Below are 110,709 nucleotides of genomic sequence, written 5' to 3'. Positions count from 1 at the left end.
CATCAGAACTCAGCGACATCGTCCCCATCGACACAGCCGTGCCCTCCATGCTCTGGAGGGCGGGGCCTCTCCTGAACGAGTGGTCGCCGGAGGTGCTTGAGGCCCTGGAGGCTTCGGGATGGACGGCGGGCAGGCGGGTCGACACGGCCCACTGGCGGTCCATGTTCGAAGCCGGTGTTGGCTTGCGGAGGGGATGACCGGTTCTCCGAGTGGAGCGACTCCCTGGGGAGACGCCTCTTACCGCTCGGCGAGGTCCATCCCGGCCGATTCTTTCCAGGTATCGATGAGGGCAGTGGGCGCCGCTCCCTTTCGACGCAGCGGGCCGCATCCACGTCGCAACCGCCGGGACGGGCCGAACCACTGCGACACGCTCTGGGTCGGACCCTTGGCTAGCTGTCGAGGTTGACGTCTTCGAAGAGGGCGAGCATCCGGCTGAGCACCCGGACGCAGGTGTCCACGTCTGATGCGGTGAGATCGTCGGCCGCCTCGCACAGCAGCGCGTTCTCCCGGGCGACGACGGCATCGATTGCCGTGCGGCCGGCGTCGGTCAGCCGGATCAGCGAAGATCGAGCATGCGCCGGATTGGGCACGGCCTCCACCAGACCGTCCGCCACGGCGTCGTTGACCATCCGCTGGACGAATTGACGGCTGATCGACTGCGCTCGGCCCATCTGGGGAACCGTCATCGGTCCGTGCTGCCGCAGCAGATCGAGCACCGCGCGCACCCCGACCGACAGGCCCTGCCGCGGGGCATCCTGTTCGATCTTCCGGGAGACCCGCCGGTAGAGCGGTCCGACCAGGGCGAAGACCTCCATCAACCGCGGACCCACATCCTCGGGGGTCAGCGGGCGTTCTTCATCACTCACCCGCCCATGATAAATGACAATCCAGTTGTCATCACCTTAGCCATATGACAACCTGGTTGTCATGAGTGAATCTTCCGATCTGCGCTTCTTCGAGTCCTCCGACGGCAAGCTCGCCTATCGCGACACCGGGGGCGCGGGCATCCCCATCGTGCTGCTGCACGCCGGTTTCGTCGACCACACCATGTGGGACGAGCAAATCCCGGCATTCGCGAAGGAATTCCGCGTCATCGCACCCGACGCCCGCGGCCACGGACGGTCCGCCAACGCGAGCCGCCCATTCCGCCAGGCGGACGACCTCGCCGGCCTGCTGCACCACCTGGGCACCGGGCCCGCCGTCCTCGTCGGTATCTCCATGGGCGCGATGATCGCGGTCGGGACCGCGCTCGAGCATCCGCAACTGGCCCGGGCCCTGGTCATCTCCGGCGGCGGCACGGACGAACGCGAATTCACCGATCCTTGGTCCCAGCAAGCGTGGACCACACAGTTCCAGGCCCTGGCCGCTGGCGACATCGAGGCCTGGCACGACGCGAGCGACGCCTGGGCGCACGGCCCCGAGCGCCCGCGAGACGCCGTCAGACCCGAGATCTACACCCGTCTTCGCCAGATGCGCCAGCGAACCATCAGCAAGCACACGCCCGGTGAACCCGATCACCACATCTCAGTCGCGGGCCTCGGCGCCCGGGCCGGCCAGATCGCCGTTCCCGTGCTCGCCCTCAACGGCGCACAGGACGCACCCGAGCTCCGAGCGAGGGCCGAGTTCATCGCCCACAGGGCACCACGAGGCCGGACGACCGTGATCGACGACGCGGCGCACTTCCCCAACCTCGACCGTCCCGAGGAGTACACCCGGCTCGTCACCGACTTCCTCCACGAATAGGTAGAGCTGCTGGAAGTGGCTGGGTGGTCGAGGCGGCGATGCCGGTGGAGTGCGTGGTGGGAAGTGTTCGCCGAGGCGGATGATGCTGGGCGCCGGCCTGGGGATAACGCACGTGCTGGACGTGCGTTTTCCCCAGGTCGCGGTAGCGGCAATGCCGCAGGCGGTGCGCGTGGGCCGTTTCGGAGACGGTGGCCTCGCAGCCCGTGCGAATGGCGTAACACCGCTGCCAGTTGCCGTCTCCGCCTGGTTGCCGGCTCCATCAAGGTGGTGTCGGTGCCATGTCGGACCACTGTCGGGGCTGTCGGTCGGGTGTCGGTGGCTCGTCGGCGGGGGCTGGCACCTTTCCAGAGGCGGCCGGCCGGAGCACCGGGCGGCCCGATCCTGAAGGAGCCACCATGCACACCCCAGTCACGATCATCGGCGCCGGACTCGGCGGACTCACGCTGGCCCGCGTCCTGCACGTCCACGGCATCCCGGTCACGGTCTACGAGGCGGAGGCCTCCCCCTCAGCGCGTGCGCAGGGTGGATTGCTCGACATCCATGACTACAACGGGCAGCTCGCACTCAAGGCGGCCGGGTTGATGGACGAGTTCCACCCCATCGTTCTGGAGGGCCGTCAGGCTCTGCGGGTCCTCGACCGGGACGGAACCGTCCTGTTCGACCAAGCCGACGACGGCACGGGCGGACGCCCCGAGGTGCAGCGCGGCGACCTGCGACAGGTCTTGCTCGACTCGCTCCCGGCAGGCACCGTGCGGTGGGGGCACAAGGTCAGCGGGACCCGTGCCCTCGGCGAGGGGCGCCATGAGGTGACGTTCACCGACGGCGGCACCGTCGTCACCAGCCTGCTGGTCGGTGCGGACGGCGCGTGGTCACGGGTCCGGCCGCTGCTGTCCACCGCCATACCCGAGTACATCGGTAAGTCGGTCGTCGAGACCTACCTTTTCGACGCCGGCACACGGCATCCGGCCGCCGCGAAAGCGGTCGGCGGCGGGATGCTGATCGCTCCTTCGCCGGGCAGGGAGATCTTCGCTCACCGGGAAAAGGACGACACTCTGCACGCCTACGTGGGGCTGTCCAAGCCGCAGGACTGGTTCGCCGCCATCGATTTCGCCGATCCCGCCACGGCCACCGCGCGGATCGCGCGGGAATTCGACGGCTGGGCGCCGGAGCTCACCGCGCTGATCATCGACAGCGACGTCGCACCGGTTCTGCGCCCCCTCTATGCTCTGCCGCCCGCGCACCGGTGGGACCGGGTGCCGGGGGTGACCCTGCTCGGCGACGCCGCCCACCTCGCGGCTCCCAACGGCGAAGGCGCCAACCTGGCCATGCTCGACGGCGCCGAACTCGGCAAGGCCCTCGCCGCGCACCCCGACGACATCGAGACGGCGCTCACCGCGTACGAGCAGGCCATGTTCGACCGCAGCGTCGAGACCGTCACCGACGAGATGCCCGGGATCGACTCCGCCGACAACACAGCCCACGGCCTGATCAACATGTTCACCGCGAAGGGCAAATGAGCTTTTGCGAGGGGCGCCCTCGAACCGAACGGCACAGACGCGCAACCGCAACGAGTCCGCCGTGATGTCCGGTACATCCCAGGGCAGTACGCCCCCGTAAACGCGGACCCGGTCCCGGTCATCGTCAGCCAGCCTCCGGCTCGTCATCGTCGGCGATCTCGGCGTCCAGCACCTCATCCTCGGGCGATGCACCCGTCGTAGCGTCGCCCTGGGACGACCCGGCCGCACCAGTCAGTCGACTGGTCGCCCCGCGAATTCTCACCGCGTCGGTGACGTCCTCCCCCGGATACGCCTCCGCGCCCCGCCGCAGCTTCAGCAGCACCCGCGCGGAGATCTCCTGTCGATGAGCCGACCGCCCAGGCCACCATCGCGTAAGCCGGGGACGACATACCCGTACTGCAGGTCATCCGATGCCCGCTGCAGCGCGCGTGGGCCAGAGCACTGACCCGGGCACCGGGGGCGCATACACCATGCAGGCGCTCGACAAGGGCGGCCGATCACGCGGCTCGGCCATCACGTCGTGGCGATCAGCGTCCGGCGTACAGCTCAGGATTGGTGGACTTTGAAGTGGTCGATCGCGGCTGGGACGGTGGTGGTCTTGTCGGCTTCCTCTTCGAGGATCCCCGCTGTGCGGCGACGAGCCACTTCACGCGGTCTTCGATGCCGGACCCTCAACGGGCACGGGGCACCAACGCCCCGCCCGATCAGACGGGCCGATCGTTGCGGAAGCCCAGCGCGACGGCAGGACGGAAGCACGCAGCGCTGAAAGCCGGGCATCCATAGCCTGCGGGAGCCGAAGGTGGCGGGCGCCCTCATCACCGACACCCCGGTGCATCGCATCCACCACTCCTACGACGGCGGCGCCGACGTCTTCCTCGCCACGCCCGGGGAAGGGACCGAATGCGCAATCGGCATGCGGACCGGCTTTCCCGTCAACCCTCGGGTCCGTGACTGGCTCGGATCACCGCTCCCCTCAGGATGGTCTTCACCGCAAATACCGGGTCGAGGGGCTCCACGAGTTCCCTGGTGGCGAGGGCCACGAGACGCGTGGGCGCATCACCGTCCACCAAAGCGCTCACGTACTCGACGGCCTCCGCGGGCGAGAGCACAGGCAGTGTCTGGCGCAGTGTCCGCACAGCATGCATGCGTCCGCGCGTAGCGGCGACCCCGCACAGCACATCGTGTAGATCGTCTACCGCGGTGCGCACGGGCAGCCCACGTATCCGGGCCCGGTAGTCGGCCTCCCACTGCCCCGTTGCCGCGGAGACGACACCGACCTGGTGCAGTCCCCCGTCGACACGGTCCACCAGGTACGGCCCATTGCCGATCAGCATGTGCCCCGGGTTCCGAGTGCGGACGAACTCCTCGGACTGCCAGGACACGATCCACACCAATTCGTGCTTCTCGACACGGACCACAGCCATCCGCGTCGCGTCCACACCCACAGCCCGCCACCGCTGATAGTCGCGCTCCAGCTGCTCTTCGACAGCCCGAACGGCGGCTTCTCGCTCGATCACGCGTGCAGCATCCCGTCCCGGCCCTCTGCCGACCAGCGAATTCGCACGATCCAGCGCCACCTACGAGGGGGCCGACGCCCCTCTTCCTCAGGGATTCGACAGCTGCGGAACAAGTGCTTCGCACCGGTATCGCTGTGCACCAAGAGCTCTGCACCCCTGCTTCGAGGGCTACGAGCCCGGACACCTACCCCCGTCTCCCGGCCAAGCACCTGCTTGCCTCCCGTCCAAGAACGACCACCCATGCCCATGTGAGCACTACCTGCCGCCTGCGCACCGCCGTCCTGCTGCTCACTGAGCGCCGGTCACGGCGGCCGCCGTCGCGCTCAGGCGAGCCGCCGGCAGCCGGCCTGCTCCGCCCCACGCTTTCCTACGGCGAACCTTCCTTCTGGCGGCGCGCCCTGCCGCACTGGACAGCCCGAACGCCGACACGCCGACGCAGTGGCACGTGATCCGTGCTCTCACCCCTCCTACCACCACGGTCCACGCGGACTCGCCGATCGCCCTCTTCTTCGGCATCGCCCGAGAGAGAGGTGTCGCATCCGGATCAATGCGACACCGCTCCGGCCAGACCGGTTCCTCGACGAGGCACGAGACCGCGGGAACGGTCCGGCTGATGCGCTTGGCCGGATCCTCTCCCACACCGCGGCCCGCTACGTCCGCGCCGGTCACCCCAATCGAGCGTGTCGTGGGTCGACGGTGAAGTCATCGACTGCTGCTTGTTCGAGGATCCCCCAGCGTTCCACTGTCTACCGCGCTTACGGGAGGCGTTGGCCTCGCCGGTGCCGCGGCCCCGGCGCCTTCTCCGGCCAGGTCGACAGCAGCGGCTCGACCAGCGCCCACAAGTCGTCGTCCACGATCCACGGCCGAATCGTCCCATCGGTCACCCCACTCAACACTCAACGGCGGTGGAGCTTCGTACTCCGTACGCGGCCGCTGCTCGACACCGCCGAGCTGCAATCTGATTTACCAAGGACTACAACTCGCGACCACGCCGTCCTCTGATTCTCTGGACGGACAAGCCGGTGAGCGGGCTAGCCAAGAGAGCGGCAGTAGCGCAACTTGTTCAGAGAGGCCCCGCCAGTGGTGTCCTCCACGGCCGCGCCGTCCGCGCGCCAACCGGCGGCCTCGTAGAAGTTCCGGGCGCGTTCATTGTCCTCCAGTACCCACAAGGTGGCGTGGGCGTAGTCGGCCTGCCCCAGCGTCGCCAATGTGTCCAGCATCAACTGCTTACCAACCCCGGTGCCCCAGACCTCGGGAATCGCGTAGAACGTGCCGATCTCCGCGATGGCAGGGTCCACCTGAGACGGGCCGAAACCCGTGAATCCGGTGATTCCCGCTTCGGTTTCGGCTACCAGTACCCCCGATGCCGGCCAGCGTGTTTCCGCGATGCGTGTCTTCCAAGCGGACTCCTCGCGGACTGGGTCCATGGCATCGAGGTAGCGCTGCGGAACAAGACCGGCAAAGGCCGCACGCCACGAGTTCACGTAGACACCAGCAACCGCTGATGCGTCATCAGTCCAAGCCGGTCGAATTCGCATGGCTGACATTGTTCAAGGCGCCTCAAGCCGGGCCAAGTTGTTTTCCCGACGGCGGCGTCTGGAGCTCAGCAGTCTGTGCCAGCAGCGCGCGCCGGAGCCCGCGCAGGTTGGCGGTGTCGAGCCAGCGGCGTCGCCAGTAGTCCAGCCAGGCAAGGGCTGACTGGAGCGTCAGCTCGTCCAGTGGCCCGACGCGGCCGTCGATGACCAATCGGCGGTCGTCGATGTCGAGGTCGCGGAGCTGGAGAAGGCGGATCGCACCGGGGCGGGCGGCGTGAACGGCCGCGAGAACGAACCCGGACAGCACATCGGTCCGGCCCTCTGGCCATGGGACCAACGACTCAGCGGGACTCAGGAGAACTCACGGATGCCGCACAGTTGCGCGGAAGGATGACCTGTCCGCCTACCATGTTGGGCAACTACTGGTGGGACGCGAGCGCCCGAACGGCGGGAAATGAACCCTGGGAAGCGGTCCTACGGTTTTCCAGCCCTACGAAGCCGGCGTGAGCTCGCGCGGCAGGGGGGCCGACTTCACTTGGGGAGCAGCGCAGACATGCCGAAGGGGTATGCCCAATGGGGGAACGTTCTCTTCTGGCAACGGAGATGGGATCGGCGTAGCGGCCTGGCACCGGAGACGAACAGGGCAAAAGACATCGCTCGAAGGGGGTTCGAACCCTGTCTGCTGGCGGTTCTCCGGCTGTCGCTGGGCCGGCACGCGGACAACCCGGACAACCGCCCCTGGGTGTCCGCGCAGGAACTCGCCCGCACGGGCCATCTGGCGCGCGCGGTTGAGCTGGCGTACTCGATCGACGACGAACGCAAGCAGGGCGAGGAGCTCCTAGCACTCGTGAAGACCGCGGCAGTGGTGGGAGACCTGTGTGTCGCCCAGGAACTGGCCGAGTCGGTCCCCCTGCGGCAGCGGGACGAGGCGCTACTCGCGCTCGTGCCTGCGTGGGCCCGCGCCGGCGAGCGCGATATCGCCACTGCGCTGGCGGAAAGGATCCGCTATCCGCACAACTGGGGGACGGCCTGGGCACTGTTGGCGAAGGTGGCGGCGGACAACGGTGACACCGATGAAGCACTGAGGTTCGCCGCCCGCGCCGATGCCGAGGCCGGTGAGAAGGAACAGGTGCTCGCCCTCCTCGTGCAGGTGGCCGCCGCCACCGGCGACCATGTCCGGGCCGCCGCGCTCGCCGACCGCGTGGAGGCCATCGCCCGATCCGGGCACGCAGAGGGCTGGCCCTCTCGCCAGCCCCGGGCCGTGACCACGGTATTGGCCTACGAGGTCCTGAGGGGTGATTTGAGCCGGCTCGACGCCCTCCTGCGCTCCTCGGCCAGGCCCGCTCCCGACGTTTGTGAGCCCGCGACAGGTCTCCCGGCGCCCGGCGAAACCGCCGACGAGGACGTGGCACGGCACGGAGAGCTGGCCGAGACGATCGCCTGCCCGCGTCCACCCAGGCCCCCTCTCGTCGCCTGGGACATGGCCTGCGTACTGGACATGATCGCCGAGACCGCCGATCGGGACGTGGCTCTCGCCTTGGCCGACCGGGCCGAGACACTGCTGGAAACCGGTGACGGCCGTGATCACGACATTCTGCTGGAGGCCGTGACTCTCCTGCTGGCCCGGCATGGGCAGGTCGAGCGGGCCATGGCCCTCGCCGACTGGCTCGACCCCGGTCAACGAGCGGGGCGGCAGGCGCAGATCGTCGGGGAGCTGGCCCGCCACGGCGACACGGACAGGGCCAGGACCCTGGCCTTCGCGATCACCGACCGCCGGGCACGAACCAGGGCATTGATCGAAGTGGTCCAGGAGCTGGCCCGGCACGGCGAACCGGGCCACGCGGAGGACCTCGCCCGCACCATCACCGACCGCTGGGCACAGGGCGAGGCACTGGTCGAGGTCGTCCGGGAACTGGCCCGGCGCGGTGATCCGGACAGGGCCGAGGCCCTCACCCAGGCCATCACCTACCGTGCGACACGAGCCAGGGCACTGGCCGCACTCGTAGAGCGGTCCGCGCCACCCCTCGCATACAGGCTTGCAACCCAGATCGTGCTTCTCGACGGCTGGGCCACCGCTCTGCCGGTTCTGGAAGAGATCGCGCCCCGCGCGATAGCGATTATCGCCGATCAGATGACGAGCTGATGCGGGACGGGCCATGACATCGCGCCGAACCGCTCGTCACCGCGTAGCCACACCCCATGTTCGCTGGTGGTATTGACTGGCTACTGCTGCTCCTCGGGCTCCCAGCCGCCGTTGTCGCTGATGACCGCGACGTGGAGGGTGTCGGCGTGGGAGTCGACCCCGCCGACCACATCCTGGTCCGCCGTGCTGTCCACGACCGCTGATGCCATGCTGTTGACGCCCGACCTGGCCCGGCACGTCTGCGGACGGCGCCCGCCGCGCGCGTACGGTCGAGCGGCCGGCCGGCGAGCGAGTCCAGCGCGGCGGTCGGTTCCTCGGTGCGGGACAGGACGCGTTCCGGTGCGGCGCGCACGATGGTGAGCGAGGGGTCGGTCAGCCGCGCCTCCACGGTGACGCCGAGGAAGCCGGTCAGAGCCTTCCAGGGGTCCTGCTCCGCCGGCGCCTGTTCCGCGCGGTCGGCCTGTGCTTCCAGGCCCGGCGCCGCCACGGTTTCCATCAGGGCCTCCGGCGTCGGGAAGTTCCGGTAGACGGTGGCCACCCCCCCACATCCGCGAGACGGGCGACGTCGTTGAGCTGCAGCCGAGTGCCGTCGTCGACGAGCCGGCGGGCCACGTCGACGATGCGCTGCCGGTTGCGGGCAGCGTCCTTACGCATCGGTGGGCCGGTTCCCGGGATCGTGTGGCTGGTGGCGCGGTGAATGCTCGGGGTTCCGTTCGCCGCCGGGCATGACGGGGTGCCGCCCGAGTACGAAGACGCCGGTGACCGCCGCGACCACTCCTGCCGCCTGCCAGGCCAGTGCGCCGGGCGTCGTGCGCAACTCGTCGTGGAGGAAGCCGATCCCGCAGGCGATGCCGATCATGGGTTCGGCGGCGCTCAGCGCGGGCAGCGACAACCGCAGCGGCCCGGCCTCGAACGCGCTCTGCACCAGCAGCAGCCCCACCACCGCCAGCGCCACGACGCCCCAAGGCTGCCAGGAGACGAGCAGACCGGTGACTCCCCTGGCCCCGAGGATGCCGCCACAGACGCGGGTGAGCGCGTCCTGGAGGCCGTAGAGCGTGCCGGCGGCGGCGGCCAGGAAAGGAGGCCGGTGCAGCAGTCGCAGGTGCTGGGAGATGACGACGAGAGCCCCCGCCAGCCCTACCACGCAGCCGATCACGAGCCACTGCCGCAGCCCACCGGCCGACCCCTGCCCGCTGTGCGGACGCCCCGCCAGTACGAAGGCCGTCACCCCGCCGCTGAGGGCGAGCACTCCGAGCCACCCGGACAGGCCCAGCGGCTGGTCCCCCATCCAGCGGGCGAGTGCCATCGCGAAGAGCAGGTTCGCGGTGAGCATCGGCTCCACCTGGGCCAGGCTGCCGTGGGCCAGCGCGACCGCCCCGAGCACCTGGCCCACGACCATGCAGCCGATGCCGGCCAGCCAAAGGGGCACGCGCACGAGGTCAAGCAGGAGTCTGAACGACAACATCAGGGACAGCGGTTCGCGTTCGGCCGCGTGCTGCTGCAGCACGAAACCGAAGCCCAGCAGACACGCGGCGGAAAGGCTGTAGAGGTACACCACGGCCTGTCATCCTCCTGTCCCGCTCGTGCGACGGCCGTCGTCGGCCTGAGCCCGGTCGGGGACCGTTTCACAAAGTCACCCGGCCGGCTCATCGCTTCGCCCGTGCGCACCACCCCTGAGTTTGAAGGCCGCGAGCGCGGGCTACCCCTCGGTGGTCGGTGAAACCGTCGTACGGGGATGGACGGGGACCGGCGGGGCCAAGAGCGTGCCCCTCGCTCAGGGAGGTCAGCTTGGGACGCGTCACGACGGATTCGTACCCGGCTCCTCGTACCCTCGCGCCGGGCGCCGTACCCACGGCGGGCGTGGCACTCGTGACGGGCGCCTCCTCCGGCATCGGGGCGGCCGTCGCCCGGGCTCTGGCGAAGGAGCGCTGGTCACTGCTGGTCTCCGGGCGTGACCGTGCCCGGCTGGACACGGTGGCGCGTGAGACGTCCGGTGTCGCGATTCCCTGCGACCTGACCGATGCCGACGGCGCGGGGCAGTTGGTCGACCGCGCCCTTCGGCAGGTGCCCGGCATCGACCTGCTGGTCGCCGCCGCCGGGTGCGGCTGGGCGGGGCCGTTCACGTCGATGCCCGGCAGTGAGGTGGACCGGGTGCTCACCCTGGACCTGGCCTCGGTGATGCATCTGGTCCGGCGGGTTCTGCCCCCGATGGTGGAGCGGCGGCGCGGCCGGCTGGTCCTGATCGGCTCCGTGGCCGGCTGCGTCGGTGTTCGCGAAGAGGCGGTGTACTCCGCGGCGAAAGCAGGACTCGGGGCCTTCGCCGACGCGCTGCGGTACGAACTGCACGGCACCGGTGTGCAGGTGACCCACGTCGTGCCTGGGGCGGTGGAAACCCCCTTCTTCGCCCGCAGAGGGGTGCCCTACTCGCGCAGCCGCCCGCGTCCGGTCTCACCCGAACGGGTGGCCGCGGCGGTCGTCGCCGCGGTGCGCGGGGAACGCCAGGAGGTGTTCGTGCCGGGCTGGCTGCGTGTGCCGGTCGCGGTGCGCGGCCTCTCCCCCTCGCTGTACCGGCGCCTGGCCGCCCGGTTCGGGTGACCGGGGGCCGTCGGCTCGGGGCGAAGCCGGGCAGAAGCACCTGGGGAGCCGGGATGAAGCACCTGTGGGGCGGCGCCGGCCGGGGCCGGTTGTCCGCCGCGGCCGTCGCCGTCGTCCCCGCGCTGGTCGCGGCGGCGCATGTCGGGCCGGCCGGGACCTGGCTCGCCGGCCCGCGGCGCGCCTGGCTTCCGGGCTTGGCGGGCGTCGGCAGCACGGACCACGTGGCGCTCACCTTCGACGACGGCCCCGATCCCCGCTCGACTCCCGCTTTCCTGGCCGCCCTGGACGAACTGGCGGTGCGTGCCACGTTCTTCGTGGTGGGCGAGGAGGTGCTGCGCCACCGTCGGCTGAGCCACGACATCGTCCGACGCGGACACGAACTGGCGGTGCACGGCTGGACGCACCACCGGCCCTGGCTGCCCGCGCCGGTCAGGGAGGCGGCACAGTTGGCGCGAGCCGCGCACGCGGTGGCGGAGGTTTCCGGTGTCCAGCCCCTCTGGTACCGGCCCCCGTACGGCATCCTGACCGGTGACCGGCTGCTGGCCGCGCGCCGCACGGGGCTGCGCCCGGTTCTGTGGACGGCGTGGGGTCGCGACTGGACGGCTCACGCCACCGCCGAGTCCGTGGCGGCGACCGTCCTGCCCGGTCTGCGGGGCGGTGGCACGGTGCTGCTGCACGACACCGACCGCAACGGGGCGCCGGGCTGCTGGCGGGCCGCGCTGGGCGCGCTGCCCGGCCTCGTCGGCTGGTGCCGGGCGGCGGGCCTGAGGGTCGGTACCCTCGCCGAGCACGGCGTCGCGGGGGCGGCGCGCGTGGCCGGCTCCCCCGCGCGATGATCGTCAGTTCGCCGCTCGGGCGAGGAGTTGTTCCAGCGGGCGGACGACGTCACCCCGGAAGAGCCGGCCCACGGCAGGGTCCCGGTGGTCCCGTGCCGGGTCGCGCCAGGTGAGGCGGTCCAACGCCTGCACCAGTTGCCAGGAGTCGGCGGCGTACTCGGTCAGGCCGAGCACCGCCATCCGGCGCACCCCCTCCGCGCCGTGACCGGGGATCGGCCGGTATCCGACGACGGGGGTGCCGACGGCGAGTGCTTCGAGTGCGGTCTGCCCCGCGGCGTTGTCGACCAGCGCCACGCAGGCCGCCAACAGGCCCGGCATGTCGTCCACCCAGCCCATGGCGAGGGTTCCCGGCACCCTGGTCAGCAGGCGCCGCAGCCGCTCGTTGCGCCCGCACAGGACGACTGGCAGGTAACCGGCGCCGGCCAGCAGCCGGGCCGTAGTGTCGAGCCGGCTTCCCACCCCCCACGCGCCCGAGGACAGCAGCACCGGCGGGCGTTCGCCGGCGGCCGTGAGCCGGTGTCGCCAGGACGCCTCACCGGGCGGGTGCGGGCGGAAGCGGTCCGGCAGCAGCGGGCCGCAGGCGGTGGCGGGGCGTCCCACACGGTGCCGTACGTCCTGGGCGAGTTGCGGGGTGAGGCACAGATTGAGGTCGTTGCCCGGGTGAAGCCATTGCCGGTGTACGGCGAAGTCGGTGATGAGTACTGCGCTGGGCACCGCAAGCCGCCCCAGAGCGCGCATCCGGCCGGTCAGCTGGGCGGCGAGGTGGAAGACCCCGACGACGGCGTCGGCGCCCTCGCTCGCCGCCTGCGCCCGCAGCCGCTCCTCCGCGAGCACCGCGAGCGGCGCGCTGCCCGGCCGGGGACCCGCGCCGGCGCGGAAGAAGGCGGCGTAAATGCCGGCGTAGAGCAGGGGGACGTGCCGGACCGTGGCGTGGTAGAAGCTCCGCAGGGCGGCGCCGGTGCGGGCGGGCAGCATCTCCAGCACGTCCGTGTGCACCGCCTCGTGCCCTGCCGTGCGCAGGCGGCGGGCCAGCTCGACGGCCACCGCGTCGTGTCCGGCCCCCATGCTCGCGCTGATCAGGAGCAGGCGGCTCACGGCAGGCGCCCGAGCGGTACGGCGGTGGCGTACCGCCGGCACCGGCAGGGGGCCGTCTGCGGCATGGTCACCTCCTGTCGGGCAGTGGGCAACAGGTATCCGCGGCACCGGGTGCCTGACGTGCGTCGGCCGGTGTCCATCCGTCATGCATAGCCGATGTGGGTAGGTTTATCACTGTGTAGGGCGGTTACGTCTTGTTCTGAACGACAGGCATTCGCATGAACGTGCTCACCGTCGTCATGGCCCTGCTCTCCGCGCTGTCCAACGCGACGGCGACCGTCCTGCAGCGCAGGGCTGCCGTGGAGCCCGACGAGGTCACCGGCCGCGGCGGCAGAGCGGCGGCGGCCCGGCTCGCGGGACTCCTGAGCCGTCCGTACTGGTGGGGCGGAGCGATGGCGATGATGCTGTCGGCGGTCTTCCAGGTCATCGCCCTGGACGCCGGGCAGCTCTCCGTGGTGCAGCCACTGCTGACCTCCGAACTGTTGTTCACCCTGCTCGTGGGTGCGGCGGTGTTCCAGCACCGTCCTGGCGCGGGGACATGGCGGTCCTTCGTGATGCTCGCGGGCGGGCTGGCGATCTTCCTGATCAGCGCGTCCCCGTCCCCCGGGGACAACCGGGCCGGCGACTGGCGCTGGCTCGCCGTGGGCGGCGGCCTCGCGTGCTGCGTCGGCGTCCTGCTGGCGGCCGCACGCCGTATGCGTGGCCCCCTGCAGGCCGCCACACTCGGCGCCGCGACCGCCGCGTGCTTCGCGGTCACCGCCGCGCTCATCAAGGAGGTGACCGCACGGTTTTCGGAGGGCCCCCTCGCGGTGCTCACCACCTGGCACACGTACGCCAGTGCAGCCGTCGGCCTGCTGAGTGTCCTGCTGCTCCAGTGGACGTTGCGGGCCGGTACCCTGGCTGCCTCCCAGCCGGCCCTGACCCTGGGAGACGCCCTGATCAGCATCACCCTTGGCGGCCTGCTGTTCGGGGAGAGCATCGAACTGGGCTGGCACCTGCTGCCGGAGGCCGCGGGGGTGGGCCTCATGGCGGCGGGCATCGTCGGTCTGACCCGCTCGCCGGTGGTGGTTTCCGGTCGAAGCTGGGACGAGGGGGAAACGGAGCCCACCGGAGCCCGCCGTAAGGCCTGACCTGCGTCGAATGCGCCCCTCGGTCCTCAGTTGTCCAGGACGAAGAGGGGCTTGTGGCCGGCCCGGTCGGAGGTCAGTACATCGGGGATCTCCTCCCAGGCGTGGAGCGAGCCGGTGACCAGCTCGGGGTGGAGCGTGCCCGCGGCCACCGCCTCCAGGACCGGAGTCATGTTCGGCCGCGCATGCCCCTTGCCGTTGTGGAAGTGGACCCCGCGCTGGTAGAGCGCGAGCAGGGGCAGCTGGACGTCGTCGAAGTAGATGCCGACGCTGTTGACGTACCCCTCGGGCCTGACCGACAGCAGCGCCTTGCGCAGCCGCTCGGGGTTGCAGCCGGCGTCCACCGCGAGGTGGAAGTCCTTCTCCCGCTTGCCGTCGACGTCGTGGACCTCGGCACCGAGCTGCTCGGCGACCTTCATCCTGACCGGGTCGTCGTCGTAGTACACGGTGCGGGCGCCGGCGCAGTGCACCGCGACGTCGACGCAGTACAGGCCGATCGAACCCGTTCCGCCGAAGACCGCGATCTCCGGGTCGGCGTCCCCTACGCCGACTTCAACCTCGCCAAATCGTCGCCACCAGGACTACCGGCTCGGCCATGAATGACCCCTTTCGTGTGATGACACTCGTTGCAACAGTGGCGGGTGGCTTCCCCGAGGGCCGCGAAGACCGCCTTGACGTACTGGGCCGTGCGGACGTCGCCGAGCAGGCCGGTGCCCATGCGGTTCATGACGTACGCGACGGTGGCCCGGCGCTGCGGGTCGATCACGACCACCGGTCCGCCCCAGCCCGTCCAGAAGGGGATCCGCCCTTCCGGGAGACACGGCACCGCGGGCGACGGCAGTCCGAAACCGAGTCCGAAGCGCAGGTGCGCCCCGAGCACCGGGTCAGGCCCGTCGGTCTGCCGCTCGAAGATCAGGTCGATCGTCCGCGGCGGCAGCAGTCGTACGCCGTCCGGCGTGCCGCCGCAGGCGATGGCGGAGTGGATCCGGGCGAGCGAACGGGCGTTGCCGTGACCGCCCGCCGCACCGATCTCCGCGCGACGCCACTCCGGACGCCACGACTGGTCCGCCCCGCCCAGGGGGCCGGTGAAGGTCTTCACCGCCACGCCGTCCCCGTCTGCCCCGGCGAGGTCGCTGGAAGGGAACGGCGGCGGGACGACGTCGGCGACCCGGCCGAACTCGGAGTCCGGCAGCCCGATGCGGAAGTCGGCGCCGAGCGGACCGGTGATCCCCTCGGCGACGAACCGGCCCAGGGTGCGTCCGTCGATCCGCCGGACCAACTCCCCCAGCAAGTGGCTGTAGTTGAGCGGGTGGTAGCCGGAGGCGCTGCCCGGGGGCCACCACGGCGCCTGCCCGGCCCGCGCCGTCGACGCCGGCGCGTCGAGGACGTCCGCCAAGGTCACCGGCCGGTCCCAGCCCGAGACGCCGCACGTGTGGCCGGCCGCACCGTGTTCGCGACGCTCTCGCGGGGATCGGTGTAGTGCGCCTCGAGATACTCGACGGCCATCCGCCGCAGCTCCGGGTTGACCGGCGTCGGCATCGGCCGCGCGAAGAGCTTCGTCCGCACGCGCAGCAGGGCTCGGCCGGCGTTGAACCGGACGGGCGCACCGAAGAAGTCGGCGTAGACCGACTCGTCCGTCAGCGGCGGATGGGGCATGTAGACCCCGAGAAGCTCGTATCCGCCGCTCATCGTGGTGAGATTGCGGTGCAGCAGCCCCAGGCCGGCGTCGATCGTTCGTGGCTCGTACGGAATGTCAGGATGGAGCATCCGGTAGTCGACGGCCCCGGTCCCCGCGTAGCGTTCAGGATCCGGCTCACGGGACAGACGTATGCCCTGGTTGTGTACGAACAGGAATCGTGGTGCGCAGTCCAGCCCTTCCCCGACCGTGTCACTGTTCCCGACGGCCGGAGCGAGGGGGCCCGGCATCGACATGTCCTGGTGAGCCGCCAGCCGCAGCCAGAGATCGGGACAGTTCAGCCGCTTGGTCGCCCTGCGCAGGATCCGCCCGGCCGTCGCCGCGGGCAACATCCCGTTCTCGGAGTCCAGATCAGCGGTCGACACTCCGAACTCGGCCAGCAGTCCGGCGCCGTCGCCCCCCGCTCGTCGATCAGCCGGTCGATACCGCGCATCGCGGCTGCCCGGATCTCCATCTGCCTGGTCCTACAGGTTGGGGAACAGCGTGCGGACATGGCGTGGATCGGGCGCGACGAAGACGGCGTCGGCGGTGACCAGGTCCGTGGCGGGGGTCCGCCTCGGTGGTGATCGAGCCGGTCACGTGGGTCTTGCGGTCGTCCGTGCCGGAGACCCGGACGACGATCCGCAGCGGTGTCTCCAGTGGTACGGGCCCGTGGTAACGGAGTTGGAGCGAGACCGTCAGTCCGGGTGAGCCGTGGATCGCGCAGGCGCGGCCCATCAGCTCGTCCAGGAGCATGGCGCTCATGCCGCCGTGGCCGTATCCGGGCGGGCCCTCGTGCGCGATTCCGAGGACACACCGACCCATCAGCCCGTCGGCGGTCGACGTGACGCTCACCGGCGGAGCGAGCGGACTCCCCGCTCCGGTCACGGGACTGTAGATCCGCACGCCGGTGGGGAACTCGTCCACCTCGGGAATCTCCGTCCGGGCGCGTCGTCGTCCGGTCAGCAGGGCCGTGACCTCGCGGACGGCGTCCGCCACGCGGTGGAGGGTGTCGGGGGTGGCGGCGGTACGCACGGTGGCTTCGACCAGAGTGCGGAGTTCGCTGCCGAGGCGGGTGATGGCCGCCTTCCGGTGATCCAGTTCCACAGGTGTCAGTCCGACATCCACAGGTGTCACTTCGTCGGTTCGGGAATCGGCGTCACTGGACGGCGGATCGGTGAGGGGAGTGTGCATCGGGACTCTCGGTGCTCCGAAGGAGGTGGTGTGCAGGCGCGGCCGGTCATCGCCCTGACCGGAAGAGGGTTTGGGGACCGGCGCGTACATCGGCGCGGTTGCTATGCTATGACGGTCGTTATAGGCAAACCCGGCGGAAGGCATCGCATCCATGAAATCCAGCCCGACCGTGCGCGAGCGGATCGTGGCCGGTGCGGCCGACATGATCAGCCGGCGCGGCCTGAATGCGACCAGCATCCGCGAGACCGCCAAGTACACCGGGGCGCCGCTGGGTTCGACGTACCACTACTTCCCCGACGGCAAGCAGCAACTGGCCACGGAGGCCGTCCGGTACACGGGCGAGTGGACCGCCCGGGGGCTGCGCAGGGCACTGGAGGCGGGGCCGGTCGCCGGATTGCGGGACTTCCTCGCCGTGTGGCGCGGGATCGTCGTGGACAGCGACTTCCGGGCCGGCTGCCCCGTCCTGGCCGTCTCCATCGAGGAACCACCCACCGACGAGATGCCCGCCGCCCTCGTGGCCGCCGCCGATGTCTTCACCACATGGGAGAACCTGCTCGCGGACTCGCTGCGTGAGCACGGCGCCGAGCCCGATCAGGCGGACCGGCTCGCGACGCTCATCGTCGCGGCCGTCGAGGGCACGGTCGCCATGTGCCGCGCCAAGCGCAGTGTCCAGCCGCTCGACGACACCGCCGAGCAGTTGCAGGCGCTCGTCCTGGCCTCGATCAAGGACTGACCCAACGCCCGGCACCCTCGGCTTCAGACGCCCAGCGCGGCGCGGACCGCCTTGACCCGCTCCGCCGTGAACACTCCGCTCTCCAGCAGCGGCAGGATCGACAGCACACCCCCGGACGAGCCCCAACTGCCCTCGTCGATCACCCGGAAGTTGACCCACCAGGCCGGCGCCGGCCGCTCCAGCCCGCAGGCCGCCGCCAGTGCGGCCAGGACCCGCTCGATGACCTCGGCCCGCACCTCCGGCTGCCACGCGGCGTCCATGACCGCGACATCGATCACCATCACATCGAGTTCCGGGTCGGCGTCCGCCAGCAGTCGGCCGCCGACGGCCATCATGTCCCGCTCGCGCTCCACGAAGTGGACCTGGAACCCGACCCGTGCGGCCGGGGCGTGCCGGCCCACCTCGGGCACCAGCACGGCGTCGGTCAGGGTCTCGGCCAGCTCGCGACGCTGTTCCAGACTCAGGCGCCCCGTCGGCGCGTTCACGGTGATGATGGTCACGACATCCCCCTATGACAGTCGCTATAGTCGGCAGCCTACCCACACTTATAACGACTGTCATATAGGCCCGCGCCTGGTGTCCCGGCTCACATACAGGCCGACCCTCACTCTGGACCTCATGTCCCATCATGATCATGTTCGACTGCGCCCTGTCGCCGAGAAGGACCTCGACCTGCTCGAGCGCCTCCATGAGGACCCTGCCGAGCTGGGAGAACTCGGCTTCTTCGGCCATCGCAATCCCGGGCGACTCCGTCGGCAGTGGGCCGAGCACGGTTTCCTCTCCAACCAAGGCGGACGTTTGACGATCGCCGGAGACGACGACCGATTCGTCGGGGAGGTGCAGTGGCATGAGGTGCTCCAGGACCCGGCGTCGCCCTGCTGGAACATCGGTGTGTCCCTGCTGACCAGCGAACGCGGCCACGGCTAAGGCAAGCAGGCCCAACGCCGGCTCGCCGAGTACCTGTTCGCTCACACCAAGGTCAACCGGGTCGAGGCGAGCACCGAGGTGGCGAACATCGCCGAGCAGCGCGCCCTGGAGTGGGCGGGCTTCACTCGCGAAGGCATCCTGCGGGGGGCCTGTTTCCGTGCCGGCGCATGGCACGACATGGTCATGTACTCAGTGCTGCGCGCAGAGGTCCTGCCGGAGGCGTGAGCCCGCGGGCCGGAGACCACGCTCCATCAGCGAAGTGGACCGGTACTCCTCGCGGACATGCGGGACGCGCGGCGGCGACCCGGGTGACGCCACGATCCGAGCCGGACGATCGTCCGGCTCGTTGACGAGGTACGGGCCGCCGCGGCCGTCTCCGCCCCGGGCCGGCCGACCGGCAGTGCCCCGGTGCTGCTCACCGGCTGATAGCCTCCGTGCGCGGCCCGGCTCGCCGCCGAGGTGGGCATCACCGACGTCCGAGCGTGGGCCCCGTCGCAGGACAACGTGAGCACGGTCGAGGAGATGGAACAGGTGGGCCGGAAGGTGCTGTTGGTCGGTGACGGCGTCAACGACGCCCCCGCCCCGGTCGGCACCCCGCCCCTGCTCCTGCCACCGGGCGTCGTAGCCCACGAGCGTCCCGCCGTCATCATCGGCCGCAACGGGCCGCACCCGCTTGCCGACAGCGCCTCGCGCCGCGCCCAGGCCGGGGTCGGCCGGTGAGCCGCCGGGACCGCAGGGCTGCCCCCACGGCAGGGTCGGACCGATGCACCGTGACCGTCTGCCGTGGCTGCTGCTGCGGCACCGCCAAGATCCCCGGCGTCGACCACGCTGCCCAACTGGCCGGGCTGCGTGGTGCGCTGGAGGGCACCGCGCGGGTGCGGGTGACCGACTGTCTGAGCGCCTGCGAGCACGCCAACGTCATCGTCGTCCAACCCTCCGCCGCCGGACGGGCGGCCGGCGGACGCCCGGTGTGGCTGGGCCTGGTCAACGACCCCGACGCCGCCGACGACATCGCCACCTGGGTGCGCTCGGGCGGTCCCGGGCTCGCCGAGCCGCCCGGCGTGCTCGACCTGTACGCGTTCGCTCCTTCCCGCCGCATCCGGCAAGCCGTCGAGAGCTGACCGGACCGTCGGGACCGGCGGGACGTGGGGTGAAGAGCGCAGCGGCGGTCGGGACGGCGAGGGCGGCGAAGCCGCCGCTGGGCGTGCCGGCCGCGGCGACCGCCGCGACGAGGACGGGTCCCCGGGCGTCGCCGAGTTCGCGCCCGAGTCCCGCGGCGCCCATGGTCTGGCCGATGCGCTCGGCAGGGCCGGCTTCCGTCAGCGCCGCGAAGCCGAGCGGGGTGATCAACCCGGTCCCGGCTCCGATGAGTACGGCGGCCGGCAGGAGGCCGGGCAGACCGGACGGTGCCGCCACGGCGAGGCCTGCCGCCGTGACCGCGAGTCCGGCGCGGATCCCCGCGGTGGTCGTGATGCGGCCGTGGTCGAGAGCAGCGCCGGCGCGGGGCTGGACGAGGGCTGCGCTCCCGGCGAGCAGGGACACGGCCGCCCCCGTGGCGACGGGCCCAAGGTGAGCAGCGGCGCCCGCGACGGACAGAAAGCCGACATAAGCGGCAAGTGCCGCGGTGGCCGCCGCCCGAGCAGCCGTCGGCCACAGGAAGCTCGCCGGCCGAGCCGTCGGGCCAGGTCGACCACGGTCTGCCGTGCCTTGGGCGGCGGCGGGAGGGCAGACAGGGCAACGGCTGCCCGGACGGCGACCGCGGCGGCGAGAGCGGCCATGGCGGTGAAGAGCAGCGGAAGGCCGCCGACAACGACCAGAAGGCTACCGAGGAGGGGTCCGGCGGTGCAGCCGACGCTCTTGAAGAGGCCGTAGGAGCCAGAGGCCCGGCCGTGCGTGGCAGCCGGATCGAGGCGGGCGGCCGGCGCACTGCGGCCGGCGAGAAGGCGGACGCGGCCGCCCCCTGACCGAGGCGGGTCACCCACAGCCATGCTGGACGGGTTTCAGCAGGATCTCCGCGCCGTCGTAGAGGGCGAGCAGGCCGCCGAGGACGAGCAGGGAGTCATGGTGGCCGGTGGCGAAGCGGCCTAAATTCGCGGCGACGCCGTGCGCGCCCAACGCAGTGGTGAACCCCGCCACGCACAAGGGCCACAGCCGGATCCGGCCCGGCGTGCGGCCCGGCATGCGGCCCGAGCCTGGGGCAGTGGCCGGCACCGTGGTCTCCCTGGCCGAGGCGTGGCGGCCGGGTCAGCCGGCGCCTGCGACTTTGAGCAGCAGGTGCAGGTCGTGGGCGGCGGCGAAGGCGCATACGGCGCTGGAGCCCACCACGGCGGCGGCCCCGGCCAGCGGCAGCAGCGGGAGGTTCAGCGGCAGCGAGTACACCGGGGGTTCGGCGAGCAGGGCGGCGACGCGGCGGGGAACCGGCCCTGCGGCCTTGAGCGGGCTGTGGCGTCGGCCCAGCAGGCCGAGCACCGCGCCGGACAGGCTCTGGCGGGGCGGGCGGCGCGCGGTGGCCAGGGCTGCCTTGCCGATGGCGCGGGCGACCTGGCGGCGGTCCCCGCACACGGTCGCGGCACGCTCGTCAGCCCAGCGCTCGATGGTGTAGGACACGGCAGCGGTCACCGGCCTCAGCAGCGGGTTGCAGGTGGCGGCCAGCTGAGCGGCGGCGACGAACGCGTAGTGGTGGCAGGCCAGATGGGCGCTCTCGTGGGCGAGCATCGCCTCGCGGTCCGCGTCGTCCAACGCTTCGAGCATGCCGGTGGAGACGACGATGCGCCCTGGGAGTCCGGGCAGCGCGTAGGCGTCCGGTGCGGCGTCGGCCGTCACGACGACCCGCCCCGCGCCCGGCAGGCAGGCCGCCTCGAACACGGCGCCCGCCAGCGCCCGCATCCGGCGCCACAGCATCCGCGTCCCCGCCGTCAGCGCGACGGCCAGCACCAGGCCGGCCACGACCGCCTCCGCGGTGGAGACCGAATCGCCTGCGCGCACGGTGCCCACGGACCAGTCACCCGCCAGCGCGGCCAGCGGCAGCCGCACCACACCCGCCACGAGCAGCACACCCAGCGCGGCGCAGCTCAAGGCCGCCAGGGCCAGCGCGCTCGCGGTCAGCAGCCAGGTCGCAAGCCGCGGCTCCAACCGCTCGGCCAACGGCCGGGCAGCCCACGCGGCCGGAACCGGGAACAACAAGGGCAGGTACACCAGCAGGTGCCACGCCATGCCGCTCACCCCTCGCCGGGATCGCCGGGATCGCCGAGGTCGCCGAGGTCGCCGAGGTCGCCGAGGTCGCCGAGAAGCTGCCGCAACAACTGCTCGTCGCTGCTGGGCAGTTCCTCGACGAACCGGGCGAGCACCGCCTCGCGGTCCGAGTCGGACTCCAGCACCTGCCGCATCCGGCGGGCGGTCAGCCCGTGGGTGTCCGCCACCGGCGCGTAGGCATAAGCGCGGCCCTGCTTGTACCGGGTCAGCAGCCCCTTGTCGAACATGCGCGAGAGCACCGTCACCACCGTGCTGTACGCCAGGCCGCTGTCCAGGTGCTCCAGTACCTCGCCGGGGGTCAACCCCTGACGCGAGGACTGCAGCAGGGCGAGGACCTCGGCCTCCAGCGCGCCAACCGGTCTGCGCTCACCCGGAGTCGGTCCGCTGTTCATGAGTTGGCTACCCTCCATTCATCATCTACAGTTCGGTAGAACTTCTACCGCGCAGTAGAAGTTGGCTCGCCGTCGAGTCTGCCATGCCATCCGGGTACGGCACGTCGCTCGGCACGCCGCCAGGGCCGTGCAGTACGACGCCAACTTCTACAGGCGCGTAGACGGCTGATCTCGGGTCCTGGTCCACCACCCCCTCTTCTGCTCTCGGGAGATACCGCCGAATGACGCTCCACCCTGTCGTCCAGCTCGCCTTCGACGGCTCCACCATCGACGGCTCACTGTTCACGGCCATCACCGGCTTCGCCCGTGACACGAAGTGGCTGAACACCCCGCTCAACCTGTGGACCAATGCCGGGCTGGGCGTTTTCGCGGTGCTGATGGTGGCCGGCTGGTGGAAGGCCCGCCGTCGCGACACCCCGACGATGACCCTCGCCCTGGCCGCGCCGGTCGCCGTCGGGGTCGCCTTCGTCGTCGCCGAGGTCGTCAAGAAGATCATCGCGGAGGTGCGGCCGTGCTACTCGCTGCCGCACGACTACTTCGTCAGCACCTGCCCGGTCCGAACCGACTACGCCTTCCCCAGCGGACACACCACCGTCGCCGCGGCGAGCGTCGCCGCACTCTGGCTGCTCGACCGGCGCCTGGCGACGATCGCCGCCGGCTTCGCCCTCTTCGAGGGCTTCACCCGCGTCTACCTCGGCGCCCACTACCCGCACGACGTTCTCGGCGCCGCGCTCCTGGCCATGCCTGTCGCCTACCTGACCGTCCGCGTCCTCGGCCGTGTCGCCGTCCCGCTCGTCACCCGGCTCAGCACCGGCGCGCTGAAGCCCGTGCTCACCGCGGCTCCGGCCGGCGCCCACGCCGTTCGCTGACCTGGCCTTGGCGCCTGGCCCTCGGCCCCTGGCCCCTGGCCCCTGGCCCAGAAACGAGGACAGCCGGGCCGGCAGGGTGGCGCCCCGCGCAGGCCCTGCCGGCCCTAACCGCCCCTGTGGGTCTCGCGGAAGGCGCCGGGAGTCGTACCGGTGTGGCGCGTGAAGAACTTGCCGAAGTTGGTGGGTTCGGCGAAGCCCAGGCGGCGACCGATCGTCGCCACCGGTTCGTCGGTGTGGGCGAGCAGCCGCTGGGCCTCCAGCGCGACGCGGCCGTCGATGACGTGTTTGACGGGCTGCCCGGTGGCCGCGGTGCAGGCGCGGGTGAGGGTCTTGACCGTGTAGCCCAGGTGGTGGGCGAGTCGGCGGCGCGGCGCGTGGTGGCGTAGGAGCGTTCCAGCTCGGCGCGGAAGCGGGCGTAGACCTCGCCGCCCGCGTGCGGGTCGCCGCCGCCGTCGGGGTGGGGCAGCCGCTCGATCTGCAACAGCACGGTGGCCAGCAGGAGTTGCAGGATCTCCGCGGACACCGTCTCCTTCGGTCGGCCGTACTCCGCCCGCAACTGGCCGAGCAGGGTGGCCAGCACGGCGTACTCGGGGCTGGCGCCCAACTGCCGGCATCCGGGACCGTACCACTCCTTGACCAGCCGGTCGGCGCTGCTCGTGTAAGGGCCTGGGCCTGGGCGAGGGTCCGCAGGCCGCGTGGCGTGGCCTGCGGACCCGCGACCGGGCCGGCGCTCAGCCGATCCAGAGGCCGTAGACGCCCCCGTCCTTGGCATCGTTGTACGAGATGAGCCTCGGCTCCCAGCGCCATCCGGTGCTGGGCTTGCGGTGGTGGAACTCGACCGACTGCCCGGCCTTCCACCAGTAGCCGCTCGCCGTGGTGCAGCCCTTGGGCGGGATCTCCCAGAACTGCGAGCCGCCCCAGTCCCCGTACTGGTTCTCGCCGACGAAGAAGAATTTCACCGTCTCGGTGGAACCGCTGCAGACACTGAGGGTCACGAACTTGTCGCCGCCCGCGTAGGCCGATCCAGGAGCCGCCAGGCCGCCGAGGAGGGCGGACGCGATGAGCACCGCCACGGAGAACTTGCGTCTGAGAGTACGCATGCGAACTACCACCATTTCTTGTTACGTCTGTGTCGGATCGGGTGTGGGTTCAGCGCAGCAGCCCCTTGGAACGCAGCCATGTGCCGGCCGCTTTCCCGGGAAGCTCGCCCGCGTTGACCGATGAGGTGAGTCGCGCCAGTTCGGCTGTCGTCAGCACGGCGTTGACACGGGCCAGCGCCTTTCTGCCGGCCAGGTCAACGGCGGGGGCGCTGATCAGGGGGAAGACGTGCTCGGGCGCGATGAGGGACTTGGGGTCGGTCAGCACGACCAGGCCGTCCCGGGCGATCGTGGGGTCGGTGCCGCTCAGCACCAGCACGTCCGCCGTTTTCCCCGCCTCGGCGGAGGTGAGGGTGATGCCGTACGCCTTCTCCAGGGACGGGACCCCGGGGGCGTCAGGGTCTCCGGAAGCGGGGCCGCCGAGTGTGAGGCGGCCGCCGGCCGTGCGGAGGTCCGCAAGGCTGTGCAACCTGTAGCGCTCGGAGGTCGCCTTGGTGACGGCCAGGACGATCCCGCGTTGCGCGGCGGCCGCGGGCAGCGCGACGATCCCCGGTGGCAGCGCCATGCTCAGCGTCGCCTCCATGTTGCCGGGCACGGTCTGGCCGCCCGGCATCGCGCGCAGCAAGGTGCTCTCGTACGAGGGCGCGATGCCGATCCTGCCGTCGGCCACGGCCTGGGCGGTGTCGACGGCGGACGCGTACGGCGGGTTCGCCGCCTTCACCTTCTCCCCGGCGGCGGTGAGGAGTTCGCCGTACAGTGCCGCCACGACCCGGCTCTCGGCGGAGCTGTCGGTGCCGATGACCGCCGGCCCGTGCCGGTCCGCGTAGCCGGCGTGCGTGCCTTCGGTGTTCTCCTCGGCACAGCCGGCGAGGACGAGAAGCGAGCACACGGCCAGGGCGAGGATTCGCAGCGGGGAACGGATTCCTGACATCACGCGACACCACTTTGCGATGAGGCGCGCGGCTTCACACGACACGGGGATCACGCGAAGCCGCACGCGGTGTTCGGGGGTCGCTGATTCAGCAGTGGGCGCCGCGTTCGGCGGAGGTCATCGCCCGGTCCTTGAAGTTGACGTAGCCGTAGCTGGGGGTGTCCTGGTTGAAGCCGGACTCCTGGTAGTCGTAGACGTACCAGTCGTAGTGGCCGTAGTACTTGTCCTTGAACTGGATCTCCCACCAGCCCTTGGCCTGCTGCTTGGCGGTGCCGCGCTCGATCCAGCCGACGTGTCCCGCCGGGATGTTGACCGTGTTGGACTCGGTGTCGGTGTGGGAGTTCTGCCAGGTGTGGCTGTAGGAGGTCTCGACGGAGACCTCGAAGACCTCGGCGAACTTGTAGCCCGCCGTGACCGAGACGCCGACCGTGTTGCCGGCGGTGGTCGTGTCCGACCAGTCGATCCGGTGCTGGTTGGTCTGGCTCCCGCAGTTGTACGCGGTGCTGCCGACCTGGTGCCTCGGGCCGGTGTACCCCCAGTAGCTCTGCGGGCGGAACTTGCAGAAGCTGGCCCAGCTGCACGCCTTCAGGAGTTCGGCGCTGGTCGGTGAGCTGTCGGCGAAGGCCGTCTGGGGGGCCGCCAGAAGCGAGGCGCCCACGGTGAGGGCCGCGAGTGTCCCGGTGGTCCGGGAGAAGCGCTTGGCGGATCTGTTCCTACGGCGCGCGAACTGCATCTCTGACTCCATGGGGGGTGAGCCGCCGACGGGTGTCCCTCGGCGTCGTCCTTGGGCATGGCTCCGGGCGGCCGACTCGGTTCCTGGTGCCGTCCATCGCCACAGCCCACCGCGGTGCGGCGGACCGGTCGCAACTCACTCTTGGGAACGCGGAGTTGTTCAGCTATGCAGGTCAGAGACATAAACAACCCGGCCGTGAACCACGGCCCTCAGGGGGTCGGTGGGCAGGGCGACCCGACGGGCGAGGGCTTCGTGTGCTCGTTCGCGGCGGTCCAGTCCTGCTGCCACGCGCCCACGCAGGCGGCCAGCGCCACCGTGAGGGCTGTGGACAGGGCGACGACCAGGCTCCGCGTTCTGCGTCTGGTACGTGCTTCCGCCCAGTCGTCCATCGTCCGGGCGACCCGTGACGCGGAGAGGAAGGACCGTTCGCCGGCGGTGAGATCCTCGCCGGAGTCCTCACCTTCGATGAACAGCGCCTCGGCCAGGGACAGTCGGGCACCCCGGTACAGGACGCCGGGGTCGCGGCCGTGTTCCTGCCAGACTCGGGCGGCCTCGGTGAGACGGCGGTGCTGACGCAGCCGCTCGCGGCCCTCCTCGATCCAGCCCTGCAGCCGGGGCCAGCAGGTGATCAGGGCCTCGTGGGCGAGTTCCACGGTCTCGACGTCCACGGTCAACAGCCGTGCCTGGGCGAGCAGTTCGACGACGACGGGGACCTCGGGGTCCCTCCACTCCCGCAGTTCGGCACGCCTGACCGGTCGGCGGGTGTCCGGGGCACCGTCGCCCGGTGTGATGAGCGCCAGCAGGACGCGGCGGGCCGTACGGGCCTGCTCCGGGGACAGTCGGCCGTACACGTCTTCGGCCGTGGCGGCGATCGCCCCGTCCACCCCGCCCGCGGCCTCGTAGGCGGCCACCGTCAGCACGCCGCTGCGGCGGCGCCGCCAGGTCTCCAGCAGGGTGTGCGAGAGCATCGGTAACCCGCCCGGCTGATCGACGACCTCCTCGGTGATCCTCGCGGTGAGTTCCCGTTCCACCCGCAGTCCGGCGGCCGCGGCCGGCTTGACGATCGCCTCGCGTATCTCCGTCCGGCTCATCGGCCTGACCGCGAGGCCGGCGTGCCGCAACTCGTCGAGGAGTTCCCTGTGCTCCGCACACCGCGCATGGAAGTCGGACCGCATGGCGATCACCACGCGCAGCCCGCTGCCCGGATCTCGGGCGGCCAGCAGCAGATCGACGAACCGCCACCGGTCGGCGCGGTCGCGGCACTGGGTGAAGACCTCCTCGAACTGGTCCACCACCACCCACCGCTCCGGGCCGCCCTGCCGCGGTGTCAGCAGCGAGAGGTGGGTGGCCGCCGGTCTCGCACCGGGGGTGACCACCTCCAGCACCGCCTCCCAGCCCCGCTCGGCCACGATCTGCTCCAGCCGGGGAACGAGACCCGCGCGCAGCAGCGAGGACTTGCCGCTGCCCGACGCGCCGAGCAGCGCCGCGAACCGATGTTCCCGCACGAGCGCCAGCAGGTCCTCGACCAGCCTCTCTCGTCCGAAGAACAGTCCTCGGTCGCCTGCCCCGAATCGCGCCAGTCCCAGGTAGGGCGCGTCGTCGTCCCCGCGGTCGGCCGCGGCCACCTCGGCGGCAGCTTCCTCCCACCGTCGCTTCCACACCTGCGGGTCCGCCCCGCATGCCCGTGCGTAGCCCCGCACCACCTCCAGCGTGGGCAGTCGTTTACCGGACGCGGCCTGTGAGAGGGCGGTCACCGAGAGGTGCGCCCGTCGGGCCATGAGCCGATAGGTGGGACTGCCGGCCGCCCGGCGCAGGGAGCGCAACTCGTCGGCGAAGCGGGCTATCGGACCGGCGCCGGGATCCAGCGGCGTCTCAGGGCGCCCCATGGAGGTCAGGCCGCCGGCCAGTCGGCGAGCTCTCGCTTGAGGATCTTGCCTGTCGCGGTCATGGCAGCCCGTCCCGGAACTCGACGATGAGCGGATACTCATGGCCCGCCGTATTCTGCCAGCTCCGGATCACGATGTCCGCCTCGGTGGCCGCCCGACTGTGCGCTGTCGCGCGCCACCTGCGTCCCCTCGCGGGACGGATGTCGGCGTATCGGTGCTCGTCAGCCTTGGCGTCGGCGACGCCGCAGAGTACCGGCAGTTCCACCAAGGGCCACGAACAGTGAGCCGCCCACCAGCACAGGCAGGTTCGGGATGACGGACGCGTGGTGATGCCCGAAGAACGTCCGTGATGTCGCTTCCCCGAGCAGCCCGGCGGTCAGCGTGACTCCCCAGAACATCAGGAGGATCGTCCAGCCGTTCCGGGCACGCATCCAGTCGTTCACGGGGTCATCATGCGCCCGGCCCCCCATGGCTCACAAGCCAGGCCACGGAAAGCGGCATGACCGGTCTAGCCGTCGACACCGATAGGTGGGGCTGCCATCGCCTGCCTCGGCCCGACCGGGGCGGGAGCTCCGAGGCCGGGCGCCTCGCCCTCGGAACGTCACCTGGCGCCGGCTCCTCAGGCCGTGGTGCGGGTCACCGGGATCCACAGCTGCGCGTAGGACTGTGCCGGGTCGTCCTGAGACTGGCGGGTGCGCAGGATCTCCGGCCCAGGACGGTACTCGTACGGGTTGGACGGGATCCACTGGGCGGCCACGGCACCCCACATCCGCTGCAGCGCCTCGGGGAACGGCCCGGTGTTCTCGAACACGGCCCAGGTGCCCGCCGGGCACTGCAGCACGTCGAGGTCCTCGGGCAACTCGGCGACGGTGGTCACCACGGCGTGGTAGTAGTCGAGTTCGCCGCCCTCCTCGAAACCGTCCGACAGACGCACGGTCGCCGACACCACTCCCTCCGGGTCCTGGTCCGAGAGCCCGGCGATCCGCAGCATCGTCTCCCGCGGGATGCTCTGGATGTGCTCGGCGATGTGCGGGTTGACGCCCTGGAAGATCAGCGGGACGCGGGCCCTCTTGCCGACGACCCGGAATGCTTCCTTCTCCACGATGCGGTATCGCATGATGCTGTTCCCTTCGACGGTGAGGCGGAAGGACAGCCGGGGCTGCGAGTTCAGAGCCGCGCCGGTACGCCTGGCCTCGCCGGGACCGACACCGTGCACGGCACGGAACGCCCGGGCGAAGGCCTCCCCCGAGGTGTAGCCGTAGCGGATCGCGATCTCCAGCAAGGTCGGTTCGCCGGCCAGCACCTCGGCCCCCGCGACGGTAAGCCGCCGACGCCGGATGTACTCCGACAGCGCCATCCCCGCCAGTGACGAGAACAGCCGCCGGAAGTGGTACTCGGACGTGACCGTGATCCGGGCCAGCGCGGCCACCTCGATGTGCTGGTCGAGGTGGCTCTCGATGTGCTCCATGGCCTGGTTCAGCCGATCCAGCAACCCCGGCCTCCTTCCCTTTCGATCACCAACGTTAGGAAGGACCAAGCCTGGCGCACCCGACATCCTGTGCCCGCTCCGGTCGGGTGCTCGGCGCCGTCGCCTCACCTGATCAGTACGGTCGGGTCGTTCGGTCCAGGCGGACGACGACGATGGCGATGTCGTCGTCGGCGCCACTGGCCACGTCGAGGCGGGCGAGGAGGGCGTCGGCGAGGTGCTCCGCGCCGAACCCGGTGCAGGTGGCGAGCGTGGAGGTCAAGCGGCTCAGGCCGACGTCGATGTCCTCGTCGCGGCGCTCGATCAGACCGTCGGTGTAGAGGACGAGGGTGTCGCCACGGGTGTAGTTGGCGTTCGCCTGGGGGCGGGGGACGTGCTCGGGGCGGGCGCCCAGGGGTGGGTCGGTGGCCTGGTCGAGCAGGTCGTGGGAGCCGTCCCGGTGCAGCAGGACGGGTGGGGGGTGGCCTGCGCTGCTGTAGATGAGTAGCTGGCTGTGGCTGTCGACGAGGACCTGGACTGCGGTGGCGGCCAGTGCCCCTTCGACCGAGCGGGCGTACAGTCCCAGGACCTCCAGTGCTTGGGCGGGCCCGTGGACGGTGCGGGTGGCGGCGCTCAGCGCGCTGCGGAGCCTGCCCATGACGGTGGCGGCCGTCAGCCCGTGGCCGACCACGTCGCCGACCGTGACCGTGAAGCGGTCCGCGGGCAGGTCGACCGCGTCGTACCAGTCGCCGCACACGTTCAGTGATCCGGTCGCGGGCAGGTAGCGCACGGCGATATTGGGATGCCGGGCCAGGTCCGGGGAGTGCAGCATGGCTTCTTGGAGGGCGACGGCGATGCGCCGTTCACGGGCATGGGCCCGGCGTAGTTCCTCGTTCAACTGCTGCAGTTGTCGCGCCCTCACGTACAGCTCGGCTTCCATGGCCGCTTCCCGGCCGGGGCTGACCGACGGCAGGTGCGCCGCGCGGCGGGCGCGGACTATGTCGGTCATGTCCTCCGAGCGGTGGATGATCCAGGCGACCTTTCCGTCCGGGCCGAGGACGGGCACGTTGATCGCCGTCCACCACCGCTCCTTGAACCCCTCCGGGTTGCCGAGTACCGGGATGTCGTACTTCTGCAAGGTCATGTGATCGGTCTGGCCGGAGGCCAGGACACGGTGCAGCGAGCTTTTCAGCGTCTCCACCCCGTCGGCCTGCGGGTCGGCGGGATTGTCCGGGAAGGCGTCGAAGAGGTACTGCCCCAGCAGCTCGGGCAGGCTTCGCCCGGTCACCTCGCAGAACGCCGGGTTGGCATCGGCTATCACCAGGTCCGTGCCAAGCACCAGGCACGGACTCGGAAGGGCGGCGAACACGCCTGGGTAGTCGATGTTCGGTGTCACACGCATTCCCTGCCAGTCGCTCGCTCTTCAATCTACGAAATGTCCAGCTCCCGCGCCCGCCGAGCTCGCTCGTCGGCCCCCGGGTCGCGCGTCCGCGCCGGGCCTGCCGTAACCTGCGGCCATGACAGAGATCCAGGCCTCGACGCCCCGTGAAGCCTTCGAGCTGCTGCTGGCCGGCAACCAGCGGTTCATCGCCGGTGCTCCGGACCATCCGAACCAGGACGCCACCCGCCGCACCGAGGTCGCTCCGTCCCAGCGCCCGTTCGCCGTGCTGTTCGGCTGCTCCGACTCCCGCCTGGCCGCCGAGATCATCTTCGATCGCGGTCTGGGCGATCTCTTCGTCGTGCGCACCGCCGGCCACGTCATGGGCCCGGAAGTGATCGGCAGCATCGAGTACGGCGTCGACGTGCTGGACTGCCCCCTGGTCGTGGTCCTCGGCCACGACTCGTGCGGGGCGGTCGGCGCGGCGTGCGCCGCGCTGGAGGACGGCGTGGCACCGGCCGGTTACATCCGTGACGTCGTCGAGCGCGTCACTCCCAGCGTGCTGGCGGCCAGGGCCGCCGGACGCGTGAGTGCCGAAGAGATCCTCGCGGAACACATAGGGCACACCGTCGACCTGCTGCTGGACCGCTCCCGCCTGCTGTCCGAGCGGGTCGCCGCCGGGCAGGCCGCCGTGGTGGGCCTCTGCTACGGCCTGGCCGACGGGACGGCACGCCTCGTCGCGTCCCGTGGCCTGGACATGCCGGTCGCCCCGGCTCTGTAAGGATCAGTGGCGGGGTTACGCGGACCGGCCACGGGGTGCCCACCGGGGTGGTGGGCACCCCGGCAGGCACGACACCGTTCGGCGTCGGTTCCGGTCACACGGAGTGCCGGGGCCCCGCGGCGCGGCGGAGCCGGTTGGCGATCGCGAGTCCCAGGCCCTCCTCCGCGGGCAGGGACGCGATGATCAGGTCACACCCCTGCCGGTCGAATTCGCGCAGGAACCCGTACAGCCCGCGCGCGTAGGCGGCCGTCGAATCGGGGACCGTGACCACGGAGTGCGCCTTCGGCGCGGCGCCGGCGCAGGAGGGGGGAAGGAAGACGCCCACCTGGTGTCCCAGCTCCTGCGCGAGCACCGCTTCGGCGACGACCTTCTCGGGCTCGACGAGGACGACCCGCGCACTCGGCGCGTAGTGCGACGGGTGCTGGCCCGGCACCCGTACGTGGCTCGTCGAGGGGACGGCGAGCGGGTGTCCCAGTACCGCTTCGAGGTCCTCGCGCGTCACCCCGCCGGGCCGCAGGATGCTCGGGATCTGGCCCGTGGCGTCGACGATGGTCGACTCGACGCCGACCTCACAGGGGCCGCCGTCGAGCACGAAGTCCACGGCATCACCGAGTTCCGCCCGGACGTGGTGCGCCGTGGTGGGGCTGACCTGGCCGAAGCGGTTGGCGGACGGGGCCGTGACACCGCCACCGAAGGCCGACAACAGTCCGAGTGCGTCGGGGTGGTCGGGCACACGCACGGCCACCGTCTCAAGGCCACCGGTGGCTTCGAGGGGCACCCGGCGGCCGCGTCGCAGGACCAGCGTGAGTGGCCCCGGCCAGAAGCTTTCGGCCAGCAGACGTGCCGGCGCCGGCACGTCCTCGACCCAGTCGTCCAGCCGCTCCGCGCCGCCGAGGTGAACGATCAGCGGATGGGAGGGCGGACGCCCCTTGACGTGGAAGATGCGGGAGACAGCGGCGGGATCCTCGGCGTTGGCGCCCAGACCGTAGACGGTTTCGGTCGGAAAGGCCACCAGCCCTCCGGCGCGCAGCACACCGGCCGCCTTCTCAATATCACTGGTTCTTGCCGTCACCCTGGCCATCCTAATCCTGGGTGCGGGCGGCTCGGTCCGGTCCCGCCAATGGGCGGGGTGGGCCCCTGGCACAGAGGCGAGGCGCGCACACCTGTCCCGGCGGCCACGCCGTCCTCTGCTCCCAGCGGTTGGCCGAAACTGCAACTGCCGTCGCTCGAAACCCAGTTGTCGCAGGTGTCGCTGATTGACAGACTCGCTCCGCCGACGCAGAAAGCGCGTACATCGGCAACGGGGCACGTCATCTCTCAGGGGGATCATCCATGTCAGTCAACGCACCCAGACGCGTCTTCGCCCGTAGCACGGCCGTCCTCGTACTGGCCCTGGGCATGGCCACCAGCACGACCGGCCTGCTCTTCGGCGCCGACGCGCAAGCCTTGCCCATCGCCCAAGGGTCCTTCAGCTTCAGCGGCGACGAGGGCGACTACATCAGCGGCGGCCAGTCCTACGCTTACTCGACCGCGTCCCAGGACCGCTTGAACATCTCGGCGGACAACGCCGACAACGCGGTCCACCTCTCGGCCGACGGAGCGAACGGCGACTGGTGGACCCTGGATCTCGCGGCGCCCTCCGGCAAGGTCCTCGCGCCAGGCACCTACACCGGCGCCACCCGCTCCCCGTTCAACGCCCCGACCGAGCCGGGTCTGGACCTCAGCGGAAACGGGCGCGGATGCAACACGCTCACCGGTGAATTCACCATTTCCGACGTCGTGTTCGGCCCGCAGGGCTATGTGCAGAAGCTCGACGCCACCTTTGAACAGCACTGCGAGGGAGGCACCACCGCGGCGCGCGGTGAAGTCCACATCGACAACCTGGCCCCGCCGGCCCAGCTCGGCCTCGGCCTCGCCGTAGCCCTGGACGGCACCGCGAGCACCCTGAACGGCAACGCCACCTTGCACGGGACGGTGAGCTGCAACAAGCCGGTGCAGGTGGACGTTGCCGGAGACGTCACACAGGTGAAGAAGCAGAAGCTCATCCGCGGCTCCTTCACCACGTCGGTGTCCTGCACGCCGGACGCACCCGCGGCCTGGACCGCGACGGCCGTACCCACCGGGGACACGCCCTTCCAGCGCGGCGACGTGGAGGTCGATGGGCGAGCGACCGCCACGGACCCGGACTACGCGCAGCCGGTGACCGCCAGCCAGACGGTGGCCGTCCACCTCAAGCGCGCCTGAACCGAGCGCGGACCCGCCCCGCTGGATCCCATCCAGCGGGGCGGAGTGCCGCGAAGGGCGCCGAAGGCTCGGGCGCTTTTTGGCGGTGCCGGTCGTACGCGGCGTCAGCAGTCGCCCGTCCGTCCGAACACCGCTCTCAGCGGATCGCCAGCAGGCTGTACAGCAGTGGGATCCGGGGTTCGGGCAGGCGCCACCAGCCGGACGGTGTACGGACCATGTGCGGCCAGCGCGGCCACGGCAGCTCGTCACTCTCCCGGAGCCGCCGGACGGTCATCCCCGCCTCCGTCACCACGTTGACGACCTCGCCGATGCCGTGCATCCATTCGTAGCTGTCCCGCACGCCCTCGACCGCCGGGCCGTCGGTGTACGTGTACGTCGCATCGCGGTGGACGGGACCACGGCCGCCGAGATAGTCGTGGCGCAGCAGCAGCTCGGGGCCCTCACCGGGGGCGGCTTTCGGGCCGAGGGCGTTCAGGAGCGGGTGGAATTCGACGACGTAGAGTCGGCCGCCGGGGCGCAGCAGGCGGCTGACGGTCTGCGCCCACCGCGGGAGATCAGGGAGGTAGCACAGGGCTCCCTTGCCGGTGTAGACGACGTCGAAGCGCTGCGGGCCGAGAGCCTCGACCGCGTCGTAGACGTTCGCCCGTACGTACGTCACGTCGACTCCCGCCCGGTCCGCGACGGTGCGGGCCGCCGCGACGGACGCCGGGGAGAAGTCGAGGCCCACGGCCCGCGCTCCTCGGTGGGCGAAAGCGATCGTCTCGGTGCCGAGGTGGCACTGGAGGTGGAGAACGTCCCGTGCGTCGAGGTCCCCGAGGTCCTCCCATTCGAAGGGGGCGAACCAGCGCGCGGGGTCCAGGGCCTGTTCGAGGCCGTAGAACCGACTGGCCACGTGCACCGGGGTGCGCGCGTCCCAGTTCTCCTGGTTGGTCCGCATCAGCCGCTCGTGCTCATCGATGCTCATGGACGCCATCCAAGCGCGAGCAGCCGGTGTCGGACAGCCAATAGGTGGCCAGTGTCTCGGGCGCGCCTGGGCCGCGGCCCGGCGCACCGGGTGCGCGACCGCGGGCGCCGCGCTCCGGTCGGACATCCGCGGCCTGGAGCGACCGGTCGCCGTGGACGACGGCGGTGCCGCGCATCGTGGTCGTCCACGGCTGGGAGCCGTCGGCGATCAGCCGTCGGCGGCGAGGCGGTTCAGCCACTCCCGCAGCAGATGTTGCTCGGCGCTGCTGAGGTTCGTCTGGTCGGGCAGTGCGGCGCGCAGGGCGCGGGCGGCGCCGGCGGGCCCCGGGTCCTTCACGGCCGGCCGCTCGTTGGTGACGGCGGCGACCATGGACTCCCGGAGAGTGGTGAGCAGGGCCGGGTCGCGCCTCTCCTGGGGGAGGGACAGCCAGGTGAGCACGGCGCCCCGCGCCGTGGCGTGGATGATCTGGGCCGCGAGTTCCTCGTCGACGCGGAGCCGGCCGCCGGCGGCTAGGCGCCGGATGCGGCCCATCAGTATCTCCATGCCGGTCTTGAAGGCGGCCGATTCGGTCCGGGCGGGTTCGGCATACATCAGCGTGTACAGGGCGGGATTGGCCAGCCCGAACTCGATCGCGACGTCCCAGCCGGCTCTCAGATCCTCGATGGGGTCCTGAGGGTCCGGGTCGACATGCTTGGTTGCCAGAAACGCGGCGAAGCCGTGCTCGGCCACCGCGTCGAGCAGTCCGTCCTTGTCGCCGAACAGCCGGTAGATGGCCGGCGGCTGCAGGCCCGCGGCGTCGGCGACCGCGCGGGTGGTGACCGCGTCACGACCTCCGTGCGTCAACAGGTCGATGGCGGCCTCGATGACCCGTTGGCGGGTCTGCTCCCGGCCCGGGGACGCGGGGTCGGACCGGATGGCGGTGACGCCGTCTCCGTCGCGCGAACGTGCTGGCATGTATCGATGTTACTGCACTCTTGATTCCGACGTTAGTATCAGTGATACCTTGAAGTTGTTTCCGTCGGAAACAACCGTCGTGACAGGGAGCGCATCATGATCATTGTGACCGGAGCCAACGGGCAGCTGGGGCGTCAGATCGTCGAGAGGCTGCTCACGCGCATGCCGGCTCACCGAGTCGGCGTCAGCGTCCGCGACCCGCAGAAGGCGCAGGCGCTCGCCGACCGAGGGGTACGGGTACGACAGGGCAGCTTCACCGACGCCGTCGGCCTGGCCCATGCCTTCGAGGGCGCCTCGCAGGTCTTCATCGTCTCCGTCGACGAAATGGGCGAGGGGTGCGTCAAGCAGCACCGCACCGCGATCGAGGCGGCCGTCGCGGCGGGCGCCCGGCGCATCCTCTACACCAGCCAGATGGGCGCCGGCCCGACATCGCACTTCCAGGCCTGCCGCGACCATGCCGCCACGGAGGAAGCACTGCGCGCCTGCGGCGTGCCGTTCACCTCGCTGCGCAACGGCTTCTACGCCTCCAGCGCGGTGCGATTCCTCGGTCACGCGGCCGAGTCCGGCCGGCTCGCGCTCCCCGCGGACGGGCCGGTCGCCTGGACCGCGCACGCCGACCTCGCCGACGCGGCGGCCGCCATCCTGGCCGACGAAGGCCGCTTCGACGGCCCCACGCCGCCGCTGACGGGAGGACACGCGCTCACCTTCGATGACATCGCCGGTATCGCCACCGGGACAACGGGCCGCTCCATGACGAGGACCACCGTCCCCGACGACGAGTTCCGGGAGCAGCTGGTGAGCCAGGGTGCCCCCGCGGAGCTGGCGGACCAGTTGCTCGGCATCTTCGCCGCGAGCCGTGCCGGCGAGTTCGCCACCGTCGATCCGACACTGGCCGCCCTGCTCGGCCGCGAGCCCATCACCCTGGGCGCGGTGCTGTGCGAGCAACTGTCCGAAGGCTGATTCCCGAGCGGTCACCAGCCAGGGCCCGACGGGAGTGGTTCACGTGCCCTCTCCGGCCACCTCTTGGGACGGCGCCAGTTCGGGATCTCACCCCTGCCGGAGGCCAGGGGTGCGCAGGGCGTGGCTGAGCGTCGATGCCGTTGGCGAACTCGGTTCGCGCGCAGGGGCTCGCGGGCCACGGCGACGCCTCCTTCGGGGACCGTGACCGAGCCGGTGACCGGCTTTCCGGTGAGGAGTTCGAAGCCTTCGGCGGGAACCTCGGCGCCGTGGCCCGCGTGGTCGATGAGGAAGAGGCGGTCGGCGTCGGCACCGCGCCGCCGGACCACCTCGACGCCGGCGGGTGCCTCGCGGGTCGGCCGCACGCCTGACTCCCGGACGATGCGGTCCAGCACGGCGGCCAGCGTGGCGGGGTCCGATGGGTGTGCCATCTGCTCGCCCGAGAGGGTGAAGGAAACGGTCGACTCAACCAGAACCAAACACGATCGAACAAACTCGACCTGCGAACGCCTGGAGGCATGAACGTCCTGGGGACACCCTGTCAAGGCCCCGCGTCCAGCACGCCTTGGCGAACGACCGTTCCACGCCCCCACCCGCAGGCCCCCACACCGTCCGGCCCTCGGGCTTGCACCATCGCTCCCATCCCCGGGTCTGGGCAGCTGACGTGCACCGATTCACCGATGGACGCCTCGCCCGGAATCCCATGACCACTCACGCCACCGCGTCCACCGCCGCCGTCATCCCGTCCCACGACGAAGGCGACGTTGCGAGAACCCTTGACGTACCACCGTCGAGTGCGTAGATATGACCGCGCGGTCAGACCGCGGGGTCAGAGCACTGACCTCGGCCGGCACAGTTCTTCGATCATCCGGGACATCTCATGACATCAGGAGCGGACCCTGGCGCGGGTTCCCCCGCGCCGCGCAGCGCGGACGTGGCTCGGGTGGCCGGCGTATCGCGGAAGACGGTCTCCCGAGTTCTCAACAACGAGCCGTACGTCTCCGACGAGGCCCGCCGACGCGTCCTCGCCGCCGCCGAGGAACTCGGCTACCGACTCAACAACGCCGCGCGGGCGCTGGCATCCGGCCGAACCCGTTCCATCGGTGTGGTCTCTCTCGGCACCGCCGGCTACGGAACCGCCTCGCTCCTCGTGCACATCGAGCAGGCCGTACGGGATGCCGGGTACGCGCTCCGCGTGGTCAACACGCCGGACGGCGACCCGGACGGCATCGCGGCCGCCCTGGAGTCGCTCCTCGATCAGGGCGTGGACGGCATCGTCGTCTCCGAGCCGATCGTGGAGGGCAAGGTCCGTGTCCGTCTCGACGTCCCGGTCTGCTTCCTCGGGGCGCCGCCGGCCTTCCCCGCCAGCCGGACGGTGACCGTGGGGGTGGGCGCACACGATCTGGCACGGGCGGCCACCGAGCATCTGCTGGATCTGGGGCACGCGACCGTCCATCACCTCGCCGGTCCGCGGCGCTGGTACGCCACCAAGGACCGCATCGAGGGCTGGCGGGCGGCGCTCGCGGCCCGGGGCGCGCACGAACCGCCGCTGCTGAACGGTGACTGGTCTCCGGCCTCCGGGTACGCCGCGGGGCGGGCGCTCGCCTCCGACAGGTCGGTGACCGCGGTGTTCGCGTCGGGCGACGAGATGGCCATAGGCCTGATCCACGCGCTGCGGGAAGCCGGACGTCGCGTGCCGGAGGACATCAGCGTCGTGGGCTTCGACGGCAACCCTGTCTTCGCCTATGTCTCCCCTCCCCTGACCACCGCACGTCAGCCCTTAGAAGCCGCTGCCGCGGAAGGAATCCGCCTGCTCGTGCACGCCATCGAGCGGCCCGACGCCGATCTGCCGCCGGCGAGCGATCCCCCCGTCGAACTCGTCGTCCGCGGCTCGACCGCACCTCCGCCCTCCCACCGCCGCTGACGGCGACCCCGCACCTCCGCCGCCCCTCCGGCTGACGCGCCCTCGCACCTCCGCCGTCCCCTCGCCGCCGACGCGCCCCCGCACCACCGGATCCGTCACGCCGGCGCAACCTCTCCTGCCCTGGCATCGAGAGCTGCCGCGTACCTGTCCTGTCCTGTCCTGCCCTGTCCCGCACCCGTTCTGTTCCTCGCCTGTTCGGAGCCGCACATGTCCCCTGCCCGTCGAGGCGCCAGACCCGGCGCCGCTCCTCGTCCCATCGATCTCCTGGTCCTCCTCCTCACCCTGATGTTCGCCGCGGCGACTATGCTGCTGCCCGCCGCCGGCAGGGCACACGCCGTCTCCCGCCCCTCGCAGACCATGTACACCCCGCCGTCGAACGCGCCGGCCCCCGGCTCGCTCTACCCACGGGCGATACAGCTCCAGCACAGCGGATCGTCCAACGGCACGATCCTCGCCACCTTCGAGCAGTACACCTCCGGTACGCCTGTCTTCCCCATCTACCGCAGCACGGACGACGGCAACACCTGGTCGAAGATCTCGGACGTCGCCGACACGCAGAACGGCTGGGGCATGCGCTGGGAGCCCCAGCTGTTCGAACTGCCCACCGCGATCGGCAACTTCCCCGCCGGAACCATCCTCGTCGCGGGCGACTCCGTCCCCGGGAACCGGTCGGCGACCAAGATCGACATGTACGCCAGCACCGATCACGGACTGACCTGGAGCTTCGTCAGCAACATCGCCACCGGCGGCCAGGCCACCGCCAGCAACGGCTTCACCCCGGTGTGGGAGCCGTTCTTCCTGGTCTCCGGCAACAAGCTGATCGTCTACTACTCCGACCAGCGCGACCCGGCCCACGGCCAGAAGCTCGTCCATCAGGTCACCACGGACGGCGTCGGCTGGGGGCCGGTCGTCGACGACGTGGCGATGCCCACCTACAGCCAACGCCCCGGCATGGCCACCGTCGCGAAGCTGCCCAACGGCAACTACGTGCTGAGCTACGAGTACGGTGGCGCGCCGGAAGGCAACTTCGCCGTCTACTACAAGATCTCCTCCGACCCCGAGGCGTTCGGCAGCGTCACCGGCATCCCGCTGAGGACGACGGACGGCAACGTCCCCTGCTGCAACCCCTTCATCACCTGGCTCCCCACCGGCGGCCCCAACGGCACCCTGGTGGTCAGTGCGCAAAGCAGCACCGACCTGTTCCTCAACACCCAGAACGGCGCCGCCAACGCCTGGACCCGGATCCAGTCGACCGTCCCGGGCGGTTACAGCCGCGGCATGCTCCCGCTGCCCGACGGCCACAGCCTGCTGGTTCTCAGCGGCGGCTACAACGGCTCCGGTCTGAACCCCGTCTCCTACGGCACCATCGACCTGGGCGGTGGCATCTCCGACGGCGCCACCTACACCGTCGTCAACGCGGGCAGCAACCTGAATCTCACCATCGCGGGCGGCTCCACCGCCAACGGCACCACCGCCACCCAGCAGAACACCGACAACGCGACCGACCAGCAGTGGCGCTTCGCCCAGCAGCCCTCCGGCTACTTCAAGATCTTCAACGCCGCCAGCGGCAAGGTCCTGGGCGTGCAGAACCAGTCCACCGCCAACGGCGCCACGATCCTGCAATGGGACGACAACGGCACCGTCGACCACGAATGGGCCGTCGCCCCCCACCCCTCCGGCGGCTACACCGTCACCAACCGCCTCACCGGCAAGAACCTCGAAATCCCCAACGCCTCCACGGCCGCCGGCACCACCGCCGACCAATGGGACACCACCGGCTGCGCCTGCCAGCGCTGGACCCTCGCCCAGACCGCCCTGCCACCGCTCGGCACCGGTCAGTACGTGTTCGTCAACAAGAACAGTGGCAAGTACCTCGACATCCCGGGTGCCTCCACCGCCACCGGCACCGCGGCGGACCAGTGGCGCGACTCCGCCTGCAACTGCCAGCTGTTCACCTTCCAGTCCGCCGGCAACGGGGCCTGGACCATCAAGAACGTCAACAGCGACCTCAACCTGGACATCCGCGGCTCTTCCAGCACCGCGGGCGCGGCAGTCGTCCAGAACACCGCGTCCGGCGCCGATTCCCAGAAGTGGACCCTCACCGACGCGGGAGGCGGGTACTACAAGCTCCAGAACGTGCACAGCGCCCTCGTCGCCGGCGTCGCCCAGTCCTCCACCACCGACGGCGCGGCCGTCGTCCAGTGGAACAGCGTCAATGTCGACGATCAGCTCTGGAAGATCGTCCGCATCAACTGACCATCACGGGGAGACTCCTTCCCCACACCGACACCCGGGCCCGCCGAACAGACATCGGCGGGCCCGGGTCACTGCGGTATCGGCCGGCCGTGCCACACCCCGCCGCGCTTCGTACGCAGAGGTTTCACGCCATATTTAAGTCAGTCGCTTGAATGAGTACTCACTGTGGGATTGGCTGGGCTCGCCGGTCAGGCACGGACCTCTAGGAGCCCTCGTGAGTGAGATTCAGCAGGACCGTACGATGAGTTACCCGCTCACCGCCCCGGCGGCGCTGGAGCCCCCCGTCGAGTGGCCGGAGCTGCGTCGGACCTGCCCGGTGGCACATGTGACGCTGCCCAGCGGCGACCGGGCGACTCTGCTCACCCGCTACGGGGACGTCCGGCTCGCGCTGTCCGACCCCCGGCTGAGCCGTGCGGGCCTGGCCCGGCCCGACGCCGCCCGGATCACCGCCATCGAGACGGGCAGCATCTTCGACAGCCCGATGGCGAGGGCGCTCAACGCCGAGGGACCTGACCGCTGGCGGCGCATGGTCGGCAAGTGGTTCACGGCCAAGCGCATGCGGGCCCTGGTGCCCAGGATCGAGGCGATGGCCGACCGACTCGTCGACGACATGCTCGAGTACGGCCACCCCGCGGACCTGGTCCGGCATCTGGCCTTCCCGCTGCCGGTGTACGTCATCTGCGACATGCTCGGGGTCCCGGAGAGCGAGCGCGACGCCTTCAAGAACTGGTCCGACATCTTCCTCAACCTCTCCAAGTACACCGCCGCGGAGATGGAGGCGGCGCACCGCGACTTCGGCGCGTACATGTCCGGCCTGGTCGACGAGAAGCGCCAGGCCCCCCGCGACGACCTGATCAGCCAGCTGATCGCGGCCACCGACGCCGAGGGCCGCCCGATGTCCGACCTGGCTCTGGCCGCCACCGGCCAGGCCCTGCTGCTGGCCGGGCACGAGACCACCGCCGGCTTCATCACCACCATGGCGGCCGTGCTGCTGGCCGACCGCGACCGCTGGGAGCGGCTGCTGCTGGACCGCTCGCTCATCCGCTCCGCGGTGGAGGAGGTGCTCCGCTACGAGCCCTACCCGGGCTTCGGCATGCTCCGCTACGTCCACGAGGACACCGAGGTGCCCAGCGGCGCGCTGCTGGCCCAGGGCACCACCGTGGTGTGCAGCATGGCGGCGGCCAACCGCGACGCCGCTGCCTTCGGGGGCGCCGAGGAGATGGACCTGGGCCGTACCCCCAACGCGCACCTCGCCTTCGGTGCCGGACCGCACTCCTGCCTCGGCCAGCCGCTCGCCCGCACCGAGATGCAGACCGTGCTCGGGGTGCTGCTGCGCCGTCTGCCCGGCCTTGACCTCGCCGTCGCCCCGGCACAGCTGCGCCGCGTCGAAGGACTCATCACCACCCCGCTGCGGGAGCTCCCGGTCAGGTGGTGACGAGGGCGGCATCACGCCCCGCCCGAGCCGCGGGCGCGCACCAGCCCCATAGGATCACGAGGAGGAACTGCCATGAAGATCACCGTCGACGAGGTGAAGTGCTGCGGCGCCGGCCAGTGCGTGCTCATCGCCCCCGAGGTGTTCGACCAGCGTGACGAGGACGGCGTCGTGGTCCTGCTGGACGCCGAGCCGGCGGCCGAGCAGCAGACTGCCGTGCGGGAGGCCGCGAGTGTCTGCCCCGCCGCCGCGATCCTCCTCAGCGAAGAGGCGTGAACGCGTAGCGCCCGCGAGGCCCAGCAGCACCGGGCCGACCGTCACCGGGGCTCGGTGGGTGCCGTGCTCGGCCAACCCCTTTCGGGGGTGCGCGCCCTCCCGGAGGGAAATACATGTGCTCCCGAGGGACACGGCCTGTTATCTTCCCGCCATGAACGTCATGGGCCGAAGCATCACCGCGACCGCGCGAGCGACCAGCTCGCCGGTTGCCGCCGCCTGACCTTCCCCCTTTCCCATCGGCGACCGGAAACGGCCCGCCGGTGGTTCCGTGGCGTTCCTGCCCCGGTGTGATGACCGCGCGGTCCCGTTGTCCGGTGCCTCCCCCCGCTGTGACGCGAAGGAGCCACCCCCATGGACACGGACCTTGTGATTCGCACGTTCGTCGAGTACTTCGAGGAGCGTGACCATCGCCGGATCACCGGCTCGACACTGCTGCCGCCACCGGGCGATCCGGTGCTGTTCACCACCTCCGGCATGCATCCGCTCACCCCGTACCTGGAGGGGCGCCTTCATCCGCTGGGCAGACGGCTGGTCAATGTGCAGCGCTGTCTTCGGACCACGGACCTGGAGGAGGTCGGCGACGCCACCCATCTGACTGTCTTCGAGATGCTCGGCACCTGGTCGCTGGGCGACTACGACGGCTCCCTGAGCCTCGACTGGGGTTACGGGCTGCTCACCGAGGGGCTCGGTGTCGATCCGGGGCTGCTGCACGCCACCGTCTTCGCCGGCGACGGGCAGACCGGCCCGGACACCGCTTCCCTGGAGCTGTGGCAGAGCCGCGGCGTCCCCGTGGAACTCACCGTGGAGGACAACTGGTGGTCCAACGGGCCCGTCGGCCCGTGCGGACCCGACTCGGAGATCTTCCTCTGGACCGGTGACTCCCCGCCCATGTCGACGCCCACCCGCGACGACCGCTGGGTGGAGGTGTGGAACCACGTGATGATGCGCCACCGGCGGCTCCAGGACGGTTCCCTCGTGCCGCTTCCTCAGCCCAACGTCGACACCGGGCTCGGCGTCGAGCGGCTCGCCTCGCTGCTCCAGGGCAAGTCGTCCGTGTTCGAGTGCGATGTCTTCGAACCCTGGCGCCGTCTGGTACCGGCCCTGTGGCCGCTGGACGAACCGTCGCTGCGCCTGCTCTACGACCACTTGCGCTCAGCCGTGGTGGTCATCGGCGACGGGGTGCGCCCGGCCAACACAGGACGGGGCTATGTGCTGCGCCGCCTGCTGCGACGGGTGCTCACGGTGATGTGGCGGGATGATCCGTCGCGCCATCTGGGAGACCTGCCCGACGAGTTGATCACACACACCCTGGACCGCTTCCAGCAGGACGGGGAATCCGTCGCCGTACGTCGGCTGCTGATCGAGGAGGAGCGCCGGTTCAGCCGGCTCCTGAACCGTGGCCGGCAGGTCCTCGCCCGGTCCCGGTTCCAAGGCCCGTTGACGGACGAGGACTTCCACTACCTCCACGACACCCACGGCCTGCCGCGCGACCTGGTCATGAGCCTGCGTCAAGAATGATCAACGAACGCGAGCCGGCCGTCCCGGGCGTCACCCCCGCCGGGGAGGGCCCGGAGCCCGGTTCCGTTCGTCGTGGCCGCGTTGGGCCGGTGTCGTCGCTCGGCGCGTCGCGCTTGTTCCGTCGTTCGCGGTCGGTCGCAGGCATTCGATGAGGTAGTCGCCGGTGTCGGGGTCCACGGTCACGCCGTGGGTCTCGCTCCGGAATCCGGGGAAGCGGCGGTCGAAGGATTCCAGCGCGGTGAGGTAGCGCAGCAGGGGGCCGTCGGGGGCACCGACGCTCTCGCCGGGCATGAGGACGGGGATGCCGGGAGGGGTGACGGTGACCATGGCAGCGGCCACCTGGCCCGGCGCGTCGGTCAGCCGCACGCGGTGCGTACCGCCGCGGATCAGCCGCTGGTAGCACAGCTGCGGCGGGGCGACGGGTTCCGGCAACTGACGGAAGGCGGTGTCCAGCAGGTCGACGAGACGGGCCGAGCGAAGGTGGTCGTGCATGTCCTGGCACAGTTCGCGCAGGGTCCGGCCGGCGTAGCGCCCGGGGTGTTCGGCGACCAGCGCGGGGAGCACGCGGTCGAGGGGGGCGTCCTCGTCGTAGAGTGCCTTGAAGTCCATCAGGGCATCGAGGAGCGTGCCCCACTTGCCCTTGGTGATGCCCATGGAGAACAGCACGAGCGTGGTGTAGGTGTCGGTCTTCTCCACGACGATGTGCCGGGTGGCCAGGTAGGCGGTGAGCACCCGGGCCGGGATGCCCCACCCGGCCGTCTCGCCGGTCGCGTCGATGCCCGGGCAGGTCAGGGTGACCTTGATCGGGTCGAGCATGCAGTAGCCGTCGGTCAGTGCGGGGAACCCGTGCCAGGAGGCGCCGGGTTCCAGGTGCCAGCAGGACGGCTGCGTGTGCAGCAGGGCGGGGGGTGCCTCGTCGAACGGCAGTCGGGTGCCGGTGGTCGGGTCGGTGACCGTCTCGGGTTGCCACACGCCGAAGAACCATGGCGGCCGGTCGCCCGCCTCTTCGATACGGCGCCGGATGCGCACCATCTCCTGCCGGAACCGGACCGCCTCGGTCACCGCCTCGTCGATCAGCCAGCGGCCCTGCGGACCGTCCATCATCGCGGTCGCCACGTCCAGTGAGGCGAGCATCGGATAGAGCGGGGAGGTGGTGCCGTGCATCATCAGGGCCTCGTTGAACCGGTCGTGTTCGACGGGCGCCCTGGGAGCGGGCCTGACGTGGACCATGGCACTCTGTGAGAGCGCGGCCAGCAGTTTGTGGGTCGACTGGGTCGCGAAGACCGTCGGCCGGTCCGGCCCGGGGAAGGTGTGCTCGTCCACCGACATGCCGTAGCGGCCCGCGTAGAGGGGGTGGAAGCGGGCGTACGCGAACCAGGCCTCGTCGAAGTGCAGCCGTGGAGTGCTGGGGGCGAACGCCCGTGCCGCCGCCGAGGCGTCGTAACACAGGCCGTCGTAGGTGGAGTTGGTGAAGACGGCGTACTGGGCGTCCGGTGACAGGGCCTGCCCGGTCAGTGGGTTCGCCGCGATGCGGGCCGCGACCGAGTCCGCCGCGAGTTCCGCCGGGGGCAGTGGTCCGGCCAGGCCGTAGCCGTTGCGGGTGGGGATCAGATAGACCGGGCGTGCGCCCGAGACGACCAGCGCGTGCAGTACCGATTTGTGGCAGTTGCGGTCCACCAGCGCGATCTCGTCGCGGGTGACACTGAAGTGGCCGACCACGCGGTTGCAGGTGGAGTCCCCGTGCAGCACGAAGTAGGTGAGGTCGGCGCCGAAGACCCGGGCCGCGTTGCGTTCCGCCTCGCCGATCGGGCCGGTGTGCTCGAACAGCGAGCCGAGTTCGCCGACGGAGATCGACAGGTCACTGCGCAGCAGCCGTTCCCCGAAGTAGTCGTGGAACGCCCGGCCGGCGGGCGACTTCAGCAGCGCGACACCGCCGGAGTGGGCCGGGGTGTGCCAGGAGTACTCGTGCGCGTCGTCGAAACGGCGCAGTGCCCGGAAGAAGGGCGGCAGGACGGCTTCCCGGTAATGGCGCGCGGCGGTGGTGATCCGGCCCGCGATGAAGCCGGGGGTGTCCTCCAGCGGCCACACGTATCCCACGATCAGTTCCGACACCCACAGTGGCAGATCGTGTACGCCGTCGTCGCTCATCACCAGGAAGACCGGCAGATCCTGGAAGCGCCGGCCGATCGAGCGCAGCACCGAGGCACCCCCCGGCTCCCCCTCCCCGCCCCCTGCGGCGGGAAGGTCCCAGGCGACCAGCGCCGCGGTCAGCCCCGCCTCCGTCCGCAACACCGCTTCGGCGTCGGTCGCCCCGACCGCCCAGCGGACGCCGAACCCCCGCGCCTCGATCGCCTCACCGATGCCGGCCCACTGCTCCGAGCCGACCCCCGCGTCCCGAGGGTGCTCCCGCACCGCGACCAGAATCCCGCTGTCCGCCATGGGACCTCCTTCCCGGCGGTCCGTACCGCCGCCCCGGCTCAGTTTTGGGCAGGCCGGCCGGTCCCGGGGGCGTGCGGCGGTAAACCACCCGCACGACGGAAAGACGGCCACTCCCGAACTCCTGACCGAGCTTCGGGCGCTTCGCGGGTCAGCAGCCGTAACCGCAAGGCCGTGCCGTCAGGCGGGTCAGCTGAGACGTGCGCCGCGGAGTAGCAGGAGGGCGACGTCGGCAGCGGCCAGGCCCAGGCAGGCGAGGAAGGGTGTCCGGCTTCGCCCGGCCGGCCACAGGGCGGCGGTGAGCGAGAGCGCGCCGGCTGCCGCGAGCCCGACTCGTCCGGTAAGGCCGACGGGTCCGGCCGGCCCCAGGACCAGCACCGCGGAGCCCGCGCCGAGCGCCGCCGCCGCCAGCGTCCGCGCACCGCGGTTCCCGAGACGCTGGGGCAGGCCGCGGATGTCCGCCGCGAGGTCGTCGTCGATGTCCGGCAGGACGTTCGCGGCATGGGCCCCCACGCCCAGCATCGCGGCGCCGGCCGTCGCCCACCAGTGCGGCCGCGGGGCTCCCGGCAGGGAGAGGGTGACGTACGCGGGCAGCAGCCCGAAGGCGACGGCGTAGGGCGACCACGACCAGATGGTCCGCTTGAGACCGAGGTTGTAGCCCCAGGCGGCGGCCACGCCGAGCAGGTGCGCGCTTCCCGCCCGCCATCCGTTCCCGAGGGAAAGGGGCACGCACACCGCGAGGGCGCAGCCCGCCGCGGCCTTCACCGCCCGTGCGGAGGTCTCCCCGGCCGCCAGGGGTTTGTCGCGTCGCGCGGCGGCCACGTCCCGGCGGGCGTCGATCAGATCGTTGCTCCACCCAACCGACAGCTGTCCGGTGAGCAGGGCCGCCGCGGTCAGCGCGGTGCCGGCAGTGCCCCTTCCGGACGCGGCGGCCAGGGCGGTGACCACCGCCGTCACGGTCGCCGAGGGCGCCGGGTGAGCGGCCAGCAGCAGCCCGCCGACCGGTCCGAGCCCGCGGTGGCGCGATTCCGCCACGGCCGGCGGGTGCCTCGTTCCGACATCGTGCACGCCCCGATGCTAGGCCCGGCCGGCCCGCTCCTTCTGCCGCCGCGCGCGCGAAATGCCGGTGACACTCATTTCATGAGTGACATTCACATATCAACCTATTCTGCTCTTATGACGCATATCGTCGCCGTCCAGGGCGTGCTCCCGGCGCACCGCTACCACCAGCGTGAAATCGCCGATGCCCTCGCGGCGATGTGCCGTCCCGGAGCCGACGGCACGGCGTGGGACCGTGGCACGCTGGATCGGCTGCACGCCACGGCATGCGTGCGCACCCGTCATCTCGTCCTGCCCCTGGAGCGGTACGCCCTGCTGGACGGTTTCGGTCAGGCCAACGACCTGTTCATCGAGGAAGGCCTGCGGCTCGGCGAGGAGGCCCTGCGCGCCGCCCTTGACCAGGCCGGCCTCGCCCCGGACCAGGTGGACCTCGTCTTCGCCACCTCGGTCACCGGCATCGCCGCCCCGTCGCTGGAGGCCCGGCTGGCCGGACGCCTGGGACTGCGGCCGGACGTGAAACGGGTGCCCGTCTTCGGCCTGGGCTGCGTCGCCGGCGCCGCCGGGCTGGCCCGGGTCCACGACTACCTGCAGGGTCATCCGGACCAGGTCGCGGTACTGCTCTCGGTCGAGCTGTGCTCCCTCACACTCCAGCGCGGTGACACCTCCGTGCGGAACATGGTGGTCGGCGCGCTGTTCGGTGACGGCGCCGCGGCGCTGGTCGCCGTCGGCCGGGACCATCCCCGGCTCCGGGAGTGCGCCGGACCCCGCGTGGTGGCCACTCGCAGCCGCCTTTATCCGGGCACGGAGCGAGCCCTGGGCTGGGACATCGGCGACCGTGGCTTCGCGATCGTGCTCGGCGCCGAACTGCCGGATCTGGTCCGGCTCCACCTGGGCGAGGAGGTGCACTCCTTCCTGGCCGCGCACGACCTCAAACCGGACGACATCACCGGCTGGGTCTGCCACCCCGGCGGCCCCAAGGTACTGGAGGCACTCCAGGAGACCCTCGGCCTCGGGCCGGCATCGCTGGAGCTGACCTGGCGCTCGCTCGCCCACGTCGGCAACCTCTCCTCGGCTTCCGTGCTGCACGTCCTGCGCGACACCCTGGACCTGCGCCCGCCGCCCCGCGACACGCCAGGCCTGCTGCTGGCGCTCGGGCCCGGCTTCAGTTCCGAACTCGTACTCCTGCGCTGGTAGGTGACGGATGACCGGTTACACCGTGCTGATCCTGCTGGTGGCCGCCGAGCGGATCGCCGAGCTCGTCGTCGCGCGCCGCAACGCGGCCTGGAGCCGAGCGCACGGCGGTTTGTCGTACGGAGACGGCCACTACCCGGTGATGGTCGCCCTGCACACCGGACTGCTGGCCGGCTGCCTCGTCGAGACCCACCTGTCCGGGCGTCCCTTCCTGCCGCTGCTCGGCTGGCCGATGCTGGCGCTCACCATCGGGGCCCAGGCACTTCGCTGGTGGTGCATCAGCACCCTCGGACCGCGCTGGAACACCCGGGTCATCGTCGTGCCCGGTCTGCCCCTGGTCGACAGCGGCCCCTACCGGCTGCTGCGCCACCCCAACTACCTCGCCGTGGCCGTGGAGGGACTCGCTCTCCCCCTGGTCCACGGGGCATGGTTGACGGCGACCGGCTTCACCCTGCTCAATCTGCCTCTGCTGGCCGTCCGGCTCCGCTGCGAGAACGCGGCACTGGCCCTGTCCGCCCCTCCCCCGGCCGCCGCGACCTCGTCATGCTCGACCTGCTGATCGTCGGCGGCGGACCGGCCGGGCTGGTCACCGCGATCCACGCCGCCCGTGCCGGACTCGACGTGGCCGTGGCCGAACCCCGGACGACACCGATCGACAAGGCCTGCGGCGAAGGACTGATGCCGGGCGCTGTGCGGGCCCTCGCCGAACTGGGTGTCACCCCGCCCGGGCACCCCCTGCGCGGCATCCGGTACCTCGAAGCCGATGAGGGCCGGCGAGCGGAGGCCGTCTTCCGTCACGGGGACGGCCTGGGCGTGCGGCGCACGGACCTGCACTCGGCCCTGGCCCGCCGGGTGGCGGAACTGGGCGTCCCCGTGCACCCGGTCAAGGTCGATCCGGTGACGGTCCGGCAGGCCGCCGGCAGCGTCACCGCGGGCGGGCTGACCGCCCGTTACCTCGCCGCCGCGGACGGCCTGCACTCACCCGTCCGCCGCCACCTCGGCCTGGCCATGCCGGATTCTCGGCCGCCCCGCTACGGGCTGCGCCGGCACTTCGCCATCGCCGCCTGGACCGACCACGTGGAGGTCCACTGGTCCGCCCGAGCCGAGGCCTACGTCACCCCGCTGGGACCCGGACTGCTCGGCGTGGCCGTCCTGACCGGCGAACGGGCACCGTTCGACACGCACCTCACCGGTTTTCCGTCCCTGACCGCCCGCCTGCGCGCCCACGCCTGCTCCCCCGTACGGGGCGCCGGACCGCTGCGGCAGCGGGTCCGCAGCCGGGTGGCCGGCAGGATCCTGCTGGTGGGCGACGCCGCCGGTTACATCGACGCGCTCACCGGCGAGGGCATCTCCCTCGCCCTGGCCGGCGCCGCCCAGCTCGTCCGCTGCGTCCGCGACGGACGGCCCCTCGACTACGAACGCGCCTGGCGCCGAGCCTCCCGCCGGCATCGCCTGCTCACCGACGCGCTGGTACGGGCCCGCGCCCATCCCCGGCTCGCCGGCCTGATCGTCCCGGCCGCCGTACGACTGCCTTCCGTGTTCGCCGGGCTGGTCAACGGCCTGTCATGACGTGCGGCGCGGACTCACCCCGGCCGCACCACACCTGCGCCGTCAGGGACCGATGCGTCGAGTGAGTGCTTTGACGAGGTCGGTCGGGCAGGGCTCGGCGTCGCCGCTTGAGTGTGTCGGCCGTGGCGGGGATGCCGGCCTGACGGCGAGTTGGGAAGTGACGTCGTAGCAGAGGTCGGGGATCGCCCGGCCGGGGTCGCGCAGGAACGGGTAGCGGGCGAAAGCGCGGCCGGCGTCGACGAGGACGGGGGTGGCGGCCCTGGTCCGGGTGAGTTGATGCTCTTGCATTCCCGCACGGGGGAATACGTCCGCGGGCCTTCGCATCCGTCTCAGACGGCGTTCAGTCCTCCGTCCACCACCAGGCTCTGCCCGGTGATGTAGGAGGCCCGGTCGGAGAGCAGGAAGGTGACGGCTTCGGCCACTTCCCAGGCGGTTCCCTGGCGTCCCAGCGGTATACGGGCGAACGAGGAGGAACGCGTCGCCCGCCGGGCCGAGGCCTCGCGGCCCATCGGGGTGTCGATCAGGCCCGGGACGACCAGGTTGGCGCGGATCCCGCGCGGCGCGCCTTCCTTGGCGACATGGCGGGTCAGGCCGAACAGACCCGCCTTGGAGCTGTCGTAGGCGGGCGAGCCGGTGGCCGCGCGCAGTCCGGCCACCGAGCCGACGAAGACGATCGACCCGCCGTCGGCGACCGCGGGCAGCCCGTACTTGGCGGCGAGGAAGGGGGCGCCCAGGTTGACCGAGAGGACCCGTTCCCACTGCTGCGGTGAGGTGTCCCCCAGGCCCGTGCCGAGGCCGATGCCGACGTTGACCACGATCCCGTCGAGCGTGCCCAGCGCGCGGCGGGCCTCGGCGACCATGGCCGAGGACTGACCGGGATCCGTGGCGTCACCGGCCACGGTGACACCACGGGCGCCCTCCTCACCGACCAGGGCGGCGGTGGCCGCCGCAGCGGAGCGGGAGACGTCGGCGCAGGCCACGTCGGCCCCCTCGCGGGCGGCGAGCACGGCACCGCCAGCCCGTTGCCCACGGGCGCCTCGGGATCGTCGCTGGGGCGGGTGCCAGCGCCGATGACCAGTACGTTACGGCCGGTCAGCAGGCCGATCGGCGGGTTCGCGGGGTTCCGGCGCTCAGACATCGTCGTGTTCCCGTCCCGCCGTGTCCGCGCCGGTCCCCGCGGTCGTGGGCAGAGTCTCCGCGTCGAAGCCGGGTTCGAGCCGGGTGCCGGCGGAGTTCAGGAAGAACGCGACCATGTGGTACTGGCCGACGAGCATGGTGATTTCGATCAGCTGTGCCTCGTCGTGGTCGGCGGCGAGCGCGGCCCAGGTGGCGGCGGACAGGCGGGCGTCGCGGTGCAGTTCGTCGGCGGCGCGCAGCAGACGGGCGTCGGACGGCGCCCACCCCCGGGCGTCCGGGCCCTCGCCCACCCGGCGGATCTCCTCGTCGGTGACCCCGGCGGCCCTGGCGAGCGGAGCGTGCCTCCCCCATTCGTACTCCGCGCGGGTGTTGCACGCGGTGCGCAGGATCAGCAGTTCCCGGGTCCGGTCGGACAGACGGCCGTCGCGCAGCAGATGGCTGCCGAACGGCAGGAAGTGCCGGAAGAGGTCGGGGTGCCGCACCAGGGTGGTGAAGACGTTGGCGGGGCGGCCGTCTGCGTCCCGGGGAATCGACGCGAGCAGGGCCCGGGTGGAGGGGTCCCAGTCGTCCTCGGGCAGTGGCGCGAGGCGCGGGCCGGCGTCGGCGTCGGCGTCGGCGCGGTCGGGTCGGTGGTGGTGGTCGTCGGTCATGGGGGTCTCCGTACTCTTCGTCAGGTGGTTCGGTGGGATGAGGGCGCCCTGAGTCCGGTCGGCCGGCGCCTCGTCAGGTGGGCGGGTCCGATCGGGCCGCTCCGGCGGCTCTGCCACTGTGCTTCCCGTGGCGGCGGGTTGTCGACGGCCCGCCGGCCAAGGGTCGGGGGCGGCATATTGTTCAGTCGCACAACGGCTGTGCCACAGGGACGGAGGTGGGGTCCATGCCGGGACGGCCGGGCGCGGCGGCGTCCCTCGAACGGGTCATCGCCGCGATGACCGCGAAGCAGCGGCACCTGGGCGGGCGCCTGCACGCGGATCTGACGGACCACATCCCCTCCTATCGCGCGGTCCCGCGGGAACTCCTGGACCAGATCTGGCACCGGTACTTCCAGCGGGCTCTCGCGGTGCTGCGCGAGGGGACGGTGCCCGCGCCGGAGGACTTCGACGAGGCAGACGTGGCCGGTGACCGGGCCGCCCGGGGCGTGCCGCTCAGGGCGAGTTCGGTGCGCTCATCGAGCAGTCGGTGCGGGACTACCTGGAAAGGGGGCGGCACGTCCGCGAGGTCGCCCGCAGCGCACATGTGCATGTCAACACCGTCCGCTACCGGCTGCGCCGTTTCGAGGAGCTGACCGGCACCAGCCTGGACGCCCCGGACACGGCGGTCGAGCTGAGCTGGGCTCTGGCGGCACGCGAGCTGAAGACGGCCGGGGCGCCACGCCGTGGCACGCGGCGAGCGAGTCCGAGCCATCCCGCCGGGTTTCAATAGGCGTACATGGCATCAGCAGGGCAGCGGCCAGGGCCCCTCCGGTCCAGCGGTGGAGGAGCGGATGAAGGAGTTCAGCGAGAGCCACGCCGATCCGTTCGCCCTGCATCTGGCCGCCGTGGCGGTGCTCGACGACCGGGGTGTCGTGGTCGGGTGGAACCAGCGGGCCCAGGAACTGCTCGGCCATCCGGACACCGCCGTCCTCGGCCGTCCGGCCATCGAGGTCCTCGTCGATCCTCGTGATCTGCCGGCCGTCACGGAGGCCGCGACGAACGGCAGGAGAGCCGGCGGCTGGTCCGGCGTGGTCAAGGTGCGCCACCGCGACGGGCGGCTCGTGGAGATGGGGCTCAGGGCCCATGCGCTCTCCCGTGGCGACCGGGTCCGGGAGTGGATTCTCGCCGGGGCACTCGCGGTTGACGTCCTGGAGTGGCAGCGGGACCGCGCGGTTCTCGACGGGCTGTACCGCCGCTGCCCCATCGGTCTGGTCGTCCACGGCCCCGACCTGAGCATTCTCCGGGTCAACCGGGCCATCGAACGCTTCACCGGTGTGCCCGCTGCGGACTTCCAGGGGCTCCCCACCGGCTGTTTCCTCCTCCCCGACGACGCTCGCAGGGCCGTGGACCGGGTCCGCCAGGTGATGGACACCGGTAGGCCGATGGTCTACTCGGAGCAGTTCGTCCGGCTGCAGTGGGATCCGGCGCGAGAGCAGGTCGCGATGGTCTCGTCCTTCCCGATGGAGGATCCCTCCGGCCGTGTCCTGGGTGTGGCCGAGATGATCGAGGACATCACCGAACGGCATCGGGCCCAGCGCCGGCTCGCGCTCCTCGACCAGGCCGGCAGCCGGATCGGAACCACCCTCGACGTCGCGGAGACCGCCCGGGAACTCGCCGAGGTGATGGTGCCCCACCTCGCCGACCACGCCTCGGTCGACCTGCTGCAACCGGTGACGCGCGGTGAGGAACTGGCGCGGGTCCTGGCCGGGCCCGTGGTACGGCTGGGGGCCTGCAGCGTCGGTGCCCAGCAGCCCGGCCCGCCTCACCCCCACGGCGAACCCGTGGAGTTCGGGTCCGACACACCCCAGGCCAGATGCCTGGCCGAAGGGCGGCCCGTCCTGGAGCCGGTTCTCCCGGCCGACTGGTTCTCGAGGGAAGGCCGCCAGGGGGCCCATGCTCCGGACCTGGGCGTCCACTCGCTGATCGTGGTGCCTCTCGCCGCACGGGGCCTGGTCCTGGGTGTGATGACCCTGTGGCGTTCACGCCGTCCCGACGCCTTCGAGGCGGACGACCTCACCCTCGCCCAGGAACTCGCCGCGCGCGCGGCCGTCGCCATCGACAACGCCCGGCGCTTCACCCAGCAGCAGCAGACCGCGTTCACCTTGCAGAGCAGTCTGCTGCCCCGGGGGGTTCCGGACCAGTCGGCCGTCGAGGTGGCCCTGCGTTATCTTCCGGCCAGCGCAGCCCCCGGTCTGGGCGGCGACTGGTTCGACGTCATCCCCCTGTCCGGGGCCCGGGTCGCCCTCGTCGTCGGCGACGTGGTGGGCCGCGGCATCCACGCGGCCGCCACCATGGGCCGGCTGCGCACCGCCGTACACACGCTTGCCAGCCTCGACCTGGAGCCGGACGAGGTCCTCTCCCGCCTGGACGACCTGGTCAACCTGCTGGCGGCCGAGCAGGAGGCGGCCGGCGAACGGCCCGTGGGCGAGCAGGTCGTCGGCGCCACCTGTCTGTACGCCGTGTACGACCCGGTCTCCGGGCGGTGCTCCGTGGCCCGCGCCGGCCACCCGCCACCGGTGGTGACGGCTCCGGACGGACAGGCGGCTCCCCTGGACCTGCCCGCCGGTCCACCGCTCGGCCTGGGCGGGCTGCCGTTCGAGGCCCGGGAGATCGAACTGGCCGGGGGGAGCCTGCTGTGTCTCTACACCAATGGAGTCATCGGCGAACGCCACATCGACGCCGACGTCGGCCTGACCAAGCTGTGCTCGGCGCTGACCCACCCTGCCGACGCGCTGGAACGAACGTGCCAAGCGGTGGTCGACTCGCTCGTGCCGTCGCGTCCCATCGACGACGTCGCTCTGCTGATCGCCCGCACCCGCACGCTGTCACCGGACGATGTCGCCTCCTGGAGTCTGCCGCTGGAGCCGGCCAGCGCCGCCCGGGCCCGGGAGCTGACCTCGGCCAAACTGACCGAATGGGGTCTGGAGCACTTGGCGTTCACGACCGAGCTGATCGCCAGCGAACTGGTCACCAATGTCTACCGGTACGCCGGCGGCCCCGCGACCCTGCGGCTGATCCGTGAACGGTCCCTGGTGTGCGAGGTCAGCGACACCAGCCACACCGCACCGCATCTGCGCCGCGCCCGCACCACCGACGAGGGCGGCCGCGGCCTGTTCCTGGTGGCCCAGCTGGCCGAACGCTGGGGCACCCGCTACACCCGCGAGGGCAAGACCGTGTGGACGGAACAACCACTGGCCGGCACCCGCACCTGACGGCTTGTGCTGAGTCGGCCGCGACCCCTTGTTCTCATTCGGCCGCGACCGCTCGTGCTCATTCGGCCGCGGCGAGCAGCCGTGCCTCGCTCTCCTCGTACAGCCGTCGGCTCTCGCGGCTCTCGGCGGCGCGGCGTCGGTGGTCCAGCCGGCTGCCCAGCCAGCCCGCCAGATAGCCGAACGGGATGGAGACGAGGCCGGTGGACTGCATGGGGAACCAGTGGAAGTCGACGTTCGGGAAGACGGCGGACGGAGTGCCCGAGACGGCCTTGGAGAAGCCCATCAGGACGAGGGCGCAGGCCGTGCCCCCGTAAAGGCTGGCGAGCAGGCCGGTGCGGGTGAATCCGCGCCAGAACAGGGAGTAGGTCAACGCCGGCGCGACGGCCGATGCCCCGATGCAGATCGCCAGCGTGGTCAGTACGGCCACGTCCCAGTTCTGGACCAGCACCGACAGCAGGATGGCCACGGTCCCCACCGCCACGCTCGTCCACGCCGCCACCGTCATCTCCGTACGCGGCGCCGCCCGTTCCCGCCGTAGCGCGTGGGCGAACAGGTCGTGGGCGAGCGACGAGGCCGCGGCCAGGGTCATCCCCGAAACGGAGGACAGCAGGGTGATGAACACCGTGCCGGCCATCGCCGCGTAGAGGACCGTGGTGCCCGCGGAGCCGGTGCCGCCACCGAGCGCCCGGGACAGCATGAGCACCGAGGTCCTGCCGTGCGGGTCGGCCGCGGTGATGTACTGCGATCCCACCAGGGCCGCCGCGCCCGTACCCATGATGATGACCGTCAGGCAGAACGTGGTGACCGTACCGACCGCCCAGGACATGGAGCGGCGCACGGCGGGCGCGTCCCGCGCGGAGTACAGGCGCATCGTGATGTGCGGCAGGCAGGCCGCGCCGAGGATCACGGTGATCTGAAGGCCGGCGAAATCCAGCCGTTGACCTGCCGAGGTGCCCAGTTGGAGGCCCTGCTGGAGGTAGGCCGGGCCCGTTCCGCTGCCGCGCTCGGCGGCTCGGAGCATCTCGCCGAGGCTCCAGTGGAAGCGGTTGAGGACCAGCGCGGCGACGGTGGCGCTGGTGCCGAGCAGGAACACGATCTTGATCATCTGGATGAGCGCGGTGCCCCGCATGCCGCCGATCGCCGCGTAGATGATCATCAGGCTGCCGACGAGGACGACACAGGTCGTCCTGGCACCGGCCTGGTGCGGCATGCCCAGGATGAAGGTGAGCAGCGACCCGGCCCCGGAGAGCTGGACGACCAGGAAGGGGAGGGTCGCCGAGAGCGTCACCACGCAGGAGGCGATACGGACGGCGCGCCCGGGCATGTTGCGGGCCAGGACGTCGCCCATGGTGAAACTGCCGGCGTTGCGCAGCGGTTCGGCCAGCAGGAACATCAGCAGCACCAGGGACAGGGCGGTACTGACCGCGAGGACGTACCCGTCGTATCCGGCGAGGGCGATGATGCCGGTGGTGCTCAGCACGGTGGCCGCGGAGATGTAGTCGCCCGCGATGGCCAGGCCGTTCTTGAGGGGGGTGAGCGAGAGGTAGCCGGTGTAGAAGTTCGTCAGGTCGTCGCGGTCCGGTCCCGCCATCACGCACATCAGCAGCGTGAGGGTCACCAGCGTGCTGAACAGGACCAGGACGATCGCCTGGGTCCCTGATCCGAAGTCGTTCATCCCGTGACTCCGGCATCCCGGTCCGGTCGGACCGTCCGCTCCCTGACGGCCCGCGCCAGCGGATCGACGGAGTGCTCCGCGCCGCGTCCGTACCAGAGGACGGCCGCGAAGGTGACGACGAGTTGGAGGATCCCGAGGCCCATTCCGAGGCTCAGCTCCCCCGCGATCCGGGAACCCATCAGATCCGGCGCGCAGCAGGACAGCACCAGATACACCACGAACGAGCCCAGCGCGGTGAGCGTGGAGACCCGGCGCAGCACCTGGTAGGCCGAGCGGAGGGCGGTGAGGTCGGCATCGTGCGGACGGGGCTCGTGCGTCTGCGACGGTCGCCAGGGGGCCTGCCCGTAGGGGGCGTACGAAGGGGCGTCGTATCCGTACGCATGGTGTTGACGGGGCTCGGCCCACGACTGCGGCCACCCCGGCGGTGCTGGCGGGAGGTACCGGTTGTCGTCGGGGTGTGTCATCGCATGGCCTTCCGGTGCGGCTCGGATCCGTGGGAGGTGGCGGTGAAGCATCGGGCGTGGCGGCGCACGATACCGACTGGTTGGAATGCGCGATAAGGCCGACGGGGGTCACGTTTTCGGCTCGATGCGCACCGGTCGACCGATCCATCCGTCGACGGGCGACCCCCCGGACCATAGGGCCCCGCGCACGCGGATGACCTGTGGGGAATATCACGAATACGACGTACCTGCTGGTCGGTATGGTCGCAGGGAGCCGCGACCGGCGGCGCCGGTGCCGTCGCCTGTGACCATCCGCAGCACCGTGTCCGCGACGGCCTCGGCCGGGATGACCGGCAGGCCCTGCTCGGAGTGCTGGTTCATCCAGGCCGGCCGCGAACCGGAGCCGTTCCGCTTCCGCAACGTCCCCGGCCCGGCCACCCCCGCCGGGGCCTGAGACCCGGCAACGCGGTCGGGGGCGTGCGGGGACGGGCGAGGTGGCGTGGGCGTCCACGAGTGTGAGCGAAATGAGCAGAATCAGCTTTTGCGCGCAGAAGAACCGGCATGCGCGCAAAGGCTGATGCTGTAAACGTCAAACAACTACAGTCCCCGCCATGAGCGCAGACACGAGCTGTTCGGGCGCGGAGACTTCGTGGCTCTGGGCAGCGCCTGCGGACTCGTCCGCAGCCGGCACTGCCGAGGTCCGGGCGATCTCTCCCGTTTCGCACTTCTCATGAGGACGTGAACCGCCATGCGCAGGACCGCCAGACACTCGGCACTGGCCGCCGCCGGTCTGCTCGCCCTTGCATCGCTCACCGCCTGCGGCACCACTGCGGCCAGTTCGACAGCCGACACCGGCGGTGGGGGCGCAGCGGGCAAGGGAGAGCAAGTCAAGATCATGGTCGGCGGCCTGGACAAGGTCATCTATCTTCCCGCGATGCTCACCGAGCGGCTCGGCTACTTCAAGGAACAAGGTCTGGACGTCCAGCTGTTGAGCCAGCCTGCGGGTGTCCAGGCCGAGAGCAGGCTCGTCTCCGGCCAGATCCAGGGTGTGGTCGGCTTCTACGACCACACCCTCGACCTCCAGGTGAAGGGCAGGGCCGTGGAGTCCGTGGTGCAGTTCTCGCAGGCGCCCGGTGAGGTCGAGGTGGTCTCCAAGAAGGAGGCGGGCACCGTCACATCGCCCAAGGACTTCAAGGGAAAGAGGCTCGGGGTCACCGCCCTCGGCTCCTCGACGGACTTCCTCACCAAGTACCTCGCGGTCAAGAACGGGGTGAAGGTCGGTGAGTTCACACCGGTTGCGGTCGGCGCCGGTACGGCGTTCATTTCCGCGCTCCGGAAGGGCACCATCGACGCCGGGATGACGACCGACCCGACCGCCACGACGATCACGAACAAGGACGAGGGTGAGGTACTCATCGACATGCGTACCTCCGAGGGAACCGAGGAGGCGCTCGGCGGCGCGTACCCCTCCTCCAGCCTCTACATGCAGACACGATGGGTGAACAGCCACCAGGAGATCGTCCAGAAGCTGGCCAACGCCTTCGTGAAGACCCTCAAGTGGATGGCCGCACATGGTCCGTTGGAGATGGCCGACATGATGCCCGCCGGCTACTCACAGGGCCACGAGATCAGTTACGCGGCAGCGATAGAGAGCGCGCTGCCCATGTTCACTTCCGACGGCGTGATGCCCGCGGGCGGTCCCGAGACCGTCGAGAGGGTTCTCAGGGCATTCAATCCCGCCATCGAGAACGCCCACGTCGACCTCGGCAAGACGTACACGACGAAGTTCGTGAAGAACGCGACCGGCTGAGATACGTGGGCGGGGCGGGGGTGCCGCGTCGAGCCGCGCCGAGCCGGCCCGGCGCCATGACCAGACGGCCCCCACCCACGCGCCCCGGCCCGCCCGATCGCGGCGTCGCACAACGGCCTTTAGGCTGGCGGCCGGATGTGTTCACATGGGGGCGTTGCAGATGGCACTTGCTCAGCCGTTGCCGGTGCAGGGGATACACACGGGTCCCTTCCCGATCGGGGCTGCCGTAGGCCTGCTCCTGGTCGGTGGGGTGGTCGCCGCCTCTGCCGCGCTCTCGGCCACGAGGTCCGAACCGAAGGACCGGGACAGGTCCCTCAGGAACTGGCTGCTCGGACTCGGCACGACGTTGTGCGTGCTGGGCGGACTCGGCTTGTTCGACCACTACTTCGAGACCCTGCGGGCAAGCGACGGACTGCATGCCGCCGGTCGCCGCATCATCGACAACGCGGTGAAGGAGGCCCGGGACTGCGACCCCTCGTCCCCTGAACCCACCTTCGCCTATCCGAGCGGAGCAGTGCCCGGAGGGGCTGCCACGTACGTCCCGCCGCCGTGCAGCACCTCACCGCGCGACGTACTGCTGACGAACTCCGCGACACCGGCCGACCAGGTCGGGTACAAGGCGCAAGAGGGAAACTCCTTCTCCACGAACGGGCACGTGACGGTGACCGACGAGAACAGCGGGAAGCAAGTCTGCGCCACCGTCCCGGACACGGCGGACGGCACGGGCTCGGTCACCGACGGCGCGTGCCGGGACTAGCTCGTCCGCGAGGTTCCCCCTTCCTCACGGGCACCGGTCGATGGCCGTCCGGTCCGGCCGGACCGCCTCACCACGATCACCTTGGTTCCGCGGGCTCTTGTGACAACTCGTCGGCGCGCCGGTTGTGGCGTTCGATGGTCGACATGTGCTGCTCCGCCCACGTGCGCAGGGCGCCGAGGGGAACCTCCAAGGACAGGCCCAGTGCGGTCAACCGGTAGTGCACACGGGGCGGCACCGTCGGTTCGACCCGGCGGGTGATCAGGCCGTCACGGACAAGGTTCTGGAGGGTGACGGAGAGCATCTTCTGGGAGATGCCCGGTATACGGCGCCGCAGTTCCGCGAAGCGCACCTCGTCCGGGGCGGCTTCGGCCAATACCTTGACCGTCATCGAGGTCCACTTGGTGCCGATACGGTCGAGCAGCTGCCGAGTCGGGCACAGCGGACTGAACAGATCGCCGTGCTTCGACGTGGTCACCTGAAGCTCACCACCTGAGGGGAAAGTGCCGTCTTGGAACGCTCAGGCTAGTTCCCTAGCGTCTCCTTGTCTCTTTTGGTTACCAGCTATCCCCTGGAGCTTTCATGCCCGAGCTGTGCCGCATTCCTGTCAACGGCATCGAGCTGAACGTGGCCCTGGCCGGTTCCGGGCCGGACGTCCTGCTGCTGCACGGCTTCCCCCACACCTGGGAGCTGTGGAGCGACGTCATGGCGGACCTGTCCGACCGTTGCCGACTCATCGCCCCGGACCTTCGCGGGCTCGGCGCGAGTACCCGGGCCGAGACGGGATACGACGCCGGTTCCCTGGCCGAGGACGCCGCAGCCCTCCTTGGGGCGTTGGACGTGTCCTCTGCCGCCGTGGTGGGGATCGACGCGAGCACTCCCCCCGCCCTCCTCCTCGCGATGCGCCACCCCGGGCTGGTGAGGCGCCTCGTCGTCATGGAGTCCCTGGCCGGTCGCTTGCCCGGGGCCGAGGAGTTCCTCGCCGGCGGTGCTCCTTGGTGGTTCGGCTTCCACGCCGTTCCGGGCTTCGCGGAAACCGTGGTGGAAGGCAACGAGGCCCGCTACCTCGACTGGTTCCTCAGCGCCGGCACCCTCGGCGACGGTCTGCCTGCGCAGGTCCGGGACGCGTTCGTCCACGCCTACACCGGACGTGAGGCGCTGCGCTGCGCGTTCTCGTACTACCGGGACCCGAACGAGCTCAAGGCCTGACGGAGTCCAAAGCTCACCGACGGGACACCACCCATCGCCTTCCGGACCCTTCTCCGGCCACGTCCGGATCGCCACAATGGCGACATGCATGCTCGGGGGGAGTCGCAGCCGTGCCTACAGCCGTTCGCAGCCGGGCCGGTGGGGGGAATCGCGGCTGCTGCCGCGACGCTGTTGATCGGGCTGTCGGGCCGCTACGGCTTCCACCGCGACGAGCTGTACTTCCTGCTCGCCGGCCGGCACCCGGCCTGGGGCTACCCGGACCAGCCACCGCTCACCCCGCTGCTGGCCAGGCTCGGCGCACAGCTCTTCGGCCCCACCCCGACCGGTGTGCGGATCCTGCCCGCGCTCCTCACCGCGGTCACGATCACGCTCACCGCGCTGATCGCCCGAGAGCTGGGCGCCGGACGCGGCGGGCAGGTACTCGCGGCAGGAGCCACGGCCTGCTCCGGCTACACGCTCGGAATCGGCCATCTGCTCTCCACCGCGACCTTCGATCTGACGGTCTGGCTGGCGATCATCTGGCTGGCGCTCCGCCTGCTGCGCACGGGCGAATTCCACTGGTGGCCTTCGCTGGGAGCGTTGGCCGGGATCGGGCTGCTGAACAAGCTGCTGGTGCTGGGGCTGTTGGCGGCCCTGGCCCTGGGTGCGCTGACGGCCGGACCGCGTGGCTTGTTCGTACCGCGTCCGCGTGCGCTGCTGGGCCCGCTCACCGCCGTCGCCGCCGCGCTTCCCTTCGCGATCCCGACCCTGTGGTGGCAGGCCGTGCGCGGTTGGCCCGAGCTGACGGTGGCCCAAGGCATCAGCGCCGATGTCGGAATCGGCGGGCGGCTGCTCGCCCTGCCGATGCAGCTGCTGCAGTTCTCCCCGGTGCTGGCGCCCCTGTGGCTGACCGGGCTGAGCCGCCTGTGGCGCCGGCCGGAGCTGCGCTGGGCCCGACCGGTGGCGGTGGCCTGGGTGGTGCTGTGCCTGCTGGTGCTGGCCGGCGGCGGCAAGGGGTATTACCCGATTCCGCTCCTGTACGCGGTGAGCGCCGCCGGCTGCGAGCCCTACGCCCACTGGCTCAGTGAGCACCGCGCCAAGCTGGCGGGCGGACTGATCGCGGCTCTGCTCACCAGCGCCCTGGCCGCTCTGCCGGTGCTGCCCGCTTCGGCGCTGACCGTGCCGATGGCCGTCGATCCCGACCTCGGGGAGGAGGTCGGCTGGCCACAGCTCGCCCGCACCACCGCCACCGGCTGGGAGGCGATCCCCGCCGACCAGCGGGCCACCGCCGTGCTGCTGACCGCGAACTACGGAGAGGCCGGGGCCGTCGCACGGTACGGGCGCGCCCTCGGCCTGCCCGCACCGTACTCCGGCCACATGGGCCTGCACGCCTGGGGCCCGCCCCCGGCCACCGCCACAGGTCCGGTGCTGCTCGTCCACCCGGCGGACCATCCCGACCTGGAGAAGCACTTCACCGCCTGCCACACAGTGGCGCGCGTCGACAACGGGTACGGCACCCCGAACCAGGAGCAGCACGCGGCCGTGGTGCTCTGCACAGGGCCGGACCGGCCATGGCCCGCGCTCTGGCCACTGCTGCGCCGGTACTGAGCGGCCATGGTGATCCACCCGTCCCGGCCCGGTCAGCATCCTCGGGCCGGGACGGACGCCGGTCGCGCGCACACGGTCGACTGCGTCCCCGCCGCGCTATCGGGGAAGATCGGTGTCGTATTCGTGCCGGGCCCGTTCGACCTTGTCCATGTTGGCGGCGGCCCAACCGGCGAGGTGCGCGAAGAGCGGGGCGAGGCTGCGGCCCAGCTCGCTGATCTCGTACTCGACCCGAGGGGGGACCTCCGGATGGTACGTACGCACGACCATGCCGTCGCGTTCCAGCTGCCGCAGCCGCTGGGTCAGCACCTTCGGTGTGATCGTGCCGATCCGTCGTTCCAACTCGACGAACCGTTGCCGGCCGTGCGTGTTGAGGGTCCACAGGATCGGCGTGGTCCACCGGCTGAAGACGATGTCCACGACCGCGCTGGTCGGACAGGCGAGTTCCGGATCCGTCGCAGCGGCTGTCATCCGGTCGGTGTCGCCGGCCACGCACACCCCCTGGAGAGATAGTCACTTTCTTCTAGGTACCTACTATATCGACGGTGTTAGCGTCCCCGTGTCGCCCGGAGAGCAGTTCTCCGCGACGGTCCCGCCCGCTCGGGTGGTGACAACAACGCTGAATCGACAGGGGAGTTGTTCATGATCGTAGTGACGGGGGCAACCGGCAACGTCGGCCGATCGCTCGTGCGGGCCCTCGCGGCACAGGGTGAACAGGTGACCGCGACATCCCGGGGGATCTCGGCGGCGGACGTGCCGGAGCACGTCGAGTACACGCGGGCGGACCTGGTCGATCCGGAAAGCCTTCGGCCCGTACTCGACGGAGCCGACGCGCTGTTCCTGCAGAACGGAGGACCCAGCGCGCACCTCCTGAGGCCGCAGGACATCCTCGACGTGGCCAAGGCCGGCGGCGTCGAGCGAGTCGTCCTGTTGTCTTCCCAAGGAGTCGCGACCCGCCCCGGGTCGGCCTCACACGGGGACACGGCGCGCACCATCGAGGAAGCCGTCCGGCGATCGGGCATGTCCTGGACGATCCTGCGGCCCGGGGGTTTCCACTCCAACGCGTACGCCTGGTCCGAGTCGGTCCGTACCCGCAGGACCGTCGCGGCACCGTTCGCCGACATCGGCCTGCCGACCATCGACCCGGACGACATCGCCGAGGTCGCCTCCGCAGTCCTGCGAGGCGACGGCCACGCCGGACGGATCTACGAGCTGACCGGGCCCGCGATCACCACGCCTCGCCGGCGGGCCCAGGCGATTGCCGACGCACTCGGCGAACCCGTCCGGTTCATCGAACAGACCCGCGAGGAGGCCCTCGCGCAGATGCTGCAGTTCATGCCCGGGCCCGTTGCCGAGACCACGCTGACCATCCTCGGCGAGCCCACCCCCGCGGAACTGCGCATCAGCGCCGACGTCGAGCAGGTGCTGGGCCGCGCGCCCCGTACCTTCGCCGACTGGGCTCGGCGTTACATCGCCGCTTTCCGATAGGACCGCTGTGCCCGGCCATCGCGACCTGGTCGGGCCACTCACCGTTCGACGGCGGTCCGCGCCACGAAGGTCGCGGGCTCGAGGAGGGTACGGAGGTCGATGACGCGGTAGCCACGCGCGGTGATCGCGTCGAGGATCCGCGGCAGGGCCTGCGCGTCGATCGCCTCGCTCTGGCCCTCGGTCGTCCCGACGTGCCTCTGCACGATCGCGCCCGGGCGCAGAGCGTCCAACGCCCTGCGCACCGCGCGGTCCACGCTCCTGCCGCCCTCGACGCCCGTCCATCCGTTGGTGTCGGTGGTGAACTCGATGTCCGCGAAGCCCAGCGCGTTGACCTCCCTGATCTGGGCAGGGCTGGTCTCGCTGTAGGGAAACCGGAAGAACGGGGTCAGGGCCCTCCCTGCCCCGGCCGCACGCAGAGCGCAGTCCGCTGCCCCGACTTCACGGCGCCGTCCCGCGGCGGTCAGGTCCTTGAAGAAGGGACGGCTGTAGGAGTGGTTGCCGAGCCCATACCCCGCGGCCGCGAGCCTCCTGGCCACCTCCGGGCAGCGGTCGGCGAAGTCGCCGGTCAGGAAGAACGTGGCGGGCGCGTGCGGGCGGGCGGGCGAGGTCACCGAGGACGCGGTTCAAGCCGACGTCGTTCCAGGCGGCGTTGAATGTCACCGCGACCACCCGATCGTGCGTGCGGATCACTCGGTTCACCGATCCGAACAGCTCACGCAGGCGGACATCTCCCTCCGTCACCGCCACCCTCGGGCGGCAGTCGTCGGGTGTGGCAGCTCTGGCCCGGCGGCCGGGCACGACCGCCCGGGGGACCGCGAGGAGCCCGGCGGCCGCCCCGAGCCTGCGGCCGGACACGGCACGACGCGCGACCGCGGGAAGACGTGTTTCCATGCCTCCCCCATGGGCCGTACCGGGCCCGCCCTTGAGCCGGGTGCGCAGCAGAGCCGAAGCGCGGGCGCAGATGGCCCGACCGTCCTCGGTCGGCCCGGCGACCAACGCGGTGTTCCCGGCCGCCCGCCCAGGCGCTGTCGTACGTCTGGTCGCCCGGGGTAGCAGCCCGGTGTGGGTCAGCGGGTGGCGAGCAACTCGAGCGTGTCGATCACGCGGTTCGAGAAGCCCCACTCGTTGTCGTACCACGCGACCACCTTGACGTGGCGGCCGTCGACGCGGGTGAGGGCCGAGTCGAAGATCGACGATGCGGGATTGCCCGTGATGTCGGACGACACGAGCGGATCCTCCGAGTACTCGAGGATGCCGGCGAGCGGTCCCTGCGCTGCCGCGCGGTACGCCGCCAGCACGTCGTCGCGCGTCACGTCGCGGGAGACGGTCGTGTTGAGCTCGACGATCGAGCCCACCGGCACCGGTACGCGGATCGAGTCGCCCGACAGCTTGCCGTCGAGGTTCGGCAGCACCACGCCGATCGCCTTGGCGGCGCCGGTCGTGGTCGGCACGATGTTGACGCCGGCGGCCCTGGCACGACGGGCGTCGCGGTGCGGACCGTCCTGCAGGTTCTGCTCCTGCGTGTAGGCGTGCACCGTCGTCATGAACCCGTGCTCGATACCGGCGAGTTCGTCGAGGACCGCGGCCAGCGGCGCGAGCGCGTTGGTGGTGCAGGAGGCGTTCGAGACGATGGTGTGCAGGTCGGGGTCGTAGGCGTCGGTGTTGACCCCGAACGCGAGCGTGACGTCGGCGCCGTCCGACGGCGCGCTGACGAGCACCTTGCGCGCGCCGGCGTCCAGGTGGGCGCGGGCGGCCTTGGCCGAGGTGAAGCGGCCGGTGGCCTCCAGGACGATGTCGACGCCGAGTTCGGCCCACGGAAGCTGCGCCGGTTCGCGCTCGGCCAGCACGGTGATCCGGCGGCCGTCGACGACGAGGGCGTCCCCGTCGACGGTCACCGGACGCCCGAGCCGGCCGGCCGTGCTGTCGTAGGCCAGCAGCCTGGCGAGCGTGGCGGGCTCCGTGAGGTCGTTGACGGCCACGACCTCAAGGGCGCTGTCACGCTCCAGCAGTGCGCGCAGCACATTGCGTCCGATGCGGCCGAATCCGTTGATGGCGATGCGAGTCATAAATGGTGTCCCTTCCCTTCGCCACCAGCCTCGCCCGCGGCTCACTCGGCTGACAGTGGCGTGATCGCCACTGTTCAAAAGGATCCCGCCACCGGGTGTCACTCGCCCCTGGTGAAGGTGCGCCGGTACTCGCTCGGTGTGGTGCCCAGGATGCGCTGGAAGTGCAGGCGCAGGTTCGCGCCCGTGCCGAGGCCGACGTCGGCGGCGATCTGTTCGACGCTGCGCTGCGATCGCTCCAGCAGTTCACGGGCCAGGTCGATGCGAGCGCGCATCACCCACTGCATCGGCGTGTAGCCGGTCTCCTCGACGAAGCGCCGTGAGAACGTGCGCGGCGAGACCCCCGCCCGGCGCGCCAGTACGTCGAGGGTGAGGGGGTCACCGAGCCGGTGCAGCGCCCACTCCCGGGTGGCGCCGAAACGCTCGCCGAGCGGCTCGGGGACGCTGCGCGGCACGTACTGGGCCTGGCCGCCACTGCGGTAGGGGGCCGCCACCAGGCGGCGGGCCGCGTGATTCGAGGCGGCCACTCCGAGGTCGCCGCGCAGGATGTGCAGGCACAGGTCGATGCCGGAGGCGGCGCCGGCCGAGGTGAGCACGCTGCCCTCGTCGACGAACAGCACGTTCTCGTCGACCTGGACGAGCGGATGCCTGGCCACGAGTGCCCGCGTGTAGTGCCAGTGTGTAGTGGCGCGCCTGCCGTCGAGCAGGCCGGTGGCGGCGAGCGCGAAGGCTCCCGTCGAGATGGCGGCGAGCCGCGCGGCCCGAGCGTGGGCGGCGATCAGCGCGTCGACGACGGCCCGCGGCGGGTCCTCGCGGTCGGGAAACCGGTAACCGGGGACGAAGACGATGTCGGCCCACGCAAGGGCGTCGAGGCCGTGTTCGACGTAGTAGGCGAGGCCATCACCGCCGGTTACCAGACCGGGTGTCGCCCCGCACACCCGCACCTCGTACGGCATGCTCGCGCGGGTCGTGAAGACCTGCGCGGGGATTCCGACATCGAGCGGCTTCGCACCCTCGAGCACAAGGACGGCGACGCGATGCTGACGGGAGGCTGGCACAGGAAGAGGTTACGTGGGTACGACATCGCCACGGCCACTGCGCGGACCGGGCAGGTGAGACGCCGGCCGGGTCGTGCCTGACATGGGAGGCCACCGCCTGGCCCGTCCGTCGCACGCCTCCAGCCACGGACCTGTCGTCGAGCCGGGTCGGACGATCATCAGACCCACCACGATCAGCCAGTCGAGGGCGAACAATCCGTTGATCACCGACAGTGGGGGCAGCCGGGCGATCAGGAATTCCACCGAGGTCGTGGCCTGTTCGGGTATGTCGAGTCGGGAGACCACTTGGCTCTGGGTGCCGAGCACGTGACCATTGCTCCCCCCTCGGTCTGAAGAGGTGCCGCGCGCAACGTCAGTCGGTGCAGATGGCGGCGGCGGGCGTCGGCCGACCGCAGGCTCCATGCCATCAGCACGCCGATGGACAGTGCTGTCACATGACCGACGGGAGTCACCCCCAGCGTGGTCAGGCCGCTCGTGATGTGCGGTGCGCGCACCGCGAGCGCGGCGAGCGCGGTCCACCGGTGCCACCGCCTGGCCCCCGCTGCCACCACGGCGGCCAGGCCGGAGACGATCACGTAGGACGGGCCGACGTCCAGCGTCGCACGCAGCGCCGGGTCCGCCTGGCCCGCCTCGATCCGCGCTGCCAGCAGCCCTTCGCTCACCAGTGTGCCGAGGACTTGGCCGGCCGCGACCAGCGCGACCGCCCGCATGGTGCCGAACCGGAGGACGAGAAACGCCAGCATGACCCCGGCCAGGGCGATACCGCGCAGACAGACCCAGGGATCGGCGCCGAACAGGAAGGCGGAGGCGATGAGCGCCTCCACAGGATGATCTCCCATGTTGGCCAGGTTGGTCGATGCCCAGGCGTTCACCGCGTGATCACCGCCGTACGTCAGGGACGACGCGGCGGCGAGCAGGGCGAAGCCCCAGGGCACGGGGGAAAGCCATCGGCGGGTGGGGGTCCGGGAGAGATCCATGTGGCCGACCCTGGCAGAGGGTGCCCGCCCCTCGGATCTGGCCACGGGATGACCGGCTGATCTCTGTCTCTGGACAGAGGCGGTTGATCGTCCCCACGGCTAGGGTCGGGTGCATGCGAGTCATGATGGTGAGGCCTGGCGCGGCGTCCCGTGCCAGGGCGCTGACACCGACTCAGCTCATCGGGCTGGATGTGCTTTTGGCCATGGTGCTGATGGCGTCGAACGTCTTGTGGTGGACGCTTGGCACGCACCGCACGGGCTGGCCGGCATGGCAGATTGTGCTGACGTGCTCGTTGGGCGTGGCCGTCGCCGTCCGGCGCCCGCTGCCACTGCCTGCACTGGCGGTGGCGTCGGTGGTGATGGCCACCGACGGCGCGCTCAGCCTGACAGGGGTGCTGGCGACCGCCCTGCTGGTGTACGGGGTGGCGGTTGCCCGACCCGCGCGTGTCGCGGCGTACGCGAGCGCGCTGGCGGGCGTCGCACAACTCGCCTTGATGAACCCTGTGCAGCACATAACAGGGCACGACTACTGGGGGTGGCCGGGGATGAGCCAGAGCCTCATCGTCGAGGCCGCCGCCTGGGCGATCGGATGGTCCACCAGACAGGGCCGCGCCTACACCCGGGGCCTGGTCGAGCAGGCCGAAGAGCGGGCACAGCTCCTCCTCGTCGAGGAACGCATGCGCATCGCCCGGGAGTTGCACGACGTCGTCGCGCACAGTCTGAGCATCGTCGCGGTCCAGGCGGGCGTCGGCCACCACGTCATCGGCAGCCGACCCGACGAGGCCGCGAAGTCCCTCTCCGCCATCGAGACGACGAGCAGGGCAGCCCTGGGAGAGCTGCGTTCACTGCTGGGTGTCCTACGCGATCATGACGGTGCGGAGTGGCTGCCCGGCGGCCTGGACGACCTCGACACGCTCCTCGAACAGACCCGACGGGCCGGTGTCCAGGTCGAGTTGACGATCAGTGGTCACCCGCTCCCCCTCCCCCGGGGTCTGGACCGCGCCGCCTACCGCATCGTGCAGGAGGCCCTGACCAACGTCGTCAAGCATGCCCGCACCAGCCACGCCCGGACGACGGTCGCCTACGCGCCGGGCGAGGTCGCTCTCACGGTCGTCGATGCCGGAGCCGGCCGCACGACCACCCCGATCATCGATGGTCACGGCCTGACCGGCATGAAGGAACGCGCCACCCTCTACGGCGGCGAGGTTCACGCGGGCCCCCTCTCGCCGCACGGCTTTCGCGTCACCGCCAGGCTGCCGTACGCCACGGACGAGGGAACAGCCCGGTTCCCCGTGGGCGCCGATCTGGAGGGCGCATGACGGTGCGGGTCGTCGTGGTGGACGACGAGACGCTGGTGCGTGCCGGGTTCCGGGTGCTGATCGAGTCGGAAAGCGACCTCCAGGTCGTCGGCGAGGCGGCCGACGGCAGCCAGGCGGTCAAGGTGATCCGTGAACTGCGCCCGGATGTGGCCCTGATGGACATCCGGATGCCCGGACTCAACGGCATCGAGGCCATCCGCACGCTGCTCGGCGGTCCCTCTCCGGTGCCCGTCCACGTCCTGGTGCTCACCACCTTCGACCTGGACGAGTACGTCTTCGAGGCGCTCCGCGCAGGCGCCGCGGGCTTCCTCCTCAAGGACACTCCACCCGCACGCCTGATCGACGCCGTGCGGGTGATCGCCACCGGGGAGTCGCTGCTGTCACCCGGCGTCACCCGCAGGCTCATCGAGACCTACGTGCGCCGCCCCGGCTACTCCGGCCCGGTGACCCATGCCCTGGACGGGGTGACCGGCCGCGAGCGGGACGTGCTGGGCCTGATCGCACGTGGCCTGTCCAACAACGAGATCGCGGCGGAGCTGTATCTGACCGTGGGCACGGTCAAGACCCACGTAAGCCATCTGCTGACGAAGCTGGGGGCCAGGGACCGGGCCCAACTCGTCATCGCCGCCTACGAAAGCGGACTGGCAGGTCCCGCACGCCGTTGAAGCAGGACGAGCCTGAGGCCGGCCGAGGGGAGGTCAGCCCGTGGTGGCACCGAGCACTGCCCGCACGACCGCTCGGGCGCTCTCCGGTCGGTGGGCCGGACGCAGCACCGGCGGGTCCGCCCATGTGTCCATGGGCGGACCCGCCGGTGCTGCTGCCGGGGCCGCGACGCTCAGGAGGTGCTCAGCATGCCTTCGCGCAGCCGGGCCAGGAGGCGGTTGATCAGGCGGGAGACGTGCATCTGGGAGACTCCCAGGCGTTCGCCGATCTGGGCCTGGGTCAGTTCCTCCACGAAGCGCCAATGGATGATCTTGCGGTCCCGCTCGTCCAGTTCGGCGATCATCGGGGCGAGCGAGTGGAAGTCCTCGACCAGTTCCAGGGCCGCGTCCTCGTCGCCGATGAAGTCCTGCAGGGCGGACTCGCCGTCCTCGCTGCCGCCGATCGCCGCGTCCAAGGAGGCCGACTTGTAGCCGTTGGAAGCCAGCTGGGCCTCGACCACCTCATTCTCGTCGAGGGACATCAGCTCGGACAGTTCCCTGGTGGTCGGCGTGCGGCCCAGCCGGCTGCGCAGCTCCTCGTTGGCGCGTGCCAGCTGGACGCGGGCCTCCTGCAGCCGACGGGGCACATGCACGGCCCAGGAGGTGTCGCGGAAGAACCGCTTGATCTCTCCCACGATGTACGGCACGGCGAAGGAGGTGAACTCCACCTCGCGGGACAGCTCGAACCGGTCGATCGCCTTGATCAGCCCGATCATGCCGACCTGGACGATGTCCTCCATCTCCTCCGGCCCCCGGCTGCGGAACCGGCCGGCCGCGTAGCGGACGAGGGACATGTTCATCTCGATCAGCGTGTTGCGCGCGTACTGGTACTCCTGCGTGCCCTCCTCCAGCACCGCCAGCTGGTCGAAGAACACCTTCGACAACTCCCGGGCGTCCTTCGGCGCGACCTTGGACGGGTCCGTGACCTCAGGGACGTCCACCGTCCGCTCGGCAGTCCGCAGGGCCGTGGTCGGCATCATCGGGAACCCCTCCCAGTCGTTCAGCTTCGTCATCGCCGGTCCAGCGCCCGGCAAGCACGCGAATACCCCGGACACCGGGCGGCATTCCTCGGATGCGTCAGTTCCCGTTCGGCTCTCCGTGGCTCCGTACGACTTCCTTCACCTTGGCCACCGCGAACCCCCAGCCCTGCTCGACGGTCGGCTTGGCCGGAACGGCGATCTCGTCCGGGTTGGTGAGGACGTCGAGCAGCACCGGTCCCGGACTGCGGAAGGCGCGTCGCACGGCGCTCTCCACGTCGGCCGGGTCCGTCACGCGGATGCCGGTGATTCCCATGGCCTCGGCCACGGCGGCGAAGTCGGGGTTGTCGAGCACCGTGCCGAACTCGGGCAGACCCGCCTGCTCCTGTTCTAGCTTCACCATGCCCAGCCGGCGGTTGTCGAAGACGACGAGCTTGACGGGCAGCCGGTACGTCTTCAGGGTCATGAGGTCACCGAGGAGCATGCTCAGTCCACCGTCGCCGCAGAAGGCGATGACCTGGCGCTCGCGGTCCACGCTCTGGATGCCCAGCGCCTGGGGCATGGCGTTGGCCATCGAGCCGAGGTTGTAGGAGCCGATGAGGCGCCGCTCGCCGCGCATGTCGACGAAGCGTGAGAGCCACACCGTGGCCATGCCGGTGTCGGAGGTGAAGACGGCGTCGTCGTCCGCGATGCGGTCGACCGCCGCGGCCAGGGTCTCCGGGCGGATGTCGTGGCCGCGGTTGTCCAGCGCGGAGCGGACACGGCCCACCAGACCCTTGTCGTGCGAGGGGTCGGCGAGCCGTGCCTGACCGGTGCGCCACTGGTGGAAGCGTTCGCGTGCCTTGTCCAGATGCGCGCGGTCGCGTGCGCCCTCGGCCCCGGCCGGAGCGGCGGCGAGGTGGTCCAGAAGGTCGCGTACGGTGGCGCCGGTGTCCCCCACGAGCCCGACGTCGACCGGTACCCGGCGTCCGATGTGGCTGGCCTCGGTGTCCACCTGGACCACGGTACGGCCCTCGGGATACCAGTCCCGGTAGGGGAAGTCGGTGCCGAGCAGCAGCAGGGTGTCCGCGTCCTGGAGGGCGGCAGCCGCGGCGGGGTTGCCGATCAGCCCGGTCTGCCCCACCTGGAAGGGGTTGGTGTCGCCCTCGAAGCCGGCCTTGGCCTTCAGGGTGAGCACCATGGGTGCGGCCAGGCGGTCGGCGAGGGTGAGGACGTCCTCGCGGGCGGCCCGGGCTCCCTCACCGACGAGCAGGGTGACGCGCTCGGAGCGGTCGAGGATTTCCGCGGCACGGCGGACGGCGGACTCCTCCGGCCGGCTGACGGGAGTGTGCAGGGAGAACCGCGGCGGGCGGTCGGCGGTCAGTTCACGCTCGCCCAGGTCGCCGGGCACGGTGAGGACGGCGACGCCCTTGCGGCCCTGGGCGTGGCGCACCGCCGTCTCCAGCATCTGCGGCAGCTGGTCGGGCGAGGTGACGGTCGCGCGGAAGACGGCCACGTCACTGAAGAGGGCGTCGTTGTCGACCTCCTGGAAGTAGTCGCTGCCGATTTCCGCGAGCGGGACCTGGCCGGCGATCGCCAGGACGGGGGCGTGGCTCTTGGCGGCGTCGTACAGACCGTTGAGCAGGTGCACGGATCCGGGGCCGACCGTGCCCATGCAGACGCCGAGGGTTCCGGTCAGCTGCGACCGCGCGCTCGCGGCGAAGGCCGCCGCCTCCTCGTGCCGGCACCCCACCCACTCCAGTCCCTCGGTGGTGCGGATGGCGTCCGTGAGCGGGTTGAGGGCGTCTCCCACGACGCCGAACACCTGGCGCACGCCAAGCTCGCTCAGCGCGTCGACGATGACGCGGGCAACGGTACGGGCCACGTGATTCCTCCAGGTCATACGGTGAAACGGTCGGGGTCGGCGGCCTGCCAGTCGGCCGCCCAGGAAGCCGGCGGCTCGGCGAGCAACTGCCCGGGCGCGAGCCACTCGTACAGCTCCTCGTAGGAGCGTTCGGTGAGGGGGTCGATGCGCCGGCGGAGCATGTGGGGGCGCAGCTGTGCGGGATCGGTGACGCCCATGGACGCCATGATCTGCAAAGCGGAGGCCACGGTCGCCTGCTGGAAGCGCTGGACGCGTGGCGTCTTGTCCCGCACGTCCAGGGCCCGGGCTCGGCGGGGGTCCTGGGTCGTGACACCGGTGGGGCAGGTGTTGGTGTGGCACCGCTGCGCCTGGATGCAGCCCACGGCGAACATCATGGCTCGCGCCGCGTTGCCGTAGTCGGCGCCCTGAACCATGCGTTTGACGAGATCCGTACCGGTGGCGATCTTGCCGCTCGCCCCGATCCGGACCCGGTCGCGCAGGCCCACGCCGACGAGCGCGTTGTGCACGGTGAGCAAACCCTCGGTGAGCGGGGTGCCCACATGGTCGGCGAACTCCAGCGGCGCGGCACCGGTCCCGCCCTCGGCGCCGTCGACCACGATGAAGTCGGGTGCCGTGCCCTCTTCCAGCATGGCCTTGCACACGGCCAGGAACTGCCGGCGGGAACCGACGCACAGCTTGAATCCGGTGGGCTTCCCACCGGACAGCTCACGCATACGGGCGATGAAGCGGACGAGTTCGCGCGGGGTGGAGAACACGCGGTGATAGGGCGGAGAGACGACCGTGCGCCCCTCGGGCACGTCCCGGACCCGGGCGATCTCGGCGTTCACCTTGGCTCCCGGGAGAACCCCTCCGATGCCCGGCTTGGCGCCCTGCGAGAGTTTCAGGGACACGCACTTCACATGATCGTGCGCCGCCTTGTCGGAGAACTCGGCGGGGTCGAAGTCGCCGTCGCGCGTGCGGCAGCCGAAGTATCCGGTGCCGATCTCCCACACGAGGTCGCCGCCAGGACGCAGGTGGTACTCCGACAGCCCGCCCTCACCGGTGTCGTGGGCGAAACCGCCGGCCGCCGCCCCGCCGTTGAGGGCCAGGATCGCGTTGGCCGACAGCGAGCCGAAGCTCATCGCCGACACGTTCAGCAGCGCCATGTCGTAGGGGCGGCCGCAGTCGGGGCCGCCGATCCGCACGCGGGGCGGGGACTCCGGTACCGGGCAGGGCGCCATCGACGGGACCAGGAACTCGTAACCGGGCAGGTAGACGTCCCGTTCGGTGCCGTACGGCTCCTCCGCGTCGGTGCCCTTGGCACGCTCGTAGACGATGCTGCGTACGTCACGGTCGAAGGGCCGGCCGTCGAAGTTCCGCTCGATGAAGTACTGCTGCAGTTCCGGACGTATGCGCTCCATGAGATAGCGGGCATGGCCGAGGACGGGGTAGTTGCGCAACACCGAATGCCGGCGTTGCAGCAGGTCCCACACTCCCAGCAGCCCCAGCAGCGTCACCGGCACGGCGGCGAGCAACCACCAAAGGGAGGCCCAGGCCGCTGCCAGGGACGCCAGCACACCCGCGACGAGAGTCAGGACGACGATTGCTATGCGTGTCACCACTTGCTCATTGCCGTGCGCTCGATCTCCAGTCCTGCGGTTATGTCAAAAGCCCTCCAAGCACGGAGAGCGTGCGAGGTCGCGGCCCACCGCCCCGGTGACATCCGCTCGGCCCGTGATCACGGGTCGCTCGCCGGGTCCCGGGGTCTGCGTTCTGCGAGGATGAGTCGTATGGACGTGCGAGGCAGGAGCCGGGTGCGGGCGTCCGGCCTCAGGCACACGGGATTCGGCCCCTTCGTCGAGGCGCAGGTCGAAGACGGCCGGCACATCGCCCTTGACCCGACCGGGACACCGCGATGATGTGCCGGGCCGACGGCGAACCGCACCCGGAGCCCGACGAGCGCACGGGCGACGAGCAGCCGTTCTCCGCCCTGCTGGAGGACAGCCCCGAGGACCTGTACGAAAACGCTCCGTGCGGATACCTGTCCACCCTGCTGGACGGCCAGATCGCCAAGGTCAACACCACCCTGCTGAACTGGCTGGGCTACCGGCGCGAGGACCTCGTCGGCCGCAGGAGGTTCTCCGACCTCCTCACGGTCGGCGGGCGGCTGTACCACGAGACGCACTTCGCGCCGCTGCTGCGCATGCAGGGCGAGATCAGCGGCATCGCGCTGGAAATGGCGGCGGCCGACGGCAGCCGGCTGCCGGTCCTGGTGACCTCCACCGTCAAGACCGGGAGCGACGGACAGCCGCTGTTGATCCGCACGACCGTCTTCGACGCCGGCGACCGCCGCGCCTACGAGAAGGAGCTGCTGCGCGCCCGCCAGGACTCCGAGCGCGAACGCGAACGCCTCCAGCAGCTGACGACCACCCTGCAGGCCACGCTGCTGCCGCCCGTCCTGGCGAACGTGCCGGGCCTCGACGTGGCGGCGCATTACCACATCGCCTCCGTCGACGAGGTCGGCGGAGACTTCTACGACCTGTTCCCCCTCGCCGCCGGGACCTGGGGGATGTTCCTGGGGGACGTGTGCGGCAAGGGCGCCGAAGCGGCGGCCGTCACTTCCCTGACCCGCTACACCCTGCGTGCCGCAGCGGTCTACGACCCCGACCCCGCCGAGGTCCTGAGGAACCTCAACACCGTCCTCAACCAGGAGTACAACGGCACCGACCCACGGTTCTGCACCGTCCTGTTCGGCCTGCTCACCCCCGACGGCGGCGACGGCGGATTCCGCATCACCCTGGCCAGTGGTGGCCATCCCCCGGCCCTGCTGCTCCGCGCCGACGGCACCGCCGACTTCCTGCCGACGCCCGGCGGCCAGCTCATCGGTGCCCTTCCCGACGCCGGCATCGCCACCACCGCCTTCCGCCTCGATCCCGGCGACACCCTGCTCCTGTACACCGACGGTCTCACCGAAGCCCGCACGACCGTGCGCGGCGACCGCTACGGTGACGACGCACTCCTCGGCTTCGGCCGCGCCCTGGCCCCCAGCACCGCCCAGAGCACGGTCTCAGCCATCCGCGATCTCCTCGACACGCTCGGCGCCGGGGTGGACGACGACGCCGCCGTCCTGGCCGTTCACGTGCCCCGCCCCGGCGGTGCGGGGCGCCCAGAAAAGAGCTGACCACCCGGCACAGGGTCCCGGGACCGGCCTGAGACACTGGCGGAATGGATATCGTCCGCAGGAACAACGTCACCGTCACCGGCAACCCCGAAGGGCGCACGGTGGTGCTTGCGCATGGGTTCGGCTGTGACCAGAACATGTGGCGGTTGACGGTCCCTGCGCTGGTCCGGGACTACCGGGTCGTGCTGTTCGACTACGTCGGCTCGGGCCGCTCCGACCCGGCGGCGTTCTCCGAGGACCGGTACTCCGCCCTGGACGGATACGCCAGGGACGTGGTGGAGGTGTGTGAGGCTCTGGACCTGCGCGACGCGGTGTTCGTGGGGCATTCGGTCAGCGCGATGATCGGCGTACTGGCCGTCGGCATGGCTCCGGAGCGGATCGGCGCGCTGGTGATGGTGGCGCCGTCGCCGCGGTACATCGACGCCGAGGGCTACCGGGGCGGTTTCAGCGCCGAGGACATCGACGAGCTGCTCGAGTCACTGGAGTCGAACTATCTCGGCTGGTCGGCGGCGATGGCACCGGTGATCATGGGAAATGCCGACCGACCCGAACTCGGCGTGGAACTCAAGAACAGCTTCTGCGCCACCGACCCGGACATGGCGCGCGTCTTCGCACGGACCACCTTCCTGTCGGACTCGCGGGACGACCTGAAGGACCTGCGGGTTCCGACGCTGGTGCTGGAATGCACCCAGGACGTCATCGCTCCCCGAGAGGTCGGCGCCTTCGTCCACCAGGCGGTTCACGGCTCGACGCTGGTCACTCTCGACGCCACCGGGCACTGCCCCCACCTGTCCGCCCCCGAGGCCACCAACCAGGCGATCACGGAGTTCCTGGCGGCCCTGCGATGATGTGCCGCACCGAACAGCAGCCCGGCCCCCATGACGCCGACGACGAGAGGGCCTCGGACGCGGCCTTCGCCACGCTGCTGGAGGACAGCGCCGAAGACCTGTACGAGTCCGCCCCGTGCGGATATCTGTCGACGCTGATGGACGGCACCATCGCGAAGATCAACGCCACGCTCTTGGACTGGCTCGGCCTGCGTCGCGAGGCAGTGGTGGGCCGTATGCGGTTCACCGACCTGCTGACCGTGGGCGGCAAGCTCTACCACGAGACACACTTCGCGCCGCTGCTGCGGATGCAGGGCGAGGCCAGCGGGATCGCCCTGGACATCAAGCAGGCCGACGGCGGCCGGATACCCGTGCTGGTCTCCTCGGTGGTCAAGCACGGCACCATGGGCGAGCCGCTGCTGACGCGCACCACCCTCTTCGACGCCCGGGACCGCCGCGCCTACGAAGAGGAACTCCTGCGCCGTCAACAAGCGGCCGAAGAGGCGCGCAAGCAGGCCGAGGCCGACCGGGCCCGGCTGCAGGACGCCCTCGCCGTACTGCAGCAGTCGCTGCTGCCCGACAGCCTGCCGCAGGTCCCGGGCGTGGAGACGGCCGCCTACTACCACACGGCCTCGCCGGACCGGCTGGGCGGCGACTTTTACGACGTCTTCCCCGTCGACGGCAAACGTTTCGCGTTCTTCCTCGGCGACGTGTGCGGCAAGGGCCCGCAGGCCGCGGCACTCACCTCACTGACCCGGTACACCCTGCGCGCCGCCGCCCTGCACGACCCCGACCCCGTGTCCGCCCTGACCACCCTGAACACGGTGCTGCACGAGCGCTACGCCGCCGGCGGCGATCCGCGCTACTGCACGGCCATATTCGGCACGCTCGAATTCGACCCCGCCACCGGACAGGTCGCCGTCCAGCTCGCCTCGGGCGGCCATCCGCCCGTGCTCGTCCTGCGCGCCGACGGCACGGCCGGCTACCTGCCCACCCCCGGTGGCCTCCTCGTGGGCATCCTGCCCGAGGCCTGCTTCACCGCCGTCAGCACAGTCCTCAGTCCCGGCGACACGCTCCTGCTCTACACCGACGGCCTCACCGAAGCCCGCACCGGCAACGACCGCACCAGCCTCTACGGTGACGACGGCCTGCTCGCCTTCGCCACCAGCCAGGCCGGCAAATCCCCGCGCGCCGTCGTCCAGGCCGTCACCGGGCTGCTCGACAGCTTCGGTGACGGTCTCGACGACGACACCGCCGTGCTCGCCCTCGGCGCCCCCGCCGACCTCCCCGCCTGCCCGACGACAAGAACACCAGAATGAGCCCACTGAAGATCATCACCCGAGACGCCATGACCGGTCCCGTTCTGGAGATCATCGGAGCACTGGACTACAACAGCGCCACCCAGCTGCGCGATCACCTCGCCACCATCGTCCTCCGACCGGGCCAACACCTCGTCCTGGATCTGGCCGCCATGGAATTCTGCGACTCGAGCGGCATCACCGCCCTGATCGCCGCACGCAACCACGCGCACGCCGCCCAGGCGGGCATCGCGCTCGCCGCGGTCCCGCCGCACACCCTGCGCGTGCTCCGCATCGTCGGCCTCGACCAGATCTTCCCGCTCTATCCGGACAGCGAGACCGCCACCCGCTCCTGACGAGGATCGCCCGGCCCATCGACCGCCGGTGGCAGGTGCCGGCGGCTTCTCCCGGCTGGCGGTGGCGGTCTGTGGTCCGGCCGCCGGTTCAGGCGCCGGCGGCCGTGACGACGGCGTCCGTGGCGAAGCCGAGCAGGAGGCCGGCCAGGACGCACCAGGTGGTGAGTGTCTTGAAACCGGTCTTGCGGGCGACGGCCAGCAGTTCGATCACGACGTAGAGGATCGAGCCGGCGGCGAGGCCGAGGAAGGCGATGGACAGGGTGTCGTTGACCAGGTGCTGCCCCACCAGCGTGCCGACGAAGGTCGGGCCGCCGCCGATCAGGCCGAGCCACAACAGGGTGAGCCAGGAGGGGCGTTCACCCTCGGCGGCCAGGGGGGCGACGATACCGAAGCCCTCGGTGGCGTTGTGCAGGCCGAAGCCCGTGATCAGCAGGACGGCCAGGGAGATCTCACCCTGGGCGGCGGAGTTGCCGATGGCCAGGCCCTCGGCGAAGTTGTGCAGACCGATGCCGGTGGCGATCATCAGGGCGAGCGAGCCCGCCTGACTGCGCGCCTTCGGCGCCAGCTCGGACGCCGCGGCGGCACCCGGCCCGGCCGGCCGGGCGGTGGCGCTCCGGCGACGGGCGATCCAGGCGTCGTAGTGCACGAGTCCGGCGAGCCCGATGGTCAGGCCTGCGGCAAGGGTGAAGCCGCCCGAGGCGACGGTCCCCCAGTTGTGCTTGCTCAGTGCCTCGTCGACGGGCTCCCAGGCGTGCGTCAGCACATCCCACACGAGGAAGATCAGGATGCCGATGGCCACGGCGTTCAGGCCGGCCTTCAGTCGGGGTGCGGGTGAGCGCAGACGGCCGATGGGGAGGCCGAGGTAGATGGTGAAGCCTGCGATGGCGCCGAGCAGGGCGATGTTGGCGCTGGACATGGGGACTCCGGTCTGGTGCACAAAGGAAGCGCACAGAACGTAAAGCAGGCAAGGCTTGCCTAACAAGTTCGCGGAGTCGGTCTTCCGGAATCTTGGGGAAGTCGTTACTGGAGCCCAGCCGACTTTCGATGGGGCTGGTGCGCACAGGTTCCACCAATGATGTTCAGGTGATTGACGGGAGCATGCCCACGGCCTACGTTCTGACCGACTTGCCGAACCATGTTCGATATGCCGATCAAGGCTTGCCGTCGTTGAGGGCCGCACACCCCCTGGAGCACGGATGACCACCTCCCGCCGCCACTTCCTCGGCATGGCCGCCGCTACGCCCCTGGCCATGACCGGCGTGCTGGGCCTCGGTGCCGGGACCGCCCAGGCCGCCGACTCGGCATACGTGATGTGCTACTTCACCGAGTCGACCAAGCTCGGCGACGGCACGGACTACGGCCTCCACCTGGCCGTCAGCCCCGACGGGCTCGAGTGGACGCCGCTCAACCAGAACAACCCCGTGGTCACCCCCACCGCCGGCGACCTCGGCCTGCGTGACCCCTTCATCCTGCGCAAGCAGGACGGCACCTTCGTGGTGCTCGCCACCGACCTCAAGGGCACGGACTGGACGTACGTCAGCCAGTACATCCACGTCTGGGACTCCACCGACCTGCGCACCTTCACCGGCTACCGGCGGATGAAGCTGCACGACATGAACACCCACAGCTGGGCACCCGAGGCCTACTGGGACGCGAGCCGCGGCCAGTACGGGGTGATCTACTCCGCCGTCAACTCCAGCGGCCACAACGTGATCATGGTGAACTACACCGGCGACTTCGTCACGGCCTCCGCCCCGCAGGTCTTCTTCGACCCCGGCTACGACGTGATCGACGGCGACATGGCCGTGGGCGTCGACGGTTACAACTACCTCTACTTCAAGGGCGACCAGACGCTGCGGGGGGCGAGGTCCACCTCCCTGAACCCGGGCAGCTTCACCGAGTTCAGCACGGGCGTGGCGCACGGCGGCACAGAGGCCCCGACGCTGGTGAAGTCCCTCCGTTCCGGGACCTGGTGGCTCTGGGGCGACACGTACACCCCGAACGGCGTCTTCTACGCCTGGCAGGCCGGCGGCGTCGCCTCCGGGACCTGGACGGCCCTGGACCAGAGGACCTACACCCAGCCGGTCAACTCCAAGCACTGCGGCATCACGACGATCACCACGAGCGAGTACGACAACCTGCTCGCGAAGTGGGGCAGCCCGGCCTGGAACCGGCTCAAGTCGTACAACCTCCCGTCCCGTTACCTCCGCCACTCCGACTATGTGGGCCGGATCGACGAGTACCCGATCGATCCGTACAAGGACTCACTGTGGACCCTGGTCCCCGGGCTCGCCGACAGCACCGGGGTGTCCTTCCGGTCGGTCAACTACCCGACCCGTCACCTGCGGCACTACAACTACGCGCTCCAGCTGGACGTGGACGACAACACGTCGACCTTCGCCGCCGACGCGACCTTCTACCGCACACCGGGCCTCGCGGACGCGAGCTGGGCGTCCTTCCGGTCGTACAACCACCCCGCCCGGTACATCCGCCACTCGGACCACGTGCTGCGCATCGACCCGGTCTCCACGGCCACGGACCGGCAGGACGCGACCTTCCGGGTCGGGTACTGACCTGGAAGGCCCCCGCGCCACACAGCCTGAAAGCATCCATTCCGCGCGGCGATCGGCCGGTATGCCCCATGATGGGACCGCCCCGGGTAACGGATCAAGCAAGGCTGGGAGGACTCGACATGGCGGTGGTGGTCGGCGCACAGCAGACCGAGAGTGTCGCGGGACGGGTATGGACGGTTCGACTGGACCCCTACGGCCGCCCCGCCGCCGGCGAGGTGAAGCTCTCCTGCTCCCGCCCGGCCTGCGCCGATCAGCGCTTCCCCGGCGGCGCGGCTGCCGGACGCAAGGCCGCGATCGGCCACGTCAACACGCACCTGGCTCACATCCGCACGGGCGGCGGCCCGCGCGGCGACGCGTGGTGTGCCTGCCGCGCCGCCGACTGCGCCTGGCACACCCCCGAACCCGTCGCCCCCGGGCGGCGCGGTGGTTCACGACCGGTGGCGGGTGCGGTGCGCTGCGGGGGCCCGGTGGTGCTGACGGTGTACGCGGACCGTACCGGAAGGCTGTGGCGGATCGCGGAGATGTGCGCGCGCTGCGCGGCGGCCACACCCGACTGCCGGGTCCTGGACACCGCTCCGCCCCCCGCTCGCACCGCACCGGCCAGGACGGCCCGGGCATCGGAGAAGCCGGCCGCGGAGCCCTCGGGCGGTCCGCTGGGCGAGGGGGTCGCAGCGGTGTTCTCCGACCACAACCCCGCCCCCACCGCCGGTGGTTCGCCTTCTCCGGCCGCCCGTCCGGCTTCGGTCCCCCGTACCCGCGCCGCCGCGTCGGACGGAGCGTCCCGGCGGCCGAAACGGTCGGGGAAGATCGCGCAGCGAATCGTGCCCCACGACCTCGAGCCCGACGTCCTGCGCCTCGAACTCATCGAGCTGGGTGACGCGTTCCGCGCCTACCAACAGTGCGCCGAACCCGACCTCGCCCTCCTCGCCGAACTTCACGACCGCAAGGCCCGGGCGTTCGCCCTGTGGGCCGACGTGAGCGGCGACGGCTCCCTGCGCCACGAGGCGAGGCGTGCCGAGCAGGCGGCACAGACCACCCGCGAGATGCACGAGAACCGCGTCGGCCGGCCCGCCGGTGACACGGCCGACGCGGACGGGCCGGTGGTGGAGCGGCTGCTGACCCGGCAACAGGCCGCCCACGCCCGCGCCGTGCTGGACTACGCAGCCGCCCATGCCCCGCACCCGGAAGCCTCGGTGCGCCTCGCCGTGCTCATGCTCACCCTGCGGACCGCGCGCGCCGGCACCGGGAACATCACCGGCCAGGACGTGGCCGGCTGGCTCCAGGACGACGCCGAACGGGTGCTTCGGCAACTGGTGGCGGCCGACTGGCTGCGGCTGCCCGGCACCGCTGCCGACGTGATGGCCTCCCGGCCGGAAGAACCCACGGCCATCACCGTCCCGGCACTGCTGCCCGGGCAACCCCGCCCGTCCGCCTTCGGCAAGACGACCCGCGCGAGGATCTCCGGCTGGGCCCAGAAGATCGTCGGTGACCGGAAGATCCGCAAGAAGAAATTGCAGTCGAGCGTCCGGCTCCTGGCCTTGTACACCGCCGCCCACACCCGCCCCGGCGGCCACCTCGGATGCCCCGAGGACGGTGGGCTGGACCTGGACCAGGTCGCCGCGTTCTGCACCTTGCCGCCCGACCAGGTCGCCGAGCACGCCGGACTGCTGGTCGCCGCCGACTGGCTCACCGAAGCCGACATCACCGGAGGAAGGCTGCGGGGGCAGCTCACCGAGCGGGTTCTGCCGTTGGGCGGCCTTCTGTGAGCGCCGGGCCCGCCGGGTCGACGTCACGCTCGTACCCTCGACGCCCGGCCGTGAGGAGGCTCAGTCGAGGCAGAACTCGTTGCCCTCGACGTCCTGCATCACGATGCACGAGTCGTTGCCGTCGTACAGCAGTCGCACGCGTACCGCGCCGAGCGGAAGGAGTCGGGCGCACTCGGCTTCGAGCGTGGCGAGGCGGTCTTCGCCCACGAGTCCGGTGCCGACCCGCACGCAGAGGTGCACCCGGTTCTTGACGACTTTGCCTTCGGGAACGCGCTGGAAGAACAGTCGCGGGCCGACCCCCGAGGGGTCGCTGCAGGCGAACCACGAACCCCGGTCCTCGGGAGCGCGGGAGCGGTCGAACTCGTCCCACGTGGCGAACCCCTGCGGCGGCGGCGATACGACGTACCCCAACACCTCGCACCAGAAGCGAGCGACGCGCTCGGGTTCCGCGCAGTCGAAGGTCACTTGGAACTGCTTGATCGATGGCACAGGCGCACGATAACAGGCGCTCCGTCGCTCATCTCCGGTCAAAAGTCCACATGTTGGCGTGGGGGCCGGTCAACGTCGCGCCATGACCACGGGAGTGATTCTCGCGCCCGCTGCGCCGCGGACCGGTTGCGCCGGGACACGGAGGCGATCCACGCCCCCGGTGTCAGCGGCGTGCAGGCCCGCACGATCGCACCTGACGATCGGCAGGACGTCGCCACCAGCGGCACGGCCGACCTGCAAGACCCTGGTCGCCACCGTCGTGCTCCGGCTGGAGGCCGGGGGCGGGCTGTCGACGGAGGACACCGTCGACCACTGGCTGCCCGCGGTGGTGCGGGGCCACGGCGACGACGGCAGCCGTGTCACCATCCGTCAGCCGCTTGTCAGCCCGCCCTGCGAGAGTTGTCCACGTGAACGGCGCCGGACAACCGGAGCCGGACACGGGGAGAGGTGCCCGGAGTGGTTGATCGGGGACCAGAGCACAGCTCACGGTCGGGCCCTTGCGGCCCACGCAGGTTCGAATCCTGCCCTCTCCGCCCGAGTGATGACAGGCGCGACAGTCCTCAGGCTCTGCGGGCGAGCAGTTGAACCTCCTGGAACTGCCGTCGGTCGGTGGGCTGGGGCTCGCGCACCAACCGGGCCACCTCCGCCAGCCCGGACCCGCGCAGCATCGCGGCGAGGTGATCAGGCCACCACCGATAGGCCGGGGCGACGGTGTGGTCGAAGACCTGCGTCGGGTGGGACGGATCATCGCTTGCCGAAAAGGCCACCAGAAGGTGGCCGCCGGGTGCCAGCACGCGGTGGAACTCCGAGAAGACGACCGGCACTTCTGGCGGCGGAGTGTGGATGATGGACCACCGCGCGAGTACGCCGCCCAGCACGCCGCCGGCGATGTCCAACGCGGCCATCGAGCCCACCTCGAACCGCAGGCCCGGATAGGCCTGCCGAGCCAGTTCGATCATCGCGGGAGAGACGTCGACGCCGAACGCCGTCAGTCCCGACTCGTTCAGGTAGGCGGTGACATGGCCAGGCCCACACCCCAGGTCCGCGACCTGGCCGTCCCCACTCGCCCCGACCGCCTCGGCGAAAACACCCAGGATCGCGCGGTCCAGGGGTCGGTCACGCAGCCCGTCGCGGAAGAGCTCCGCATAGGCGGGGGCAGCGGCGTCGTAGGCCTCACGGGTGGCGGTGAGGGCATCGTGTTCGACCATGCCCGCGAGAGTAGCCCGGCCCCGAGGCGATCCGCGGCGGGTCCATGGAGATCACGGACCGAGCCCGGGGCCGGGTTTCGGCGAATCATGTGACAGGCATTGACGATTGCGACGGGACTCCTATGATCCTGAGTGTCCGAAACCCCGGGTGATGTTCGAGATATCGGACAGATGGACGGCAAAGAAGAGCGCGAAGGCACCTCCCACTGCATCCGCACGGCCCGTATCGGTAGAGCCCCTTCCCGTCTGGAGTTCGCCATGCTTCCAGCGCTGTCATGTTCATGCAAATGCAGCCCGAGCCGGTTCTCCACGCGGTTCTGAGACCTCCGCCGCGGGCCGGACAAGACCCCCCATCAGCAAAGGAGTTCAGACATGCCCCTGCGACGACGGCCACGGATCATGCGGAACGCGCTGCTCGCCACCGGAGCGGCCGCGGCGCTCAGCGTCGGCCTGCTCGGCGGGACAGCGCCTGCCGCGCCCGCCGCCACCTCGCTGCCCTGCGACCTCTACGCCGCGGGCGGCACCCCCTGTGTGGCCGCGCACAGCACCACCCGTGCGCTGTACGCCTCCTACAACGGCCCCTTGTACCAAGTGCGTCGAGCCTCCGACAACGCCACCCGGGACATCGGCGTCCTCAGCGCCGGCGGGGTCGCCAACGCCGCCGCGCAGGACTCGTTCTGCGCCCGCACCACGTGCCTCATCACCGTCGTCTACGACCAGTCCGGCCGGGGCAACCGGCTCACCCAGGCGCCCCCCGGTGGATTCTCCGGGCCGGCCGCCGGCGGCTACGACAACCTCGCGAACGCCACCGCCGCGCCAACCACGGTCGGCGGTCACAAGGCCTACGGCGTCTACGTCGCCCCCGGCACCGGGTACCGCGACAACAACACCAACGGTGTCGCCAAGGGTGACCAGCCGGAGGGCATGTACGCGGTCCTCGACGGCACGCACTACAACGGCGGCTGCTGCTTCGACTACGGCAACGCCGAGACCAACAGCCGTGACAACGGCAACGGCACGATGGAGGCCATCTACTTCGGCAACATCAGGGTCTGGGGCTACGGCAGCGGCAACGGCCCCTGGATCATGGCCGACCTGGAGAACGGCCTGTTCTCCGGCGTCAACCAGCACTACAACGCCGGCGACCCGTCGATCAGCCACCGCTATCTGACCTCGGTCGTCAAGGGCGGCCCCAACCGCTGGGCGATCCGTGGCGGCAACGCCCAGTCCGGTGGCCTGTCCACCTTCTACAACGGCGTCCGTCCCAACGTCGGGGGCTACAACCCGATGAAGAAGGAGGGAGCCATCATCCTCGGCATCGGCGGCGACAACAGCCACGGCGCGGCCGGCACGTTCTACGAGGGTGTCATGACGTCCGGTTATCCGTCGGACAGCACCGAGAACGCGGTACAGGCCAACATCGCGGCGGCCGGCTACGGGAGGTAGTACCGGGCCGGTTCGACAACTCCCCTGCGATCGCGGCTCGTTCACACGCGAGCCGCGACCCGCCGGGTCGGCGCCTCCGAAGAGGGGCGGGAAGCCGGGCTCCAGCGGCCACCGCCCCGCTGACCCCGCCCGCAGACGAGAGGTCCGGCTCCGGCAACCACATCGCCGTGGTGTACCGCGGGGTCCCACCCGCCGGGGCCGCATCCCCCCGCTGTACGTCGGCGGTCGTGACGCCGCCTCCTGGTCACGCTGGTCGTCCTCACGGCCGACCCGACCGTGTACGGAGACGTCCGCACCCTCCTCGGCTCCGACGCCACCGCTCCGGACGACAGGGCGGTGATCCGCTGTGCCGCCCGCCTGAGGCCGGCATCCCCCGCGAATCCGCCGTACGTCGCCGGGCGTCTCGTCATGCGGCAGGACCCGACCCGGCTCTCCGGCATGGCTGCCGGGCCGTGTCCTGCCGAGTGCCGCCCAGGTGGCGCTCGGGACTCAGCCGCCGCTCTTGCGTCGGAACGAGCGCTGGCTCGCGGCCGGGCCGTGGGTGCCACGGACCTTTGACGCGTCCGTGTTCGCGGCGAGGTCGGCGGCGTCCGCCTGCATACCGCGCTTGCGTGCCAGGGCCTCCCGGAACTTGCGCTTGAGGTCGTACTGGCCGTCGTCGTCGGGCGCGAGGGCAGGGCTTTCGGCGTCAGACGGCTCCGAGCCCTCTGGGGAGGGAGATTCTGCGGCCATGGTGACCTCCTGGGTTCCGGCAGTGGAGCAGTGGAGAGCACAGCTTGTCATGCCGGGCGCCGGTGGGCGGTCCCTATTTCGCCGGGGGCCTGGATGAGTTCGGCGCATGCCCGTTCGGCGCATGCCCGTTCGGCTCAGCAGGCCGCCATCCGGGGCCGCTCTCCGACAGAGTCCTCAGCAACGTCGCACGCCGGCCGTACGCGTGACGCACATCCGGCGAGCGGACGGCCGGCGGGCATTCAGCTCGGTTTCAGGACGACCGCCTGGCCGCCCGCGGGTGCCATCGCGACGCTCAGCGTGGTCGTCGAGGTCACGGTCCGGGTGCTCACGGCGACGGGGGTCTGGTACGGGCTGGTGCCCGGCGTGCCGTCGGCGTAGATCGTCGCCGTGTAGGTGCCGCCGCCGAGGAAGGACAGTGGGACCGACAGGGTCCGGGCCGTCTCGTTGGTCATCGCGCCCAGGTACCAGGTGGTGCCGCTGCGCCGGGCGACGGCGACGTACTCGCCGATCGACCCGGCGACGGTCCGGCTCTGGTCCCAGACGTTGGGGATGGCGTCGAACCAGGGCAGGCCGGGCCAGTTGGAGGGGGTGGAGTACTTCGACGGGGCGTCGTACCAGTACAGGAACTCCAGTGGCTGGTAGTACACGGCGGCCATCGCCATCTGGTGGGCGTTGGTCGTCTGATCGCGCGACTGCCCATAGCAGATGGTGTAGTCCATCGGCCCGCCGATGTTGCGGGTGAACGGCAGGGTGACGTTGTGGGTGGCGGTCGGGAAGTGCTCGTTGCCCCGGACCCCCTCCATGCTGATCCAGTGGGGAAGGGTCCGCTCGTAGCCGAACGGCCGTACGTCGTCGTGCGTGTCGAGCAGCAGCTTGTACTTGGCCGCCGTCCCGGCCCAGGCGATGATCTGGTTCGTCATCGCCTGGGTGCCGTCGTTGATGAAGCCCAGCTTGACGCCCGCGACGCCCCAGGTCCGGTACAGGGCGAACAGGCTGTCCGAACTGCTCAGGGCCAGGGGGTTGACGTAGAGGAAGACGCCGATTCCCTTGCCGCTGGCGTAGGAGATGACCTTGGGCAGGTCGATGGCGGGGATCGGCTGCGTGGCGTCGGTCGAGGTGTGCTCCGGGCCGTACCACCCGGAGTCGTACTCGATGTACTGAAGGCCGCGGGCGACGGCGAAGTCGACGCCCGCCAGCCCGTCCGCGGTGGTCAGATTGCACCGGAAGACCTTGCCCGGCTTGATCCACGACGTGTCGGCGAGGGCGCCGGCCGGGGCCAGGTTGAGTACCAGTTCGGCGTTGTCGACGAGTTCGGCGTGGGTGGAGCCGATCACCACCGCGCGCCATGGCGTGGCGAACGGCGTCGTGACGGTGGACGTCGTCTGGACGGTTCCGGAGCCGCGGGCCGTGTGCTGCATGAGGTAGGCGGCCAGCGTGTCGGACTGTCCGGGAACGGAACTGAGCATCATGCGCGGGTAGTTGACCCTGGCCGACTCACAGACGCAGGCGATCAGCCCGCCGGAGTAGGTCGCGGTGAGGGGGAGGTCGGTCAGGGGGCCGGTGTCCGTGGAGGAGGTTCCGGTGGACGGTACGGAGCCGGGTGCGACCGGGTTGTAGGGGTCCTCGTCCCGCGCGCTGTAGACGAGGGTGCCGTCGGGGAAGACGAACGTCGTCAGTTCGCCGGCGATGGAGGCGGTGCCCTGATCCAGCAGGACGTAGCGGAACGCGACTCCGGAGGCGTAGGCGCGGATCTGCACACCGAAGTTGATGGAGGTGGCGTTGTCCCGGAGGTTCCAGCGCATCTCCTGGTAGCGGTCGGTGACGGTCGCGTTGCGTCCGTACACCGGGTTCCAGGTGGTGTCGACGTGCCAGTGCTGGTAGTTCGTGAGCACGGCGTCGGTGCCGAGGGTGGTTCCGTCACTCAGCCGCAGGCCCATCGCGGAACTGGCCACGACCGTGGCGCCGTTGCGCCGGGCCGACCACCTCAGTGCCCCGCCCGTCAGCGACACGGTGATGGCGGTGCTGCCGTCGAGTGACGTCGCGGTGACCGAGGCGTCGGCGGCTTCGGCCTGCTGCGTGCTGCCCAGGCCCAGCGCCGCGGTCGCGGCGGCGACGGCGGCACCCCTGAGCACTCCCCGGCGGGAAGGTTCCTGACGTCCTGCAACGTTCATGGGCGGCCCATCTCACTCGATCTGGATTCCAACAAACCCAACCAGCAAGTAACAGACTCTGACTTCCGCGAGATTTCTACGCCCCCTCGACGGAAAGGTCAACCAGCCGCGAACGCCCACCACATCCCCGAAATCTCGGACAGTCAGGGCGAGATGCAGTCCGGCGCACCCGGTTCGAGGCCGGTTACGGCCACTGTCGAGCCGGTCAAGATTAAACAAACTCGAACGCGATCCTTGACGCCGTGAAGCTGCCGCGACTCTCATGGGCCCCGCCGGCACCAAGGAACCGCAAAGCCTCGAAGGAGAGGGACGATCATGTTCGAGGGACTGCCCCGGCCGTTCGCCGGATCATGGCGACGCAGAACGGCCGCGTTCCTGACCCTGCTGGGAGGCCTCGCGGCGCTCCTGCTGCCGGTCAGCGAGGCACACGCGGCCTCGGTGTCGTTCACGACGGGCGCGACACGCACCGACCAGAACGGGAACGCGCTCCAACTGCACGGACTCGGCATCGTCAAGGTGGGAAGCACCTGGTACGGGTTCGGGGAGGACAAGACCGGCGAGACGTCGTCGGACACGTCGTTCCAGGACATCCCCTGCTACACCTCGACCGACCTTTCCACCTGGACCCACCAGGGCGTCGCGCTGGCCAAGCAGAGCAGCGGCGACCTGGGCCCGAGCCGCATCGTGGAACGGCCCAAGGTCATATACAACGCGTCGACCAGCACGTACGTGATGTACATGCACATCGACAGCATGAACTACTCCGAGGCCAAGGTCGGTGTGGCGACCAGCAGCACCCCGTGCGGCCCCTACACCTACCGGGGCAGTTTCCGGCCGCTGGGCAACGTGAGCCGTGACATCGGCCTGTTCCAGGACGGCGACGGCACCGCCTATCTGCTGAGCGAGGACCGCAATAACGGTCTGCGCATCGACAAGCTGTCCGCCGACTACCTGTCCGTGGACAGCGCGGTGGCGGTGCTCGGCAGCGGCGGCAGCAGTGGCAGCGTCGAGGCGCCCGCCATGGTGAAGGCCGGCGGCACCTACTACGTCTTCGGTTCGCACCTGACCGGATGGGGCCTGAACGACAACATCTACGCCACCGCCACGTCCCTGGGCGGGCCCTGGTCGTCGTTCCGCGACTTCGCCGCGCCCGGAACCCACACCTACGGCAGCCAGACGGCGAACGTCATCACCGTCCAGGGCTCCTCCGGCACCACCTACATCTACGCCGGCGACCGGTGGAACACCGCCGACCTGGGCTCCTCGAAGCTGATCTGGCTGCCGATGACCATCAGGGGAACGACGGTCAACGTCGGCCAGTACCCCACCTGGTCCCTCGACCCGGCCGCCGGCACCTGGACGCCCGACAGCGGGCTGCCCTCGGCGGGGGTCCACACCCTGGCCAACGGCAACAGCTCCATGCCGATGGACGTGGCGAGCGGTTCCACCGCCACCGGCGCCAAGATCATCCAGTGGCCGTCCAACGGCGGCGCGAACCAGCAGTGGGCCCTGACCAAGGTGGCGGACAACGTCTACACGCTGAAAAGCGTGAAGAGCGGACTGTGCCTGGACGTACCGAACCAGTCGACCACGAGCGGCGTGCAGTTGCAGCAGTGGACCTGCAACGGCGGGACCAACCAGCAGTGGTTCCTCGACCTGGTCGGCAGCTACACCGGCAGCACCTACATGCTCGCCGGCGTGGGCGGCGACCTGGACATCGGCGTCTCGGGCAGCTCCACCACCAGCGGGGCCGCCGTGGACCAGGAGACCGGCACCGGCGCGACCGGACAGCAGTGGAACTTCTCCTGACAGGTGATCCCTCCTGACGGGTGCGCCCCCGAGCCGGTGATCGCTCGGGGGCGCACTTCGCCGTCGCCGCCCTTGCCACGTTCTTGACGCTCTTCCCCTCGCGCCCCCACCGCGCTCTGTTCTATAAAAGCTATAACAGAGCGACAGAGGGAGCGGAAATTGATCCTCAGTCTCGACATGGACAGCGAGGTACCGATCTACCAGCAGATCCGGGACCGCGTCGTCGAGGCCATCGCTTCCGGTCAGCTCGTCGAAGGCAGCCCGCTCGCCTCGACACGGCAGCTCGCCGTCGATCTCGGCATCAACTTCCACACCGTGAACAAGGCGTACGACCTGCTGCGCCGGGAAGGGCTGCTGCGGGTCAACCGCAAGAGCGGCGCCCTGGTGCAGCGCGACGCCCGCAGCGGTCCGCCCGAACCGGGCTTCACCGCCGAGTGGGAGACCCGGCTGCGGACCCTGCTCGCCGAAGCGGTCGTCCACGGGACCGGTGACCCGGCGGTACTGGACAGCTGCCGTTCCGTCCTCGACTCGTTCGCATCGGCCGCGCCCCCTTCACGGCGAGCGGACCCCGGTACCGAGCAAGGAGACGCAGCGTCATGAACATCGCGGATCTGCTGGACGACGTGGTCATACCCGCCGTGCTCGCGGCAGTGGCGTGGCTGATGCCATCGCTGACCGGGCCGACCCTGGCCTTCGGGGTGCGCATCCCCGCCCCGAGGGCGGACGCCCCGGTGATCGCCGAGCAACGCGGGCGGTACCGCAGACGGGTCGCCGCGTCCGGTGCGGTACTGATCGTGATCGGCACCCTGTGCTCCGTGGTCCGCTTCGGCGCGACCGGCGTCGTGCCCCTGCTGACCGTCGCCGCCTGTCTGACGGCCTACGGCCGGGCACGGGCGGCGATCACAGCGGCCAAGCGGCGCGAGGGCTGGTACAGCGGGCTGCGCCAGGGCGTGGTGACCGACACGGCGCTGCGTACCGACCCGGAGCGTTTCCCCTGGTTGTGGGCCGTGCCCGCAGGGCTCGTCTGCGTCGGTACGACGGTGGTCGGCGTCCTGCGCTACCCCTCGCTGCCCGACCGCGTTCCCACGCACTTCAACGCCTCCGGCACCGCTGACCACTTCGCCGCCAGATCGGTCGGCACCGCCTTCTTCCCCGTGTTCGCACAAGTCGGGCTGACCGTGCTGATTCTGGCCCTGACCTGGCTGTCCCTCCGGGCCCGGCCGGAACTCGACCCGGCACGGCCAGCCGACTCCGCCCGCAGGTACCGCCGCTTCTCGGTGCGTATGGCCGTCTCCCTTCTCCTGCTGGCGGCCTTCGCCGACCTGACGCTGCTCGCCGGGGCCTGGGCGATGTGGCACGCGGACCGGCGGGTCTCCCCGGTTCTCGTCCTGCTGCCCGTCCTCGCCGGACTGGTCGTGGTCGTCGCCATCGCCGTCCGGACCGGACAGGGCGGCAGCCGGCTGCCCGCGCAGGACGGCGAGGAGACGGAGGAGAGCACCGGCATGGTGCGGCGCGACGACGACCGGTACTGGCGCCTGCTCGGCTCGGTCTACGTCAACCGGGCCGACCCCGCGTTGCTCGTCCAGAAGCGGTTCGGCGTCGGCTGGACCGTCAACTTCGGCAACCCGTGGGGCGTCGTGCTGCTGCTCGGCCTCGTCCTGACCCCCACGCTCGTCGTGCCGCTCCTCACCCGCTGACCGCGCGCTCCGACGGCGCACCGGGGTTCCCGGCTTCGGCCTCGGCCTCGGCCTCCGCGAGGAGCGTCACGAGGGTCGCCCTGGCCCGCGCCACCCGCGAGCGGATCGTACCGACGGGACAACCGCCGGCCTCGGCGGCCTCCTCGTAGGGCAGCCCGGCCAGTTGGGTGAGGACGAAGGCCTGACGGCGCTCGGGCGGCAACGCGTCCAGCAGGTCGAGCAGGGCGACGCCGTCGTCGAAACCGGGCGGGCCCCTCGGTTGGGCACGTTCGGCCGAGGCGATCCACCAGGGCACGGTGGAACCCGACATCAGCACATGACCGAGGGCGGCGAGCAGCACGCAGACGGCGGCGAACACCGCGGCCCGCGTCGTGCGCGCACACCACCCGGCAGTCATGACGGCCTCATCCTCGCATCCGGGTGCCGCTCGTCACGGGTGAGTACGCACCGCACCCGGCCCGCCACTCATCCTCGGTGTGCCGGAATCCTCCCGTCGGCGAGCCCGGCGTCAGTAGGGTGATGCGCTGAACACGCCTTCGCCGTCCGGTGCTTCAGGTGCCTGTAGAAGAAAGGTTCAGCCCGGTGAACTTCAAGGTGCAGCCGACCGCGCAGGTCGACGAGCGGGCCACGATCGGGGACGGTACGACGGTCTGGGACCTGGCCCAGATACGTGAGGACGCCCGGCTGGGCGGCGGCTGCATCGTGGGCCGGGGAGCGTATGTCGGCCCGGGGGTGCGGATCGGCGACAACGTCAAGCTCCAGAACCACGCGCTGGTCTATGAACCCGCGGTGCTCGGTGACGGGGTGTTCGTCGGGCCGGCGGCGGTCCTCACCAACGACCACTTCCCGCGCTCCGTTGACCCTCGGGGCAGGCTGAAGCGCGGGGGCGACTGGGAGGCCGTGGCCGTGGTGGTGGGCGAGGGGGCGTCGCTGGGGGCCCGTTCGGTGTGCGTGGCGCCGGTGCGCGTCGGCCGGTGGGCGCTGGTCGCGGCGGGTGCCGTGGTCACCCGTGACGTACCGGACTTCGCGCTGGTGGCCGGTGTGCCGGCGCGCCGGATCGGCTGGGTGGGCCGGGCCGGCGTACGACTGACCGAACGCGGCGGCGAGCCCGGCGCGTGGGAGTGCCCCGAGACGGGGGCGCTGTACGACGAGAAGGACGGCGAACTCGTCGAGCGGGCATGACAGTTGTTTCCAGCTGATTCCCTCAAAAGGCAAATCCTCGACCATCTGCAGGCATAACATGTGCGCGAACTGTGCAGTCCACGCACAATGAGCGCACAAGCCAAGTGCCCAGGGGGGGTTACGGGGTGGTGGCGACACCTGTGCCCGCGGCCAGGAGCGACGACCGCTCCGCCGGCTGACGGCTGACGTCTGCCTTGTCTTATGCCGCCCGGCCATCGGTGCCGAGGCGCTGTCGAGTCTGCGCACAAACAGGACCCACAGGGGGGTTGGTGTGCCCAAACGATGACCACCACACGTCTGGCGGCGCTCGGTCATGAGGACCCGTCGCTGCTCGCACTCGCCCAACGACTGCTCGGCTTGGCGGAGTCGGGGTTGCCGTCGATGCTGCTCCCCGGCGGCGAGGCCTTCGCCTTCACCATGACGGGACATCAGGAGGGCGACGGCTCCTGGACCTTGGAGCGGCGGGGGATCAGCACCCGGTACGCGGCCATCACCGTGCTGGGGGCCCGTCACCTCCCCGAGGACCGCCAGTACGCGGTGCTCGGCGGGCGTACGGCCCAGGAGTTCGCCGGTCTGCTGGTCGAGTCGCTGCCCGCGGTGACCAATCTCGGTGACGCGGCGCTCATCGCCTGGGCCGCCGCCGACACCGAACACCCCAAGCTGTCCGACGCCCTCGCCCGCGTCGACGCCCTGGACGTGGAGGGCCTGCCGCAGTACACGGTCGAGGCGGCCTGGGTGCTGTCCGCCCTCGCGGCGGCCCGCGACACGGTCGACGTGGAGAGACGTTTCAGCATGGCTCGTGACCGCCTGCTGAGAGCTCGGATCGGGAACAGTCCGCTGTTCCCGCACGCCACCGGGCCCGGCCTGGTCCCCTGGTACCGGGCGCATGTCAGCTGCTTCGCCGACCAGACGTATCCGCTGCAGGCCCTGGCCCGCGCGCACGCCAGCGGCGACGGGCGCGGCGATCCGGAGGCGCTGGCCGCCTCCGAGGCGTGCGCGGAGCGCATCTGTGAGCTGCAGGGCGACGGCGGGCAGTGGTGGTGGCACTACGACGCGCGCACCGGCGGTGTTGTGGAGGGCTACCCGGTCTACAGCGTCCACCAGCACGCGATGGCGCCGACCGCCCTGTTGGACCTCACCGACGCCGGTGGCTCCGACTTCGGCGCGGCGGTCCGCAAGGGTCTGCGCTGGATGACGGACGTACCCGAACTGACCGGTGGGGGGCACCGGGAGCCGATGATCCTCGACGAGCTGGGCGCCACCTGGCGCAAGGTCTTCCGGGGCGACCCGAAGAAGGCCGTACGCGCCGCGAGGGGCCTGTCCACCAGAATCGCTCCCGGACTGCGGCTGAAATCCCTGGACCGGGTGTACCGCCCGCTGTCCGTGGACCGCGAATGCCGGCCGTACGAGTTCGGCTGGATGCTCCATGCCTGGCAGGGGGGCCGGATATGAGCGGACGGCGGACGCTGTTCGGGGTCGAGCTGGACCCGCTCACCATGGACGAGACCGTGGAGCGCTGCCTGGACGCGGTGCGGGACGGCGGGCAGCTGGAGATCGGCGTGGTCAACGCCGCGAAACTGGTGAACATGCGGCGCGATCCCCGGCTCGCCGAGGCCGTCTCCGGCTGCGATCTGGTCCTGGCGGACGGACAGGCCGTGGTGTGGGCCGGCCGGGTGCTGCGCGCCCCGCTGCCGGAGCGGGTGGCCGGGATCGACCTTTTCCTGCGGCTGCTGGCCGAGGCGGAGGCGTCGGGCATCTCCGTGTACTTCCTGGGCGCCCGGCAGGAGGTGCTGGAGCGGATGCTGCTCCGGGTGGCCGACCGCTTCCCCGGCCTGAAGGTGGCCGGCAGTCGCAACGGCTACTTCGAGGACCGCGAGCAGGAGGCGGTCGCGGACGGCATCGCCCGCAGCGGCGCCCGGTTGCTCTTCCTCGGCATGACCTCGCCGAAGAAGGAGATCTTCACCGCCGCGCACGGCCCCCGCACCGGCGCCCGGGTCGTGCACGGCGTCGGCGGCTCGTTCGACATCCTGGCCGGGGTCACCAAGCGGGCCCCCGAGTCGTGGCAGCGCTGGGGCCTGGAGTGGCTCTACCGCGCGCTGCAGGAACCTCGCCGCCTGGGCCGCCGCTACCTCACCACCAACGTCTCCTTCCTCCTCATGACGGCGCGGGAGCTGATCCGGCTCACCCCGTCGACCGCCCCCGCGAACAGGAGTCACTGATGCGCGTCGTCGTGGTTGGACAGGGATACGTCGGCCTGCCGCTGGCCATCCGGGCCGCCGAGGTCGGACACGAGGTGATCGGCTACGACGTCGACACCCGGCGGATCAAGAGCCTCGCCGCCGGTGAGTCCTTCGTCGAGGACGTCTCCTCGGAGCGGATCCGCTCGGCACTGGACGACGGCACCTACCGCCCGAGCGAGTCGGCCCGCGACTGCGGCGGTTTCGACGTCGCCGTGGTGACCGTCCCGACCCCGCTGCACGAGGGCACCCCCGACCTGCGGTACATCAAGGAGTCGGCGGTCACCCTCGCCCGCTATCTGCGCCCCGGTGCGACGGTCGTCCTGGAGTCGACGACCTATCCCGGCACCACCCAGGAGCTGTTCGCCCCGATCCTGGAGGAGGGCTCGGGGCTCACCGCGGGCGCCGACTTCCAGCTCGGCTACAGCCCGGAACGGATCGATCCCGGCAACACCGTGTGGGGCTTCAAGGAGACCCCGAAGGTCGTCTCCGGCGTCAACGAGGCCTCCCTCAGGGCCGTCCAGGACTTCTACGGGCAGCTCGTCGACACCACCGTGCCGGTGGGCTCCCCCAAGGAGGCCGAACTCGCCAAGCTGCTGGAGAACACCTTCCGGCACGTGAACATCGCGCTGGTCAACGAGATCGCGATGTTCGCCCACCACCTGGACATCGACGTCTGGCAGGCCATCGACGCGGCCTCCACCAAGCCCTTCGGCTACATGAAGTTCACGCCCGGACCGGGCGTCGGCGGCCACTGCCTGCCGATCGACCCCTCCTACCTGTCCTGGCGGGTGCAACGCGAACTCGGCCAGAGCTTCCGGTCGGTGGAGCTGGCCAACGACATCAACAACCACATGCCCGAGTACGTGACCCGCCGTATCAGCGACCTCTTCAACACCAGACGCCGGTCCGTGAACGGCTCGCGGATCCTGCTGCTCGGTCTGGCCTACAAGAAGAACACCGGCGACGCCCGGGAGTCGCCCGCGCTGCGCATCTCCCAGCTGCTGCTCGACATGGGGGCCCAGGTCAGGGCGGCCGACCCGCACGTCGTCGAGAGCCTGCCGATGGACACCCGACTGGTACGGGTCGAGCCGACCCGCGAGGAGCTGGCGGACGCCGACGTGGTGGTCCTGCTCACCGACCACGACACCTTCGACTACGAACTCGTCGCCGCCCACGCCCCCTTCGTCCTGGACTGCCGCCGGCGACTGCCGTCGGGGCCCACGATCGAGGTGCTCTGAACCATGCCGCGCATCGTCTGCGTCGCCGGGGCCCGCCCCAACTACATGAAGATCAAACCGGTGATGGACGCCCTGGAACGCCGGGGCGCCGAGGTGGTCCTCGTCCACACCGGACAGCACTACGACCCGGCCATGAACGACGTGTTCTTCGCCGACCTCGGTATCCGGCCGCCCGACCGCTTCCTCGGGGTCGGCTCCGGCACCCACGCCGAGCAGACCGGCCGTGTGATGACCGCGTTCGAGCCGCTCCTCGACGAGGTGTCCCCGGACGTCGTCGTGGTGGTCGGCGACATCAACTCCACGCTGGCCTGCGCCCTGGTCACCGCCAAGGCGGGACCGCTGCTGGCGCATGTCGAGGCCGGTCTGCGCAGCCGTGACTGGAGCATGCCGGAGGAGGTCAACCGGGTCGCCACGGACCGCGTCAGCGACTATCTGCTGGCCCCCTCCCCCGACGCCGTCGACAACCTGCGCACGGAGGGATACCGGGAGGATCAGATCCACCTGGTCGGCAACGTCATGATCGACACCCTGCTGGCCAACCTGGAACGGGCCCGGGCCTCGGACGTCCTGAGCCGATACGGCGTGTCCAAGGGCGAGTTCGGCCTGGTCACCCTGCACCGCCCGGCCAACGTGGACGATCCGGAGGTGCTCTCCGGACTGCTGAAGGCCCTGGGCGAGATCGCCGGCCGCTGTCCGCTCCTGCTGCCCGTGCACCCGCGCGCGGCCGGCCGGCTGACCGAGATCGGCGTCCCCGGAGGCATCCGGCTCGTGCCCGCTGCCGGGTACCTGGACTTCATCGCCCTGCAGGACTCGGCCCGCGTGGTGCTGACCGACTCCGGCGGCGTACAGGAGGAGACCACCGCGCTGGGCGTGCCGTGCGTGACCCTGCGGGACAACACCGAGCGGCCGGTCACCGTCGATCAGGGTACGAACGTGCTGGCCGGCCGGGATCCGGCGCGGATCGTGGCCACCGTGGGCCGGGTGCTGGACGCCCCGCCCGCGCCGCGCCGGCCCGACCTGTGGGACGGCCGTGCGAGCGACCGCATCGCCGAGGTGCTGCTGACCGGCGGCACCGCGAACACCCGGCCGCGACCGACCGATCACCGGACGAGCCCATGAACCGAACGCTCCCCATATGATCCGCTTGCCACATATGCTCGTCGAACGTCTGGTCGCTAGGGGGGACCGTCATGGATCTCGCTGAGATCTTCCGGGTCATGCGCAGGCGCTGGTACGTCCTGCTGCCGGGACTGCTGCTGACCGCCGGCCTGATCGCCGGCGCGACCGTGCTGGTCCCGGTCAAGTACCAGTCGCAGAGCACGGTGGTCCTGCTGAACTCCCAGAAGGCCACGCAGGCCTACGACGGCAACCCCTTCCTCAGCACCCAGACCTCGCTCACCGGCATGGCCGACAGCCTGGCCCGCAACCTCGACTCCGACGACTCGCTGCGCGACCTCAAGTCCCTCGGTGCCAAAGGCACGTTCGCGGCCAAGCTCGCCGACAACGCGCAGGGGCCGCTGATGTGGCTCACCGTCACCGGCACCGACAAGGCCTCCGTGCTGGCCTCGGACAAGATCCTGACCTCGTACGCCAGGGAACGGCTGGACCAGTTCCAGAAGCAGCAGTCGGTCGCCCCGAGGGCCATGATCCGGATGACGACGATCGTGCCGCCGCAGAACCCGGTGGCGCAGACCAAGACGCGGATCGAGTACATGGTCATGGCCGGGGCCCTGGGCCTGGTGATCACCCTGGTCGCCGCCTTCTACGTGGAGGCCCGCAAGAGATCGTCGTCGCAGGCGCCCGAGCCCGCGACCGGGCCTTCGGAGCCGCAGGCCGGGCCCAACGGGGCCAGGTCCACGGAGGCCGGGTCCACCGAGGCCAGGTCCGCCGAGCCGGAGGAGGAGACGGCCGCCCCCGCTTCCTCGACCGGGGGAGCGGTCATGGAGGAGACGCTCGCCATCCGGCGGACGCCGAGCTGGTCGCAGTCCGCCGTGGACGGGCCGATCGCCGCCGAGCCCCACGCGCAACGGCCCGCCATGGCCGTCGCGTCCGCCGCAGAGCCGCTCGACGAGGAGTCGACTCATGGACATCGCCCGCGCACCGGGCAGCGGGACCGGTGAGACGAGCGACGCGCCCGCTCCTCCCGCTCCCCCACTCCCCGCTCCCCCACTCCCCGCTCCCCCACTCCCCGACCCCGCACTCCCCGCTGCCGCCTCGCTCGGCCGGAAGGTCCGGTCGGCGGCCCGCTGGAGCCTGATCAACACCGTCGTCCTGCGCCTGGGGACGTTCGCGACCGGCATCGTGCTGGCACGCTTCGCCCTGGGCCCCGCGCAATGGGGCGTGTACGGCATCGCCCAGACCGTGCTGCTGGTCCTGCTGTCCGCGAACGAGCTGGGCGTGGGCCTGGCCATCGTCCGCTGGGAGGGGGACGCGCGGCGGTTCGCGCCGACCGTGCTGACCCTCAGCACCCTCTCCAGCGGCCTGCTGTACGTGGCACTGTTCGCGGCGGCGCCGACGGTGGCCGGTCTCCTCGGCTCACCCGACGCCGCCGGCGTCCTGCGGGTGATGTGCCTGTGCGTGGTGATCGACGGGGTGGCCCAGGTGCCCGGCGGCTTCCTCACCCGGGAGTTCGCCCAGGGCAGGCGGATGGCCGTCGACGGGCTCAACTTCGTGCTCGGCACGGCCGTGACGCTGCTGCTCGCCTTCGAGGGCCAGGGCGCGATGAGCTTCGCCTGGGGAGCCGTGGTGGGCAACGTCGTGACGCTGATCGGCTGCGGACTCGCGGCACCCGGCACCCTGAGATACGGCTGGGACCCCGAACAGGCCCGGGCGCTGCTGAGGTTCGGGCTGCCGCTGGCGGGGGCGAGCCTGCTGGCCCTGGCGGTGGTCAACATCGACACCATGGTCGTGGGCGCGACGCTGGGCAACGTGTCCCTGGGCTTCTACGTGCTCGCCTTCAACATCTCCGGCTGGCCCGTGAGAATCATCTCCGAGGCCGCCCGCCGCGTCTCCTTCGCCGGGTTCTCCAGGCTGGCCGCCTCGCCGCAGGCGCTCGCCCAGGGCTTCAGCCGCGCCCTGGGCGTGGTCATCACGGGAACCGTCCCGCTCTGCGTCCTGCTGGCCGGCCTCGCCGAGCCGGCCATCCGGCTGATCTACGGGAGCCGGTGGACCCCGGCCGCGGCGGCCCTGCCCTGGTTGATGGCTCTCGGTCTGATCCGCATCGGCGCCGAACTCGCCTACGACTGCCTGGTCGCGATCGGACAGCGCCGCTCGCTCTTCCTGGTGCAGGGCCTGTGGCTGGCGGCCCTGATCCCGGTACTCCTCCTCGCCGCGCACCTGAACGGCATCGTCGGCGTCTCCCAGGGCCATGTCCTGGTGGCCGGCGGCCTGGTGGTGCCCGTGTTCCTGATCGCGCTCGGCCGGGGCGGCATCGGGGTCGGCCGGATCGCCAGGGCCTGCGCATGGCCCTTCCTCGGCGGAGCCGCGATGGCCGTGATCATCCTCGGCCTGGAGCGGCCGCTCGGCGACGGGCGGCTCGCACTCCTCGCCATCGGCACGGTCGCCCTGGCCGGCTACACGGTCTGCGTACTGCCCAGCCGCGACTTCCTGCGCGGCCTCGACCGGGCCGACCGGCCCCACCCCGGCCGGCACCGGGCGTCCACACCGGTCCGGTCCACCCCACAGGACATGAGGTGAGCCCGATGCCACGGCGTATCAGCCGCAGCTCGCTCGCGCCGCCGCTGCTGGCGGCCTTACTCGTGGTCATGGGCACGGCCTGCTCGGGACCGGAGAAGTCCGCGGCGCCGCACTGCCCGGACACCGCGCTGACCTGCCCGGCGAGCGGGTCCCCGGCGACAGCGGGCGCCGACCCGTCGGCCTCGGCCGGTGGGGCGGCAGGGAGCCCCGCCGCCACACCGTCCCCGGCGGCGAAGCCCGGGGCGACGGCCGGCCCGAGCAGCTCGTCCGGGAAACCCGCGGCCAAAGCCGCGTGCGCCTCCCCCGGCGACTGCGGCTTCCCCGACGCCCGCACCACCGGCCCCCGTATCCCCCTCACGCCACACAGGACGGGCTACCTGGCCGTCCGTACCGACGGAACGGTCATCCGCGGCTGGGACATCACCGGCTCGCTCGACGTCTACGCCGACGACGTCACCGTCATCGACACCAGGGTCACCTCGGACAGCTGGTGGGGCATCAACCTGCGCCCCGGCCACCACGGGCTGCGGGTCCTGCACTCCACCGTCACCGCCGTACCGGGCAAGGGGCCGGACAACGGCGGCGTGGACTACGCGGTGTCCAACATGGGGACCAGCTCCGTCGAGGTCGGCTGGTGCGACGTCTCGGTGTTCGGCGACGCACTGGCCATGGGACAGGGCAGTCTGCACGACAACTACGTCCACGACCTCGCCCCGTTCGTCAACAAGGGCGGCGAATGGCAGCACACCGACGCGGTGATCAGCAGCGGCGGCAACACCGGGCAGCTGGTCATCCGCCACAACACCCTGCTGAACCCGACCAGTCTCAAACAGGGGGCCTCGGGCGCCGTCGGCCTGTTCGCGGACAGCGGGGTCGTCCGCAACGTCACCGTCGACGACAACTGGATCGCCGGCGGAGCGTACGCCCTCTACGGCGGCGACACGGGCGCCACCGGGATCACGGTCACGAACAACGTCTTCTCCACGCAGTACCACCCCGCCTCCGGCGGCTACGGCACGGTCGCCCACTGGAACGCGGGCGGCGCCGGCAACGTGTGGCGCGGCAACCGGATGTCCGACGGCCGCCCGGTCCGGCCGGAGCCGGCCTCGTGAGCGGCGCGATGACGCGCCGTGTCGCGCGGGCGCCCTGGACGCTGCTCAAGGCGTTGTTCGGCTGGCTGGTGCTCTTCGAGGCCAGGAACAAGGTCCTGCTGGCGCCCGGCGCGGTGCGGCTGCGGCGGATCGAGGACGCCGAGACCCGACGGCTGGCCGCCGGCCTGCCCTCGCCGCCCCGGGCACTGGTCGCCACGGTGATCGCCACCCACCGCCGTCCCGAGGCGCTGCGGGCCGCGGTGCGCTCGGCCCTGGAGCAGACCGTTCACGACCAGGTCGTCATCGTGGTCGACGACGGCGCCGGACTTCCCGAACTCACCGAGGACCCAAGGCTGTTCGCGGTCTCGCTGGCCCGCAACACCGGTGTCGCGGGCGTCGTGCGCAACGTGGGCATCCGCCTCACCCGCTCGCGGTACGTGGCCTTCCTGGACGACGACAACCTGTGGGAACCCGACCATCTGGAGCGGGCGTTGGCCGTCCTGGAGTCCCCGGACGGACCCGACGGCGTCTACACGGCGCTGCGCCGCGTGCTGCCCGACGGAAGCGAGAAGGACGTGCTGTCGGTGCCCTACGACCGGCGCCGGGCCGCCCGCGAGTCCTTCCTGGACACCAACGCCTTCGTCGCCCGCCGCACCCGCTCACTGCGCTTCAGCCGTCTGCGCCGGACCCCGGAGGTGCTGCCCCGTGAGGACTGGGAGCTGATCCGCCGGTACGGCCGCACGCACCGCGTCGTCCATGTGCCCCACCCCACCGTCCGGTACCTGATGAACCCGGCCAGCTTCTACACCCAATGGCAGCAGCCCAGTTGAGGCTTGTTCCCCGTCCGCTCCGACCTCAGGTGGTTGATCCCGTGCCCCGCTCCCGTGCCCTCAGGAACAGATTCGTCGACGCGCCCGGCTCACTGGGCGAACGGCTCCGCGCCGCCCGCTGGGAGCGGTTCCGGCGCTGCTTCCCGGGCATCGAGAACATGAGCGTCGTGGACTTGGGCGGAACGGCCGAGATGTGGCTGCGGGCACCGGTGCGCGCCAAGCACGTGCACCTGGTCAACCTGGAGTCACACCCCGCCGGACTGCCCGAGTGGATCACCGCGGGGAACGCCGACGTCACCGACCCGGCGGTCGCCGCGGAGCTGAGCGGCCACGGCGGCTACGACCTGGTGTTCTCCAACTCGACCATCGAGCACGTGGGCGGGCACAGCCAGCGCCGGAAGTTCGTCTCCGCCGTCGAGCGGCTGGCCCCGCTGCACTGGATCCAGACGCCGTACCGCTACTTCCCCGTCGAACCGCACTTCGTGGCGCCCGGCTTCCAGTTCCTGCCGCTGACCGCCCGCGCGCGTCTGGTACGGCACTGGCCCCTCGTCCACAGCCGCCCGGACAGCCCGGAGTCGGCGATGAACGCTGTCATCAACATCGAGCTGCTCACCCGCGCCGAGATGCGCTACCTCTTCCCCCGGTCGGCGCTCCTCAGCGAGCGGGTGCTCGGTGCCCCGAAGTCGCTCATAGCCGTGAGAACGGAGCCCGTATGCTGAACAACCTGGTCAACAGACATGACGCGGACCGGCTGCTGCGCAAGGTGCGCACACTGGACATCGACCCGGTGCTGGCCAAGCTGCGGGTGCGCGGCGGCGCCCGGGTGGTCCAGCACTGGTCCCGGGTCGACCCGTCGCTGACCGAGTGGTGGGCGATACCGGCGGTGATCAAGCGGTGGAACCTGCTGATGACGGGGGACCCGGACACGTCCTTTCCCGCGTACGTGGCCGCCGAGCACTTCGCGCCGCGCACCGATCTGCGCGGCCTGTCCCTGGGGTGCGGCACCGGCGGCAACGAGCTGCTGTGGGCGAGGACCGGCGCGTTCTCCCTGCTGGAGGGCGTGGACGTGGCGCAACGGAGGATCGACTTCGCCACCCGCGCCGCCGCGGAGAACGGTCTCGCCGACGTCCTGCGTTTCCGGGTCACCGACGTCAACCGGATGGCCGCCGACGGGGAACGCTTCGACGTACTGCTGGGACTGCAGTCGCTGCACCACTTCGACCACCTCGACGAGACCCTGCCGCGTCTGGCCCGGCTGATCGGGCCCGGGGGGACCTTCGTGGTCGACGAGTTCGTCGGTCCCACCCGTTTCCAGTGGACCGACGCCCAGCTGGACGCGGCCAACGCCCTGCTGGCCCGGCTCCCCGAGGAGCGGCGCCGGCTGGCCGACGGCCGGATCAAGCGCCGGGTCGTCAGGCCCAGCAGGCTGTCCATGGTGCTGGACGACCCCTCGGAGGCGGTCGACGCGGCGGCGCTGCTGCCGGGCCTGCGGCGCCATTTCGAGATCGTCGAGGAACGGCCGTACGGGGGAACGGTGCTGCACATCGCGTTCTCCGGGATCGCGCACCACTTCCGTGACCAGGAGCCGGAGACGCTGGCGCTGCTGGAGCGTTGCTTCGCGGCCGAGGACGCGGCTCTGCCGGAGGTGGGGCACGACTTCGTCGCCCTGGTCTGCCGGCCGGCCATGCCGTCAGGGCGGTGAGCCGGCAGGTCCCAGCCGGCCGCTGGTCCGCGTCCTCCGGCGGCCGAGCCGGCGCATCGCGGGCACCTCGACGAACCGGTGCAGGAGCCCCGCGAGCGCCACTGAGAGGGCGAGCGATGCGGCGGTGAGCGTCCATGCCTTGGCCGGCGCCGAGCCCTGCGCGTCGAGCCCCCGCATCAGATCCACGATCACCGACTGGTGGACCAGGTAGAAGGCGAAGGAGACCTCACCCAGCCACACCGCCCACCGGCTCCGCCACACGCTCCGCCTGCCCTCGACGTCGGCGACGGCCACGGTGGCGATGAGCAACGCGAACGGGATCACGGTGACGGCCGACGTTTCCGCGTCCGGCGGGAAGTACGGCGTCACGGCGTACGCGAGGACGAGAAGCACGGCGACGGACCACACGGGAAACCGCGGCAGGCGGCCGCTCTTGACGAGGAGCGCCATCACCATCCCGAGCACGAATTCCAGCAGGCGGACCGGCGGGAAGATGTAGACGAACCAGTAGTGGCGCCCGGCGGGCAGCGGCGCCGCCGCCACGGGCACCGCGCACACGGCCGCCACACACACCGCGGCGCCCGCCCACAGCCTCTCCGGGCGGACACGCCCCAGCACGGGCAGCAGCGCCGGGAAGAGGGCGTAGAAGAACGCCTCACAGGCCAGGGACCAACTGACCGAGTTCGCGCCGAAGTAGACGCCCGGGTCCGGCCACCACGCCTGGACGAGCCCCAGGTTCGCCGCCCCGACGAGGAACCCGACGGTGTGGCCGGTCGCGTACAGGCCGACGACGGAGAGGGCGAAGGCCACCACGTAGTTGGGGTAGATCTTCGCCGCTCGGCGCCGCCAGAAGGCCCGAGCGGTGTCATCCGGCCGTGCGGACCACGTCAGGACGAAGCCGCTGAGGACGAAGAAGAACGAGACGCCCACGGCGCCGGCACCGGCCGTGCGCGCGAACGCGTGCTGCGCCGTCGACGGGGCCGACAGCCCCGATATCGAGATGTGGAAGCAGAAGACGAGGAACGCGGCGACGAAGCGGAGGCCCGTCAGCGAGGGGAGCCTCGATCCGTCGGCCGGCGTTCTGGTGGGCGGATCCGATCTGCCGGTGACCTCAACTGAACTCACGACCCCCCCAAAGGCTCTGTCAGCGAACAGCGTGCGTCTTCACCACGTCTGCGGGCCCGGCGTGGCGCGCAGGGCCCCCGGCCGGACGAGGGCGGCGGCGGCCGCTCGGCTGGCCGGACGGCCGAGCGCGGCCCGCGAGGTCTCCCGGAGCAGGACGGCGGTGCGGAAGGCGGCCGTGGCGAGACGGCCGTGGCGGCGCCGGTAGAGGCGGACGCGGTTGAGCGTGAGGAGGGTCCAGAGGCGGGGCGACACCTGTGACTCGCCCCCCAGGTGAACGGCCTCGGCCGTCGGCTCCAGTTGTGTGACGTATCCGTGGTCCCGCGCCCGCAGGCAGTACTCCGTCTCCTCCGAGTAGAGGAAGAACGACTCGTCCCACGGTCCGCAGGCGGCCAGGCAGTCGGCCGAGACGGCCACGAGCGCACCGGTCGCCCAGTCCGCGCGCGTGGGCCGCCGATACGCGGCGGGGTCGGTGACCAGCTCGCTCAGGGCCGGGAAGCGCCCGGCCCGGGTGTTGCCGATCACGGCCTCGCCGAGGGCCCGGAGCACGCTCGACTCGCGGCGCAGCGAGTGATGGGGGGTGTCCCTGCCCTCGGCGTACAGGAGGGGTACGGCGATCCCGACCCCGTCGCCGAGACCGTCGACGAGACGTTTGGCGCAGCCCTGCCGCATCCGGACGTCGGGGTTGCAGACGAGAACGGCTCCCGGCCCGCCGGCCGCACCCAGCGCCGCGTTGACGCCGGCCGCGTACCCGGCGTTGCGGCCGGTCTCCACGACCGTGGCGTCCGGGGCAAGCGCCCGCAGAACCTCGACGGTGTCGTCGGCGGAGTCGTTGTCGGCGACGACGAGCCGCCAGTCGAGGCCGGCCATGCCGTCCGGAAGCGCGGCGAGGAAGCCGGGCAGCACCGAGGCGCTGTTCCAGGTGACGACGACGACGGCGACGGTGCTCATCGGGACTCCACGAGTTGGGGGAGCTGGGTTTCGGACGCCTTCGGGGGGGCCTTCACCTCGGTCACGGCGGTGGCCGCGGCCGCCTCGCGGCGGATGAAGCCGAGGTAGCTGCCGCCCGCGCCCAGGGTCAGGAAGAACATCCCGGCGTACATGGGGAAGCTGAGCGCGTCGAAGGTGGCGCTGATCACCAGGGCGACCAGGGCCGACGCGAGGAAGGCCTGTCCCAGCTCCCGGTCGGACTCCGTGCGGGCGAGCCGGCGGATGGCACCGCCCTGATGTATCCCGGTGACGAACAGGACGAGCAGCGCGACCATCCCCACGGCACCCGTCTCGGCCAGGGTCAGCATGTACTGGTTGTCGGTGAAGAAGTACAGGTCGGGGGTGAAGGTGCCGAACCCCCGTCCGAACCAGGGGCGTTCGCTGAGGTACGGGACGATCGCGCCGTACTTCACGGTGCGCGCCTGGGTGCTGCTGTCGGAGTTGGACAGGAAGCTGGCGAAGAGGTTGGTGATGGTCCCGATCAGCCCGGGAATGATCACCTTGAAGCCGGCCACCGAGCCCAGGATGATGCCGATCGCGGACCAGCGCCGCTGTGGCTTCCAGCGGGGCACCATCACCAGGATCGCGATGAAGACGCCGATGATGGATGTCCTGGACACCGTCAGCGGCAGCGCGCCCGCCATGATCGCCACGGGGGCCCAGCGGCGCAGCGCGCCGGCGTCGCGGCGTACCGGGTCGAACGCCTGGTGGACGGCGAAGGGGACCAGGATGGCCAGCATCCCCCCGAACTCCAGCGGGTGGGCCGTGGTGGAGCGCGGGCGGGTGAACGAGCCGCGGTCCATGGCGCTGAGCCCGGCGGTACTGGAGTGCAGGCCGGGGACGTGGATGGAGTCGGCGATGTTGGTCGCGGCGAAGAAGTCGTAGTAGCCGATCAGGGCGACCACCGTGCCCAGGACGACGAGCCGGCGCATCAGGGTCTCCAGCCGGTCGCGCTCCTGGATCCCGGCCGACGCCAGCACCACCAGTGCCACCCACACCGCGAGTCCGATCAGTCCCCGGTCGGCCCCGAGGGTCTCCTCGTGCGAGCTGTCGCGGGACGCGGCGGCCAGGTACGACAGCAGTACCGCGGCGGCGAGCACGCACATGGCCACGCGGGGCAGCCTGGTGCCCCTGGCCGGCAGGATGCGGCCGCCGAGCCAGGTCGCGAGGTACCACAGGAGCCCCAGCAGGGCGAAGACGTTGGCCGGGGTGCCCACACCGCCCAGCGCCGGCAGGGTGAGGTTCGAGGGGACGAAGAAGGCGAGCACCAGATAGCCGGTGAGGATCGTCGTGGCGTCCAGTCTGCGCACCAGCAGGCCCCTGGGCCGCTCGGGGGGCCGGGCGCGGTGGCGTCGGGGCACGTATCCGGCCAGGGCGCGTCCCCTGCGGCGGACCACCGCGATGCCCTCGGCCAGGATGGACAGCAGGAACGCGCTGACCATCCCGACGATGACGACCGCCGCGATGCCCTGGTAGCGGCCCTTCGACTGCGAGACCGGGGTCTGCGGCAGGACGACCGGGGCGCTCTGCACCGCGTACACCGGGGGCACCTTGGAGGCCGCCTGCAGGGCCTTCAGCTGCTCCCCGGTGAACTTGGTGAGGGTGGTGGTCTCCCGGAGCACGTTCGCCCGGTCGGTTCCGGTGACGCTCAGGGTGAGCAGCGGGCTGTCGGCCTGGGGCGCGAAACCGACCGTGTACTGGTCCGTGACGCCACGGGAGTGCAGTTCCTTGGCGGAGTCGCTGGACTGGAGCGTCCTGATCAGCACATCGGCGGTGACGACCAGCGAACCGCCCGCGTTCGACAGGGGGTTGCCGAAGGTCGGCGCCAGATCGGCGATCGCGGTGGAGTCGAGCAGCGTGACGGAGCTCTGCGACTCGTAGGACACCGGGATGGTCCGGTACAGGTACCCGCCCGCGAGAAGGCTGAGCAGGGTCAGGGGCACCATGAAGTACCAGCGCCTGCGCATGATGGCCAGGAGGTCGGCGAGGCTCATGAGAACTCCCAACCGGTGGCGGCCGGGCACGGCGCCTGCGAGGATCGATGCCGACGGAAGGATTCCCCGTGTCGCCTCGTGACGTCGCCGAAGCGCTGCTCCGCCGCTGGTACGTGCTGTTGCTGGCACTCGTGGCGACGGCCGCCGGAGCCTACCAGGTGCTGCATCCCGCCCCGCGGTACCTCGGTTCCGCGGTCGTCGTGCTCAAACCGCCGGTGACGGGAAACCAGCCCAACCAGCTGACGAATCTCCAACCTCCGCTCGCCACCCTCTCCTACGGCGTCGTCCAGCAACTCGAATCGCCTGCGGGGCGCGAGGAGTTGGCCAACCTGGGCGTGCACGGGACGTACCAGCTGATCCCGCGCAACAGCGGCACCAGCGCGACGCCGCGCTATCTGATCCCCTCGGTACAGGTGCAGGCGCAGCGGTCCGGCGCCGTGGAGGCCGACACGGCGGTCAGCCGGGTCATCGAGGTCTACGCCCGGCATGTGACGGACCTGCAGAACGAGCAGGGGATCGCGCCCGCCTCGCGGATCAGCGCATCGGTGCTGGTCGCCCCGAGCGCCGCCCCGGTGCGGGGCACCAGGACCCGGGGCCTTGCCGGTACGGCGCTGCTGGGTGCTCTCGCCGGGATCCTCGGCGCGCTGTGGTTCGACCGGTACGCGTCGCGTCGCCGGAAGCGGAAGGACGGCTCCCCGGACCCCGGACCGGTCCGCCGGGGCGCCGGGCTCCCGGTGGTCAACTGAGCGGTGCTGATCACGCATCAGACACCGCGGCGCTTCCACGACTCCCACCACAGCATCTCCCGTCCGCGCTCGGCCACGGCCGACCACACCAGGGGCTGCAGATACGGCATCGCCTTCGGCCCGACGCGTCTGCGCAGGCGCAGCGCGCGGTACTCGGGCAGCGCCCGGTAGCCCGGCAGGCACTCCTCGGCGAACGCCACGCACGCGTCGACCGGTACGACTGCGGTACGGCCCCGGTCGTAGGCCCGGTAGGCCCGGCGCAGGGCGTGGCGGGCGAGGCGGGTGTGGACCTGGTCGGCCAGACGGTCGGCGTGGGGCAGCCGGTCGCCGCACTTGGCGAGCACCGAGTCGAAGGCGACGAGGCGTTGGCGCAGGTCGTCGAGCTGGCCGCCGAAGTCGACGGTGGACATGTTCTTGCCGTGGACGCGGTAGTAGGCCTGGTCGGCTCCGCGGACGTAGCCGACGTCGGCGTGGGCGGCGAGCCGCATCCACATCTCGATGTCGCCGGCGTGCGGAAGGGCGGGGTCGTATCCGCCGACCCGGCGCTGGAGGCCGGTGCGGACGACGACTTCCGGCGAGGTGATGCAGCCGGTGCCCTCGCGGAAGCGGCGCTCCAGCCACCACTGGCCCGGGTAGACGACCGACCCGGTGCTCCGTGTGCGTGCCTTCGGCAGTGGGCCGCCGTGCCGGAAGCGCAGGGGGCGCCCGTAGGCGAACCCCGCTTCGGGGTGGGCGTCCAGCAGTGCCGCGGCCCGTACCAGGGCGCCCGGGACCAGGCGGTCGTCGGCGGACAGGAGTGCCACGTAGTCGCCGTCGGCCCACTCCAGCAGGCCTTCGTTGTAGGTGGCGATGTGGCCCTTGTTCGTCTCGTGGACGTGGACCTCGATGCGGGGGTCGGCGGCGGCCAGTTTGAGCGCGACCTCCGCCGAGTCGTCGGGCGAGGCGTCGTCGATGATGAGGACACGGACGTCAACGCCGTCCTGCTCGTCCAGGACGCTGCTCACGCAGTCGGCGAGGAAATGGCCGTACTTGTAGCAGGGGATGACCACACTGACGCTGCTCATCGGTGGGGAAGCCAATCCCCGTCGGGGGGGGGGGGCCCCGCGGGGGGGGGGGCCCCCCCGCGGGGGGGGGGGGGGGGGGGGGGGGGTTTTTTTTTTTTTTTTTTTTGGGGGGGGGGTGTGG

The 110,709-nt window shown here is 70.9% G+C and carries 107 protein-coding genes and 6 pseudogenes; 58 read left to right on the top strand and 55 right to left on the bottom strand.

Going from position 1 to position 110,709, the window contains the following annotated elements; all coding sequences use genetic code 11:
- Positions 1-389: 389 nt before the first annotated feature.
- The gene (locus ACFYMM_RS17640) at positions 390-866 is read right to left on the bottom strand and encodes a MarR family winged helix-turn-helix transcriptional regulator (protein ID WP_388387306.1); all 477 of its coding nucleotides are present in this window, start codon (positions 864-866) and stop codon (positions 390-392) included.
- Positions 867-927: 61 nt separating this feature from the next.
- Here ACFYMM_RS17640 and ACFYMM_RS17635 point away from each other — a divergent pair, with 61 nt between their 5' ends.
- Positions 928-1,743, top strand: a complete 816-nt coding sequence (locus ACFYMM_RS17635; protein ID WP_388387304.1) for an alpha/beta fold hydrolase — start codon at positions 928-930, stop codon at positions 1,741-1,743.
- A 395-nt stretch (positions 1,744-2,138) separates the two neighbouring features.
- Positions 2,139-3,260: an FAD-dependent oxidoreductase gene (locus ACFYMM_RS17630; RefSeq protein ID WP_388387302.1), complete on the top strand. Its 1,122-nt coding sequence runs from the start codon at positions 2,139-2,141 to the stop codon at positions 3,258-3,260.
- A gap of 124 nt (positions 3,261-3,384) precedes the next feature.
- On the opposite strand, the gene ACFYMM_RS17625 is transcribed toward ACFYMM_RS17630, so the two are convergent.
- The 4 genes from ACFYMM_RS17625 to ACFYMM_RS17610 all read right to left on the bottom strand — a co-directional run bounded on the left by ACFYMM_RS17625 (position 3,385) and on the right by ACFYMM_RS17610 (position 6,619).
- Positions 3,385-3,582, bottom strand: coding sequence for a hypothetical protein (locus ACFYMM_RS17625; protein ID WP_388387300.1), 198 nt, complete (start codon positions 3,580-3,582; stop codon positions 3,385-3,387).
- Positions 3,583-4,192: 610 nt separating this feature from the next.
- Positions 4,193-4,777 (bottom strand): YrhB domain-containing protein, encoded by a 585-nt coding sequence (locus ACFYMM_RS17620; protein WP_388387298.1) that lies wholly within the window; start codon positions 4,775-4,777, stop codon positions 4,193-4,195.
- Between the two features lie 1,031 nt (positions 4,778-5,808).
- Positions 5,809-6,315 (bottom strand): GNAT family N-acetyltransferase, encoded by a 507-nt coding sequence (locus ACFYMM_RS17615; protein WP_388387296.1) that lies wholly within the window; start codon positions 6,313-6,315, stop codon positions 5,809-5,811.
- Positions 6,316-6,337: 22 nt separating this feature from the next.
- The gene (locus ACFYMM_RS17610; protein ID WP_388387293.1) at positions 6,338-6,619 is read right to left on the bottom strand and encodes a hypothetical protein; all 282 of its coding nucleotides are present in this window, start codon (positions 6,617-6,619) and stop codon (positions 6,338-6,340) included.
- Between the two features lie 435 nt (positions 6,620-7,054).
- On the opposite strand from ACFYMM_RS17610, the gene ACFYMM_RS17605 reads away from it, so the two are divergent.
- Complete coding sequence (locus tag ACFYMM_RS17605; RefSeq protein ID WP_388387291.1) at positions 7,055-8,455, top strand: hypothetical protein; 1,401 nt, start codon at positions 7,055-7,057, stop codon at positions 8,453-8,455.
- Between the two features lie 80 nt (positions 8,456-8,535).
- Here the strand turns inward: ACFYMM_RS17605 and ACFYMM_RS17600 are convergent, their stop codons facing one another.
- Together ACFYMM_RS17600 and ACFYMM_RS17595 are read right to left on the bottom strand one after the other, a co-directional pair.
- A complete protein-coding gene (locus ACFYMM_RS17600; RefSeq protein ID WP_388387289.1) occupies positions 8,536-8,664 on the bottom strand; it encodes a hypothetical protein in 129 nt (42 codons plus the stop codon).
- A gap of 437 nt (positions 8,665-9,101) precedes the next feature.
- On the bottom strand, positions 9,102-10,013 hold the full coding sequence (locus tag ACFYMM_RS17595) for a DMT family transporter (protein ID WP_388387287.1): 912 nt from the start codon (positions 10,011-10,013) through the stop codon (positions 9,102-9,104).
- Between the two features lie 302 nt (positions 10,014-10,315).
- On the opposite strand from ACFYMM_RS17595, the gene ACFYMM_RS17590 reads away from it, so the two are divergent.
- Positions 10,316-11,050: an SDR family NAD(P)-dependent oxidoreductase gene (locus ACFYMM_RS17590; protein WP_388387285.1), complete on the top strand. Its 735-nt coding sequence runs from the start codon at positions 10,316-10,318 to the stop codon at positions 11,048-11,050.
- A gap of 53 nt (positions 11,051-11,103) precedes the next feature.
- Positions 11,104-11,886, top strand: a complete 783-nt coding sequence (locus ACFYMM_RS17585) for a polysaccharide deacetylase family protein (RefSeq protein WP_388387283.1) — start codon at positions 11,104-11,106, stop codon at positions 11,884-11,886.
- 3 nt (positions 11,887-11,889) lie between these two features.
- Here the strand turns inward: ACFYMM_RS17585 and ACFYMM_RS17580 are convergent, their stop codons facing one another.
- On the bottom strand, positions 11,890-12,981 hold the full coding sequence (locus ACFYMM_RS17580; RefSeq protein WP_388387281.1) for a galactosyldiacylglycerol synthase: 1,092 nt from the start codon (positions 12,979-12,981) through the stop codon (positions 11,890-11,892).
- 218 nt (positions 12,982-13,199) lie between these two features.
- Here ACFYMM_RS17580 and ACFYMM_RS17575 point away from each other — a divergent pair, with 218 nt between their 5' ends.
- Entirely contained in the window at positions 13,200-14,111 is a 912-nt protein-coding gene (locus tag ACFYMM_RS17575) for a DMT family transporter (RefSeq protein WP_388387279.1), read from the top strand.
- 26 nt (positions 14,112-14,137) lie between these two features.
- On the opposite strand, the gene ACFYMM_RS17570 is transcribed toward ACFYMM_RS17575, so the two are convergent.
- From ACFYMM_RS17570 to ACFYMM_RS17555, 4 genes are all read right to left on the bottom strand, one after another.
- Positions 14,138-14,578 carry a hypothetical protein gene (locus tag ACFYMM_RS17570; protein ID WP_388387277.1) on the bottom strand — a complete coding sequence of 147 codons (441 nt, stop codon included), beginning with the start codon at positions 14,576-14,578 and terminating at the stop codon, positions 14,138-14,140.
- Positions 14,579-14,649: 71 nt separating this feature from the next.
- Complete coding sequence (locus tag ACFYMM_RS17565; protein WP_388387275.1) at positions 14,650-15,510, bottom strand: serine hydrolase domain-containing protein; 861 nt, start codon at positions 15,508-15,510, stop codon at positions 14,650-14,652.
- Positions 15,507-16,169, bottom strand: a complete 663-nt coding sequence (locus tag ACFYMM_RS17560) for an AraC family transcriptional regulator ligand-binding domain-containing protein (protein ID WP_388387273.1) — start codon at positions 16,167-16,169, stop codon at positions 15,507-15,509. The genes ACFYMM_RS17565 and ACFYMM_RS17560 overlap by 4 nt, the downstream gene beginning before the upstream one ends.
- 46 nt (positions 16,170-16,215) lie before the next feature.
- Entirely contained in the window at positions 16,216-16,890 is a 675-nt protein-coding gene (locus ACFYMM_RS17555) for a PaaI family thioesterase (RefSeq protein WP_388387271.1), read from the bottom strand.
- Between the two features lie 238 nt (positions 16,891-17,128).
- Here ACFYMM_RS17555 and ACFYMM_RS17550 point away from each other — a divergent pair, with 238 nt between their 5' ends.
- A complete protein-coding gene (locus ACFYMM_RS17550; protein WP_388387269.1) occupies positions 17,129-17,710 on the top strand; it encodes a TetR/AcrR family transcriptional regulator in 582 nt (193 codons plus the stop codon).
- Positions 17,711-17,733: 23 nt separating this feature from the next.
- Here the strand turns inward: ACFYMM_RS17550 and ACFYMM_RS17545 are convergent, their stop codons facing one another.
- Positions 17,734-18,210, bottom strand: a complete 477-nt coding sequence (locus tag ACFYMM_RS17545) for a 4-oxalocrotonate tautomerase family protein (RefSeq protein WP_388387267.1) — start codon at positions 18,208-18,210, stop codon at positions 17,734-17,736.
- A 118-nt stretch (positions 18,211-18,328) separates the two neighbouring features.
- On the opposite strand from ACFYMM_RS17545, the gene ACFYMM_RS17540 reads away from it, so the two are divergent.
- The 4 genes from ACFYMM_RS17540 (at position 18,329) to ACFYMM_RS17525 (ending at position 19,758) form a co-directional block, all read left to right on the top strand.
- The gene (locus ACFYMM_RS17540) at positions 18,329-18,637 is read left to right on the top strand and encodes a GNAT family N-acetyltransferase (protein ID WP_388387265.1); all 309 of its coding nucleotides are present in this window, start codon (positions 18,329-18,331) and stop codon (positions 18,635-18,637) included.
- Positions 18,638-18,715: 78 nt separating this feature from the next.
- Positions 18,716-18,862, top strand: a complete 147-nt coding sequence (locus ACFYMM_RS17535; protein WP_388387263.1) for a GNAT family N-acetyltransferase — start codon at positions 18,716-18,718, stop codon at positions 18,860-18,862.
- Positions 18,863-19,141: 279 nt separating this feature from the next.
- Entirely contained in the window at positions 19,142-19,357 is a 216-nt protein-coding gene (locus tag ACFYMM_RS17530; protein WP_388387261.1) for a hypothetical protein, read from the top strand.
- On the top strand, positions 19,354-19,758 hold the full coding sequence (locus ACFYMM_RS17525; RefSeq protein WP_388387259.1) for a (2Fe-2S) ferredoxin domain-containing protein: 405 nt from the start codon (positions 19,354-19,356) through the stop codon (positions 19,756-19,758). The genes ACFYMM_RS17530 and ACFYMM_RS17525 overlap by 4 nt, the downstream gene beginning before the upstream one ends.
- Here ACFYMM_RS17525 and ACFYMM_RS17520 read toward each other — a convergent pair.
- Positions 19,736-20,233 (bottom strand): annotated as a pseudogene (locus ACFYMM_RS17520) (hypothetical protein); the annotation flags it as partial. The gene ACFYMM_RS17525 and the pseudogene ACFYMM_RS17520 overlap by 23 nt on opposite strands.
- A 20-nt stretch (positions 20,234-20,253) precedes the next feature.
- On the opposite strand from ACFYMM_RS17520, the gene ACFYMM_RS17515 reads away from it, so the two are divergent.
- Entirely contained in the window at positions 20,254-20,601 is a 348-nt protein-coding gene (locus ACFYMM_RS17515; RefSeq protein WP_388387257.1) for a hypothetical protein, read from the top strand.
- A 10-nt stretch (positions 20,602-20,611) separates the two neighbouring features.
- Here the strand turns inward: ACFYMM_RS17515 and ACFYMM_RS17510 are convergent, their stop codons facing one another.
- From ACFYMM_RS17510 to ACFYMM_RS17500, 3 genes are all read right to left on the bottom strand, one after another.
- On the bottom strand, positions 20,612-20,818 hold the full coding sequence (locus ACFYMM_RS17510) for a hypothetical protein (RefSeq protein ID WP_388387255.1): 207 nt from the start codon (positions 20,816-20,818) through the stop codon (positions 20,612-20,614).
- A 63-nt stretch (positions 20,819-20,881) separates the two neighbouring features.
- Entirely contained in the window at positions 20,882-21,850 is a 969-nt protein-coding gene (locus ACFYMM_RS17505) for a M56 family metallopeptidase (protein ID WP_388387253.1), read from the bottom strand.
- A 5-nt stretch (positions 21,851-21,855) separates the two neighbouring features.
- Positions 21,856-22,281: a BlaI/MecI/CopY family transcriptional regulator gene (locus tag ACFYMM_RS17500; protein ID WP_388387251.1), complete on the bottom strand. Its 426-nt coding sequence runs from the start codon at positions 22,279-22,281 to the stop codon at positions 21,856-21,858.
- Between the two features lie 221 nt (positions 22,282-22,502).
- On the opposite strand from ACFYMM_RS17500, the gene ACFYMM_RS17495 reads away from it, so the two are divergent.
- The gene (locus ACFYMM_RS17495) at positions 22,503-23,150 is read left to right on the top strand and encodes a phosphatase PAP2 family protein (protein WP_388387249.1); all 648 of its coding nucleotides are present in this window, start codon (positions 22,503-22,505) and stop codon (positions 23,148-23,150) included.
- 104 nt (positions 23,151-23,254) lie between these two features.
- Here ACFYMM_RS17495 and ACFYMM_RS17490 read toward each other — a convergent pair.
- The 8 genes and pseudogenes from ACFYMM_RS17490 to ACFYMM_RS17455 all read right to left on the bottom strand — a co-directional run.
- Positions 23,255-23,877: pseudogene (locus ACFYMM_RS17490) on the bottom strand (helix-turn-helix domain-containing protein); the annotation flags it as partial.
- 4 nt (positions 23,878-23,881) lie between these two features.
- A complete protein-coding gene (locus ACFYMM_RS17485; RefSeq protein ID WP_388387246.1) occupies positions 23,882-24,250 on the bottom strand; it encodes a hypothetical protein in 369 nt (122 codons plus the stop codon).
- Positions 24,251-24,299: 49 nt separating this feature from the next.
- On the bottom strand, positions 24,300-25,178 hold the full coding sequence (locus ACFYMM_RS17480) for a glycine betaine ABC transporter substrate-binding protein (RefSeq protein WP_388387244.1): 879 nt from the start codon (positions 25,176-25,178) through the stop codon (positions 24,300-24,302).
- Positions 25,179-25,266: 88 nt separating this feature from the next.
- On the bottom strand, positions 25,267-25,911 hold the full coding sequence (locus tag ACFYMM_RS17475; protein ID WP_388387242.1) for a hypothetical protein: 645 nt from the start codon (positions 25,909-25,911) through the stop codon (positions 25,267-25,269).
- A 209-nt stretch (positions 25,912-26,120) separates the two neighbouring features.
- Positions 26,121-27,797, bottom strand: a complete 1,677-nt coding sequence (locus ACFYMM_RS17470; RefSeq protein WP_388387240.1) for a hypothetical protein — start codon at positions 27,795-27,797, stop codon at positions 26,121-26,123.
- 221 nt (positions 27,798-28,018) lie between these two features.
- The gene (locus ACFYMM_RS17465) at positions 28,019-28,240 is read right to left on the bottom strand and encodes a hypothetical protein (RefSeq protein WP_388387238.1); all 222 of its coding nucleotides are present in this window, start codon (positions 28,238-28,240) and stop codon (positions 28,019-28,021) included.
- 176 nt (positions 28,241-28,416) lie between these two features.
- The gene (locus ACFYMM_RS17460; RefSeq protein WP_388387236.1) at positions 28,417-29,289 is read right to left on the bottom strand and encodes a GyrI-like domain-containing protein; all 873 of its coding nucleotides are present in this window, start codon (positions 29,287-29,289) and stop codon (positions 28,417-28,419) included.
- Positions 29,290-29,398: 109 nt separating this feature from the next.
- Complete coding sequence (locus ACFYMM_RS17455) at positions 29,399-30,658, bottom strand: SpoIIE family protein phosphatase (protein ID WP_388387234.1); 1,260 nt, start codon at positions 30,656-30,658, stop codon at positions 29,399-29,401.
- A 121-nt stretch (positions 30,659-30,779) separates the two neighbouring features.
- On the opposite strand from ACFYMM_RS17455, the gene ACFYMM_RS17450 reads away from it, so the two are divergent.
- A complete protein-coding gene (locus ACFYMM_RS17450) occupies positions 30,780-31,421 on the top strand; it encodes a carbonic anhydrase (protein ID WP_388387232.1) in 642 nt (213 codons plus the stop codon).
- Between the two features lie 94 nt (positions 31,422-31,515).
- On the opposite strand, the gene ACFYMM_RS17445 is transcribed toward ACFYMM_RS17450, so the two are convergent.
- A complete protein-coding gene (locus ACFYMM_RS17445; RefSeq protein ID WP_388387230.1) occupies positions 31,516-32,502 on the bottom strand; it encodes an L-threonylcarbamoyladenylate synthase in 987 nt (328 codons plus the stop codon).
- A gap of 251 nt (positions 32,503-32,753) precedes the next feature.
- Here ACFYMM_RS17445 and ACFYMM_RS17440 point away from each other — a divergent pair, with 251 nt between their 5' ends.
- Positions 32,754-33,665 (top strand): hypothetical protein, encoded by a 912-nt coding sequence (locus tag ACFYMM_RS17440; RefSeq protein WP_388387227.1) that lies wholly within the window; start codon positions 32,754-32,756, stop codon positions 33,663-33,665.
- Positions 33,666-33,801: 136 nt separating this feature from the next.
- On the opposite strand, the gene ACFYMM_RS17435 is transcribed toward ACFYMM_RS17440, so the two are convergent.
- Positions 33,802-34,629 carry a class I SAM-dependent methyltransferase gene (locus ACFYMM_RS17435; RefSeq protein WP_388387225.1) on the bottom strand — a complete coding sequence of 276 codons (828 nt, stop codon included), beginning with the start codon at positions 34,627-34,629 and terminating at the stop codon, positions 33,802-33,804.
- Positions 34,630-34,836: 207 nt separating this feature from the next.
- On the bottom strand, positions 34,837-35,583 hold the full coding sequence (locus ACFYMM_RS17430; RefSeq protein ID WP_388387223.1) for a TetR/AcrR family transcriptional regulator: 747 nt from the start codon (positions 35,581-35,583) through the stop codon (positions 34,837-34,839).
- Between the two features lie 96 nt (positions 35,584-35,679).
- On the opposite strand from ACFYMM_RS17430, the gene ACFYMM_RS17425 reads away from it, so the two are divergent.
- The gene (locus tag ACFYMM_RS17425) at positions 35,680-36,543 is read left to right on the top strand and encodes an NAD(P)H-binding protein (protein WP_388387220.1); all 864 of its coding nucleotides are present in this window, start codon (positions 35,680-35,682) and stop codon (positions 36,541-36,543) included.
- 11 nt (positions 36,544-36,554) lie between these two features.
- Here ACFYMM_RS17425 and ACFYMM_RS17420 read toward each other — a convergent pair whose 3' ends face one another.
- Positions 36,555-36,971 carry a Beta-galactosidase C-terminal domain gene (locus ACFYMM_RS17420; RefSeq protein ID WP_388387218.1) on the bottom strand — a complete coding sequence of 139 codons (417 nt, stop codon included), beginning with the start codon at positions 36,969-36,971 and terminating at the stop codon, positions 36,555-36,557.
- Positions 36,972-37,420: 449 nt separating this feature from the next.
- On the opposite strand from ACFYMM_RS17420, the gene ACFYMM_RS17415 reads away from it, so the two are divergent.
- The 5 genes from ACFYMM_RS17415 (at position 37,421) to ACFYMM_RS17395 (ending at position 43,946) form a co-directional block, all read left to right on the top strand.
- Entirely contained in the window at positions 37,421-38,464 is a 1,044-nt protein-coding gene (locus tag ACFYMM_RS17415) for a LacI family DNA-binding transcriptional regulator (RefSeq protein ID WP_388387216.1), read from the top strand.
- Between the two features lie 207 nt (positions 38,465-38,671).
- The gene (locus tag ACFYMM_RS17410; protein ID WP_388387214.1) at positions 38,672-40,720 is read left to right on the top strand and encodes an RICIN domain-containing protein; all 2,049 of its coding nucleotides are present in this window, start codon (positions 38,672-38,674) and stop codon (positions 40,718-40,720) included.
- Positions 40,721-40,961: 241 nt separating this feature from the next.
- Positions 40,962-42,155, top strand: a complete 1,194-nt coding sequence (locus tag ACFYMM_RS17405; protein WP_388387357.1) for a cytochrome P450 — start codon at positions 40,962-40,964, stop codon at positions 42,153-42,155.
- 72 nt (positions 42,156-42,227) lie between these two features.
- The gene (locus tag ACFYMM_RS17400) at positions 42,228-42,428 is read left to right on the top strand and encodes a ferredoxin (protein WP_388387212.1); all 201 of its coding nucleotides are present in this window, start codon (positions 42,228-42,230) and stop codon (positions 42,426-42,428) included.
- A gap of 351 nt (positions 42,429-42,779) precedes the next feature.
- Entirely contained in the window at positions 42,780-43,946 is a 1,167-nt protein-coding gene (locus ACFYMM_RS17395; RefSeq protein WP_388387210.1) for an alanine--tRNA ligase-related protein, read from the top strand.
- A gap of 30 nt (positions 43,947-43,976) precedes the next feature.
- Here ACFYMM_RS17395 and ACFYMM_RS17390 read toward each other — a convergent pair whose 3' ends face one another.
- Positions 43,977-46,385, bottom strand: coding sequence for an Orn/Lys/Arg decarboxylase N-terminal domain-containing protein (locus tag ACFYMM_RS17390; RefSeq protein WP_388387208.1), 2,409 nt, complete (start codon positions 46,383-46,385; stop codon positions 43,977-43,979).
- Between the two features lie 186 nt (positions 46,386-46,571).
- Positions 46,572-47,450 (bottom strand): UbiA family prenyltransferase, encoded by an 879-nt coding sequence (locus tag ACFYMM_RS17385; RefSeq protein ID WP_388387206.1) that lies wholly within the window; start codon positions 47,448-47,450, stop codon positions 46,572-46,574.
- A gap of 108 nt (positions 47,451-47,558) precedes the next feature.
- On the opposite strand from ACFYMM_RS17385, the gene ACFYMM_RS17380 reads away from it, so the two are divergent.
- The 3 genes from ACFYMM_RS17380 to ACFYMM_RS17370 are packed head-to-tail and all read left to right on the top strand — an operon-like array spanning position 47,559 to position 50,201.
- Positions 47,559-48,635, top strand: coding sequence for a type III polyketide synthase (locus tag ACFYMM_RS17380; RefSeq protein WP_388387204.1), 1,077 nt, complete (start codon positions 47,559-47,561; stop codon positions 48,633-48,635).
- Positions 48,636-48,642: 7 nt separating this feature from the next.
- Positions 48,643-49,191, top strand: a complete 549-nt coding sequence (locus tag ACFYMM_RS17375) for an isoprenylcysteine carboxyl methyltransferase family protein (protein ID WP_388387202.1) — start codon at positions 48,643-48,645, stop codon at positions 49,189-49,191.
- Positions 49,176-50,201 carry an NAD(P)/FAD-dependent oxidoreductase gene (locus ACFYMM_RS17370; protein WP_388387200.1) on the top strand — a complete coding sequence of 342 codons (1,026 nt, stop codon included), beginning with the start codon at positions 49,176-49,178 and terminating at the stop codon, positions 50,199-50,201. The genes ACFYMM_RS17375 and ACFYMM_RS17370 overlap by 16 nt, the downstream gene beginning before the upstream one ends.
- A 42-nt stretch (positions 50,202-50,243) precedes the next feature.
- On the opposite strand, the gene ACFYMM_RS17365 is transcribed toward ACFYMM_RS17370, so the two are convergent.
- The 3 genes from ACFYMM_RS17365 to ACFYMM_RS17355 form a co-directional block, all read right to left on the bottom strand.
- The gene (locus ACFYMM_RS17365) at positions 50,244-50,489 is read right to left on the bottom strand and encodes a hypothetical protein (RefSeq protein WP_388387198.1); all 246 of its coding nucleotides are present in this window, start codon (positions 50,487-50,489) and stop codon (positions 50,244-50,246) included.
- 41 nt (positions 50,490-50,530) lie between these two features.
- Entirely contained in the window at positions 50,531-51,208 is a 678-nt protein-coding gene (locus tag ACFYMM_RS17360) for an SDR family NAD(P)-dependent oxidoreductase (protein ID WP_388387196.1), read from the bottom strand.
- Positions 51,209-51,331: 123 nt separating this feature from the next.
- The gene (locus tag ACFYMM_RS17355; RefSeq protein WP_388387194.1) at positions 51,332-51,988 is read right to left on the bottom strand and encodes a carboxymuconolactone decarboxylase family protein; all 657 of its coding nucleotides are present in this window, start codon (positions 51,986-51,988) and stop codon (positions 51,332-51,334) included.
- Between the two features lie 224 nt (positions 51,989-52,212).
- Between ACFYMM_RS17355 and ACFYMM_RS17350 the strand changes: the two genes are divergently transcribed.
- From ACFYMM_RS17350 to ACFYMM_RS17340, 3 genes are all read left to right on the top strand, one after another.
- A complete protein-coding gene (locus ACFYMM_RS17350; RefSeq protein ID WP_388387361.1) occupies positions 52,213-52,620 on the top strand; it encodes a hypothetical protein in 408 nt (135 codons plus the stop codon).
- The gene (locus ACFYMM_RS17345) at positions 52,515-52,757 is read left to right on the top strand and encodes a helix-turn-helix domain-containing protein (protein WP_388387192.1); all 243 of its coding nucleotides are present in this window, start codon (positions 52,515-52,517) and stop codon (positions 52,755-52,757) included. Before ACFYMM_RS17350 ends, ACFYMM_RS17345 begins: the two co-directional genes overlap by 106 nt.
- Positions 52,758-52,818: 61 nt before the next feature.
- Complete coding sequence (locus ACFYMM_RS17340) at positions 52,819-55,239, top strand: SpoIIE family protein phosphatase (protein ID WP_388387189.1); 2,421 nt, start codon at positions 52,819-52,821, stop codon at positions 55,237-55,239.
- Positions 55,240-55,297: 58 nt separating this feature from the next.
- On the opposite strand, the gene ACFYMM_RS17335 is transcribed toward ACFYMM_RS17340, so the two are convergent.
- Positions 55,298-56,914, bottom strand: a complete 1,617-nt coding sequence (locus ACFYMM_RS17335; RefSeq protein ID WP_388387187.1) for a cation acetate symporter — start codon at positions 56,912-56,914, stop codon at positions 55,298-55,300.
- Positions 56,911-57,378 carry a DUF485 domain-containing protein gene (locus ACFYMM_RS17330; protein WP_388387185.1) on the bottom strand — a complete coding sequence of 156 codons (468 nt, stop codon included), beginning with the start codon at positions 57,376-57,378 and terminating at the stop codon, positions 56,911-56,913. The genes ACFYMM_RS17335 and ACFYMM_RS17330 overlap by 4 nt, the downstream gene beginning before the upstream one ends.
- 283 nt (positions 57,379-57,661) lie before the next feature.
- On the opposite strand from ACFYMM_RS17330, the gene ACFYMM_RS17325 reads away from it, so the two are divergent.
- The 3 genes from ACFYMM_RS17325 to ACFYMM_RS17315 all read left to right on the top strand — a co-directional run bounded on the left by ACFYMM_RS17325 (position 57,662) and on the right by ACFYMM_RS17315 (position 59,924).
- Entirely contained in the window at positions 57,662-57,811 is a 150-nt protein-coding gene (locus ACFYMM_RS17325) for a hypothetical protein (protein ID WP_388387183.1), read from the top strand.
- Positions 57,812-58,105: 294 nt separating this feature from the next.
- A complete protein-coding gene (locus ACFYMM_RS17320; RefSeq protein WP_388387181.1) occupies positions 58,106-59,167 on the top strand; it encodes an ABC transporter substrate-binding protein in 1,062 nt (353 codons plus the stop codon).
- 160 nt (positions 59,168-59,327) lie between these two features.
- Positions 59,328-59,924 (top strand): hypothetical protein, encoded by a 597-nt coding sequence (locus tag ACFYMM_RS17315; protein WP_388387179.1) that lies wholly within the window; start codon positions 59,328-59,330, stop codon positions 59,922-59,924.
- 76 nt (positions 59,925-60,000) lie between these two features.
- Here ACFYMM_RS17315 and ACFYMM_RS17310 read toward each other — a convergent pair whose 3' ends face one another.
- Positions 60,001-60,399 carry a winged helix-turn-helix transcriptional regulator gene (locus ACFYMM_RS17310; protein ID WP_388387177.1) on the bottom strand — a complete coding sequence of 133 codons (399 nt, stop codon included), beginning with the start codon at positions 60,397-60,399 and terminating at the stop codon, positions 60,001-60,003.
- A gap of 104 nt (positions 60,400-60,503) precedes the next feature.
- On the opposite strand from ACFYMM_RS17310, the pseudogene ACFYMM_RS17305 reads away from it, so the two are divergent.
- Together ACFYMM_RS17305 and ACFYMM_RS17300 are read left to right on the top strand one after the other, a co-directional pair.
- Positions 60,504-61,106: pseudogene (locus tag ACFYMM_RS17305) on the top strand (alpha/beta fold hydrolase); the annotation flags it as partial.
- Between the two features lie 108 nt (positions 61,107-61,214).
- Entirely contained in the window at positions 61,215-62,717 is a 1,503-nt protein-coding gene (locus ACFYMM_RS17300; protein WP_388387175.1) for an ArnT family glycosyltransferase, read from the top strand.
- Between the two features lie 96 nt (positions 62,718-62,813).
- Here ACFYMM_RS17300 and ACFYMM_RS17295 read toward each other — a convergent pair whose 3' ends face one another.
- Positions 62,814-63,185 carry a winged helix-turn-helix transcriptional regulator gene (locus ACFYMM_RS17295; protein WP_388387172.1) on the bottom strand — a complete coding sequence of 124 codons (372 nt, stop codon included), beginning with the start codon at positions 63,183-63,185 and terminating at the stop codon, positions 62,814-62,816.
- 171 nt (positions 63,186-63,356) lie between these two features.
- Here ACFYMM_RS17295 and ACFYMM_RS17290 point away from each other — a divergent pair, with 171 nt between their 5' ends.
- The gene (locus ACFYMM_RS17290; protein ID WP_388387170.1) at positions 63,357-64,202 is read left to right on the top strand and encodes an SDR family oxidoreductase; all 846 of its coding nucleotides are present in this window, start codon (positions 63,357-63,359) and stop codon (positions 64,200-64,202) included.
- Between the two features lie 38 nt (positions 64,203-64,240).
- Here ACFYMM_RS17290 and ACFYMM_RS17285 read toward each other — a convergent pair whose 3' ends face one another.
- The 4 genes from ACFYMM_RS17285 to ACFYMM_RS17270 all read right to left on the bottom strand — a co-directional run bounded on the left by ACFYMM_RS17285 (position 64,241) and on the right by ACFYMM_RS17270 (position 68,300).
- Positions 64,241-64,813, bottom strand: coding sequence for a polysaccharide deacetylase family protein (locus ACFYMM_RS17285; protein WP_388387168.1), 573 nt, complete (start codon positions 64,811-64,813; stop codon positions 64,241-64,243).
- 456 nt (positions 64,814-65,269) lie between these two features.
- Entirely contained in the window at positions 65,270-66,268 is a 999-nt protein-coding gene (gene gap / locus ACFYMM_RS17280) for a type I glyceraldehyde-3-phosphate dehydrogenase (RefSeq protein WP_388387165.1), read from the bottom strand.
- Between the two features lie 98 nt (positions 66,269-66,366).
- Positions 66,367-67,323 carry a GlxA family transcriptional regulator gene (locus tag ACFYMM_RS17275; RefSeq protein ID WP_388387163.1) on the bottom strand — a complete coding sequence of 319 codons (957 nt, stop codon included), beginning with the start codon at positions 67,321-67,323 and terminating at the stop codon, positions 66,367-66,369.
- A 230-nt stretch (positions 67,324-67,553) separates the two neighbouring features.
- A complete protein-coding gene (locus ACFYMM_RS17270; RefSeq protein WP_388387160.1) occupies positions 67,554-68,300 on the bottom strand; it encodes a rhomboid-like protein in 747 nt (248 codons plus the stop codon).
- A 299-nt stretch (positions 68,301-68,599) separates the two neighbouring features.
- Here ACFYMM_RS17270 and ACFYMM_RS17265 point away from each other — a divergent pair, with 299 nt between their 5' ends.
- Positions 68,600-69,619 (top strand): sensor histidine kinase, encoded by a 1,020-nt coding sequence (locus ACFYMM_RS17265; protein ID WP_388387158.1) that lies wholly within the window; start codon positions 68,600-68,602, stop codon positions 69,617-69,619.
- Positions 69,616-70,284, top strand: a complete 669-nt coding sequence (locus ACFYMM_RS17260) for a response regulator (RefSeq protein WP_388387156.1) — start codon at positions 69,616-69,618, stop codon at positions 70,282-70,284. Before ACFYMM_RS17265 ends, ACFYMM_RS17260 begins: the two co-directional genes overlap by 4 nt.
- A 170-nt stretch (positions 70,285-70,454) precedes the next feature.
- On the opposite strand, the gene ACFYMM_RS17255 is transcribed toward ACFYMM_RS17260, so the two are convergent.
- The 3 genes from ACFYMM_RS17255 to ACFYMM_RS17245 form a co-directional block, all read right to left on the bottom strand.
- Positions 70,455-71,300 (bottom strand): RNA polymerase sigma factor SigF, encoded by an 846-nt coding sequence (locus ACFYMM_RS17255; protein ID WP_388387355.1) that lies wholly within the window; start codon positions 71,298-71,300, stop codon positions 70,455-70,457.
- A 97-nt stretch (positions 71,301-71,397) separates the two neighbouring features.
- The gene (locus ACFYMM_RS17250; RefSeq protein WP_388387154.1) at positions 71,398-73,161 is read right to left on the bottom strand and encodes a thiamine pyrophosphate-dependent enzyme; all 1,764 of its coding nucleotides are present in this window, start codon (positions 73,159-73,161) and stop codon (positions 71,398-71,400) included.
- Between the two features lie 14 nt (positions 73,162-73,175).
- Positions 73,176-74,759 (bottom strand): FMN-binding glutamate synthase family protein, encoded by a 1,584-nt coding sequence (locus ACFYMM_RS17245; protein ID WP_388387152.1) that lies wholly within the window; start codon positions 74,757-74,759, stop codon positions 73,176-73,178.
- Positions 74,760-75,058: 299 nt separating this feature from the next.
- Between ACFYMM_RS17245 and ACFYMM_RS17240 the strand changes: the two genes are divergently transcribed.
- From ACFYMM_RS17240 to ACFYMM_RS17225, 4 genes are read left to right on the top strand one after another with little or no spacing between them, the layout of a single operon-like run.
- Complete coding sequence (locus ACFYMM_RS17240; RefSeq protein ID WP_388387353.1) at positions 75,059-76,321, top strand: SpoIIE family protein phosphatase; 1,263 nt, start codon at positions 75,059-75,061, stop codon at positions 76,319-76,321.
- Positions 76,322-76,365: 44 nt separating this feature from the next.
- A complete protein-coding gene (locus ACFYMM_RS17235) occupies positions 76,366-77,169 on the top strand; it encodes an alpha/beta fold hydrolase (RefSeq protein WP_388387150.1) in 804 nt (267 codons plus the stop codon).
- On the top strand, positions 77,169-78,467 hold the full coding sequence (locus tag ACFYMM_RS17230; RefSeq protein WP_388387351.1) for a PP2C family protein-serine/threonine phosphatase: 1,299 nt from the start codon (positions 77,169-77,171) through the stop codon (positions 78,465-78,467). Before ACFYMM_RS17235 ends, ACFYMM_RS17230 begins: the two co-directional genes overlap by 1 nt.
- Positions 78,464-78,802 carry an STAS domain-containing protein gene (locus ACFYMM_RS17225; RefSeq protein ID WP_388387148.1) on the top strand — a complete coding sequence of 113 codons (339 nt, stop codon included), beginning with the start codon at positions 78,464-78,466 and terminating at the stop codon, positions 78,800-78,802. The genes ACFYMM_RS17230 and ACFYMM_RS17225 overlap by 4 nt, the downstream gene beginning before the upstream one ends.
- Before the next feature lie 88 nt (positions 78,803-78,890).
- Here ACFYMM_RS17225 and ACFYMM_RS17220 read toward each other — a convergent pair whose 3' ends face one another.
- Positions 78,891-79,718, bottom strand: a complete 828-nt coding sequence (locus ACFYMM_RS17220) for a ZIP family metal transporter (protein WP_388387146.1) — start codon at positions 79,716-79,718, stop codon at positions 78,891-78,893.
- A gap of 280 nt (positions 79,719-79,998) precedes the next feature.
- Here ACFYMM_RS17220 and ACFYMM_RS17215 point away from each other — a divergent pair, with 280 nt between their 5' ends.
- Complete coding sequence (locus ACFYMM_RS17215) at positions 79,999-81,375, top strand: glycoside hydrolase family 43 protein (protein ID WP_388387144.1); 1,377 nt, start codon at positions 79,999-80,001, stop codon at positions 81,373-81,375.
- A 119-nt stretch (positions 81,376-81,494) separates the two neighbouring features.
- A complete protein-coding gene (locus ACFYMM_RS17210) occupies positions 81,495-83,141 on the top strand; it encodes a hypothetical protein (RefSeq protein WP_388387143.1) in 1,647 nt (548 codons plus the stop codon).
- Positions 83,142-83,201: 60 nt separating this feature from the next.
- On the opposite strand, the gene ACFYMM_RS17205 is transcribed toward ACFYMM_RS17210, so the two are convergent.
- Positions 83,202-83,630, bottom strand: a complete 429-nt coding sequence (locus ACFYMM_RS17205; RefSeq protein ID WP_388387141.1) for a VOC family protein — start codon at positions 83,628-83,630, stop codon at positions 83,202-83,204.
- 441 nt (positions 83,631-84,071) lie between these two features.
- Here ACFYMM_RS17205 and ACFYMM_RS17200 point away from each other — a divergent pair.
- Positions 84,072-84,163 (top strand): annotated as a pseudogene (locus tag ACFYMM_RS17200).
- Positions 84,164-84,190: 27 nt separating this feature from the next.
- Here the strand turns inward: ACFYMM_RS17200 and ACFYMM_RS17195 are convergent.
- Entirely contained in the window at positions 84,191-84,838 is a 648-nt protein-coding gene (locus tag ACFYMM_RS17195; protein ID WP_388387139.1) for a class I SAM-dependent methyltransferase, read from the bottom strand.
- A gap of 372 nt (positions 84,839-85,210) precedes the next feature.
- On the opposite strand from ACFYMM_RS17195, the pseudogene ACFYMM_RS17190 reads away from it, so the two are divergent.
- Positions 85,211-86,275 (top strand): annotated as a pseudogene (locus tag ACFYMM_RS17190) (arabinofuranosidase catalytic domain-containing protein); the annotation flags it as partial.
- Positions 86,276-86,773: 498 nt separating this feature from the next.
- Here the strand turns inward: ACFYMM_RS17190 and ACFYMM_RS17185 are convergent.
- Positions 86,774-87,016, bottom strand: a complete 243-nt coding sequence (locus ACFYMM_RS17185) for a DUF5302 domain-containing protein (RefSeq protein ID WP_388387137.1) — start codon at positions 87,014-87,016, stop codon at positions 86,774-86,776.
- A gap of 239 nt (positions 87,017-87,255) precedes the next feature.
- Entirely contained in the window at positions 87,256-89,187 is a 1,932-nt protein-coding gene (locus tag ACFYMM_RS17180; RefSeq protein ID WP_388387135.1) for a glycoside hydrolase family 97 catalytic domain-containing protein, read from the bottom strand.
- A 315-nt stretch (positions 89,188-89,502) separates the two neighbouring features.
- On the opposite strand from ACFYMM_RS17180, the gene ACFYMM_RS17175 reads away from it, so the two are divergent.
- The 3 genes from ACFYMM_RS17175 (at position 89,503) to ACFYMM_RS17165 (ending at position 92,693) form a co-directional block, all read left to right on the top strand.
- Complete coding sequence (locus tag ACFYMM_RS17175) at positions 89,503-90,996, top strand: RICIN domain-containing protein (RefSeq protein WP_388387133.1); 1,494 nt, start codon at positions 89,503-89,505, stop codon at positions 90,994-90,996.
- Between the two features lie 159 nt (positions 90,997-91,155).
- Complete coding sequence (locus tag ACFYMM_RS17170) at positions 91,156-91,596, top strand: GntR family transcriptional regulator (protein WP_388387132.1); 441 nt, start codon at positions 91,156-91,158, stop codon at positions 91,594-91,596.
- Positions 91,593-92,693, top strand: a complete 1,101-nt coding sequence (locus tag ACFYMM_RS17165) for a DUF1648 domain-containing protein (protein ID WP_388387130.1) — start codon at positions 91,593-91,595, stop codon at positions 92,691-92,693. Before ACFYMM_RS17170 ends, ACFYMM_RS17165 begins: the two co-directional genes overlap by 4 nt.
- On the opposite strand, the pseudogene ACFYMM_RS17160 reads toward ACFYMM_RS17165, so the two are convergent.
- Positions 92,683-92,979 (bottom strand): annotated as a pseudogene (locus tag ACFYMM_RS17160) (sigma factor-like helix-turn-helix DNA-binding protein); the annotation flags it as partial. The gene ACFYMM_RS17165 and the pseudogene ACFYMM_RS17160 sit on opposite strands and share 11 nt — an antisense overlap.
- Positions 92,980-93,275: 296 nt before the next feature.
- Here ACFYMM_RS17160 and ACFYMM_RS17155 point away from each other — a divergent pair.
- The 11 genes from ACFYMM_RS17155 (at position 93,276) to ACFYMM_RS17105 (ending at position 104,672) form a co-directional block, all read left to right on the top strand.
- Positions 93,276-93,875: an acyltransferase gene (locus ACFYMM_RS17155; RefSeq protein ID WP_388387128.1), complete on the top strand. Its 600-nt coding sequence runs from the start codon at positions 93,276-93,278 to the stop codon at positions 93,873-93,875.
- Between the two features lie 282 nt (positions 93,876-94,157).
- A complete protein-coding gene (locus ACFYMM_RS17150; RefSeq protein WP_388387126.1) occupies positions 94,158-95,327 on the top strand; it encodes a hypothetical protein in 1,170 nt (389 codons plus the stop codon).
- Positions 95,324-96,094: a WecB/TagA/CpsF family glycosyltransferase gene (locus ACFYMM_RS17145; RefSeq protein ID WP_388387124.1), complete on the top strand. Its 771-nt coding sequence runs from the start codon at positions 95,324-95,326 to the stop codon at positions 96,092-96,094. The genes ACFYMM_RS17150 and ACFYMM_RS17145 overlap by 4 nt, the downstream gene beginning before the upstream one ends.
- Entirely contained in the window at positions 96,094-97,353 is a 1,260-nt protein-coding gene (locus tag ACFYMM_RS17140; RefSeq protein WP_388387122.1) for a nucleotide sugar dehydrogenase, read from the top strand. The genes ACFYMM_RS17145 and ACFYMM_RS17140 overlap by 1 nt, the downstream gene beginning before the upstream one ends.
- Before the next feature lie 3 nt (positions 97,354-97,356).
- Entirely contained in the window at positions 97,357-98,472 is a 1,116-nt protein-coding gene (gene wecB / locus ACFYMM_RS17135; protein WP_388387120.1) for a non-hydrolyzing UDP-N-acetylglucosamine 2-epimerase, read from the top strand.
- 71 nt (positions 98,473-98,543) lie between these two features.
- Entirely contained in the window at positions 98,544-99,473 is a 930-nt protein-coding gene (locus ACFYMM_RS17130; RefSeq protein WP_388387118.1) for a chain length determinant protein, read from the top strand.
- On the top strand, positions 99,436-101,049 hold the full coding sequence (locus ACFYMM_RS17125; protein WP_388387116.1) for an oligosaccharide flippase family protein: 1,614 nt from the start codon (positions 99,436-99,438) through the stop codon (positions 101,047-101,049). Before ACFYMM_RS17130 ends, ACFYMM_RS17125 begins: the two co-directional genes overlap by 38 nt.
- A 5-nt stretch (positions 101,050-101,054) precedes the next feature.
- Positions 101,055-102,161: a hypothetical protein gene (locus ACFYMM_RS17120; RefSeq protein WP_388387114.1), complete on the top strand. Its 1,107-nt coding sequence runs from the start codon at positions 101,055-101,057 to the stop codon at positions 102,159-102,161.
- An 8-nt stretch (positions 102,162-102,169) separates the two neighbouring features.
- On the top strand, positions 102,170-102,970 hold the full coding sequence (locus ACFYMM_RS17115; RefSeq protein ID WP_388387112.1) for a glycosyltransferase family 2 protein: 801 nt from the start codon (positions 102,170-102,172) through the stop codon (positions 102,968-102,970).
- A 41-nt stretch (positions 102,971-103,011) separates the two neighbouring features.
- Positions 103,012-103,689 carry a class I SAM-dependent methyltransferase gene (locus tag ACFYMM_RS17110; protein ID WP_388387110.1) on the top strand — a complete coding sequence of 226 codons (678 nt, stop codon included), beginning with the start codon at positions 103,012-103,014 and terminating at the stop codon, positions 103,687-103,689.
- The gene (locus tag ACFYMM_RS17105; protein WP_388387108.1) at positions 103,683-104,672 is read left to right on the top strand and encodes a class I SAM-dependent methyltransferase; all 990 of its coding nucleotides are present in this window, start codon (positions 103,683-103,685) and stop codon (positions 104,670-104,672) included. The genes ACFYMM_RS17110 and ACFYMM_RS17105 overlap by 7 nt, the downstream gene beginning before the upstream one ends.
- On the opposite strand, the gene ACFYMM_RS17100 is transcribed toward ACFYMM_RS17105, so the two are convergent.
- Genes ACFYMM_RS17100 through ACFYMM_RS17090 form a run of 3 tightly spaced genes read right to left on the bottom strand, consistent with a single transcriptional unit; the run spans position 104,661 to position 108,778 of the window.
- The gene (locus tag ACFYMM_RS17100) at positions 104,661-105,797 is read right to left on the bottom strand and encodes an acyltransferase family protein (protein ID WP_388387106.1); all 1,137 of its coding nucleotides are present in this window, start codon (positions 105,795-105,797) and stop codon (positions 104,661-104,663) included. The genes ACFYMM_RS17105 and ACFYMM_RS17100 overlap by 12 nt on opposite strands.
- A gap of 39 nt (positions 105,798-105,836) precedes the next feature.
- Entirely contained in the window at positions 105,837-106,745 is a 909-nt protein-coding gene (locus ACFYMM_RS17095; RefSeq protein ID WP_388387104.1) for a glycosyltransferase family 2 protein, read from the bottom strand.
- Positions 106,742-108,778: an O-antigen ligase family protein gene (locus ACFYMM_RS17090; protein ID WP_388387102.1), complete on the bottom strand. Its 2,037-nt coding sequence runs from the start codon at positions 108,776-108,778 to the stop codon at positions 106,742-106,744. Before ACFYMM_RS17090 ends, ACFYMM_RS17095 begins: the two co-directional genes overlap by 4 nt.
- Before the next feature lie 68 nt (positions 108,779-108,846).
- Here ACFYMM_RS17090 and ACFYMM_RS17085 point away from each other — a divergent pair, with 68 nt between their 5' ends.
- Positions 108,847-109,524 carry a hypothetical protein gene (locus ACFYMM_RS17085; protein ID WP_388387100.1) on the top strand — a complete coding sequence of 226 codons (678 nt, stop codon included), beginning with the start codon at positions 108,847-108,849 and terminating at the stop codon, positions 109,522-109,524.
- Between the two features lie 17 nt (positions 109,525-109,541).
- On the opposite strand, the gene ACFYMM_RS17080 is transcribed toward ACFYMM_RS17085, so the two are convergent.
- Positions 109,542-110,588, bottom strand: coding sequence for a glycosyltransferase family 2 protein (locus ACFYMM_RS17080; RefSeq protein ID WP_388387098.1), 1,047 nt, complete (start codon positions 110,586-110,588; stop codon positions 109,542-109,544).
- Between the last annotated feature and the right edge of the window lie 121 nt (positions 110,589-110,709).

The organism is Streptomyces sp. NPDC006739 (genome assembly GCF_042869815.1).
Lineage (GTDB): Bacteria > Actinomycetota > Actinomycetes > Streptomycetales > Streptomycetaceae > Streptomyces.
This window is presented reverse-complemented; position numbering and strand designations above follow the sequence as displayed.

What these genes read in the sequence shown, in the direction of transcription:
- ACFYMM_RS17635 (WP_388387304.1), top strand. Translation starts at nt 928, where the DNA reads ATGAGTGAATCTTCCGATCTGCGCTTCTTCGAGTCCTCCGACGGCAAG.
- ACFYMM_RS17630 (WP_388387302.1), top strand. Translation starts at nt 2,139, where the DNA reads ATGCACACCCCAGTCACGATCATCGGCGCCGGACTCGGCGGACTCACG.
- ACFYMM_RS17615 (WP_388387296.1), bottom strand. Translation starts at nt 6,315, where the DNA reads ATGCGAATTCGACCGGCTTGGACTGATGACGCATCAGCGGTTGCTGGT.
- ACFYMM_RS17600 (WP_388387289.1), bottom strand. Translation starts at nt 8,664, where the DNA reads ATGGCATCAGCGGTCGTGGACAGCACGGCGGACCAGGATGTGGTCGGC.
- ACFYMM_RS17585 (WP_388387283.1), top strand. Translation starts at nt 11,104, where the DNA reads ATGAAGCACCTGTGGGGCGGCGCCGGCCGGGGCCGGTTGTCCGCCGCG.
- ACFYMM_RS17575 (WP_388387279.1), top strand. Translation starts at nt 13,200, where the DNA reads ATGAACGTGCTCACCGTCGTCATGGCCCTGCTCTCCGCGCTGTCCAAC.
- ACFYMM_RS17550 (WP_388387269.1), top strand. Translation starts at nt 17,129, where the DNA reads ATGAAATCCAGCCCGACCGTGCGCGAGCGGATCGTGGCCGGTGCGGCC.
- ACFYMM_RS17540 (WP_388387265.1), top strand. Translation starts at nt 18,329, where the DNA reads ATGTCCCATCATGATCATGTTCGACTGCGCCCTGTCGCCGAGAAGGAC.
- ACFYMM_RS17510 (WP_388387255.1), bottom strand. Translation starts at nt 20,818, where the DNA reads ATGCCGGGCCGCACGCCGGGCCGGATCCGGCTGTGGCCCTTGTGCGTG.
- ACFYMM_RS17505 (WP_388387253.1), bottom strand. Translation starts at nt 21,850, where the DNA reads ATGGCGTGGCACCTGCTGGTGTACCTGCCCTTGTTGTTCCCGGTTCCG.
- ACFYMM_RS17500 (WP_388387251.1), bottom strand. Translation starts at nt 22,281, where the DNA reads ATGAACAGCGGACCGACTCCGGGTGAGCGCAGACCGGTTGGCGCGCTG.
- ACFYMM_RS17495 (WP_388387249.1), top strand. Translation starts at nt 22,503, where the DNA reads ATGACGCTCCACCCTGTCGTCCAGCTCGCCTTCGACGGCTCCACCATC.
- ACFYMM_RS17485 (WP_388387246.1), bottom strand. Translation starts at nt 24,250, where the DNA reads ATGCGTACTCTCAGACGCAAGTTCTCCGTGGCGGTGCTCATCGCGTCC.
- ACFYMM_RS17480 (WP_388387244.1), bottom strand. Translation starts at nt 25,178, where the DNA reads ATGTCAGGAATCCGTTCCCCGCTGCGAATCCTCGCCCTGGCCGTGTGC.
- ACFYMM_RS17475 (WP_388387242.1), bottom strand. Translation starts at nt 25,911, where the DNA reads ATGCAGTTCGCGCGCCGTAGGAACAGATCCGCCAAGCGCTTCTCCCGG.
- ACFYMM_RS17470 (WP_388387240.1), bottom strand. Translation starts at nt 27,797, where the DNA reads ATGGGGCGCCCTGAGACGCCGCTGGATCCCGGCGCCGGTCCGATAGCC.
- ACFYMM_RS17450 (WP_388387232.1), top strand. Translation starts at nt 30,780, where the DNA reads ATGACAGAGATCCAGGCCTCGACGCCCCGTGAAGCCTTCGAGCTGCTG.
- ACFYMM_RS17445 (WP_388387230.1), bottom strand. Translation starts at nt 32,502, where the DNA reads ATGGCCAGGGTGACGGCAAGAACCAGTGATATTGAGAAGGCGGCCGGT.
- ACFYMM_RS17440 (WP_388387227.1), top strand. Translation starts at nt 32,754, where the DNA reads ATGTCAGTCAACGCACCCAGACGCGTCTTCGCCCGTAGCACGGCCGTC.
- ACFYMM_RS17435 (WP_388387225.1), bottom strand. Translation starts at nt 34,629, where the DNA reads ATGAGCATCGATGAGCACGAGCGGCTGATGCGGACCAACCAGGAGAAC.
- ACFYMM_RS17430 (WP_388387223.1), bottom strand. Translation starts at nt 35,583, where the DNA reads ATGCCAGCACGTTCGCGCGACGGAGACGGCGTCACCGCCATCCGGTCC.
- ACFYMM_RS17425 (WP_388387220.1), top strand. Translation starts at nt 35,680, where the DNA reads ATGATCATTGTGACCGGAGCCAACGGGCAGCTGGGGCGTCAGATCGTC.
- ACFYMM_RS17420 (WP_388387218.1), bottom strand. Translation starts at nt 36,971, where the DNA reads ATGGCACACCCATCGGACCCCGCCACGCTGGCCGCCGTGCTGGACCGC.
- ACFYMM_RS17415 (WP_388387216.1), top strand. Translation starts at nt 37,421, where the DNA reads ATGACATCAGGAGCGGACCCTGGCGCGGGTTCCCCCGCGCCGCGCAGC.
- ACFYMM_RS17410 (WP_388387214.1), top strand. Translation starts at nt 38,672, where the DNA reads ATGTCCCCTGCCCGTCGAGGCGCCAGACCCGGCGCCGCTCCTCGTCCC.
- ACFYMM_RS17405 (WP_388387357.1), top strand. Translation starts at nt 40,962, where the DNA reads ATGAGTTACCCGCTCACCGCCCCGGCGGCGCTGGAGCCCCCCGTCGAG.
- ACFYMM_RS17400 (WP_388387212.1), top strand. Translation starts at nt 42,228, where the DNA reads ATGAAGATCACCGTCGACGAGGTGAAGTGCTGCGGCGCCGGCCAGTGC.
- ACFYMM_RS17395 (WP_388387210.1), top strand. Translation starts at nt 42,780, where the DNA reads ATGGACACGGACCTTGTGATTCGCACGTTCGTCGAGTACTTCGAGGAG.
- ACFYMM_RS17390 (WP_388387208.1), bottom strand. Translation starts at nt 46,385, where the DNA reads ATGGCGGACAGCGGGATTCTGGTCGCGGTGCGGGAGCACCCTCGGGAC.
- ACFYMM_RS17380 (WP_388387204.1), top strand. Translation starts at nt 47,559, where the DNA reads ATGACGCATATCGTCGCCGTCCAGGGCGTGCTCCCGGCGCACCGCTAC.
- ACFYMM_RS17375 (WP_388387202.1), top strand. Translation starts at nt 48,643, where the DNA reads ATGACCGGTTACACCGTGCTGATCCTGCTGGTGGCCGCCGAGCGGATC.
- ACFYMM_RS17370 (WP_388387200.1), top strand. Translation starts at nt 49,176, where the DNA reads ATGCTCGACCTGCTGATCGTCGGCGGCGGACCGGCCGGGCTGGTCACC.
- ACFYMM_RS17365 (WP_388387198.1), bottom strand. Translation starts at nt 50,489, where the DNA reads ATGCAAGAGCATCAACTCACCCGGACCAGGGCCGCCACCCCCGTCCTC.
- ACFYMM_RS17355 (WP_388387194.1), bottom strand. Translation starts at nt 51,988, where the DNA reads ATGACCGACGACCACCACCACCGACCCGACCGCGCCGACGCCGACGCC.
- ACFYMM_RS17350 (WP_388387361.1), top strand. Translation starts at nt 52,213, where the DNA reads ATGCCGGGACGGCCGGGCGCGGCGGCGTCCCTCGAACGGGTCATCGCC.
- ACFYMM_RS17340 (WP_388387189.1), top strand. Translation starts at nt 52,819, where the DNA reads ATGAAGGAGTTCAGCGAGAGCCACGCCGATCCGTTCGCCCTGCATCTG.
- ACFYMM_RS17335 (WP_388387187.1), bottom strand. Translation starts at nt 56,914, where the DNA reads ATGAACGACTTCGGATCAGGGACCCAGGCGATCGTCCTGGTCCTGTTC.
- ACFYMM_RS17330 (WP_388387185.1), bottom strand. Translation starts at nt 57,378, where the DNA reads ATGACACACCCCGACGACAACCGGTACCTCCCGCCAGCACCGCCGGGG.
- ACFYMM_RS17320 (WP_388387181.1), top strand. Translation starts at nt 58,106, where the DNA reads ATGCGCAGGACCGCCAGACACTCGGCACTGGCCGCCGCCGGTCTGCTC.
- ACFYMM_RS17315 (WP_388387179.1), top strand. Translation starts at nt 59,328, where the DNA reads ATGGCACTTGCTCAGCCGTTGCCGGTGCAGGGGATACACACGGGTCCC.
- ACFYMM_RS17300 (WP_388387175.1), top strand. Translation starts at nt 61,215, where the DNA reads ATGCATGCTCGGGGGGAGTCGCAGCCGTGCCTACAGCCGTTCGCAGCC.
- ACFYMM_RS17295 (WP_388387172.1), bottom strand. Translation starts at nt 63,185, where the DNA reads ATGACAGCCGCTGCGACGGATCCGGAACTCGCCTGTCCGACCAGCGCG.
- ACFYMM_RS17290 (WP_388387170.1), top strand. Translation starts at nt 63,357, where the DNA reads ATGATCGTAGTGACGGGGGCAACCGGCAACGTCGGCCGATCGCTCGTG.
- gap (WP_388387165.1), bottom strand. Translation starts at nt 66,268, where the DNA reads ATGACTCGCATCGCCATCAACGGATTCGGCCGCATCGGACGCAATGTG.
- ACFYMM_RS17270 (WP_388387160.1), bottom strand. Translation starts at nt 68,300, where the DNA reads ATGGATCTCTCCCGGACCCCCACCCGCCGATGGCTTTCCCCCGTGCCC.
- ACFYMM_RS17260 (WP_388387156.1), top strand. Translation starts at nt 69,616, where the DNA reads ATGACGGTGCGGGTCGTCGTGGTGGACGACGAGACGCTGGTGCGTGCC.
- ACFYMM_RS17255 (WP_388387355.1), bottom strand. Translation starts at nt 71,300, where the DNA reads ATGATGCCGACCACGGCCCTGCGGACTGCCGAGCGGACGGTGGACGTC.
- ACFYMM_RS17240 (WP_388387353.1), top strand. Translation starts at nt 75,059, where the DNA reads ATGTGCCGGGCCGACGGCGAACCGCACCCGGAGCCCGACGAGCGCACG.
- ACFYMM_RS17235 (WP_388387150.1), top strand. Translation starts at nt 76,366, where the DNA reads ATGGATATCGTCCGCAGGAACAACGTCACCGTCACCGGCAACCCCGAA.
- ACFYMM_RS17230 (WP_388387351.1), top strand. Translation starts at nt 77,169, where the DNA reads ATGTGCCGCACCGAACAGCAGCCCGGCCCCCATGACGCCGACGACGAG.
- ACFYMM_RS17225 (WP_388387148.1), top strand. Translation starts at nt 78,464, where the DNA reads ATGAGCCCACTGAAGATCATCACCCGAGACGCCATGACCGGTCCCGTT.
- ACFYMM_RS17220 (WP_388387146.1), bottom strand. Translation starts at nt 79,718, where the DNA reads ATGTCCAGCGCCAACATCGCCCTGCTCGGCGCCATCGCAGGCTTCACC.
- ACFYMM_RS17215 (WP_388387144.1), top strand. Translation starts at nt 79,999, where the DNA reads ATGACCACCTCCCGCCGCCACTTCCTCGGCATGGCCGCCGCTACGCCC.
- ACFYMM_RS17210 (WP_388387143.1), top strand. Translation starts at nt 81,495, where the DNA reads ATGGCGGTGGTGGTCGGCGCACAGCAGACCGAGAGTGTCGCGGGACGG.
- ACFYMM_RS17195 (WP_388387139.1), bottom strand. Translation starts at nt 84,838, where the DNA reads ATGGTCGAACACGATGCCCTCACCGCCACCCGTGAGGCCTACGACGCC.
- ACFYMM_RS17185 (WP_388387137.1), bottom strand. Translation starts at nt 87,016, where the DNA reads ATGGCCGCAGAATCTCCCTCCCCAGAGGGCTCGGAGCCGTCTGACGCC.
- ACFYMM_RS17180 (WP_388387135.1), bottom strand. Translation starts at nt 89,187, where the DNA reads ATGAACGTTGCAGGACGTCAGGAACCTTCCCGCCGGGGAGTGCTCAGG.
- ACFYMM_RS17175 (WP_388387133.1), top strand. Translation starts at nt 89,503, where the DNA reads ATGTTCGAGGGACTGCCCCGGCCGTTCGCCGGATCATGGCGACGCAGA.
- ACFYMM_RS17165 (WP_388387130.1), top strand. Translation starts at nt 91,593, where the DNA reads ATGAACATCGCGGATCTGCTGGACGACGTGGTCATACCCGCCGTGCTC.
- ACFYMM_RS17150 (WP_388387126.1), top strand. Translation starts at nt 94,158, where the DNA reads ATGACCACCACACGTCTGGCGGCGCTCGGTCATGAGGACCCGTCGCTG.
- ACFYMM_RS17145 (WP_388387124.1), top strand. Translation starts at nt 95,324, where the DNA reads ATGAGCGGACGGCGGACGCTGTTCGGGGTCGAGCTGGACCCGCTCACC.
- ACFYMM_RS17140 (WP_388387122.1), top strand. Translation starts at nt 96,094, where the DNA reads ATGCGCGTCGTCGTGGTTGGACAGGGATACGTCGGCCTGCCGCTGGCC.
- wecB (WP_388387120.1), top strand. Translation starts at nt 97,357, where the DNA reads ATGCCGCGCATCGTCTGCGTCGCCGGGGCCCGCCCCAACTACATGAAG.
- ACFYMM_RS17130 (WP_388387118.1), top strand. Translation starts at nt 98,544, where the DNA reads ATGGATCTCGCTGAGATCTTCCGGGTCATGCGCAGGCGCTGGTACGTC.
- ACFYMM_RS17125 (WP_388387116.1), top strand. Translation starts at nt 99,436, where the DNA reads ATGGACATCGCCCGCGCACCGGGCAGCGGGACCGGTGAGACGAGCGAC.
- ACFYMM_RS17120 (WP_388387114.1), top strand. Translation starts at nt 101,055, where the DNA reads ATGCCACGGCGTATCAGCCGCAGCTCGCTCGCGCCGCCGCTGCTGGCG.
- ACFYMM_RS17115 (WP_388387112.1), top strand. Translation starts at nt 102,170, where the DNA reads ATGACGCGCCGTGTCGCGCGGGCGCCCTGGACGCTGCTCAAGGCGTTG.
- ACFYMM_RS17105 (WP_388387108.1), top strand. Translation starts at nt 103,683, where the DNA reads ATGCTGAACAACCTGGTCAACAGACATGACGCGGACCGGCTGCTGCGC.
- ACFYMM_RS17095 (WP_388387104.1), bottom strand. Translation starts at nt 106,745, where the DNA reads ATGAGCACCGTCGCCGTCGTCGTCGTCACCTGGAACAGCGCCTCGGTG.
- ACFYMM_RS17090 (WP_388387102.1), bottom strand. Translation starts at nt 108,778, where the DNA reads ATGAGCCTCGCCGACCTCCTGGCCATCATGCGCAGGCGCTGGTACTTC.
- ACFYMM_RS17080 (WP_388387098.1), bottom strand. Translation starts at nt 110,588, where the DNA reads ATGAGCAGCGTCAGTGTGGTCATCCCCTGCTACAAGTACGGCCATTTC.